General features: G+C 62.9%; 92 protein-coding genes, 2 tRNA genes, 3 rRNA genes and 3 pseudogenes (1 of these 100 cut by a window edge). 55 read left to right on the forward strand and 45 right to left on the reverse strand.

The window, feature by feature from the left end:
* Positions 1-857: the 3' portion of an AraC family transcriptional regulator gene (locus tag NRG23_RS15360; protein ID WP_257375019.1), read on the forward strand. It extends 172 nt beyond the left edge of the window; 857 of the gene's 1029 nt are visible here — the last part of the coding sequence; its start codon lies off the left edge, out of view; its stop codon occupies positions 855-857.
* Positions 858-988: 131 nt separating this feature from the next.
* On the opposite strand, the gene NRG23_RS15365 is transcribed toward NRG23_RS15360, so the two are convergent.
* The 8 genes from NRG23_RS15365 to NRG23_RS15400 form a co-directional block, all read right to left on the reverse strand.
* Positions 989-1357 carry a glyoxalase superfamily protein gene (locus NRG23_RS15365; RefSeq protein ID WP_009046877.1) on the reverse strand — a complete coding sequence of 123 codons (369 nt, stop codon included), beginning with the start codon at positions 1355-1357 and terminating at the stop codon, positions 989-991.
* A 131-nt stretch (positions 1358-1488) separates the two neighbouring features.
* A complete protein-coding gene (locus NRG23_RS15370) occupies positions 1489-2949 on the reverse strand; it encodes an amidohydrolase family protein (protein ID WP_257375020.1) in 1461 nt (486 codons plus the stop codon).
* Position 2950: 1 nt separating this feature from the next.
* Positions 2951-3811 carry a MurR/RpiR family transcriptional regulator gene (locus NRG23_RS15375; RefSeq protein WP_016704176.1) on the reverse strand — a complete coding sequence of 287 codons (861 nt, stop codon included), beginning with the start codon at positions 3809-3811 and terminating at the stop codon, positions 2951-2953.
* A 15-nt stretch (positions 3812-3826) separates the two neighbouring features.
* Positions 3827-5176 (reverse strand): gluconate:H+ symporter, encoded by a 1350-nt coding sequence (locus tag NRG23_RS15380; RefSeq protein WP_038630554.1) that lies wholly within the window; start codon positions 5174-5176, stop codon positions 3827-3829.
* A gap of 436 nt (positions 5177-5612) precedes the next feature.
* Positions 5613-7280 carry a gamma-glutamyltransferase gene (gene ggt, locus NRG23_RS15385; RefSeq protein ID WP_257375021.1) on the reverse strand — a complete coding sequence of 556 codons (1668 nt, stop codon included), beginning with the start codon at positions 7278-7280 and terminating at the stop codon, positions 5613-5615.
* 378 nt (positions 7281-7658) lie between these two features.
* Positions 7659-8552, reverse strand: a complete 894-nt coding sequence (locus tag NRG23_RS15390) for an NAD-dependent epimerase/dehydratase family protein (protein ID WP_009046871.1) — start codon at positions 8550-8552, stop codon at positions 7659-7661.
* 214 nt (positions 8553-8766) lie between these two features.
* A complete protein-coding gene (locus NRG23_RS15395) occupies positions 8767-9678 on the reverse strand; it encodes a LysR family transcriptional regulator (RefSeq protein ID WP_257375022.1) in 912 nt (303 codons plus the stop codon).
* Positions 9679-9854: 176 nt separating this feature from the next.
* Positions 9855-10445, reverse strand: coding sequence for an NAD(P)H-dependent oxidoreductase (locus tag NRG23_RS15400; RefSeq protein ID WP_009046869.1), 591 nt, complete (start codon positions 10443-10445; stop codon positions 9855-9857).
* Positions 10446-10648: 203 nt separating this feature from the next.
* Here NRG23_RS15400 and NRG23_RS15405 point away from each other — a divergent pair, with 203 nt between their 5' ends.
* Positions 10649-10963, forward strand: a complete 315-nt coding sequence (locus tag NRG23_RS15405) for a putative quinol monooxygenase (protein WP_257375023.1) — start codon at positions 10649-10651, stop codon at positions 10961-10963.
* Here NRG23_RS15405 and NRG23_RS15410 read toward each other — a convergent pair.
* The gene (locus NRG23_RS15410; RefSeq protein WP_257375024.1) at positions 10953-11717 is read right to left on the reverse strand and encodes a sulfite exporter TauE/SafE family protein; all 765 of its coding nucleotides are present in this window, start codon (positions 11715-11717) and stop codon (positions 10953-10955) included. The two genes, NRG23_RS15405 and NRG23_RS15410, sit on opposite strands and share 11 nt — an antisense overlap.
* 204 nt (positions 11718-11921) lie before the next feature.
* On the opposite strand from NRG23_RS15410, the gene NRG23_RS15415 reads away from it, so the two are divergent.
* On the forward strand, positions 11922-12806 hold the full coding sequence (locus NRG23_RS15415; protein ID WP_038630550.1) for a LysR substrate-binding domain-containing protein: 885 nt from the start codon (positions 11922-11924) through the stop codon (positions 12804-12806).
* 106 nt (positions 12807-12912) lie between these two features.
* On the opposite strand, the gene NRG23_RS15420 is transcribed toward NRG23_RS15415, so the two are convergent.
* Positions 12913-14325, reverse strand: a complete 1413-nt coding sequence (locus NRG23_RS15420) for an amino acid permease (RefSeq protein ID WP_016704184.1) — start codon at positions 14323-14325, stop codon at positions 12913-12915.
* Positions 14326-14540: 215 nt separating this feature from the next.
* On the reverse strand, positions 14541-15791 hold the full coding sequence (gene kynU, locus NRG23_RS15425; RefSeq protein WP_257375025.1) for a kynureninase: 1251 nt from the start codon (positions 15789-15791) through the stop codon (positions 14541-14543).
* 184 nt (positions 15792-15975) lie between these two features.
* Here kynU and NRG23_RS15430 point away from each other — a divergent pair, with 184 nt between their 5' ends.
* Positions 15976-16449: an Lrp/AsnC family transcriptional regulator gene (locus NRG23_RS15430; RefSeq protein ID WP_009046863.1), complete on the forward strand. Its 474-nt coding sequence runs from the start codon at positions 15976-15978 to the stop codon at positions 16447-16449.
* 26 nt (positions 16450-16475) lie between these two features.
* On the opposite strand, the gene NRG23_RS15435 is transcribed toward NRG23_RS15430, so the two are convergent.
* A complete protein-coding gene (locus NRG23_RS15435; RefSeq protein ID WP_257375026.1) occupies positions 16476-17489 on the reverse strand; it encodes a helix-turn-helix domain-containing protein in 1014 nt (337 codons plus the stop codon).
* Positions 17490-17987: 498 nt separating this feature from the next.
* On the opposite strand from NRG23_RS15435, the gene antA reads away from it, so the two are divergent.
* The 4 genes from antA (at position 17988) to NRG23_RS15455 (ending at position 22364) form a co-directional block, all read left to right on the forward strand.
* Positions 17988-19373: an anthranilate 1,2-dioxygenase large subunit gene (antA, locus tag NRG23_RS15440; protein ID WP_009046861.1), complete on the forward strand. Its 1386-nt coding sequence runs from the start codon at positions 17988-17990 to the stop codon at positions 19371-19373.
* A gap of 2 nt (positions 19374-19375) precedes the next feature.
* Entirely contained in the window at positions 19376-19867 is a 492-nt protein-coding gene (gene antB, locus NRG23_RS15445; protein ID WP_257375027.1) for an anthranilate 1,2-dioxygenase small subunit, read from the forward strand.
* Between the two features lie 12 nt (positions 19868-19879).
* Positions 19880-20893, forward strand: coding sequence for an anthranilate 1,2-dioxygenase electron transfer component AntC (gene antC, locus NRG23_RS15450; RefSeq protein ID WP_257375028.1), 1014 nt, complete (start codon positions 19880-19882; stop codon positions 20891-20893).
* Between the two features lie 73 nt (positions 20894-20966).
* Positions 20967-22364 (forward strand): amino acid permease, encoded by a 1398-nt coding sequence (locus NRG23_RS15455; protein WP_009046858.1) that lies wholly within the window; start codon positions 20967-20969, stop codon positions 22362-22364.
* Between the two features lie 197 nt (positions 22365-22561).
* Here NRG23_RS15455 and kynA read toward each other — a convergent pair whose 3' ends face one another.
* Both kynA and kynB read right to left on the reverse strand, forming a co-directional pair.
* Positions 22562-23416, reverse strand: coding sequence for a tryptophan 2,3-dioxygenase (gene kynA / locus NRG23_RS15460; protein WP_257375029.1), 855 nt, complete (start codon positions 23414-23416; stop codon positions 22562-22564).
* A gap of 107 nt (positions 23417-23523) precedes the next feature.
* Positions 23524-24165 carry an arylformamidase gene (gene kynB, locus NRG23_RS15465; protein WP_257375030.1) on the reverse strand — a complete coding sequence of 214 codons (642 nt, stop codon included), beginning with the start codon at positions 24163-24165 and terminating at the stop codon, positions 23524-23526.
* Between the two features lie 266 nt (positions 24166-24431).
* Between kynB and NRG23_RS15470 the strand changes: the two genes are divergently transcribed.
* A complete protein-coding gene (locus tag NRG23_RS15470) occupies positions 24432-24782 on the forward strand; it encodes a cupin domain-containing protein (protein ID WP_007922165.1) in 351 nt (116 codons plus the stop codon).
* A gap of 365 nt (positions 24783-25147) precedes the next feature.
* On the opposite strand, the gene NRG23_RS15475 is transcribed toward NRG23_RS15470, so the two are convergent.
* From NRG23_RS15475 to NRG23_RS15485, 3 genes are all read right to left on the reverse strand, one after another.
* Positions 25148-25714, reverse strand: a complete 567-nt coding sequence (locus NRG23_RS15475; RefSeq protein ID WP_028681603.1) for a hypothetical protein — start codon at positions 25712-25714, stop codon at positions 25148-25150.
* A 367-nt stretch (positions 25715-26081) separates the two neighbouring features.
* The gene (mmsB, locus tag NRG23_RS15480) at positions 26082-26969 is read right to left on the reverse strand and encodes a 3-hydroxyisobutyrate dehydrogenase (protein WP_257375031.1); all 888 of its coding nucleotides are present in this window, start codon (positions 26967-26969) and stop codon (positions 26082-26084) included.
* Positions 26970-26980: 11 nt separating this feature from the next.
* The gene (locus NRG23_RS15485; RefSeq protein ID WP_009046853.1) at positions 26981-28507 is read right to left on the reverse strand and encodes a CoA-acylating methylmalonate-semialdehyde dehydrogenase; all 1527 of its coding nucleotides are present in this window, start codon (positions 28505-28507) and stop codon (positions 26981-26983) included.
* Positions 28508-28660: 153 nt separating this feature from the next.
* Between NRG23_RS15485 and NRG23_RS15490 the strand changes: the two genes are divergently transcribed.
* The 4 genes and pseudogenes from NRG23_RS15490 to NRG23_RS15505 form a co-directional block, all read left to right on the forward strand.
* Complete coding sequence (locus tag NRG23_RS15490; RefSeq protein WP_009046852.1) at positions 28661-29611, forward strand: LysR family transcriptional regulator; 951 nt, start codon at positions 28661-28663, stop codon at positions 29609-29611.
* A 181-nt stretch (positions 29612-29792) separates the two neighbouring features.
* Positions 29793-30944 (forward strand): polymorphic toxin type 44 domain-containing protein, encoded by a 1152-nt coding sequence (locus NRG23_RS15495; RefSeq protein WP_257375032.1) that lies wholly within the window; start codon positions 29793-29795, stop codon positions 30942-30944.
* Complete coding sequence (locus NRG23_RS15500) at positions 30874-31335, forward strand: hypothetical protein (protein WP_052107431.1); 462 nt, start codon at positions 30874-30876, stop codon at positions 31333-31335. The genes NRG23_RS15495 and NRG23_RS15500 overlap by 71 nt, the downstream gene beginning before the upstream one ends.
* A 17-nt stretch (positions 31336-31352) precedes the next feature.
* Positions 31353-31466, forward strand: a pseudogene (locus NRG23_RS15505) (LysR family transcriptional regulator); the annotation flags it as partial.
* Here NRG23_RS15505 and NRG23_RS15510 read toward each other — a convergent pair.
* Genes NRG23_RS15510 through NRG23_RS15520 form a run of 3 tightly spaced genes read right to left on the reverse strand, consistent with a single transcriptional unit; the run spans position 31463 to position 33814 of the window.
* On the reverse strand, positions 31463-31942 hold the full coding sequence (locus NRG23_RS15510; protein WP_151263569.1) for an OmpA family protein: 480 nt from the start codon (positions 31940-31942) through the stop codon (positions 31463-31465). The pseudogene NRG23_RS15505 and the gene NRG23_RS15510 sit on opposite strands and share 4 nt — an antisense overlap.
* Before the next feature lie 28 nt (positions 31943-31970).
* Positions 31971-33239, reverse strand: coding sequence for a diguanylate cyclase domain-containing protein (locus tag NRG23_RS15515; RefSeq protein WP_009046849.1), 1269 nt, complete (start codon positions 33237-33239; stop codon positions 31971-31973).
* Positions 33236-33814: a YfiR family protein gene (locus NRG23_RS15520; protein ID WP_028681599.1), complete on the reverse strand. Its 579-nt coding sequence runs from the start codon at positions 33812-33814 to the stop codon at positions 33236-33238. Before NRG23_RS15520 ends, NRG23_RS15515 begins: the two co-directional genes overlap by 4 nt.
* Before the next feature lie 321 nt (positions 33815-34135).
* Here NRG23_RS15520 and NRG23_RS15525 point away from each other — a divergent pair, with 321 nt between their 5' ends.
* From NRG23_RS15525 to NRG23_RS15540, 4 genes are all read left to right on the forward strand, one after another.
* On the forward strand, positions 34136-34987 hold the full coding sequence (locus NRG23_RS15525; RefSeq protein WP_016704197.1) for a sugar phosphate isomerase/epimerase: 852 nt from the start codon (positions 34136-34138) through the stop codon (positions 34985-34987).
* A gap of 12 nt (positions 34988-34999) precedes the next feature.
* A complete protein-coding gene (locus NRG23_RS15530) occupies positions 35000-36058 on the forward strand; it encodes an isopenicillin N synthase family oxygenase (RefSeq protein WP_257375034.1) in 1059 nt (352 codons plus the stop codon).
* A gap of 43 nt (positions 36059-36101) precedes the next feature.
* Positions 36102-36899 (forward strand): ABC transporter substrate-binding protein, encoded by a 798-nt coding sequence (locus NRG23_RS15535; RefSeq protein WP_016704199.1) that lies wholly within the window; start codon positions 36102-36104, stop codon positions 36897-36899.
* A gap of 98 nt (positions 36900-36997) precedes the next feature.
* The gene (locus NRG23_RS15540; protein ID WP_257375035.1) at positions 36998-38539 is read left to right on the forward strand and encodes an amino acid ABC transporter permease/ATP-binding protein; all 1542 of its coding nucleotides are present in this window, start codon (positions 36998-37000) and stop codon (positions 38537-38539) included.
* 29 nt (positions 38540-38568) lie between these two features.
* On the opposite strand, the gene recD is transcribed toward NRG23_RS15540, so the two are convergent.
* The 10 genes from recD to NRG23_RS15590 form a co-directional block, all read right to left on the reverse strand.
* Positions 38569-40644 carry an exodeoxyribonuclease V subunit alpha gene (recD, locus tag NRG23_RS15545; protein WP_257375036.1) on the reverse strand — a complete coding sequence of 692 codons (2076 nt, stop codon included), beginning with the start codon at positions 40642-40644 and terminating at the stop codon, positions 38569-38571.
* On the reverse strand, positions 40641-44333 hold the full coding sequence (gene recB / locus NRG23_RS15550; RefSeq protein WP_257375037.1) for an exodeoxyribonuclease V subunit beta: 3693 nt from the start codon (positions 44331-44333) through the stop codon (positions 40641-40643). Before recB ends, recD begins: the two co-directional genes overlap by 4 nt.
* Positions 44330-47782 carry an exodeoxyribonuclease V subunit gamma gene (gene recC / locus NRG23_RS15555; RefSeq protein WP_257375038.1) on the reverse strand — a complete coding sequence of 1151 codons (3453 nt, stop codon included), beginning with the start codon at positions 47780-47782 and terminating at the stop codon, positions 44330-44332. Before recC ends, recB begins: the two co-directional genes overlap by 4 nt.
* A gap of 163 nt (positions 47783-47945) precedes the next feature.
* Positions 47946-48061 (reverse strand): 5S ribosomal RNA (gene rrf / locus NRG23_RS15560).
* Positions 48062-48209: 148 nt separating this feature from the next.
* Positions 48210-51101: ribosomal RNA gene (locus NRG23_RS15565) — 23S ribosomal RNA — on the reverse strand.
* 239 nt (positions 51102-51340) lie between these two features.
* Positions 51341-51416: transfer RNA gene (locus NRG23_RS15570), tRNA-Ala, on the reverse strand.
* A 26-nt stretch (positions 51417-51442) separates the two neighbouring features.
* Positions 51443-51519 (reverse strand) — tRNA-Ile (locus NRG23_RS15575).
* A gap of 65 nt (positions 51520-51584) precedes the next feature.
* Positions 51585-53121 (reverse strand): 16S ribosomal RNA (locus NRG23_RS15580).
* Together the 16S, 23S and 5S rRNA genes with 2 tRNA genes alongside form the textbook arrangement of a ribosomal RNA operon.
* Positions 53122-53750: 629 nt before the next feature.
* Complete coding sequence (locus NRG23_RS15585; protein ID WP_038630539.1) at positions 53751-55244, reverse strand: CoA-acylating methylmalonate-semialdehyde dehydrogenase; 1494 nt, start codon at positions 55242-55244, stop codon at positions 53751-53753.
* Between the two features lie 140 nt (positions 55245-55384).
* Positions 55385-56734, reverse strand: a complete 1350-nt coding sequence (locus NRG23_RS15590; RefSeq protein WP_009046838.1) for an aspartate aminotransferase family protein — start codon at positions 56732-56734, stop codon at positions 55385-55387.
* Positions 56735-56860: 126 nt separating this feature from the next.
* On the opposite strand from NRG23_RS15590, the gene NRG23_RS15595 reads away from it, so the two are divergent.
* The 14 genes from NRG23_RS15595 to acpA all read left to right on the forward strand — a co-directional run bounded on the left by NRG23_RS15595 (position 56861) and on the right by acpA (position 74936).
* Positions 56861-57781 (forward strand): LysR family transcriptional regulator, encoded by a 921-nt coding sequence (locus NRG23_RS15595; protein WP_009046837.1) that lies wholly within the window; start codon positions 56861-56863, stop codon positions 57779-57781.
* Between the two features lie 132 nt (positions 57782-57913).
* On the forward strand, positions 57914-59308 hold the full coding sequence (locus NRG23_RS15600; RefSeq protein WP_016703817.1) for a uracil-xanthine permease family protein: 1395 nt from the start codon (positions 57914-57916) through the stop codon (positions 59306-59308).
* A gap of 88 nt (positions 59309-59396) precedes the next feature.
* Positions 59397-60059 (forward strand): TetR/AcrR family transcriptional regulator, encoded by a 663-nt coding sequence (locus NRG23_RS15605; RefSeq protein ID WP_009046835.1) that lies wholly within the window; start codon positions 59397-59399, stop codon positions 60057-60059.
* Between the two features lie 12 nt (positions 60060-60071).
* Complete coding sequence (locus NRG23_RS15610; protein WP_009046834.1) at positions 60072-60653, forward strand: YigZ family protein; 582 nt, start codon at positions 60072-60074, stop codon at positions 60651-60653.
* A gap of 551 nt (positions 60654-61204) precedes the next feature.
* Positions 61205-62770 carry an ABC transporter ATP-binding protein gene (locus NRG23_RS15615; RefSeq protein WP_038630534.1) on the forward strand — a complete coding sequence of 522 codons (1566 nt, stop codon included), beginning with the start codon at positions 61205-61207 and terminating at the stop codon, positions 62768-62770.
* Positions 62771-62785: 15 nt separating this feature from the next.
* On the forward strand, positions 62786-63892 hold the full coding sequence (locus NRG23_RS15620) for an ABC transporter permease (protein ID WP_124339560.1): 1107 nt from the start codon (positions 62786-62788) through the stop codon (positions 63890-63892).
* Positions 63892-64818 carry an ABC transporter permease gene (locus NRG23_RS15625; protein ID WP_016703814.1) on the forward strand — a complete coding sequence of 309 codons (927 nt, stop codon included), beginning with the start codon at positions 63892-63894 and terminating at the stop codon, positions 64816-64818. Before NRG23_RS15620 ends, NRG23_RS15625 begins: the two co-directional genes overlap by 1 nt.
* 1530 nt (positions 64819-66348) lie before the next feature.
* Positions 66349-66963 (forward strand): MotA/TolQ/ExbB proton channel family protein, encoded by a 615-nt coding sequence (locus tag NRG23_RS15630; protein WP_009046830.1) that lies wholly within the window; start codon positions 66349-66351, stop codon positions 66961-66963.
* Between the two features lie 30 nt (positions 66964-66993).
* Positions 66994-67401 (forward strand): biopolymer transporter ExbD, encoded by a 408-nt coding sequence (locus tag NRG23_RS15635; protein ID WP_009046829.1) that lies wholly within the window; start codon positions 66994-66996, stop codon positions 67399-67401.
* On the forward strand, positions 67401-68123 hold the full coding sequence (locus NRG23_RS15640; RefSeq protein ID WP_041988674.1) for an energy transducer TonB: 723 nt from the start codon (positions 67401-67403) through the stop codon (positions 68121-68123). Before NRG23_RS15635 ends, NRG23_RS15640 begins: the two co-directional genes overlap by 1 nt.
* A gap of 52 nt (positions 68124-68175) precedes the next feature.
* Positions 68176-69237 (forward strand): purine nucleoside permease, encoded by a 1062-nt coding sequence (locus NRG23_RS15645; RefSeq protein WP_009046827.1) that lies wholly within the window; start codon positions 68176-68178, stop codon positions 69235-69237.
* Between the two features lie 289 nt (positions 69238-69526).
* On the forward strand, positions 69527-70420 hold the full coding sequence (locus tag NRG23_RS15650) for a 5'-methylthioadenosine phosphorylase (RefSeq protein ID WP_041988672.1): 894 nt from the start codon (positions 69527-69529) through the stop codon (positions 70418-70420).
* 126 nt (positions 70421-70546) lie between these two features.
* Complete coding sequence (locus tag NRG23_RS15655; RefSeq protein WP_016703810.1) at positions 70547-73027, forward strand: TonB-dependent siderophore receptor; 2481 nt, start codon at positions 70547-70549, stop codon at positions 73025-73027.
* A gap of 229 nt (positions 73028-73256) precedes the next feature.
* A complete protein-coding gene (gene acpA, locus NRG23_RS15660) occupies positions 73257-74936 on the forward strand; it encodes an acid phosphatase (protein ID WP_101281756.1) in 1680 nt (559 codons plus the stop codon).
* A gap of 141 nt (positions 74937-75077) precedes the next feature.
* Here acpA and NRG23_RS15665 read toward each other — a convergent pair whose 3' ends face one another.
* Positions 75078-75500 (reverse strand): hypothetical protein, encoded by a 423-nt coding sequence (locus tag NRG23_RS15665; RefSeq protein WP_028681568.1) that lies wholly within the window; start codon positions 75498-75500, stop codon positions 75078-75080.
* Positions 75501-75583: 83 nt separating this feature from the next.
* Here NRG23_RS15665 and NRG23_RS15670 point away from each other — a divergent pair.
* The 3 genes and pseudogenes from NRG23_RS15670 to NRG23_RS15680 all read left to right on the forward strand — a co-directional run.
* A pseudogene (locus NRG23_RS15670) lies at positions 75584-75784 on the forward strand (MerR family transcriptional regulator); the annotation flags it as partial.
* A 39-nt stretch (positions 75785-75823) separates the two neighbouring features.
* The gene (locus NRG23_RS15675) at positions 75824-76507 is read left to right on the forward strand and encodes an SDR family oxidoreductase (RefSeq protein WP_009046821.1); all 684 of its coding nucleotides are present in this window, start codon (positions 75824-75826) and stop codon (positions 76505-76507) included.
* 259 nt (positions 76508-76766) lie between these two features.
* Positions 76767-78125 carry an 8-oxoguanine deaminase gene (locus NRG23_RS15680; RefSeq protein ID WP_257375039.1) on the forward strand — a complete coding sequence of 453 codons (1359 nt, stop codon included), beginning with the start codon at positions 76767-76769 and terminating at the stop codon, positions 78123-78125.
* A gap of 103 nt (positions 78126-78228) precedes the next feature.
* On the opposite strand, the gene NRG23_RS15685 is transcribed toward NRG23_RS15680, so the two are convergent.
* Positions 78229-79320 carry a calcium:proton antiporter gene (locus NRG23_RS15685; RefSeq protein ID WP_257375040.1) on the reverse strand — a complete coding sequence of 364 codons (1092 nt, stop codon included), beginning with the start codon at positions 79318-79320 and terminating at the stop codon, positions 78229-78231.
* A 326-nt stretch (positions 79321-79646) separates the two neighbouring features.
* Here NRG23_RS15685 and NRG23_RS15690 point away from each other — a divergent pair, with 326 nt between their 5' ends.
* The 3 genes from NRG23_RS15690 (at position 79647) to NRG23_RS15700 (ending at position 83004) form a co-directional block, all read left to right on the forward strand.
* A complete protein-coding gene (locus NRG23_RS15690) occupies positions 79647-80729 on the forward strand; it encodes a BMP family ABC transporter substrate-binding protein (RefSeq protein WP_038630529.1) in 1083 nt (360 codons plus the stop codon).
* 142 nt (positions 80730-80871) lie between these two features.
* Positions 80872-81837 carry a 2-oxoglutarate and iron-dependent oxygenase domain-containing protein gene (locus tag NRG23_RS15695; protein ID WP_041988655.1) on the forward strand — a complete coding sequence of 322 codons (966 nt, stop codon included), beginning with the start codon at positions 80872-80874 and terminating at the stop codon, positions 81835-81837.
* 213 nt (positions 81838-82050) lie between these two features.
* Entirely contained in the window at positions 82051-83004 is a 954-nt protein-coding gene (locus NRG23_RS15700; RefSeq protein WP_007923280.1) for an adenosine deaminase, read from the forward strand.
* A 115-nt stretch (positions 83005-83119) separates the two neighbouring features.
* On the opposite strand, the gene NRG23_RS15705 is transcribed toward NRG23_RS15700, so the two are convergent.
* The gene (locus tag NRG23_RS15705; protein ID WP_016703805.1) at positions 83120-84496 is read right to left on the reverse strand and encodes an MFS transporter; all 1377 of its coding nucleotides are present in this window, start codon (positions 84494-84496) and stop codon (positions 83120-83122) included.
* Between the two features lie 109 nt (positions 84497-84605).
* Positions 84606-85535 (reverse strand): LysR family transcriptional regulator, encoded by a 930-nt coding sequence (locus NRG23_RS15710; protein ID WP_038636422.1) that lies wholly within the window; start codon positions 85533-85535, stop codon positions 84606-84608.
* Between the two features lie 132 nt (positions 85536-85667).
* Here NRG23_RS15710 and NRG23_RS15715 point away from each other — a divergent pair, with 132 nt between their 5' ends.
* The 3 genes from NRG23_RS15715 to NRG23_RS15725 all read left to right on the forward strand — a co-directional run bounded on the left by NRG23_RS15715 (position 85668) and on the right by NRG23_RS15725 (position 87334).
* Positions 85668-85961: a putative quinol monooxygenase gene (locus NRG23_RS15715; RefSeq protein ID WP_257375041.1), complete on the forward strand. Its 294-nt coding sequence runs from the start codon at positions 85668-85670 to the stop codon at positions 85959-85961.
* 32 nt (positions 85962-85993) lie between these two features.
* Positions 85994-87007 (forward strand): zinc-binding alcohol dehydrogenase family protein, encoded by a 1014-nt coding sequence (locus NRG23_RS15720; RefSeq protein ID WP_257375042.1) that lies wholly within the window; start codon positions 85994-85996, stop codon positions 87005-87007.
* Between the two features lie 147 nt (positions 87008-87154).
* A complete protein-coding gene (locus NRG23_RS15725; RefSeq protein ID WP_009046812.1) occupies positions 87155-87334 on the forward strand; it encodes a hypothetical protein in 180 nt (59 codons plus the stop codon).
* Here the strand turns inward: NRG23_RS15725 and NRG23_RS15730 are convergent, their stop codons facing one another.
* Together NRG23_RS15730 and NRG23_RS15735 are read right to left on the reverse strand one after the other, a co-directional pair.
* Complete coding sequence (locus NRG23_RS15730; RefSeq protein WP_016703800.1) at positions 87335-88531, reverse strand: multidrug effflux MFS transporter; 1197 nt, start codon at positions 88529-88531, stop codon at positions 87335-87337. It abuts the gene before it with no gap.
* Between the two features lie 107 nt (positions 88532-88638).
* Positions 88639-88836: a heavy-metal-associated domain-containing protein gene (locus NRG23_RS15735; protein WP_007923288.1), complete on the reverse strand. Its 198-nt coding sequence runs from the start codon at positions 88834-88836 to the stop codon at positions 88639-88641.
* Between the two features lie 148 nt (positions 88837-88984).
* Between NRG23_RS15735 and NRG23_RS15740 the strand changes: the two genes are divergently transcribed.
* The 3 genes from NRG23_RS15740 (at position 88985) to cueR (ending at position 92327) form a co-directional block, all read left to right on the forward strand.
* Positions 88985-89368, forward strand: coding sequence for a hypothetical protein (locus tag NRG23_RS15740; protein WP_009046810.1), 384 nt, complete (start codon positions 88985-88987; stop codon positions 89366-89368).
* Between the two features lie 164 nt (positions 89369-89532).
* The gene (locus NRG23_RS15745) at positions 89533-91929 is read left to right on the forward strand and encodes a heavy metal translocating P-type ATPase (protein ID WP_110176085.1); all 2397 of its coding nucleotides are present in this window, start codon (positions 89533-89535) and stop codon (positions 91927-91929) included.
* Positions 91926-92327: a Cu(I)-responsive transcriptional regulator gene (cueR, locus tag NRG23_RS15750; protein ID WP_016703798.1), complete on the forward strand. Its 402-nt coding sequence runs from the start codon at positions 91926-91928 to the stop codon at positions 92325-92327. The genes NRG23_RS15745 and cueR overlap by 4 nt, the downstream gene beginning before the upstream one ends.
* Before the next feature lie 172 nt (positions 92328-92499).
* On the opposite strand, the gene NRG23_RS15755 is transcribed toward cueR, so the two are convergent.
* Together NRG23_RS15755 and NRG23_RS15760 are read right to left on the reverse strand one after the other, a co-directional pair.
* Positions 92500-93396, reverse strand: coding sequence for a PA4780 family RIO1-like protein kinase (locus tag NRG23_RS15755; protein ID WP_009046807.1), 897 nt, complete (start codon positions 93394-93396; stop codon positions 92500-92502).
* Between the two features lie 236 nt (positions 93397-93632).
* Positions 93633-94910 (reverse strand): acetyl-CoA C-acetyltransferase, encoded by a 1278-nt coding sequence (locus NRG23_RS15760; RefSeq protein ID WP_016703797.1) that lies wholly within the window; start codon positions 94908-94910, stop codon positions 93633-93635.
* A gap of 273 nt (positions 94911-95183) precedes the next feature.
* Between NRG23_RS15760 and NRG23_RS15765 the strand changes: the two genes are divergently transcribed.
* Together NRG23_RS15765 and NRG23_RS15770 are read left to right on the forward strand one after the other, a co-directional pair.
* A complete protein-coding gene (locus tag NRG23_RS15765; protein WP_016703796.1) occupies positions 95184-96536 on the forward strand; it encodes a 3-oxoacyl-ACP reductase in 1353 nt (450 codons plus the stop codon).
* Positions 96537-96538: 2 nt separating this feature from the next.
* Positions 96539-97393, forward strand: a complete 855-nt coding sequence (locus tag NRG23_RS15770; protein ID WP_041988640.1) for a MaoC/PaaZ C-terminal domain-containing protein — start codon at positions 96539-96541, stop codon at positions 97391-97393.
* 7 nt (positions 97394-97400) lie between these two features.
* Here the strand turns inward: NRG23_RS15770 and NRG23_RS15775 are convergent, their stop codons facing one another.
* A complete protein-coding gene (locus tag NRG23_RS15775; RefSeq protein WP_016703794.1) occupies positions 97401-97850 on the reverse strand; it encodes a DMT family transporter in 450 nt (149 codons plus the stop codon).
* Positions 97851-98223: 373 nt separating this feature from the next.
* Between NRG23_RS15775 and NRG23_RS15780 the strand changes: the two genes are divergently transcribed.
* Both NRG23_RS15780 and NRG23_RS15785 read left to right on the forward strand, forming a co-directional pair.
* Positions 98224-99858 carry a collagen-like triple helix repeat-containing protein gene (locus tag NRG23_RS15780; protein WP_016703793.1) on the forward strand — a complete coding sequence of 545 codons (1635 nt, stop codon included), beginning with the start codon at positions 98224-98226 and terminating at the stop codon, positions 99856-99858.
* A gap of 198 nt (positions 99859-100056) precedes the next feature.
* Entirely contained in the window at positions 100057-101727 is a 1671-nt protein-coding gene (locus NRG23_RS15785; protein ID WP_257375043.1) for a ShlB/FhaC/HecB family hemolysin secretion/activation protein, read from the forward strand.
* Between the two features lie 63 nt (positions 101728-101790).
* Here NRG23_RS15785 and NRG23_RS15790 read toward each other — a convergent pair.
* The 3 genes and pseudogenes from NRG23_RS15790 to NRG23_RS15800 all read right to left on the reverse strand — a co-directional run.
* Positions 101791-102165, reverse strand: a pseudogene (locus NRG23_RS15790) (autotransporter outer membrane beta-barrel domain-containing protein); the annotation flags it as partial.
* Positions 102166-102171: 6 nt separating this feature from the next.
* Positions 102172-102585 (reverse strand): response regulator, encoded by a 414-nt coding sequence (locus tag NRG23_RS15795; protein ID WP_009046798.1) that lies wholly within the window; start codon positions 102583-102585, stop codon positions 102172-102174.
* Between the two features lie 74 nt (positions 102586-102659).
* Positions 102660-102872, reverse strand: a complete 213-nt coding sequence (locus NRG23_RS15800; RefSeq protein WP_009046797.1) for a Flp family type IVb pilin — start codon at positions 102870-102872, stop codon at positions 102660-102662.
* A 322-nt stretch (positions 102873-103194) separates the two neighbouring features.
* Between NRG23_RS15800 and cpaB the strand changes: the two genes are divergently transcribed.
* Genes cpaB through NRG23_RS15830 form a run of 6 tightly spaced genes read left to right on the forward strand, consistent with a single transcriptional unit; the run spans position 103195 to position 108571 of the window.
* Positions 103195-104133, forward strand: coding sequence for a Flp pilus assembly protein CpaB (cpaB, locus tag NRG23_RS15805; protein WP_053268132.1), 939 nt, complete (start codon positions 103195-103197; stop codon positions 104131-104133).
* 20 nt (positions 104134-104153) lie between these two features.
* Positions 104154-104321, forward strand: a complete 168-nt coding sequence (locus NRG23_RS15810) for a hypothetical protein (protein WP_164485438.1) — start codon at positions 104154-104156, stop codon at positions 104319-104321.
* Positions 104318-105508: a protein TadZ gene (locus NRG23_RS15815; RefSeq protein WP_016703788.1), complete on the forward strand. Its 1191-nt coding sequence runs from the start codon at positions 104318-104320 to the stop codon at positions 105506-105508. The genes NRG23_RS15810 and NRG23_RS15815 overlap by 4 nt, the downstream gene beginning before the upstream one ends.
* The gene (locus NRG23_RS15820; protein ID WP_257375044.1) at positions 105505-106779 is read left to right on the forward strand and encodes a CpaF family protein; all 1275 of its coding nucleotides are present in this window, start codon (positions 105505-105507) and stop codon (positions 106777-106779) included. The genes NRG23_RS15815 and NRG23_RS15820 overlap by 4 nt, the downstream gene beginning before the upstream one ends.
* 18 nt (positions 106780-106797) lie before the next feature.
* Positions 106798-107682, forward strand: a complete 885-nt coding sequence (locus NRG23_RS15825) for a type II secretion system F family protein (RefSeq protein ID WP_110176082.1) — start codon at positions 106798-106800, stop codon at positions 107680-107682.
* A gap of 1 nt (position 107683) precedes the next feature.
* Positions 107684-108571: a type II secretion system F family protein gene (locus tag NRG23_RS15830; RefSeq protein ID WP_009046791.1), complete on the forward strand. Its 888-nt coding sequence runs from the start codon at positions 107684-107686 to the stop codon at positions 108569-108571.
* A 98-nt stretch (positions 108572-108669) separates the two neighbouring features.
* Here NRG23_RS15830 and NRG23_RS15835 read toward each other — a convergent pair whose 3' ends face one another.
* Positions 108670-109461 (reverse strand): response regulator transcription factor, encoded by a 792-nt coding sequence (locus tag NRG23_RS15835; RefSeq protein ID WP_009046790.1) that lies wholly within the window; start codon positions 109459-109461, stop codon positions 108670-108672.
* Positions 109462-109585: 124 nt separating this feature from the next.
* Positions 109586-110056 carry a prepilin peptidase gene (locus tag NRG23_RS15840; RefSeq protein ID WP_038630516.1) on the reverse strand — a complete coding sequence of 157 codons (471 nt, stop codon included), beginning with the start codon at positions 110054-110056 and terminating at the stop codon, positions 109586-109588.
* 75 nt (positions 110057-110131) lie between these two features.
* Between NRG23_RS15840 and NRG23_RS15845 the strand changes: the two genes are divergently transcribed.
* Positions 110132-110578 (forward strand): TadE/TadG family type IV pilus assembly protein, encoded by a 447-nt coding sequence (locus tag NRG23_RS15845; RefSeq protein ID WP_110176081.1) that lies wholly within the window; start codon positions 110132-110134, stop codon positions 110576-110578.
* Positions 110575-113343: a PAS domain-containing sensor histidine kinase gene (locus NRG23_RS15850; protein WP_257375045.1), complete on the forward strand. Its 2769-nt coding sequence runs from the start codon at positions 110575-110577 to the stop codon at positions 113341-113343. Before NRG23_RS15845 ends, NRG23_RS15850 begins: the two co-directional genes overlap by 4 nt.
* Here NRG23_RS15850 and NRG23_RS15855 read toward each other — a convergent pair.
* On the reverse strand, positions 113328-115274 hold the full coding sequence (locus NRG23_RS15855; RefSeq protein WP_257375046.1) for a TadG family pilus assembly protein: 1947 nt from the start codon (positions 115272-115274) through the stop codon (positions 113328-113330). The genes NRG23_RS15850 and NRG23_RS15855 overlap by 16 nt on opposite strands.
* Positions 115275-115343: the final 69 nt, after the last annotated feature.

The following is a 115343-nucleotide window of genomic DNA, read 5'->3' on the forward strand; positions in this document are numbered from 1 at the left end:
ATTTCTGCCAGCACTCCGGCGACCCGCTGTTCGGCCTCAACGCCGCCCGCTATGTGCTGCCCAATTCCTGGAGCGTGCTCGGCTACATCACCATGAACTGCGCGACCCTGGGCGAAGCCATGAGCCGGATCATGCCGTTCGAAAAACTGGTGGGCGACATGGGGGTGAGTCGCATCGAGATGATCGAGGACCAGGTCCGCCTGATCTGGAACTGCCGCCTGCCGACCTCCGACACCCGCCGCCAGCTGGTGGAAAACGTGCTCGCCTCCTGGCTGCTCTACGCCCGCTGGATCGCCGACACCCAGCTCTCACCGAGCGCCGTGTGGTTCGAACACCCGCTGCCGGCCGGCACCACGCTGGAACAATACGAAGCGTTTTTTGCTTGCCCGGTGCTGTTCGAACAGAGCTGCTCGGCCTTGCTGGCGCCGCTGAGCTACCTGCAACTGCCGTTGCGCCAGGCCGATGCCCAACTGCTGCGAACCCTGGAAGAACACGCCATGAGCCTGATGGCGTCGCTGGCGGAAGCACCGTTGGCGCTGCAGGTGAAGAACGCCCTGCGCCAGTTGCTCAAGGAAGGTTTGCCGCGCAAGGAACAGGTGGCCGATCTGCTGGCGATGTCGCCGCGCACCATGCAGCGCCAACTGCAACAGGCCGGCACCTCCTACCAGCAGATCCTCGATGACCTGCGCCAGGAGCTGGCCGAGCACTACCTGCTGCACAGCGACCTGCCGATCCAGGACATTTCCTATTACCTGGGTTTTACCGAACCACGCTCGTTTCACCGCACGTTCAAGGGGCGGACCGGGATGACGCCGGGGGAGTTTCGGCAGACCCAGCGAACACGCCCATCCGTGTAGCCGCTGCCGAGCGCAGCGAGGCTGCGACAGGACCGAAGGTCCTCCAGCGATTCCAGGATCCCTGCGCCCCCTGCGGGGTCGATCGCAGCCTCGCTGCGCTCGGCAGCGGCTACAGGGTGCAGGGTGCAGGTTCAGACGCAGATGGCGTTGGTGAACACCAGCCGATTGCCGAACGGATCGAGCACCGTCATGTCCTGGCTGCCCCAGGGCATGGCCTGGATCTGCGGGTGGGCGAAGCGGTAATCCTTGGCCAGCAACTGCTGCTGGAAGGCTTCCAGTTCGTCGGTCTCGATGCGCAACGCAGAACCCGGCGTGCTGTCGCCATGGTGCTCCGACAGGTGCAGCACGCACTCCCCGCGCGACACCTGCATATACAGCGGGAAGTTATCTTCGAAACGGTGCTGCCAGTCGAGCGTGAAGCCCAGGAAGTCGATATAAAACTCCCGCGCCTTGGCCTCGTCGAAGATCCGCAGGATGGGGGTGGTTTTGCCAAAGCTCATTGCGCGACTCCCTGATGAAAGATGTCCACGGTATAGCAGGTGGATGTCAGCACTTCGGCTAGGCCAAGGCTTTCTTTAATATCATCAGGCCATCACTGTGACGGTGTTCACCTATTCGGCGCCGCGCACCTTCAGCCGTTGAACCCTTCACGCAAATCCCCTTCCCGCGCCAGGAAGCGCCCTTGCCTGCGGCCATTGGCCTGGCCTTCGGCATAGCTGCGCACGCCGTTGACCCACACGCCCTCGATTCCCTCGGCGGCCTGTTGCGGGCTTTTGAAGTCGGCGACATCGCGGATCCGCGCCGGGTCGAACAGCACCAGGTCGGCCCAATGCCCTTCGCGGATTTCGCCGCGCTGCTTGAGGCCGAAGCGCGCCGCCGACAGGCCGGTCATCTTGTGCACCGCGGTGTGCAGCGGGAACAGGCCGAGGTCGCGGCTGAAGTGCCCGAGCACCCGCGGGAAGGCGCCCCACAACCGTGGATGGGGGAACGGATCTTCAGGCAGGCCGTCGGAACCGATCATCGACAAGGGGTGGGAAAGGATGCGCCGCACATCGGCCTCATCCATGCCGTAGTACACCGCGCCGGCCGGTTGCAGGCGCCGTGCGGCGTCCAGCAGGGTCGTGCCCCACTCGGCGGCGATGTCCATCAGGTCGCGGCCGCCCAGTTCCGGGTACGGGGTGGACCAGGTGATGGTGATGCGAAAAGCATCGGTGACCTGCTTGAGGTCGAGGGTCGAGGAACTGGCCGCGTAGGGGTAGCAGTCGCAGCCCACCGGATGGTCTTTCGCCGCTTGCTCCAGGGAGGCCAGCAACTGCGGACTGCGCCCCCAGTTACCCGCCCCCGCGCATTTGAGGTGGGAAATGATCACCGGTGCCTTGGCGTGGCGGCCAATCAGGAACGCCTCGTCCATGGCCTCCAGCACCGGCTCGAATTCACTGCGCAGGTGGGTGGTGTACACCGCGCCGAAGGCGCTCAGTTCCTCGGCCAGTTGCAGCACCTCGTCGGTCTCGGCCGAGAAGGCGCTGGCGTAGGCCAGGCCGGTGGATAAGCCCAGGGCACCGTCTTCCAGGCTGGCGCGCAGTTGCTCGCGCATGGCGGCGATTTCCTCCGCCGTGGCGGTGCGATACAGGTCGTCCAGATGATTGCTGCGCAGCGCCGTGTGGCCGATCAGCGCCGCCACATTGACCGCTGGCTGCGCGGCGTCCACCGCGTCGCGGTAGTCGCGAAAACGCGGGTAGACGAAGGCCGCCTGGCTGCCCAGCAGGTTCATCGGGTCCGGTGGTTCGGCGCGCAGACTCACCGGCGAGGCGCTGATGCCGCAGTTACCGACGATCACCGTGGTCACGCCCTGGCTGAGCTTGGGCAGCATCTGCGGCTGGCGGATCACCACGGTGTCGTCGTGGGTGTGCACATCGATAAAGCCGGGGGCCAGCACCTGCCCGGCGGCGTCGATTTCTTCAGTGGCGCGGACGCCTTGCAGGTCGCCGATGCGGGCGATGCGGCCATCGAGCAGGGCGACATCGGCGGGGTAAGCCGGGCGGTCGCTGCCGTCGATCACCAAGGCGTTGCGGATCAGGGTGTCGTAAAGCATGTCAGTCTCCCAGCGGCAGGCAATCGTCACCACCGCGGTAATCGTCCAGGGCCAGTTTGATCCGGCGCAGGCGTTCCTGGTTGTCTTCGGGCAGGGCCAGCGCCAGCTCGGTGGCCAATACATCGATGGCCAGCAACATGCCGTAGCGCGCGGCCGTGGGTTTGTAGATAAAGGAGGTCTCGGCGCTTTGCAGCGGCAGCAGCACGTCCGCCAGCTGCGCCAGCGGCGAGTCGGCCAGGGTGATGGCGAGCACACTGGCGCCGTAGCTGCGGGCCAGTTCGACGGTCTCCAGCAATTCGGGGGTGATGCCGGTCAGGGAGCAGGCGATCAGCGCGTGTTGCGGGCCCAACGCCGCAGCGGTCACCCGCATCATCACCGGGTCGTGGCAGGCGGCGATGGGGTAGCCGAGGCGCACCAGGCGCACCTGCAATTCGTCGCTGCACAGGGTGGAACAGCCGCCCATGCCGAAGGCGTGGATCATCTGCGCCTTGCCCAGCAGGCGCACTGCGTCGCGAAAGCGCGACTCGTCGAACCCCGCCAGGTGCTGGTGCAGGGTCGACTCGATATCACCGACGATCTGCCGATAGAAACCCGACTGCTCCGGCGCGTCCGCCGGGTCGAGAAAACGGCTGCCGACGCCGCTGGCCTGGGCCAGTTGCAGGCGCAGGTCGCGCAGGTCGCGACAGCCCACGCTGCGGGCAAAACGCGACAGGGTGGCGGCGCTGACTTCCGCCTGCTGCGCCAGCTCTTCCAGGCTGGCCGAGGCGGCGAAACCGACGTCATCCAGCATCAAGCGGGCGATGCGGCCTTCGCCGGCGCTGAAGGAATCCTGGCGGGAACGGATCTGGTAAAGGATGTCCATGGGCGGCACCTGGGCTCAAAGCAGTTGGGCAAGACCGACGGTCAGGGCAAAGGCGACCACCGAGATCAGGGTCTCCAGCACCGTCCAGGTCTTGAAGGTCTGGGTTACGGTCATATTGAAGTATTCCTTGATCAGCCAAAAGCCGCCGTCGTTGACGTGGGAGAAGATCACCGAGCCGGCGCCGGTGGCCAGCACCAGCAGTTCCGGATGGGGGTAACCCAGGCCGATGGCCACCGGCGCCACCACGCCCGAGGCGGTGGTCATGGCCACGGTGGCCGAGCCGGTGGCGATGCGCATCAGCGCGGCGAACAGCCAGCCCATCAGCAGCGGCGACAGCTGGAATTCATGGGCCAGGCCGACGATCTGGTCGGTGACCCCGGCGTCTACCAGGATCCGGTTCAGGCCGCCACCGGCGCCCACCAGCAGGGTGATACTGGCGGTCGGCGCCAGGCATTCGTTGGTGAACCTGAGGATCGATTCGCGGTTGAAACCCTGGGCCAGGCCGAGGGTCCAGAAGCTCAGCAGGGTCGCCAGCAACAGGGCGATCACCGAGTTGCCGATAAACAGCAGGAACTGGTTGAGGCCGCTGCCCGGGGTGGAAATCAGGTTGGCCCAGCCGCCGATCAGCATCAGCACCACCGGCAACAGGATGGTGGCCATGGTGATCGCAAAACTGGGCAGGCGGGTGCGCGGCTCCCGGTCGAGGAACTGACGCGCCAGCGGGTTTTCCGCCGGCAGCTGGATGCGCGGCACGATGAATTTGGCGTACACGGGGCCGGCGATGATCGCCGTGGGAATGCCGATCAGGATCGCGTACAGCAGGGTCTGCCCCACCGACGCCTGATAGGCCTGCACCGCCAGCATCGCTGCCGGGTGCGGCGGCACCAGGGCATGCACCACCGACAGGCCGGCGACCATCGGCAGGCCGACCATCAGGATCGACACGCCGACACGCTTCGCCACGGTGAAGGCGATCGGCACCAGCAACACGAAACCGACCTCGAAGAACAGCGGCAGGCCCACCAGGAAGGCGATGCAGACCATCGCCCAGTGCGCGTTGCGCTCGCCGAAACGGTCGATCAGGGTCCGCGCCACCTGCTCCGCGCCGCCGGACTCGGCCATCATCTTGCCGAGCATGGTGCCCAGGGCCACCACCAGGGCGATGTGCCCCAGGGTCTTGCCGACACCCGCCTCGTAGGCCCCGACCACCCCGGACGGCGGCATCCCGGCCATCAGCGCCAGGCCCACCGAGACCAGGGTGATGACAATGAACGGATTGATCCGGTAACGCGCGATCAGGACGATCAGCGCGATGATGGCGATGGCGGCATAGCCCAGCAGCCAGTAGCCCAATGCAGGTGTCATGCGGTACTCCTCGAAAAAGGGTCACGTCGAATGTTTGTGAAACTCATAAATCATTTCGTGACCGGATTTTCAAACCGCATGAAAGTAACTTTCGTATAGAGACATGCTTTGTCGCGGACAGACAAGTCGTGTCGCGAATAATGAAAATCGACGAGGGGTATTTTCATCCGCTGTAGCGGAAGAGATAGAGCTTCTGGGGGGACAGGTGAAGGTTGAGTGCGGTTCTGTAGGAGCGAGGCTTGCCCGCGATGGCGTCGTTTCTGACACAGCGCGGGGCCCCGATAATCGCGAGCAAGCTTCGCTCCTACAGAAGCTTGCTCGTCCCGGGGGTGATACGGCTGACCCATTGTAGGAGCGAGGCTTGCCCGCGATAGCGTCGTCCCTGACTCACCGCGGTGGCCCAATCGCGAGCAAGCTTCGCTCCTACAAAGGCAGGTTATTTGACGACTTTGCCCACACCGCGCCCACGTGGGTCGGAGGCCGTTTCCAGCTGGCTGCCGGTGACCCGGATCGCCTGGATATCGCCCATCTCCCAGCCCTGGTCTTCCAGGGTGTAGCCCATGGCCTTCAGCTCATCGGCAACCTTGCCGCTGAGCGGCGCATAGGCGTCGAAGTAAATGGTGTCCTTGGGCAGCAACTGGTGATGCACGCGCTGCGCGGCCACGGCTTTTTCCAGCGGCAGGTTGAAGTCGTAGAGGTTGTTCAGCACCTGGAAGATCGAGGTGAAGATCCGCGACCCGCCCGGCGTGCCCAGCACCAGGGTGACCTTGCCATCGCGAGTCACCAGGCTCGGGCTCATGGACGACAGCATGCGCTTGCCCGGCGCGATGGCGTTGGCATCGCCGCCGACCACGCCAAAGGCGTTGGCCACCCCGGGCTTGGCACTGAAGTCGTCCATTTCGTCGTTGAGCAGGAACCCCGCACCCTTCACCACCACGCCGCTGCCATAGTCCCAGTTGAGGGTGTAGGTATTGCTCACCGCGTTGCCGTCGGCATCGACGATGGAGAAGTGGGTGGTCTGGTGCCGCTCCAGGCCCGGGCGGACTTTTTCGGTGGGCGAGATGGCTGTCGGGTTGATCTCGGCGGCGCGTTTTTTCAGGTAGGCCAGGTCGATCAGTTGCTTGACCGGCACCTCGGAGAACGCCGGGTCGCCGAGGTAATCGGCGCGGTCGGCGAACACGCGCTTTTCGATTTCCGCCAGCAGGTGGATGTACTTGGCCGAGTTCAGCTCGACGCCCTTGAAGTCCGCCGTGCGCTCTTCCTTGATGGTCATCAGCTGCGCCAGTGCCACACCGCCGGAGCTGGGCGGCGGCGCGGTGTACAGGGTGTTGCCGCGCCAGTTGACCTGCAGCGGCTCACGCCAGGCGACCTTGTAGTCCTGCAGGTCCTGCTTGGTGATCAGGCCTTTGTCGGCCTGCATCTGCGCCACCAGCAGGTCGGCGGTCTTGCCTTCGTAGAATTCCTTGACGCCCTGGTCGGCGATGCGCTCCAGGGTCGCGGCCAGCTCTGGCTGGCGGAAGGTTTCGCCGGATTTCATGCTGCCGAAATAGTCGCCGAAGTTGGTGCTGTCCTTGAACAGCTTCAGCGCATCCTCGCGATACTGATACTGCTTGTCGGCGACCTTGAAGCCGTTTTTCGCATAGCCCACCGCCGGGGTGATCAGCTCGCTCCAGGGCAGCTTGCCGAACTTCTTGTGCGCCTCCCACAGGCCCATCACCGTGCCCGGCACCCCCGCGGCGCGCGCGCCGACCAGGCTGAGGTTCTCGATGACCTCGCCTTTTTCGTTCAGGTACATGTCGCGGGTCGCGGCCTTGGGCGCGGTTTCGCGGTAGTCGAGGAAGTAGGGTTTGCCGTCGATGAACAGGGTCATGAAACCGCCGCCACCAATGTTGCCGGCCTCGGGGTAAGTCACCGCCAGGGTGAAGGCGGTGGCGACCGCGGCGTCCACCGCGTTGCCGCCCTTCTTGAGAATCTGCGCCGCGACGTCGGCGCCATACTGGTTCGGCGCGGCGACCGCGCCACCTTCCAGCAACGCGGCGAAGGCCGGCGAGCTGGCGGCGATGGCCGCTGTCAGAGCCAGGGTCTTAAACAGAACAATGCGCATAAGGTCCGTCCTTTTATTGTTTTTTGGCAGGTCGAACGATAGGGGCAAGATCGGGGGCGGAGCAATCGGCAAATAAAAACGGCCGCTTGAAGCGGCCGTCTGGCGAGGGGAGGAGTGACGGTGGCGACGGTGCCGCGCTTGAGGTCGTCACGACCGTACCGGTCGATCGTCCGAACGCGGCCCGAGCCCGCTGCAGCGGCTACAGGATCACGCTGCCCGTGTAGCCGCTGCCGAGCCTGCGAGGCTGCGATCGGCAACGCAGTTGCCGTAAAACCTGAATCCGCGAACTGCCTGGAAAAACGCGCCAGCCGGTTTACGACGGCTACGCCGCCGAGCGCAGCCTCGCTGGCGCTCGACAGCGGCTACAGGGATAGCGAGTCAGACCATCTCGTGGCGAATCCACTCCAGCACCGAGGTGCGCCGCGGTACCCAACCCAGCCGTTCGCGGGCGTTCTTGCCGCGCACGCGGCTGTTGGAGCCCAGGCCGTAGTTGGCCATTTCATAGCCCCACTCGGCTTCGGCGTCGGCCAGCGGCCAGTCCTGCGGCGCGCCGAGGTGCAGGGCCTGGGCCATGGCGGTGGTCATGTCGATGAACGAGGCTTCACCGCTTTCGACGAAGTAGAAGGTGCCCGGGATGTTGCGGGTCAGCGCCAGCAGGTACAGCGCCACCACGTCTTCGATATGCACGTTGGACCAGATGTTCTGCCCCGGACCGACATGCCGCACCACGCCACTGTTGCGCGCCTGCTTGAGCAGCCGCGGCAGCTGCACGCTGTCGCGTTTCACCCCGAGGCTGTGGCCGTAGATCAGGGTATTGCAGAGCACCGCCGAGTTGACCCCGTCCCTGGCCGCGGCCAGCACCAGGTTGTCGATGGCCACGCGCGCGGCCTTGTCGACGGTGGGCTCTGGCAGGTTGTTTTCCTGATAGACGACTTCGCTGACCTTGCCGCCCGAAGCGTCGCCGACAATGCTCGAACCGCTGGTGTGCAGGAAGACTTTATTGGAGCCCTTGAGGGCCGCGATCAGGACTTCCACCGCGCCACGATGGTCGCTGCTGGCGGCGTTGATCACCGCGTCGGCGGCACGCGCCTGTTCGGTCAGCACGGCGCTGTCGTCCAGGCTGCCGAGCACCGGCTTGATGCCCAGGGCAGTGAGTTCGGCGGCCTGTTCGGCGCTGCGCACCAGGCCGGTGACTTGATGGCCAGCCTGGACCAGACCGGTGGCAATGGAACCGCCGATAAAACCCGCGGCGCCGGTAACGAATACATTCATGGAGAAACTCCCTGGGTGGATAAGTGATGGCGCCAGTATCGGCGGGCGACTCCTGCCGAAACAGGCAGGCTGGCCCAAATCACTCTTGCGCAGGGATCACGAATCAGGGATCAGCCTTCCCACGGGAATTGATCGCTGCAGGAGCTGGCTTGCCAGCGATGGCATCTGCCCGGGCGGTGCAAGGCAAACCGGCTCCTCCTACAGCAGAAAGGCCTCAGCCTTCGAACAGTGGGTTGGCGTAATCGGCCAGCTTGCCCTGGATAAAGTCGAGGAAGCACTGGATGCGCAGGGCCAGCTGCGAGTTGCGGTAGTACACGGCGTTGATCGGCTGGCGATAGCCGCTGTTGAACTCCGAGAGGATCGGCGTGAGGCGCCCGGCGCGGATGTCGTCGATGGTCATGAAGTGCGACAGGCAGGCAATGCCCTGCCCTTCCAGCGCCAGGTGGCGCACCGTCTCACCGCTGGAGGCGCTGATGCCCGGCTGGATCGGCCAGCGGTCGCCGTGCACATGGCGCAACGGCCAGTGGTTGAGGGTTTCGGTCTGGGTGAAACCCAGCAGGGTATGTTCGCTCAGCTCGGCCACGGTGCCGGGTGTGCCGTGCTGCTTCAGGTAGGCGGGGCTGGCGAGGATGTGCAGCGGGCTGCAACCCAGCGAGCGCGCATGCAGGGTCGAGTCCGCCAGGATGCCGATGCGGATCGCGATATCGGTGCTCTGTTCCAGCAGATCGATGATCAGGTCGTTGCTGTTGAGCTCCAGCTGGATATCCGGGTACAGGCTACGGAACTCGGCGATGTAGGGCACGATGGCGTGCAGCATGAACGGCGAGGCGGCGTTGATCCGCAGGCGCCCGGATGGGGTCTGCTGGCGCGACGACAGGCGTTCTTCGAGTTCGTCCATCTGGTCGAGGATCAGCTTGGCCTGCTCGAAGAAGTACTTGCCCTCTTCGGTCAGGTCCATGCGCCGCGTGGTGCGGTTGATCAGCGTGGTATCGAGCTTGGCTTCCAGGCGCGACAGGGTGCGGCTGACCGCCGACGGCGTCTGCCCGACCTGCTCGGCCGCCGCGGAAATCGAACCGCATTCGATGACGCAGACGAAGATCTGGAGTTCGTCGGATCTGGCTTTCACGTAAGTCCTCTATCTCGGTTGGGCGCCCTGTAGCCGCTGCCGCAGGCTGCGATAAGGCCGAAGGCCTTCAGCGATCTCACGACCTTGCGCCCCCTTCGGTGGCGATCGCAGCCTGCGGCAGCGGCTACAACAGGTCCCACATCGGGCTCGCGGCACGCCACCGATAGTAGCCGGATTTACGCGGGGAGGTTGAACACCGCCTTGAGGTGTTCTTCGTAGCGCTGCACATCGGCTTCGATGTTCGGCCGCTTCATCACGTCGACGCAAAGGAAGGTCGGCAGGCCGCGCATGCCGAGGAACTGGTTGGCCTTGTGGAACGGGAAGTACACCGCGTCCACGCCCTTGGCTTCGAAGAAGTCGGTCGGGTCGTCGAAGGCTTGCTGCGGCGCGTTCCAGGTCAGCGACAGCATGTATTGCTTGTCGTGGATCAGGCCGCCGCTGCCGTATTTCTGCGAGGCGTCGGAGCGGGTGCGGCCGTCGCTGGCGTAGAGGCTGCCGTGGCCCTCGGTGAAGACTTCGTCGATGTACTTTTTCACGATCCACGGCGCGCCCATCCACCAGCCTGGCATCTGGTAGACGATCACGTCGGCCCAGAGGAACTTGGCCACTTCTTCCTTGATGTCGTAGCCCTCGTCGATGTGGGTGACTTTGACGTCCACGCCGCCACGGTCCAGCACCGACACCGCGGCTTCATGCAGGGTCGCGTTGTAGCGGCCGTCGGAGTGGGCGAACTTCTTGCCACCGTTGAGCAACAGTACTTTTTTCATGATCCAGCCTCATCAGGGACAACCCTTTGGCGCTGCGCTGCAGGGCCGGGTCGAGAAGATTAAAAACGATGGGGCGGAGAATATCGTTGAAAGACGATATGAATAAGCGCGATCCAGGCAAAAAACATTTGACCAATACGCACGAATAGGCGGCGGATTCGTGTCGTAGAATTTTTAAAACTCCCTTACCCAGGAACCGCCCCATGTCCGAACAGCACGGCTTTATCCTCCACGCCAAGACCCGCCCGGAAATGTCCGAGGCCTTCGAAGCGCTGTTTCGCGCCTATGTCGAGCCAAGCCGCGCCGAGCCCGGCTGCATCGAGTACCACATGCTGCGCGACCAGCAGGACCCGAGCCTGTTCATCTTCTACGAGATCTGGGAATCCCAGGTGCACCTGGACGTGCACTCCAACCTGCCGCACATGAAGGCGTTCTTCGACAAGCGCATGGATTACCTGGAACGCGACTTCGATATCCGCCGTATCGACATGCTCAGCCCGTCGTCCGCTAGCCGCTGATCAGCAGGTGAGCACCAAGCAGGCCCAGGCCGCTGAAAAACATCCGTTTGAACAGCACGGCGCTGATGCGCTGGCGCAGCGCCTGACCCAGCCACATGCCGAGCAGGGCCGGGATCAGCGCCAGCAGTGAGGCGCTGAGCTCGCCGCCGCCCAGGGCACCGCGCCAGTACAGGCCGGCCGCCAGGGCCAGGGTCGAAACGGTGAACGACAGCCCCAGGGCCTGCACCAGTTCATCCTTGTGCAGCCCCAAGGCTTGCAGATAAGGCACCGCCGGAATCACGAACACCCCGGTGGCCGAGGTGATGACGCCCGTCACCAGGCCACAGGCCGGGCCCAGCCAGGCTTCCATTCGCGGCCGCAGCCTCAGGGTCGGCAGCAGCAAGCCGCTCAGGGCATAGAGCAATAACGCCGCCCCCAGCGCCCGCACCACCCAGCGCCCGCCGTCGATGCCCAACCACAGGCTACCCAGGCCGGTGCCGATAAAGATCGCCAGCAGCATCGGCCACAAGCGCTTGAGCAAGCCTCGCAAATGCCCGCCAAACGCCAGTTGCCAGACATTGGTCAGGGTCGCCGGAATGATCAACAGCGCTGCAGCCTGCGTCGGCGCCATAGCCAGACCGAGCAGGCCCATGGCAATGGTCGGCAGGCCGAGGCCGATCACGCCCTTGATCATGCCGGCCAGGACAAAGGTGCCGATCACCAGCAGGGACAGGAGCAAACCGAGGTTCTGGTAAAACGCGAGGGAAGTGTTCATGGCGCTATCCTGCGCCGACGGTGGTGGGCTGAAAATCTGCCATATACTGAGGCAGCCTCTTGATTGGCGAGAGGCTGGAGATTTTCAGTGGCTGTGATGGCCCTATCGCAGGCAAGCCTCGCTCCTACAGGTATTGCACTGTCCTTGTAGGAGCGAGGCTTGCCCGCGATAGCCGCGCAGCGGCGCTTTCAAGGGACCCGCCCCATGCACTTCGACCTGACCGACCTGCGCCTGTACCTGAACATCCTCGACGCCGGCAATATCACCGCCGGCGCCAGCCGCAGCCATTTGTCCCTGGCCGCCGCCAGTGCGCGGATCCGCGCCATGGAGGCCTCCCTGGGCACCGAATTCCTCCAGCGCGGCCGCCGTGGCGTCAGCCCGACGCCCGCCGGCAAGGCCCTGGCCCAGCATGCGCGCGGCCTGCTGCAACAGGCCGAACACCTGCGCCAGGACCTGGCCGAATACGCCCGGGGCGTCAAAGGCCAGGTGCGCCTGTTGTGCAACACCACGGCGATCACCGAATACCTGCCGGAGCCGCTGGCGGACTTTCTCTGCGCCCACCCCAACCTGGATATCGACCTGCAGGAACTGCCCAGCCTGCGCATCACCCACGCCCTGCGCCAAGGCGCGGCGGACCTGGGGATAGTGTCCGACGCGGTGGACACCCAGGGCCTGCAGACCCTGGCCTTTCGCGACGACCCGCTGGTGCTGGTCCTGCCCGCCCACCACCCGCTGGCAGACGGTCGGGCGGTGAGTTTCAGCGACAGCCTGCACCACGACTATGTCGGCCTCGCCGTCCACAGCGCCCTGGCCGTGTACCTGGAAGAACAGGCCCTGCACCTGGGGCTGCGGATGCCGATCCGCATCCGCGCCGACGGCTTCGATGGGGTGATGCGCATGGTCGCCCGGGGCGCCGGGCTGGCGGTGGTGCCCCGGGCCGCCGTCGAACGCCGGGGGCCGGATGCCTCGCTCACAGTGCTGCCACTGATGGAGGCCTGGGCGCAACGCAAGTTGCTGCTGTGCGCCCGCGACTTCAACGCCCTGCCCGCCTACGCCAAGGCTCTCCTGGAAACCCTGGGCCAACTGTAGGAGCAGCCGGTCGATGCTCGATTGCTCGCGATAGCGTTCGTCGCGACACTGCGGTGAATGGCCGCTGCGCGGATCGCGAGCAAGCTTCGCTCCTACAGGTTTTGGGTCAGACCTTGGACAGCGCCCCTGCCGGCGCCCGGGATTTCCTGAAGAACAGCCAGTAGGCCAGGGTCAGGATCGCCAGGAAGGGCACGCCGAACACCAGGGTCATCTTGAAGGCCTCGGTGAAGTAGGTGGTGATCATCACCGCGCCCATCAGCACCAGGCCCAGCAGTGTGCTCCAGGGGAACAGGCGCATGCGGAACGACAGCGGCTGCTCGCCATGGCGCTGGTGGTAACGGCGGAAGCAGTAGTGGGTGAGAAAGATCATGAACCAGGTGAAGATCGCGCCGAACATCGAGATCGCCATCATCAGGGTGAACGAACTTTCCGGGTACAGCACGTTGATCAGGGTCGCCAGGCCGATGCCGGAACTGGACAGCAGCAAAGCGTTCAGCGGGATCCCGCTCTTGCTCAGGGCGCCCATGGACTTGGGTGCATAACCGCCACGGGACAGGCTAAACATCATGCGCGTGGTGATATACAGCTGGCTGTTCATCGCCGACAACGCGGCGATCAGGATCACGAAGTTCATCACCCCGGTGGCGCCGGGAATGCCGATGGTCTGCATCACCGTGACGAACGGGCTCTGCGCCTTGCCGGCCTGGACCCAGGGCACGATGGCCAGCATCAGCGCCAGGGTCAGCAGGTAGAACACCACCAGCCGCACCATGGTCGCGCGGAAGGCCTTTTTCACCGCGCGCTGCGGGTCCTCGGCCTCGCCGGCGGCCACCGCGATCATCTCCACGCTCAGGTAGCTGAAGATCGAGACGATCACTGCGATCCACATGCCCTGCACGCCGTTGGGGAAAAAGCCGCCGTGGGCGCTGTAGTTGTGCAGGCCGTAGTCGGCATTGCCGGAGCCGAACACCACGTACACCGCAAGAATGATGAAGCCGACGATGGCGGCGATCTTGATGGTGGAGAACCAGTACTCGAAGTTGCCGAAGGTTTTCACGCTGATGGCGTTGAGCAGGATCAGCACGCTGGAGAACGAGACGATCCACACCCATTCCGGCACGTGGGCGAACCAGTACTTCATGTACATGGCGATGGCCGTGACCTCGGCGCCGACCGCCAGCACGATGGCCGCCCAGTAGGCGTAGCGCACCAGGAACCCGGCCAGCGGGCTGATGTAGAACTCGGCGTAGGCACCGAAGGAGCCGGAGGTGGAATGGGCCACGGTCATTTCCGCCAGGCAGCCCATCAGCAGCAGGGTGATCAGCGCGCCGATGGCGTAGCTGAGCAGCACGCTGGGGCCGGCGTAACCGATGGCGTAGGCGCTGCCCATGAACAGCCCGGTGCCGATCGCCCCGCCGATGGCGATCATGCTCATCTGGCCGGCCGTGAGCTGGCGGCGCAAGCCCTGTTCACGGTTGGAAATCGCTGCAAAACCCTTGTTGGTCGTGGTCACGTTCATCAGCCTCTTATTATTGTGTGCACGCGTTGATCGGTGTCGCGAGCCGTCCCTGGCCGGTTCTGGTATCACCCTGTAGCCGCTGGCGCAGCCTGCGATCGAGGCCGCAGGACTCGCATTCCCAGGCGCCGGGGTCTATCCGGCAGACCATGGACTCAGGATTTGCGACGGCTGCGCCGCCGATCGCAGGCTGCGCCAGCGGCTACAGGTAGCGGGCTTCAGGTCACGCTGTGGCGGATCTGGAACTGCGGCTGGGCCCAGGTTTTTTCGTCGAGGATTTCACCGAGGATCTGCACCGCGTCCCAGACTTCGCTGAAGCGGGTGTACAGCGGCGTGAAGCCGAAGCGCATGATCCGCGGTTCGCGGTAGTCGCCGATCACGCCCCGGGCAATCAGGGCCTGGATCACCGCATAACCTTCGGGGTGCTCGAAGCTGACATGGCTGCCGCGCTTGTCGTGTTCGCGCGGGGTCACCAGCTTCAGGCCATGGGCCGCGCAGCGCTGCTCCACCAGTTCGATGAATAGATCGGTCAGGGCCAGCGACTTGCGCCGCAGGCTGGCCATGTCGGTCTGTTCGAAGATCTCCAGGCCGCACTCGACCATGGCCAGCGAAGTGATCGGCTGGGTGCCGCACAGGTAGCGGGCGATGCCGCTGCTCGGCCGGTATTGCGCCTCCATGTCGAACTGCCGCGCATGGCCGAACCAGCCGGACAGCGGCTGCTTGACCAGGTCGCAGAGCGCCGGCGAGACCCAGGCGAAAGCCTGGGAGCCCGGGCCGCCGTTGAGGTACTTGTAGGTGCAGCCGATGGCGTAGTCGGCGCCGGCCTGCTTCAGGTCCACCGGCACCGCGCCGGCGGAGTGGGCCAGGTCCCACAGGCTCAGCGCGCCGCATTCGTGGGTCAGCGCGGTCACCGCCGGCATGTCGTGCATGTAGCCGGTCTTGTAGTTGACGTGGGTGAGCATGACCACCGCGGTGTCTTCGCCAATGGCCTGGGGCAGTTCCTCGGGGCTGTCCACCAGGCGCAGGGAATAGCCCTGCTGCAGCATCTCGGTCAGGCCTTCGGCGATGTACAGGTCAGTGGGAAAGTTGCTGCTCTCGCTGACGATCACCCGCCGCTGCGGCGCCTTGAGCGCCTGCACGCGCAAGGCCGCGCTGAGCACCTTGAACAGGTTGATCGAGGTGGTATCGGTGATCACCACTTCGTTGGCATCGGCGCCGATCAGTTTGGCCAGGCGGTCGCCGAGGCGCTGCGACAGGTCGCGCCAGCCGGCGGTGTTCCAGCTGCGGATCAGGCCATTGCCCCATTCCTCGGCAATCACCTGTTGCGCCCGTTGCAGGGCCGCCACCGGGCGCGCACCGAGGGAGTTGCCGTCGAGATAAATCACCCCGTCGGGCAGCGCGAACTGATTGCGCAGCGGTGCCAGCGGGTCCTGTGCGTCGAGGGCCAGGCAGTGGTTTCTTGTTGTCATGGGAGGTCCTGTTTTCACTATGGCGTACGGCAGCACGCAATGCCGGAGGCGGCATCGGCGGCTGCACGGTGAAGAAATAATGAACGAAGCCCTGGAGAATTTTCGTGCAAAATGCGCTATGAGAGCGGCACAGCCTCGAAGATTATTCGACTACAACTTAAAAAAACGCGGATAAATGCCAACCATGATTCTCGACTCGACAGACCTGCGAATCCTGCACTTCCTGCAACAGGACGGCCGTATCAGCAACCAGGAGCTGGCGGAGAAAGTCGCCCTCTCGCCCTCGGCCTGCCTGAGGCGCCTGCGCCTGCTGGAGGGCGAAGGCATCATCAGCGGCTATCGCGCGGTACTCAACGCCGAGCGCCTGGGGATCGAGCTGGAGGCCATCGTCCATGTGTCGCTGCGCCAGGACGTGGCGGACTGGCACGAGACCTTTATCAAGAAGGTCCAGCAGTGGCCGGAAGTGGTCACCGCTTATGTGATCACCGGCGCCAGCAACTATGTGCTGCGGGTCCAGGCGCGCAACCTCAAGCACTTCTCGGATTTCATCGTCAATCACCTGAACCGCACGTCCGGGGTCACTGACATCCGCTCGGAAATCGTCCTGCAGAAAATCAAGGAACAGGACGGCCTGCTCGACCTGGTGCTGCGCAAGTAAAACGGCTGGCCTGTGGGGTACAGGCCCTAGAAACCGCCCAGGCGCCGCGCATCGTGGCGCTGCAAGGTGACGCTGGGCGACTCGCCGAACAGCTTGCGGTACTCGGCGGAGAACCGCCCCAGATGGCTGAAGCCCCAGCCCAGGGCGATTTCGGAAATGGTCCGCGCCGAGCCGTGTTCGAGGATCTCCTGGCGCACCGCGTTGAGCCGGTACTTCTTCAGGTAGACCATCGGCGACAGGGCGAAATACTTCTTGAAGGCTTCGAACAGCTTGAAGCGCGTGACCCCGGCGGCGGCTTCCAGGTCCTCCAGGCACAGTGGCTCTCGGGCGTTGGCGTGAATGTACTGGCGGGCGCGGACCAGGTAGTGGGGCAACTTGACCTCCAGCACCTCGCGCAGCTCCGCCGAGTAGTTGTTCGGCTGGGCCAGGATCAGGCCCTTGATCAAGGAGCTTTCCAGATCGCGAGTGAAGGCCAGCTGTTCGTACAGCTCGCTGCTGCGCTCCAGTTCGGCGATGAAATAGCGCGCCATGCGCCACCAGGACGCCGACGCCCCTTCCACCGCATCCATCACCGCCTCGAAGCGCAGCGGCGCTTCCGGTGGCCGTTGCAGCAAGGCCTCCAGCGCTTCGCTCATGGCCGCCCGGGTAATCACCACCTGGACTTTGCGGCAGTCGCCGGAGATCGCCAGCATCTGGCTTTCGTTGGGCGCGATGATCACCCCTTGGTCGCGGTTGGAACGCAGCAGCCGGCCATCCTTGCTCAACTCCTGATCGCCGCTCAGCGGTAGGCTCAGGCTGTAGCTGCTGAAGCGCTCGGCGTCTTCGATATCGATGGTGACGTCGGTGCCGTATTCGATGGTGCCCAGGGTCGTGGCCCGCGACTTGAACACGTTGGCGCTGTGGTGAAAGCGGATACGCTCGGGGGTGCTGGTCTCGAGCCGGTGCGGCCCGCAAATGCCGGACATCCAGCTTCTCGCCCCCTCGAGGTCGTAGCGATCGATACGAATATCGCGAAACTGCGAATCAGCCTTGCTATTCATCACGGCGCACCCACGGCAATATTTTTTTGCGCGCTCTGACGGCGCGTCTGATTTGAAGTACTGACCTGCAAGAGCAAGTTTTGCGCCACCGCCCGGCACTGCCAACCGGCTGGATAGCAATCGCCAACTAAGTGGATAGAGCCCATCCACCTGGTGCGCAAAACCCACGCAAGACTGCGCCAAACAGTAGCTCATCGCGACATCGCGGTGCAGCCGTTGATCACCTGGGGCGCCGGCCGTGGGTATTCAGCCCCCAGGTGTTACCCCCGCGCCCTGTAGGAGCGAGGCTTGCCCGCGATGGGTACGGCGCGTTTTGGCAGATGCACCGCGTGATCGTTTATCGCGAGCAAGCTTCGCTCCTACAGAAGCCCTCAGCGCCATTCAATTTTATGGATGGCCTTGGCCGACTAAGCGGATAGCCACCCCTGCCCCGCACTCCCTCTAATGCACCCACTGATTGGCCTGAATAAAACCGCCTCTATAAAAAGGTACTCACTCATGAGTGGTGCAAGAAACACAGAACAATGGAAAAGCTTCATCGATGGCTGCCTGGACTTTCGTCCGGACGACGGCGTATTCCGCATTGCCCGGGACATGTTCACCGAACCCGAGCTGTTCGACCTGGAGATGGAACTGATCTTCGAGAAGAACTGGATCTACGCCTGCCACGAAAGCGAGCTGGCCAATAACCACGACTTCGTCACCCTGCGCGCCGGGCGCCAGCCGATGATCATCACCCGCGACGGCGAAGGCCGGCTCAACGCGCTGATCAACGCCTGCCAGCACCGCGGCACCACCCTGACCCGGGTCGGCAAGGGCAACCAGTCCACCTTCACCTGCCCGTTCCACGCCTGGTGCTACAAGAGCGACGGGCGCCTGGTGAAGGTCAAGGCGCCGGGGGAATATCCCGAGGGCTTCGACAAGGCCACCCGCGGCCTGAAGAAGGCCCGCATCGACAGCTACAAGGGCTTTGTCTTCATCAGCCTCGACGTCCACGCCGACAACTCCCTGGAGGACTTCCTCGGCGATGCCAAGGTGTTCTTCGACATGATGGTCGCCCAGTCGCCCACCGGTGAGCTGGAAGTCCTGCCCGGCAAGTCCGCCTACACCTACGACGGCAACTGGAAACTGCAGAACGAGAACGGCCTCGACGGTTATCACGTGAGCACCGTGCACTACAACTACGTGGCCACGGTGCAGCACCGCCAGCAGGTCAACAGCGAAAACGGCGGCGCCAGCGCCACCCTCGACTACAGCAAGCTCGGCGCCGGCGACGCCAACACCGACGACGGCTGGTTCGCCTTCAACAACGGCCACAGCGTGCTGTTCAGCGACATGCCCAACCCGTCGGTGCGCTCCGGCTACGCCACCATCATGCCGCGGCTGGTGGAAGAGTACGGCCAGGAAAAGGCCGAATGGATGATGCACCGCCTGCGCAACCTCAACATCTACCCGAGCCTGTTCTTCCTCGACCAGATCAGCTCGCAGCTGCGGATCATCCGCCCGCTGGCCTGGAACAAGACCGAGATCATCAGCCAGTGCATCGGGGTCAAGGGCGAGTCCGACGCCGACCGGGAAAACCGCATCCGCCAGTTCGAGGACTTCTTCAACGTCTCGGGCATGGGCACCCCCGACGACCTGGTGGAATTCCGCGAAGCCCAGCGCGGCTTCCAGGGCCGTCTGGAACGCTGGAGCGATATCTCCCGGGGCAGCCACCGCTGGGCAACCGGGCCGACCCGCAACAGCGAGGCCATCGGCATCCAGCCGGCCATGACTGGCACCGAATTCACCCACGAAGGGCTGTACGTCAATCAGCATCGCAACTGGCAGAAATTCCTCCTCGACGGGCTGGCCAGACAATCCCTGAAACTGCGTGAGGTGTGAACATGAGCGCGCAACTGCAATACCATATCGAGCAGTTTTTCTACCGCAAGTCCGAGCTGTGCGACGCCCAGGACTGGGACGCCTACCTCGAACTCTTCGACCCGCAGAGCGAGTTCCACCTGCCGCAGTGGGACTCCGAGCATGTCTACACCACCGACCCGAAGCGCGGCATGTCGCTGATCTACTACGCCAGCCGCTCGGGCCTGGAAGACCGGGTGTTCCGTATCCGCACCGGCAAGGCAGCCTCGACCATTCCGATGCCGCGCACCCTGCACAACATCAGCAACGTGCGGATCGCCGAGCAGGCCGATGGCAACCTGCAAGTGCGGCTGAACTGGCACACGCTGTTCTATCGCCTGGCCACCGCCGAGCAGTTCTTCGGCCATGCCACCTACAACCTCAAGCCCCACGGCGACAGCTGGCTGATCACCCGCAAGCATGTGCTGCTGCTCAACGACACCATCAACTCGGTGCTCGATTTCTACCACCTCTGACGGAGACCGGGCATGAACCACAAGGTCGCGTTCAGCTTTGCCGATGGCAAGACGCTGTTCTTCCCTGTACACGCCAACGAAATACTGCTCGACGCCGCCCTGCGCAACGGCATCAAGATCCCCCTCGACTGCCGCGAAGGCGTCTGCGGCACCTGCCAGGGCCGCTGCGAATCCGGCACCTACAGCCAGGACTACGTGGACGAGGAAGCCCTCTCCAGCACGGACCTGGAGCAGCGCAAGATGCTCAGTTGCCAGACCCGGGTGCAGTCCGATGCCACCTTCTACTTCGATTTCGACTCCAGCCTGTGCAGTGCCGCGGGGCCCGCACAGCTGGGCGGCACGGTCAGCGAAGTGCGCCAGGTCTCCGACAGCACGGCGATCCTGCAACTGCAGCTCGACCAGACAGCGCTGGACTTCCTGCCGGGGCAATACGCCCGGCTGTCGGTCCCCGGCACGTCGAGCAAGCGCTCCTACTCGTTCGCCAACCGCTCGGGCAGCCAGCAGCTGCAATTCCTCATGCGCCTGCTACCCGACGGGGCCATGAGCAACTACATCCGCGAACGTTGCCAGGTCGGCGACCGTATCGAACTGGAGGCGCCGCTGGGCGCCTTCTACCTGCGCCATATCGTCCGGCCGCTGGTGCTGGTGGCCGGAGGCACCGGGTTGTCGGCGCTGCTGGCGATGCTCGAACAGCTGGTCGCCGACGGCTGCACCCAGCCGGTGCACCTGTACTACGGGGTGCGCAACGTCGCCGACCTGTGCGAAACCGCGCGTATCGAGGCTTATGCCGACCAGCTGCCGGGCTTTCGCTACACTGCGGTGATCAGCGAGCCGACGGCGGACTGGCCGGGCAAGCGCGGTTATATCGCCGAGCATTTCGACTGCGCCGAACTGCGTGATAGCCCGGTGGACATGTACGTCTGCGGACCGCCACCGATGGTCGAGTCGATCAGGAACTGGTTGCAAGATCAGCGACTTGAGAGCGTTCAGCTGTATTACGAGAAGTTCACCGAGAGTAATATCTGATCCGTCCGCCGTCAGCCGCGATCTGGCCGCGAACACGGATAGATCCGATAACAATGAGAAGAGAGCGTGATTAGTGGATGAAATCCTGAAACCCGGCGAACTCAAGCGTGGCTTGAAGAACCGCCATATCCAGCTGATTGCCCTGGGCGGGGCGATCGGCACCGGACTGTTCCTTGGCTCCGCCGGCGTGCTCAAGTCCGCCGGACCTTCGATGATCCTCGGTTATGCGATTGCCGGGTTCATCGCCTTCCTGATCATGCGCCAGCTCGGCGAAATGATTGTCGAGGAGCCGGTGGCCGGGTCCTTCAGCCACTTCGCGCACAAATACTGGGGTGGTTACTTCGGCTTTCTCGCCGGCTGGAACTACTGGGTGCTCTACGTGCTGGTGGGCATGGCCGAACTCACGGCCGTGGGCAAGTACGTGCAGTTCTGGTGGCCGGAAATCCCGTCCTGGGTCAGTGCGGCGGTGTTCTTCGTGCTGGTCAACCTGATCAACATGATGAACGTGAAGTTCTTCGGCGAAGCCGAGTTCTGGTTCGCCATCATCAAGGTGGTGGCCATCATCGGCATGATCGCCCTGGGCTGCTACATGCTGGCCAGCGGCAGCGGCGGCCCGCAGGCTGCGGTAAGCAACCTGTGGAGCCACGGCGGGTTCTTCCCCAATGGCGGCACCGGCCTGCTGATGGCCATGGCCTTCATCATGTTCTCCTTCGGCGGCCTGGAGCTGGTGGGCATCACCGCCGCCGAGGCCAGCGAGCCACGCAAGGTGATCCCCAAGGCGATCAACCAGGTGGTGTACCGGGTGCTGATCTTCTACGTCGGCGCTCTCACCGTGCTGCTGTCGCTGTACCCCTGGGACCAGTTGCTGCAGACCCTCAACGCTTCCGGCGACTCCTACAGCGGCAGCCCGTTCGTGCAGATCTTTGCCCTGATCGGCAGCGACACCGCGGCGCACATCCTCAACTTCGTGGTCCTGACCGCGGCGCTGTCGGTCTACAACAGCGGCGTGTACTGCAACAGCCGCATGCTCTACGGCCTGGCCGAACAGGGCGACGCGCCCAAGGCGATGATGAAGCTGAACAAACAGGGGGTGCCGCTGCTGGCCCTGGGCGTCTCGGCGCTGATCACCCTGCTCTGCGTGGTGGTCAACTACCTGGCGCCGCAGGAAGCGCTGGAACTGCTGATGGCCTTGGTCGTTGCCTCCCTGATGATCAACTGGGCGCTGATCAGCCTGACCCACCTGAAGTTCCGCAAGTCCATGGGCCAGCAAGGCATAGTGCCGTCGTTCAAGACCTTCTGGTTCCCGTTCAGCAACTACCTGTGCCTGGCCTTCATGCTGATGATCGTCAGCGTGATGCTGATGATTCCCGGGATCCGGGTTTCGGTCTACGCGATCCCGGTGTGGGTTGCGCTGATCTGGGTGTTCTACCGCCTGCGGGTGGCCAGGGCTGGTACTCGGGCGGTGGCCTGACAACGGCGGCGCGCCCATCGCGGGCAAGCCTCGCTCCTACAGAAACGGAGCTTGCTCGCGATGAACATCGTTACCGTAGGAGCGAGGCTTGCCCGCGATGAACGATGACGCGGTGGCCCTGATTACAACGCCACTGGTTCAGCCAGCAAAAAGGCCCGGCATTCGATGAATGCCGGGCCTTTTTGCTGGCCTGCCGCTTACAGCGTCGAGCGCACGCGCCACAGCTCGGGGAACAAGACGGTGTCGAGCATCTTGCGCAGGTAACCGACGCCTTCGGTGCCGCCGGTGCCGGGCTGGAAGCCGATGATGCGTTCCACCGTGGTCACATGGCGGAAGCGCCACTGGCGGAAGGAATCCTCCAGGTCGATGAATTTCTCCGCCAGCTGGTACAGGTCCCAGTAGCGCGACGGGTCGGTGTAGACCTCGCACCAGGCGGCTTCCACCGACGCATCATGCTGGGTCGGCGCCTGGCTGTTCAGGGCCAGGCGCTCGGGGTCGATGGCCAGCCCGGCCTTGGCCATCAGGCCGATGGCTTCGTCGTACAGCGATGGCGTGGCGATCGCCTGCTCCAGTTCCTCGAGCAGTTCCGGACGATGGGCATGGGGACGCAGCAAGGTCTCGCTCTTGTTGCCGAGGATGAACTCGATCTCGCGGTACTGGAACGACTGGAAGCCTGACGAGTGCCCCAGGTAGGGCCGGATCGACTTGTACTCGGACGGGGTCATGGTCGCCAGCACCGCCCAGGCATGCACCAGTTGGTCGAAGATCCGCGACACCCGCGCCAGCATCTTGAACGCCGGCGGCAACTGGCCCTGATGCACGTGCTCGCGAGCCGCCTTGAGCTCGTGCAGCATCAGTTTCATCCACAACTCCGAGGTCTGGTGCTGGATGATGAAGAGCATTTCGTTGTGATCCGGCGACAAGGGGTGCTGGGCATTGAGGATGCGCCCCAGGTCCAGGTAGTCGCCGTAGCTCATGGAATTGGAAAAATTCAGTTCGGCGTTATGCCAGCCATCGGGCGGCGGGTTGCTCGAATAGGGACATTGACTCATCGCGTGGGCTCCTCATGTCAGGTCGCGGCTGATCGATCACCCGGCGCCAGTCTTGATCGAGGGCGCGTGGGGTCGAAGCTTTGTTGTTGTAAATACTATTGTAGGAATTATCGCGGCAAAGGCCGCAGGATGGCGCGCACCGGGCTCGCATCCAGATGGGCGAAACGCAGGGGCAGCGCGATCAGTTCGTAGTCGCCTTCGGCCACCTCGTCGAGCACTATGCCCTCGAGAATCGCCAGCCCATGGCGGGCCACGGCGTTATGGGCGTCCATGGTTTTCGATTGCTGCGGATCGAGGGACGGGGTGTCGATGCCGATCAGGCGCACGCCGTGGCTGGCCAGCAGCTCGACGGTTTCCTTGGCCACGGCGCTGAAGTCCGGATCCCAGGTGCTCAACGGCGCCTGGCGATAGGTGCGCAGCAGCACCCGCTCGGGCAGGTTGTCGAGGTGACCTTCCAGGTGTCGGGGCAATACCAGCGGGCCGCAGCCCAGGCAATGCACGACCCGGCACGGGCCGAGGTAGACATCCAGCGGCACCTCGCCGATCGGCGCGCCATCGGCGCTGTAATGCAGCGGCGCGTCGACATGGGCCCCGGTGTGCGGCGACAGGGTGATGCGCCCGACATTCACCGGGCACTCGGGTCCATACTGCCAGACCCGCTCTTCCTGGAACGGCGTGTCGCCAGGCCAGGTCGGGGTCACGGTACTCAGGGGCGGGCTGATGTCCCACCAGCTTGGGGTTGTATTCATAGCGCTGCTCTCGGCCACTTCGACCTGAATCATACGAGCGATGCCCGTGAAGATTCTTGCGAAATGCTCCGGCGACCGCGGAATCTTTCGCAAGAACTGCAAGGAAATCACTGATTCACGCTCGGAAATTTCAATGCAAACCGCGGCAACACTTCGCGGGCGGCTACTGCGTTTCTGGGCACCCCGATGTCGAGTACAGACAACTGATGGGGCGCCGGGCGCTATAGGGTGCGACTTCAGTTCTCAGCCAAGACCCCGGAGTCCTCATGACCGCGACTGCCCCCATCACCGTTCTGCGCGACACTCACCCGCTGCCGGTGCTCGATGCCTGCAAATGGGAAAAACTCGAAGGCGACCCGCACACCGTCAACCTCAACGCCTACACCAGCGAAGACGGCAGCAAGATCATGGGCACCTGGATCTGCACGCCCGGCAAATGGCGCGTGGACTACGTGAAATGGGAGTACTGCCATTTCCAGGAAGGCTACTGCGTGATCACCCCGGACGGCATGGACCCTATCCACTTGCGCGCCGGCGATATCTTCGTGGTCGAACCCGGGATGAAAGGCACTTGGGAAGTGGTCGAGACCGTGCGCAAGTATTTCGTTTTCGCCTGACGCCCGAAAATGCGGGCCGCAGTTTTGCAAACTGACTGATCGGCCCGGCGAAGGACTTTCCACAAAACTTCAAGAGGCGCTCATATCATTGAAGAGCGCCTCTTTTTTATAAAAACACAGTAATAAGGCGCACGCCCGCCATGCACTTCCCGGCTTAATGATATTGGCCAACCAGAAGTTCACTCATCTCATGCCCAGCGAATACAGACAGCCCACTTAAACTTCCAACAAGCTTGCTTAAACAAAAAAACCAAGCAGACGACCCACACTTAAAACTTTAGAAACTCTATTAATCCAACGACTAAAAAGGGGACGTCTCAACGTCCCCTTTTGCACATCCCGGTGCCTGGTGGTGTATCGGGCACTTAGTCTTTGGCTTTCGAGATTTTCCATGAGCCGGTATTGCCGTCCCGATTCAGATAGGGGGTCGTCGATACCGCATATTTGACGCCCTCGCCACTGGCATGCCCACAGGTATCCAGGAACCCGCCGCGCACGTCGTTGTAGCCATTCAGGAAGTGCACGACATCCCCCTCCCTCACCTTGAAATCCTTGGGATCTGAGGTATCGGCGAAGATTCGCCAGTGCAGGGTATCCGCCGGCCGCGACTCCTTGAGGGCTGTGACCACGTTATAGATCGACGGTTTTGTCGCGTGGCCATTGGTGTCCAGATAGCCACCCTCGTTCTTGTAGAGGTTCCACAGCAGAATCACATCGCAACTTTCAACCTCGGTTCCTACTGCCTTGCCTGTCGCGGACTCGATGACCCAGGTGCCAGTACCCGGGCCGCGATGAGGAGTGGTTGCGGTGACTACGCCGTAAAGGCTGTTCGGGGCGGTCGCATGATTACAAGTATCGAGATAACCGCCATCCCAATTACTGTAACCATTCTTGATATGAACTTTGTCTCCGTATCTCAGAACATCTGCCATGGTCTATCTCCCTGATATAACCTTATATACATGCCATATCCATGACATGTCGTCATTCGACAGAGATGCTGTCGACACAAATCACCTTAGCTATCAATCCCGATACTGCCAGGGCATGTCTTATACATTGTCGCGATAAAGCCACTTGCGAATACTTCATCGCCTACTGTGCAGATATTACGGGCGATATTCGGCTGTAAGACTGTCATGAACCGATGAATTGATTTTTCTGAACAAGCGCAATTGCCGAGGACGGCGCACTCGATCCCGGCCTGTGCCAGCGGGCTACAGGGGAGCGAGGTCCATTGAAGTAAGAGAGATGGTAAAAAACCGGGAGCCCGCCCGACGCGGGCTCCCGGAAAAACCCCTATTGGGGCTTGCGATAGCTGTTGACGATAGCCGAGAAGTCCATGCCCCCTTCCCCGCGCTGGCTCATGGCCTGGTACAGCTGCTGCGCCACGGCGCCCAGCACCACCGGCTGATGCGCCTGGCGGGCGGCCTCGGTGGCCAGCCCCAGGTCCTTGAGCATCAGCTCGGCGCCGAAGCCGCCGGTGTAGCCGCGGGCGGCCGGTGCGGTTTCGATCACACCGGGCCAGGGGTTGTAGGTGTCGGAACTCCAGCAGCGCCCGGTGGAGCTGTTGATGATGCCCGCCAGCACCTTGGTGTCGATGCCCAGGGCATCGCCCAGGGCCATGGCTTCGCTGACGCCGATCATCGAAATGCCCAGAAGCAGGTTGTTGCAGATCTTGGCGATCTGCCCGGTCCCCACTTCACCGCAGTGCACGATATTGCGGCCCATCTGCGCCAGCACCGGCTGCAGGGTGGCGAACAGTTCGGCGCTGGCGCCGACCATGAAGGTCAGGGTGCCCGCCGCCGCGCCGCCGGTGCCGCCGGATACCGGCGCATCGGCCACGGCCACGCCCTGCTTGGCGGCGGCCGCGGCCACGTCACGGGCGGTCTGCGGGTCGATGGTGCTGCAATCCACCGCCGGTGTGCCATGGGCGATACCCGCCAGCACCCCGTCGTCGCCCAGCCAGACGCTGCGCACATGGGCCGCGGCCGGCAACATGGTGATCACCAGCTCGCTGTCTTCGGCGGCAGCGCGCGGCGAGGTGCTGATACTGCCACCCAGTTCGGCCAGTTCCTTGAGCACGGCCTGGTTCAGGTCGAACAGGTTCAACTGATGCCCGGCCTTGAGCAGGTTGCGCGCCATGGGTGCGCCCATGTTGCCCAGACCGATGAATGCGATTTTCATGAGCCGACTCCTCAACGCAAATGGATGGTGGTGTTCACGCCATCGTTGACGCTGTCATCGTCGAACCAGCGACTGGTGACGGTCTTGGTCTGGGTATAGAACTGCACCACTTGTTTGCCATAGGGCCCCAGATCGCCCAGTTTGGAACCACGGGAACCGGTGAAGCTGAAGAACGGTACCGGCACCGGGATCGGGATGTTGATCCCGACCTGGCCGACATCGATTTCGCTCTGGAACTTGCGGGCCGCTGCGCCACTCTGGGTGAACAGGCCGGTGCCGTTGCCGAAGGGGTTGCTGTTGACCAGGGCGATGGCCTGGTCGAGGGTGTCCACTTCCAGCACCACCAGCACCGGGCCGAAGATTTCCTGAGTGTAGATCTGCATGTCGGTGGTCACCCCGGAGAACAGGGTCGGGCCGACGAAGTTGCCCTGCTCGAAACCCGGCACCTTGACGTCGCGACCGTCCAGCTCCAGCTTGGCGCCTTCCTTGATGCCGCTTTCGATCAGGCTCAGCACACGCTCCTTGGCGCGCTTGGAAATCAGCGGCCCGACATCGGTGCCCGGCTCGCTGCCGGCATTCACCTTGAGTTTCTGCGCCAGCGCCTTGAGGTCCGGCAGCCATTGTTTCGCCGCGCCCACCAGGACCACCACCGAGGTGGCCATGCAACGCTGGCCGGCCGCGCCGAACCCGGCACCGACCAGGGCATTGAGCGCCTGTTCGCGGTTGGCGTCGGGCAGCACCACGGCATGGTTCTTCGCGCCCATCATCGACTGCACGCGCTTGCCGTGCTTGCCCGCCAGGTCGTAGACGTGAGTGCCCACCGCAGTGGAGCCGACGAACGACACCGCCTTGATGTGCGGGTGGGTGCACAGCTTGTCCACCACGTCCTTGCCGCCATGCACCACGTTGAGCACGCCCGGCGGAATCCCGGCTTCCAGCGCCAGCTCCACCAGCAGCATGGTCGACAGCGGGTCCTGCTCCGAAGGCTTGAGGACGAAGGTGTTGCCGCAGGCGATGGCCATCGGGAACATCCACAGCGGAATCATCGCCGGGAAGTTGAACGGGGTGATCCCGGCGCAAACGCCGATCGGCTGGCGCAGGGTGTAGGTATCGACGCCGCCGGCGACGTTCTCGGCGAACTCGCCCATCTGCAGGCTGCCGATCGAGCAGGCATGCTCAACCACTTCCAGGCCACGGAAGATATCGCCTTCGGCATCGGCGATGGTCTTGCCCTGCTCGGCGCTGAGCACCTGGGCAATGCGCTTGGAGTGTTCGCGGATCAGCGCCTGCAGCTTGAGCATGATGCGCATCCGCGCGCCGATCGGGGTCAGCTTCCAGGTCTGGAAGGCGCGCTGCGCGGCTTCGATGGCGGCGTCGACTTCATCCGCCGTGGCAAAAGGCACCTTGGCCAGCACCTGTTGGGTGGCCGGGTTGGTGATGTCGTGCCATTCGCTGGTCCGGGATTCGACCCACTGGCCGTCGATCAGCAGCTTGACCTGCTGCAAGGTGGTGCCGTCGGACTTGAGGGATGCGTTCATACGGGTCTCCTGACTTCTTGAGGTTCTTATGCAGGGAGCCAAGGCGTGGGACCGCCTTGAAATGAGGCGTGCGTCGCGAGTTGGTTGTCGGACTGTTTTTGGAGTATAGATGTGCAAACTTCTAATAAGAACGCACATAAAAGCCGGTCCATCATGCAAAAAAACATCACATCCCTCGGCTCGCTGAACTGGGACGACCTGAAGTTTTTCCTCGAAGTGGCCCGCACCCGCAAGGCCAGCAGCGCGGCCAAGCGCCTGGCGGTGGACTACACCACGGTGTCGCGGCGCATCGGCTCGCTGGAAGTCGCGCTGGGCACCCTGCTGTTCGAAAAGTCCCGGACCAACGGCTTTGTCCTGACCGCCGAGGGCCAGCGCCTGCTGGGTTATGCCGAGTCGATCGAAAGCACCCTGCACATGGCCTGCGAACAGGTCTCGGGCTCGGGCGTGGCCCTGTCCGGCCATGTGCGCATGGGCTGCACCGAGGGTTTCGGCAGCTTTTTCATCACCCCGCAGCTGAGCCATTTCGTCGATGCCTACCCGGCGATCTCGGTGGACATCCTGCCGCTGCCGCACTTCATCAGCCTGTCCAAGCGCGAAGCCGACATCGTCATCGCCTTGGAGCGCCCGGAGCACGGCCCCTATGTCTGCTGCAAGCTCTGCGACTACCGCCTGCAGCTCTATGCGACCCAGGAATACCTCGACCAGCACCCACCGATCCGCCGCCCGGCGGACTTGAGCGAGCATCAATTCATCAGCTACGTGGACGACCTGGCGTTCAGCTCGGAGCTCTTGTACCTGGCCAATGTGCTGCCCGGCGCCAGCGCCAACCTGCGCAGCACCAGCGTGATCGCCCAGTACGTGGCGGCGCAGCAAGGGCGCTCGCTGGCGATCCTGCCGTGCTTCCTGGCCGCCCAGGACCCACGCCTGCTGCCAGTGCTGCCGGAGGAAATAGACATCACCCGGCAGTTCTGGATGTACTGCCGCGAAGACCTGCGCAAGCTCAAGCGGATCACCCTGCTGTGGGACTACATCCGCAACGTGACCGAGCAGAATCAGGACCTGCTGATGGGGCAGAGCCGGGCGATGGTGTTTGCCGACTCATAGTCCTCCAAAAAGATCAGCAGGCCCTGCCAATGTTTTGTGACAAGGCTTGATCGTAATTGCCGGAGCCCGACAGACTCTCCAACCAAGTTCAGAATCGTCCTAAAGCCTTAGCCATCGCCACTTGCTAGGTTCGCGAAGCTCGACAAAGAGCCTCGCGGATCAGCTAATGCAAGGACGATAAATGCTCTCTTCTGCTCGCCTGGGCGACAAACACGTCTGTCCTCTTCCCGGTCACGGCACTACTCCTATTGCTTGCGCTTCTGCTGACATCAACATCAACTTCATGGGAGCAGCCCGAGTCGGTGACACTTGCGGTTGTGGCGCGGTCATCACCACGGGGTTTCCCTCGATCATCCTGAATGGTCGTCCCATGGCCCACTTAGGGAGCCCCACCAGTCACGGTGGGACAATCATTACGGGGTCGGGTGATACTTTCGGTGGTTTTGTCATGGGGCCCGCTCCTGGGGCTGCCATCATCAACTTCGCAGCACTCGGCGTGCTTCGCCCGGATGGCTCGGTGGACGATGAAAAGATGACAACCTTGCTGGCCGACCCGAGGCTGATGGAGAAGGCTACCGCTGCAAATGCTTTGGTCGATCCCAATGCGGCCTCTAAGGCGCCTGAGGAGAAGCCAGAGGAGAAGGTTTGTACTGACCCCGACCGCATGGAAGAACTGGCAAGCTACATTGCCGACGAGATGAACCGCAACATCAACAGCCCGTCTGTGCGACAGATGCAGGACTTGAATTGCTTTGATCCGGCAGCGGAAACACGTAAGTACGCTGAGCTTCCGTTCTACATGAGGCTTGGCCCTGGCCCAGACTTCTACAACTTGGCTCTGGGAAAGAAAGCCAAGGCTTTTGCTATCTGGACTGAGCGAGTGGGCCAGGATCGACCTTGGGACCACAAGCCGAAAATTCGTGCGGCATTTGGTGGGCTTTGGCATAAACAAGGAAAGTACGACTATTTTTATGATATCTGGTCGAACGTCCACTATGGCTATGTGGGCCGCGTTGCGGGATTTTCCGAGAGCGTACTTGCGGATGGGGCAGGAGCCGAGCAGATAGTTTCAGACTCCTGGGGGAAGGTCACGGATATAACGAAACCACCAGAAAGACGGAAACACCGAGGACCTCACCGGGCTGAAAATGTTGACGGACTCCGTGCCTGGGACGACGACCCAGACCGTATATCTATTAGTATCGGCATTAAACTCTTTAACCAACATCCCAATGGTGGGATAACAGCAAAAATGGTTATGGATGAGGTTCTTGCAGTTACGCCACAGGAATGGGGAGCAGGTGTCATTGAGCACAAATGCAAGAAAATTTAAGGCTCGTTACTTGTTCCTTTTCCTATTAATAGCTCCGCTGGTGGCTTGGTACTTCGCTATTCCCGGCGTAATTGTCCATTACCCTAAAGAGGCCACGGACGAACTGCGCTTAATTTGGGACACGCACGACCAGATTACGCGGCAGCGGATGCTACCAGGGGAAGCTACATCTGAGCTTGGTCATGTGTTCCCTGATGAGAACTTCTTCATGGTGTTCTTTTGGTGGACCGACAGAGGTTTACGGAAATGCATCGACATCACACCTAAGCGCTGGGCAACGATAGACATCTACCTCGATAGGACCGGTAGGGTCGATATTGAAAGAACAGCTCCTGACGTTATTGCTCGGTTGAAGAAGTGTCCGGGCGAGTCTGACCCTTTCCGGCCCTAAGCTGCCAACAACGCTGCGAAGAGCTGCGCAAACTCAAGCGTCCCCTACTGTGGGACTACATCAGCAACGTGACTGAACAGAATCAGGGCCTGCTGATGGGGCAGACCCAGGCAATGGTGTTCGCCTATTAGTCGGCGATGACCACGATCGAGACGCGACGGTTTTCGGTACGCCCGGCCACCGTGCTGTTGGAGGCTACCGGTTCGCTGCTGCCGAGGCCGCGCAGCTGGATGTTTTCTTCACGCATGCCCGTGGCCACCAGCACCTTGCTCACGCTTTTCGCCCGACGCAGGGACAGTTGCTGGTTATAGGTTTCCCTGCCGGAGGCATCGGTGTGGCCATCGACCCGGACCTTGTCGATGTGCACGCTGACCAGGGCCTTGCCGATGCGCTCGACGATCTCGGTACTGGCGGCATTCAGAGTCTCGATATCACTGCCGAACAGCACCTTGCCGGACAGGCCGAAGGCCCAACCTTCATCCGTCAGCTCAAAGCCCTCCTGCTTGAGCACCGCCACTTGTTGCGGGGTCAGCCCCTTGGGCGGCACGCTCTGGCAGCCGGTCAATGAAAGCAGCGCCAGCAACAGGCCGGCGGTGAAAAGTCGCATGAAAGGTCGAGTCAATGAAAACAAAGAATTAGCTCCTGGATTGAACGTGAACGACGGGGGGCTCCGACCCCGCGGTGTGTTGCCCGCCTCGAGAGACACGCTTGGCCTGATACATCGCCGCATCGGCGGCGTTGAGCAGAGCACCCGGGGTGGTGCCATGATCAGGGTAGACGGCAATCCCGATACTGAGCGACGTCAGCACCGAAGTACTGCCTGGCAAGGCAATCGGCAGCTCCATGCTGGCGATGATTTTTTCGGCGATACGCTCGGCGTCCTCGATGCGGTGCAGCGGGGTCAGCAGAATGGCGAACTCGTCGCCCCCCAGGCGCGCCACCAGGTCTTCCTCGCGCAACTGCGCCCGCACCCGCGATGCCACCGCCATCAGCACCGCGTCGCCGGCGGCGTGACCGAAGTTGTCGTTGATGCCCTTGAAGCGGTCGCTGTCGAGAAACAGCACCGCGACCCGTTCATTGAGCTTGCTGGCGCTGCGCAGCGCGCGGATCAGCCGGCCCTCGAAAAACGCCCGGTTCGGCAACCCGGTCAGGCTGTCGTGGCTGGCCTGGTGGGCCAGGGTTTCGTTTTCACTCTGCAAATGGGTTTGCCAGGCCTCCAGCTCATCGAGCAAGGCATTGAAGTCGTTGCCCAGGTTATCCAGCTCGGCAATCTTTGCCGGCGGTACCCGCACGTCGAATGCCCGCTCGCGGCGCGCGGCATGGGCCACATCGGCCAGGCTGCGCAGCGGCCCGGTAATGCCGCGCAACTGGCGGCGCGCCAGGTACAGCGCCACCCAGGCGCTCACCGCGATGCACAGGACAATCCCCACCAACCCACTGAGCAGGAAGCGCAACAGGCTGCCACCGTGCCCGGTCAAGGCAACACTGCCGATCTCCTGGCCCTGATACATGATCGGCACCGTGATGGGCTTCTCGAGAAAGGCGCGGGCGATCTGCATTTGCAGGTCGCTCAGCAAACCGGTTTCCGGACGCTCCCAGTGGGCCAGCACCCGGCCCCGGGCATCGAGCACCTGGGCCTCGGCCACTTCTTCGGTGGAGGCGATCAGGGCCAGGGCTTCGGTCGCCGCGGCGCTGTCGTTGAACACCACCGCCGCTTCGACCGTGTAGTTGATCGAACGCGCGATCAGGTGCAGGTTGTGATCGGCATACACCCGCAATGCCAACACCCCGAGCAGGGTCAGGGACAGGCTGGCCATGGAAATGGCCAGCAGGGCGACAATCAGATGCCCGCGGCCAATGACCGAACGCAAGGTAGGGCGAACAGGCGATTTGAAGAGACTCATGGCGCCGCCGGTCGACGACGGGAGAGTTGCAGCACGCTCGGATGAATCCGCACACCACTGCGGGCCACTGAATCCAGGTTGACCTCGAATGACACCTGGTTGTCTCTGACACGCAGGCAGAACAGACTGCCCACCGTGCACTGGTCGCCGCCTTCGCTGATGCTCAGCACCGGATGACCGGCCAGGGAAGTGAACAGGCGGGCACGCTGGTCATCGGTCAGCTTACCGATGTACACCGAGTCGCACTCGCTGACGATGGCTGGGTTGTCGGCCAGCAAGCGCCGCACCAGGACCGGGCGGCCGGTGGCCTGGGTCGTGCCCTTGACCAGATCGTCGGTGTATTCGGTCGGCCCCACCACGCACAGGCGCAGCTGTGCCGGCTCCACCGGCCAGCGCGCATAGCTGAGAATGCCCAGCACCACCTGAGTTACTGCCTTGGCGCGCTGGTCTGCCAGGCTGACAGCCGCAGGCTCGGGTTGCGCGACGGCAAAAGTGCTCAGCAGACAGACCAGGGTGGACAGCAATACCTGCCTCCAGCCCAAAAAGCGCTCTGTCGCCGAGACAGCCACGTTCATGCAGGGATTCTCTTTGATCGTCATACAATGATGCCGCAACGATAGCACAGCAGGGGACCCCCCCGCGAGGCTCCCAGGCATGGGTAGCAGGCTATTGGTTTAGAAAAAAATGAAGTAACGATTTGAGCCTTCCTATTCTTCATGCCTGCATCGCCTGCTTAAGATCGGCGCCAGAGAGTGAGCCATCCAGGCCCCCTCGGTGAGATCGGATCCGCAGAGATCCGGCTCAAGGAATGTCTTTTGCTACTGCCCAGTATCGCCGCCTCGGCCACACGCCGCTGCGGTGCCATGAGTAGCCCAAGACATCTTTGAGGTTAGCCGATGCAACTGGAAATATTCCGCACACTCTGGGGCTATACCGCCAGCAAGGCCCAGGCACTCGACGAACTGCTGGCCGCCGGCTTCGACGGTATGGAAGCCCGCCTGCCTTTGCAAGCTCGTGAACGCGGCGAATTCGGCACTTTCCTGCGGGACAATCGCCTCGGCTATATCTGCACCGTTTTCACCGCCTACGACGTCCTGCCCAAACAGTCGGCCACGTTCCAGGAACACCTGCTGGACCTGGACCGCAAACTCGCCTGGGCCGCCGAGCTGGCACCGCGCTTCGTCAATGTCCTGGCCGGCAACGATCGCTGGCCCCTGGCGCAACAAGTCGAGTTCTTCGGCCAGGCCATGGAACTGGCGCGCAAGCATGGCCAGTTCTGCAGCTTCGAGACTCACCGTGCCCGCTCGCTGTTCAACCCCTGGGTCACCCTGGAGCTGATCCGGCAATTGCCCGATCTGCGCTTCACCAGCGATATCAGCCATTGGGTCGTCACCTGCGAACGCCTGCTGGACGATCCTTTCGATGACCTGGCCCCCTTCGTCGAGCGCGTTCACCACATCCAGGCCCGGGTCGGTTATGACCAGGGGCCGCAAGTCCCGCACCCCGCCGCCCCGGAATATGCCCGTGAACTGGCGTTCCACCAGCAACACTGGGAGGCCGTCTGGCATTCGCAAAAGGCCCGTGGCTACCAGGTCAGCACCCTGACCCCGGAGTTCGGCGCCGACGGCTACCTGCATCACCTGCCCTTCACCAACGTGCCGGTGGCCGACCTCTGGTCGCTGAACCAGTGGATGGCCAGGACCGAGCGCGAACACTTCGACCGCTTCACCCACTCAACCCGTCCGTGAGGTTCTTGCGTCATGCCCGAGAAGATCGACAACACCCCGGCCAAGGCCAACTTCAAGCACATCCCGGTGGTGGACATCGCCGGCCTGTTCAGCATCGAGCTGGAACACCGGCTGGCCGTCGCCGAGCAGTTGGGAGCAGCCGCCAGCGAAGTGGGCTTTCTCTATATCACCAGCCATGGCATCGACCCACAGTTGATCGCCGATTTGCGTCAGGCCGCCAGGGACTATTTCGCCCAGCCCCTGGACACCAAGATGCAGCACTACATCGGCACCTCGAAAAGCCACAAGGGTTTCGTCCCCGAAGGCGAGGAGGTGTATTCCAAGGGCAAGCCGGATCACAAGGAGGCCTTCGACATCGGCTTCGAAGTACCGGCCGACGATCCCCTGGTCCTGGCCAACACGCCGCTGCTGGGGCCGAACGAATGGCCGGCGCTGCCCGGTTTCAAGGAGGCGGTACAGGCCTATTACGCGGCCATCTTCGCCCTCGGCAGGCGCCTGTTCAGCGGGTTTGCCCTGGCCCTGGGCCTGGAAGAAAACTACTTCGACGCCCTGGTCACCCGCCCGCCTTCCAAGCTGCGCCTGATCCATTACCCCTTCGACGACGCGGCCCAGGATGCCCCCGGCATCGGCGCCCACACCGACTACGAATGCTTCACCATCCTGCTGGCCGACAAGCCGGGCCTGGAGGTGATGAACAACCTGGGCCAGTGGATCGACGCCCCGCCCCTTGCCGATGCCTTCGTGGTGAACATCGGCGACATGCTGGAAGTGATGACCGCCGGCGCCTTTGTCGCCACCGCCCACCGGGTGCGCACGGTCAGCGAGGAGCGCTACTCGTTCCCGCTGTTCTACGCCTGCGACTTCCACACCCTGATCAAGCCTTTGCCGCAGTTCGCCAAGGCCTCGGACGACTATGAGCAGATCGCCATCGGCGAACACATGTATGGTCAGGCCCTGCAGACCTATCAGTACCTGCGCAAACGCGTGGAGAACGGCGAGATCCGCTTGCCGGAAAAAGCCCGCAAGCCTTCGAGCTTCGGCCACCTGAAACATCAGTCGCAAGCGTCCTGACACCCCTTTCGCCCTTTGCTTCCATCCCCTGGAGAGACCCACGATGCTTAACAAAAACAACGTTGCTCGCCTGACCCTGCTCACCGCCGGCCTGTTGTGCGCCACTGCCGGCCTGGCCTCGACCGCGACACCCGGCCAGTTGAAGATCGGCATGGAAATCACCTACCCGCCGTTCGAGTCCTATGACAGCGAGAAGAACGTGGTCGGCTCCGACCCGGAACTGGCCCACGCCCTGGCCAGGCATCTGAACGCCAAGGCCGAGTTCGTCGACACCAAGTTCCCCAGCCTGATCCTCGGCCTCAACGCCGGTCGCTACGACGCGATCATTTCCGGCATGTACATCACCCCGGAGCGGCAGACCCAGGCCATGACCATCGCCTATGCGAAAACCGGCGCGGCGATCATGGCGTCCAAGGACAGCGGCCTGAATCCGCAAACCCCTGAAGACCTGTGCGGCCTGAAAGTCGGCCTGGAACAGGGCACCACCTGGGTCGGCCAGTTGCAGAAGCTCTCCAGCGACTACTGCGTGCCGAACAACAAGGGCGCGATCAGCGTCAGCGAATACCCCTCGGCACCTGAAGTGACCCAGGCCCTGCTGTCGAAGAACATCCAGGCCCAGGTGGAAATCGCCGGCGCGGCGAAGATGATCGCCGAACGCACCAAGGGCCGGGTGGTCGTCACCAGCCAGCACCTGATCTATCAGCAGACCCTCGGCATCTTCGTCAAGAAAGGCAACGACGCCACCTACAAGGCGCTGCAGGAAGCCTTCGCCGAGAGCCGCAGGAACGGCGAATATGCCGCGATCCTCGGCAAATACAACCTCGAACCCGTGACTGACTGACAAGCCACTGCGGCGCATGGATGCGCCCGTGACCGGCCCCTGATCGAGCGCACGACGCCCGTCCTGATGCCTGCGATCCGAAGCCGCCTGAGGTATTTATGCAATTCGACTGGTCCTACTTCTTCTCCCTGTTTTCCCTGCCCAGCTTCTGGCACGCCAGCGTCACCGTGGTCCAGCTCAGCGCCCTGGCCTGGTTCATCGGCATGCTGCTGGGCTTTCTCCTGGCGTCGGCCAAACTCTCCAGCGCCGCCTGGCTCAGAACCCCGGCAGCGCTGTACATCTGGTTCTTTCGTAGCATCCCGCTGCTGGTGCTGGTGGTCTTCGTCTATAACCTGCCCCAGCTGTTTCCGGCCACCGGCTCGGTGCTGTCCAACCCCTTCTACTCGGGGCTGCTCGCCCTGGTGGTGACCGAAGCGGCGTACATGGCGGAAATCCACCGCGGCGGGCTGATCTCGGTGGCCAAGGGGCAGAAGGAAGCCGGTCGTGCGTTGGGGATCGGCCTGGTCGGCCTGCAACGGCTGATCGTCATCCCCCAGGCCTTCCGCATTTCCTTGCCGACCCTGATCAACGAGTACATCACCGTGGTCAAGCTGACCTCGCTGATCTCAGTGATCTCCCTGACCGAATTGCTCACCGTCGGCCAGCGCCTGTACGCACAGAACTTCCTGGTGATGGAAACCCTGGCCGCGGTGGCGGTGTACTACGTGCTGATCGTCACCCTGTTCGCCTGGCTGCTGCAGCGCCTGGAACACCATCTGGACCTGAACCTGCGCACGCCACAAACCCTGGACGACGCCGGCACCGAGTGGCTCCGGCAGCAGGCGCAACCGCTGCACGCCCGCCCGCGTCCAACAGCGGTGGCCGGCAGCGCCCCGGCCCTGCAGCTGCAAAACATCCACAAGCGCTACGGCGATCATCAGGTGCTCAAGGGCGTCGACCTGAACGTCGCCAGCGGCCAGGTGATTTCCATCATCGGTCCGTCCGGCTCGGGCAAGACCTCGCTGATCCGTACCATCAACGGCCTGGAGCGCATCGACCAGGGCGAGATCGTGCTGTTCGGCAACAGCTTCATCAGCGCCGGCGACAACCTCAACAGCCCGCAGGTGCGCGAGGGCGTGCGGCACATCGGCATGGTCTTCCAGAATTTCAACCTGTTCCCCCATCGCTGCATCCTCGACAACATCTGCCTGGCGCCGCGTTACCACGGCAGCAGCAAGGCCTTGAGCGAACAGCAGGCCTACGCCTTGCTGGACAAGGTCGGCCTGCTGGCCCACGCCCACAAGTACCCGCACCAGCTGTCCGGCGGCCAGCAGCAGCGCGTGGCGATTGCCCGGGCCCTGGCGATGGAGCCGCAGATCATGCTCTTCGACGAGCCGACCTCGGCCCTCGACCCGGAGCTGGTGGGCGATGTGTTGAATGTGATTCGCGACCTGGCCAGAGAAGGCATGACCATGTTGATCGTCACCCACGAGATGGACTTCGCCCTGTCGATTTCCGATCGAGTGATCTTTATGGAGGGCGGCAATATCCAGCTGGACGCCAGCCCGCGGGCGATCCGCGAAGAAGAAGCCGGAGAGCGGGTCAGGCGCTTCATGGGGCTCGAGCAGCCCAGCGCAACGGCGCTGGCCGCGGCGCTCTGATCGCGTGCTGAGCGCCAGCCGCCCGGCGCTCAACCCAGATCGAGCATCAACCCGCTCAGGCGCTTGACCTTGCGCCGCACCGCCTCCTCGAACACCCCGGCCCGCGGCTCGATCAGGCTGAACCAGTCCTTGGCCCGGGTGATGCCGGTGTAGATCAGCTCCTTGGTCAGCACCGGGTTCAGCGCCTCGGGCAGGATCAGCGCGGTGTGGGCGAATTCCGAACCCTGGGATTTGTGCACGGTCATGGCGTACACGGTTTCCACATCATTGAGCCGGCTCGGCAGCACGAAACGCACGCCACCCTGGCCGTCATTGCGCGGGAAGGCCACCCGCAGCACCCGCCGCCCGTCCTGCGCGCCTTCGTGCTCGGGCAGCTTCAGGGCAATGCCGATATCGCCATTCATCAGGCCCAGGCCGTAATCGTTGCGGGTCATCAGCACCGGACGACCTTCATACCATTGCTGATCGCTTTCGATCAGCCGCGCCTTGAACAGGGCAGCGGTGATCCGCTGGTTCAAGCCCTCGACCCCCCAAGGCCCCTTGCGCACCGCGCAGAGCAACTGGAACTGGTCGAAGGCCTGCAGCACATCGCGGGCCCAGGCGGTCCAGCGCGGATCTTCCAGCGCGGTATCGGCAGGCGGGCGCTGGCCGCGCAGCAGGCTCAGGTAATGCCGGTAACCCTGCGGCCCGTCACCGTGGCCCTCCAGCAGCAAGCGCTCCAGGGCGCGATCCTGCTCGCCCTTGAGGCTCAAGCCATACAGGTCGGCGTGGCTGCGGGCGGCCAACAGGCGGCGCGCTTCCTCGGCCTGCTGCTGGTTGACCCAGCGTGCCAGCTGGCCGATACCGCTGCCTTCGCCGAACCGCCGGGAGTGGCGCAGCATCACCACCTGCTGGGCCAGCGGGTGAGTACCGACGTTGTCTTCCTGCAGACCGCTGTCCGCCAATTGTTCGCCGCTGACGGCCTCTAGCCAGTTGCGGGTCTGCGGGCTGTACCAGCCGGCCTCGGCATCGCGGCACAGATCGCCAAGCACCGCACCGGCTTCCACCGAGGCCAATTGATCCTTGTCGCCGAGCAACACCAGGCGCGCGTGCACCGGCAACGCATCGAGCAGATTGGCCATCATCTCCAGGTCGATCATCGAGGCTTCGTCGACCACCAGCACATCCAGCGGCAAGCGGTTGCCGGCGTGATGGCGGAAGTGCCGGGTGCCCGGACGATTGCCCAGCAGCCGGTGCACCGTGGTCACGTCGCTGGGGATCTTCTCGCGCACGCTGTCATCGACCGACAGGGAACGCACTTGCAGGCTGATGGATTCGGTCAGACGCGCCGCCGCCTTGCCGGTAGGCGCCGCGAGGCGGATACGCAAAGGCTTGCCGGCTTCGACAGCCGGCGCCTGAAGCAAGGCCAGCAGGCGCACCACGGTCGTGGTTTTACCGGTACCGGGCCCGCCGGTAATGATGCTGAAGGCGCCACGGGTGGCCAGCGCACAGGCGAGTTTCTGCCAGTCGACCGGCCCCGTCGCCTTAGCCGCCCCGAACAGGCCGCCCAGGCGCTCGGCCAGATCCGCGGGGGTTTCCTCCTGCACCGCCAGGCGCTGGCGCAAGGCATTGTCAATGCGCCGCTCATAGGCCCAGTAGCGGCGCAGATACAGGCGTTTGCCCGACAACACCAAAGGCCGCTGGCGGGCCTGCTCGCTCTGGTCGGCCGCCAGCGCCACCAGGCGACTGGCCGCCAGGGCCTTGCACCAATGCGCCCCGTCCAGCGTCGCCAGCACCTGCGACGGCAGTACCGCCGCGGTGCTTTGCAGATCGCCTTCCGGCGGCAGGGACAGGGCGAAATCCGGCTCCTTGAGGGTTTCGAACAGGTCCAGGCAGACATGACCATGGCCCAGTTGATGGCTGGTCAACGCCGCGGCCATCAGCACCAGCGGATCGCCTTGCGGCTCCAGTTCATGCAGGAAGCCTACAAAAGCCTTGTCCAGGGCGCGCAGCCAGCCGCGCTCGACCCAACGGTCGAGCAACAGCAGCAGATCGGCAGCCCGTACCAGGGGCGCCAGGTCGGGCTGGGGCTGGGGTTGCAGCGGCGTCAGCAGATCCTCGATCACAGCAATACTCCCTGTTCCCACGCCGGCTCGGCCTTGGGCTGCTCAGGTTTGCCCTGGAACAAGCGGTCCAGGCGCTCGATCAGCTCACGGGGCGGCCGGGTGAAAAACACGCCGCGGCTGGCCGAGCCCGTGCCGCGCAAGAACAGATACAGGGCGCCGCCCATGTGCCGGTCGTAATCGTAGTCCGCCAGGCGCGCGCGCAACTGGCGATGCAGGGCCAGCAGGTACAGCACGTATTGCAGGTCGTAACGGTTGTCGAGAATCGATTGTTCCATGGCCTGCTCGGTATAGGCGGCGTCATCCACGCCCAGCCAGTTGGATTTGTAGTCGGCCACGTAATAGCGCCCTTCATGCTCGAAGGTCAGGTCGATAAAGCCCTTGAACATGCCGTTGAGCAGGACCGGTTCGGCGGTCACCCGCGGCACGCCTTGATGGGTGTACTGGCGCACCAGTTCGTCGAGCTTGAGCACGTCGACCTTGTGGCTGGCGAACCAGAATTCCATCTCGACCCGGTATTGGCTCAACTGCGCGAGCACCACCGGTGGCCGCCCCGCCCCGGCAGGCAAAGGCAGTTGCAACAGGTGCCGCAACCAATCGCTCAGGGTCCGAATCCAGCCTTCCCAACCGCGGCGATTACAGCGCCGGCCGATGGCATCCTCGATAGCAACGGGGTCGGCGACAAACCCCTCGTCACCGGCCCACTCCAGCAGGCCATGGAGGAAGGTCCCCGGGTTCGGTCCACGGGGGAAGCGATGGATATCCGCGCCGCTGGCCACGACTTCACGTGGGGCATCGGGGTCGAGGCGCTCGTCGTCGAAGAGTTTCTGCGCCTGCGGGCTTTCCGGCGCCTCGGTATTGCCGGCGCCCAGGCTGTCACTGATACGCAGGGCACTATAGGAAGCGATCCACCAGTTTTCCGCGGCGCGCCGCTTGGGAGCCAGGGGCGCCAACAGGGTGGCGTCGTTGCGTGGCGGATGGAAACGGCTGTCGGTGGCGCTGGGCATTTCCCCGACACTCATGGCCTCGCAGCCTTGCTGCAGGTCTTGCAGCCAGCGCGCCAGGCCACTGGACTCGTTCAACAGCGCACCGCCGCCCAACAGGTAACCCAAGGCAGAAAGGTGCAATACCGAGCTGTTGTGGTTGCCGCGCTTGAGGTCGGCGACCCCCAGCCAGCAGGCATGCTGGGCACGGGTCAGAGCCACGTAGAGCAGACGTAGGTCCTCGGCCAGACGCTCGTCGTCGGCCTGGGCAATCAGCTCCGGGGTCGGTCGCAGCGTCACCTGGGCCTTGCCCGATTCGTCGTGGTAATGCAGCGGCAGGCGACTGCCATCCACCGGCTTGGCCGAACAGATGAACGGCAGGAACACCAGCGGGTACTCCAGGCCCTTGGACTTGTGGATGGTCACCACCTTGACCAGCTGTTCGTCGCTTTCCAGGCGCAGGATCTGTTCTTCGCCAGCCTGCCCGGACAAGGCCAGGTGCTCGGCCAGATGGCGGATCAGCGCTTGCTCGCCATCCAGTTCGGCAGCCGCCTGCTGCAACAGCTCGGACAAGTGCAGCAGGTTGGTCAGCACCCGTTCGCCATCGCTGCGGGCGATCAACGCCTGGGGCAACTGGAAGTCATGCAACAGGCGCCGCAGCATCGGCAGCACACCCTGGGTGCGCCAGATCAGGCGATAACCGCGGAACTGCATGACCCGGCTCTCCCAGGCCAATTCGTCCTGGTTCAGGCGCTCCAGCTCCACCAGCGGCAGGTTCAGGGTGATGGAGGCCAGCGCGGCGCGCAACGGGCGCTCGATATCCGGCTCGGCACAGGCCTTGAGCCAGGCCAGCAGGTCGTGGGCTTCCTGGGCGGCGAATACCGAGTCCTTGTCCGACAGGTACACGCTGCGCACCCCGCGCGCAGCCAGCTCACCACGCACAGCCTGAGCCTCCTTGCCATCGCGGACCAGAATGGCGATGTCCGCCGGCAGCAGTCCCGTGAAGGGCTGGCCGTCGCGGACGAAGCCGGCGCTGGCCTGCTGTCCGCCGTTGAGCAAGGCGACAATTTCGCTGGCACAGGCCGCCGCCAGTTGCTGCCGGTACAGCGCACCGGAAATGGCTTGCTCCGTGGGCAGGTGCCAGATATTCAGCGCCGGCACCACCTGCCCTTCTCTCTGTAACTGCTCTTTGCGCCCCTGGGATGCCACCGACAGAAACGGCACCGGGTTCTCTCCGTTTTTCTCCCGGAACAGGAACGCGCCGCGCCCTTGCTCACGGGATTCGGCACGCTCGAATACGTGGTTCACCGCCTTGACCATGGCATGGCTGGAACGGAAGTTGGTGCCCAGGGTATGCAAGCGGCCGCTGGTGGCCTGGCGAGCGCGCAGGTAGGTGTAAATGTCCGCGCCGCGGAAGGCGTAGATCGCCTGCTTGGGGTCGCCGATCAGGAACAGACCGGTCTCGGGATTGTTGTCCTCGATGCGGTAGATGCTTTCGAAGATCCGGTACTGCACCGGGTCGGTGTCCTGGAATTCGTCGATCAGGGCTACCGGGAACTGCTCGCGAATCAGCGTCGCCAGCCGCTCGCCACCCTCGGCCTGCAACGCGGCGTCGAGGCGCAGCAGCATGTCGTCGAAGCCCATCTCGGCCCGCCGGCGTTTTTCCTCTTCGAAACGCGCACCGACCCAGCGCGCGGCGTGTTGCAACACCGCTGCGTCGGGGCTCGGCAAGGCATCGAGCGCGGCCTTGAGCCCGACCATGGCCTCCAGTGCGGGATGATCCGGCGCATCGCCCTTCCAGGCCTCGGCCATGCCTTCGGGGGTCAGGCGGCTGAAGCCGGTGCCGATATCCAGTTGCTCTATAGACTCGTCTTCGGCCCAGGCGGTGATCTTTTCGAACCAGGGCTCGAAGTAACGCGCCTGCATCTTGCGGCCATCGACCGCCTTGCTGGCGACGCCCTGCAAGCAGATCTCCCGCAGCTGCGCGGCCCATTGCAGCCAGGGTGCCTTGAGCTGCACCAGGGCGGCGCGTCGTTCCAAAAGACAAGCTTCGATCAGTTGAGCCGGCGTCTGCTCCTGATCCACTTCACGCTCGCTGCCAAACAGCGCACGCACCCTCGGCAGCAAGGCCGCGGGTCCACCCCAGTTGGCCCGTACCCAGTTCAGTGCATCGCCCTGCATCGGGTAGCAAAACAGGCGCCAGTAATCGCGCAGCACTTCACCCAGCAGATCGCTGTGGTCGGTTTCCAGGGTCTGGGTAAACAGGCTGCCGCTGTCGAACGCGTGCTCGCGCAACATGCGCTGGCACCAACTGTGGATGGTCGAGACCGCGGCCTCGTCCATCCATTGCGCGGCGATATCCAGGCGGCTGGCGCAACCCGGCCATTGCTCGGCGGCGAACTGATCGCGCAACTCGGCAATCAGCGCGTCGGGCGCGGTGGTTTCCTCGCGGAAGAAGCGCGCAGCTTCAGCCAGGCGGGTGCGAATCCGTTCACGCAGCTCCTTGGTCGCCGCGTCGGTGAAGGTCACCACCAGAATCTGCGGTGGCAACAACTCGCGGCCGAACCCGGCCAGCTCGCCGCCGTGTCCCAGCACCAGGCGCAGGTAGAGCGCCGAGATGGTAAAAGTCTTGCCAGTACCGGCGCTGGCTTCGATCAGTTGGCTGCCCCGTAGCGGGAACGCCAGGGCCAAAGGTGCTTGCCGGGTCATGCGTCTGCCTCCCCATTGGCCGCGGAGCGCCAGGGCGCCTGCAACAGTGGGCGGTACAGCGCCTCAACCCAGCCGCTGAAGGTTTCATCGGCGATCAACGCGTTGTAGTCCGGGTACTGGCGCGCCAGGGCCGGGCTTTCCCGACGCTCGCCATCGCTGGTCTGGCCGTCGCCTTCATAAGCTTTGCGCGCCGCGGCTTCGGCCTTGCCCGGGTCGCTCTGGCCCAGCCAGGCAAAAGCGGTTTTCACGGCTACCGGCAGCGGCTGGCACATGCCCGCCTGCCAGGCCAGCAACAAATCGCCCAGGCTTTGCAGCGCCGATTCGCGGTCCAGAGGTGACAGCAATAAGGTGTCGTCGCTGGCCACCAGCGCGGTGGTCAAGACATAACCACTGGCACAGGCCACCAGGTGATTGACCCAGGGACGAGTCAAGCGGTGCCACTTGCGGGTCTTGAGTGAGCCAATGCTGTTGGGGATGGTGGTGACCGACAGCAACCCACCATCGCTGCGTTGGTGCAGGCCGCTCAACCAGCCTTCGAGTTTCACCTCATTGAGTTCAAGGGTAATCGGCAGGGCGCTGGTGACGGGGATTGGCCATAACTCCAGCAATTGCCGATAGCGCATCAGCAGATCCGGCAAGGGCTCGATCAGTTCTCTTTGCAGGCTCTCGCCAAAACCGGCCATGGGCAGCAAGCCACTGGCCTGTAGCCGCTGCGCCTGGGCCTGCAAGGCCTGGTCCGGATCATCGGCACTGTTCAACGCCGCCTCCAGCAGGCTGTCGCTCAGGCTGTAGCGTTGCAACGCGTCGAGCACAAAAGGCTCTTCGTCGGCCAAGGGCGCGTCGGCCGCCTCGAAGAACACCTTGAGGCGCTGGCTGAAGAAGTGCCGCACCGGGTTGCGCAGGAAGTCCTGCAATTGCCCCAGACTTAAAGGCTCTTCCTGGACATAGGGCGCCAGAGGCTCGAGCGCTTGAGGAGACGCTTGGGTCTGGTGCAACAGCTGCCACTCACGGGCATAACTGAACAGTCCATCGCCCTCATGGAAATAGCGGGCACTGAAAGGTTGCAACGGATGCTCCTGGGTCATGGCGTGGAGCAGGTCGTCCTGGTCATTCGCCAGCTTCCAGCCACTGGCCAGGTGATCGCGCAACTGGCCGATCAGCACCGAAGCCGGGCGTTCGCTGTTGTCGCGAATGCTGCGACCGACCCAACTGACATACAACTGATCCCGCGCCGAAAGCAGCGCCTCCAGCAACAGGTAACGGTCGTCTTCACGCCGCGAACGGTCGCCGGGGCGGTAGTCGCTGCCCATCAGGTCGAAGTCCAGCGGCGGTTGTGCCCGCGGGTAGTCGCCGTCGTTCATCCCCAGCAGGCATACCAGCTTGAATGGAATCGCGCGCATCGGCATCAGCGTGCAGAAGTTCACCGCACCGGCCAGGAAGCGCTGGGACAAACGCCCCTGGTCCAGGCCTGCCAGCCAGGCCTCGCGGACCACAGTCAGCGGCAGCTCATCGCACAGGCCGACCGACTCGCAGGTTTCCAGCCAGGTTTCGCGCAAGTCTTCGAGTTGGCTCAGCAGGTAGTCGTCATGCTCGGTACTGGCCAGGAAGAACTGCTGTGTGAGGGCTTGCAGGCGCTCGCCCCACTGTGGCGGCGAAGCCGGCAAGGTGAGGTTCTGATACGCCGTCTCCAGTGCATCGAGCAAGGCCACCAGCGGCCCGATAAGTGCCGCGTCCAGGCCACCGATTTCATCGTAAGGCTCGATTCCCTCACAGGCATCGGAGCGTCCCACGGCGTAGCCCAGCAACATGCGGCGCAGGCCGAAACGCCAGCTGTTCTGCTCCAGTTCTTCCGGTAGTCCCAGGTCGGCCCGTTGTTCGGCGTTCATGCCCCAGCGGATGCCGGCACCTTCGATCCAGCGATGCAAGGTCGGCAGATCGGCCTCATCCACAGCAAAGCGTGCGCGTAATGCCGGGACATCCAGCAGGTCGAGGATTTCGCTGACGGGGAAACGGCTGTCCGGCAGCTTGAGCAGATGCTCCACGGCAATCAGCAATGGGTCGCGGCCACGCTGGCCCTGGTCTGTCAGGGTGAATGGAATGAAACGCCGATCGTCACGCTCCAGCTGACCGAAGACCGCGCGAATATGCGGCGCGTAACTGTCGATGTCCGGGACCATCACGATCACATCTCGCGGACGTAATTCGGGGTCCTCACTGAAGCGCGCGAGCAGTTGGTCGTGGAGAATTTCCACTTCGCGCTGGGCACTGTGGGCAATGTGAAAACGGATCGACTTGTCCTGTTGCAGATCGATCGCCGGCCATAATTGGCGAGTCTCCTCCAACGGGCGTAATTCGAGAATATCGTCCTGCAGCTGGTTCAGCAGGGTCTGCGGCTGGCTCTCGCTGAACAGGTCGATACGACCGTCGCGAAAGGCTGAGCGATAGCTGTTGGGATCGTCGTAGCTGTCGAGCAGGTTGATGTAGTCACGACCCTGTTTACCCCAGGCGGCGAGCAGCGGATGGGCATGCTGATGCAGGGTCTGTGGGTCTAGCACCGCGGGCATTCCCGCCTTGCGCGCCTGACGTTTGTATTGATGGCGCAACAGGTCCTTGTCGGCGACGATATCTGCCCAATGGTGACGACAGGGGTTGTGCACACACAGCAAAACCTGACTGAAGCGGGCCAATCCAGCCAGGGCTTCAAGGGCTTGTGCCGGCAGGGAGGAAATCCCGAAAACGATCACTCGCGAGGGCAACCCTTGTGGCGCCTTTTCCAGGTTGAGAATACGTTCGATGAAACGTTGGTGAACGCCGGCGCGACTCTGCGCCATACCCTCTTCCCCCACATCCAGCAACAACGCACGCCACAGTTCGGCCTGCCAGCAGTTGGCGGGGGTCAGGGCCTTGGGCTCGCCTCGAGCACTGCGCAGTTGGTGACGTCCTGCTGCCCAGTCTTCCAGCCAGTCGGCGCGATAAACCTGATATTGGTCGAACAGGTCAGCCAGGCGCTCGGCCAATTGATAGCGCTTGCGCAGATCCGTGTCGTGAGTAAGGAAACGTCGTAGCGGTTCGAAGTGCGGCTGATCGATCAGCTCGGGCAAGAGTCGCATCAGGCGCCATGTCAGCGGTGCTTTATCCAGCAGGGATTTGGGCGGGATTTCATCGCGTCCCAGCACCATGCGATAGAGCTGCCACATGAAACTGCCGGGAAGTTGCACGTCGATGGCGGCGGCGATGCCGCAGCCGCCCATGTCGTCTTCCTCGGGATCCTCAGCCAGTGCCAGCTTCAGCCATTGGGCAATGCCGTTGCTCTGGACCAGGGCGATCTCATTCTCCAGAGGCGCCAAGGGGTAACGCCGCATCCAGCTGACCACCAGGCTGCGCAACTCGTCCAGGCGGTTACCGTGAACCACCATAAAACCAGCGCTGAGGGACGTGGCGTCCGGCATAAGGGCTTCCTTGGAAAATGCAAAAGCTAGGGCCGAACCTTAGCACTGTCACGCAGCGGTGACAGCTGAGAGGACCAACATGAGTGTTGCGGGGGATGAGGCATTTTTTGTCGCACAAAAACAAAACCCCAACTGCTTTCGCAATTGGGGTTTCGGAATTTAATCTTGACGATGACCTACTCTCACATGGGGAAACCCCACACTACCATCGGCGATGCATCGTTTCACTTCTGAGTTCGGGATGGGATCAGGTGGTTCCAATGCTCTATGGTCGTCAAGAAATTCGGTGTGCCGAGTCGTCTTTCGACGCTTCAGCAAATTGGGTATGTAATAGCTTTGTGGTGCTTTTGTGAGTAGTGCAAACTTTCGGTTCGTTTCGTCTTCACACACCGCAACTCGCTTCTTAAGCAAATTGCTTGGGTGTTATATGGTCAAGCCTCACGGGCAATTAGTATTGGTTAGCTCAACGCCTCACAGCGCTTACACACCCAACCTATCAACGTCGTAGTCTTCGACGGCCCTTTAGGGAACTCAAGGTTCCAGTGAGATCTCATCTTGAGGCAAGTTTCCCGCTTAGATGCTTTCAGCGGTTATCTTTTCCGAACATAGCTACCCGGCAATGCCACTGGCGTGACAACCGGAACACCAGAGGTTCGTCCACTCCGGTCCTCTCGTACTAGGAGCAGCCCCTCTCAAATCTCAAACGTCCACGGCAGATAGGGACCGAACTGTCTCACGACGTTCTAAACCCAGCTCGCGTACCACTTTAAATGGCGAACAGCCATACCCTTGGGACCGGCTTCAGCCCCAGGATGTGATGAGCCGACATCGAGGTGCCAAACACCGCCGTCGATATGAACTCTTGGGCGGTATCAGCCTGTTATCCCCGGAGTACCTTTTATCCGTTGAGCGATGGCCCTTCCATACAGAACCACCGGATCACTAAGACCTACTTTCGTACCTGCTCGACGTGTCTGTCTCGCAGTCAAGCGCGCTTTTGCCTTTATACTCTACGACCGATTTCCGACCGGTCTGAGCGCACCTTCGTACTCCTCCGTTACTCTTTAGGAGGAGACCGCCCCAGTCAAACTACCCACCATACACTGTCCTCGATCCGGATAACGGACCTGAGTTAGAACCTCAAAGTTGCCAGGGTGGTATTTCAAGGATGGCTCCACGCGAACTGGCGTCCACGCTTCAAAGCCTCCCACCTATCCTACACAAGCAAATTCAAAGTCCAGTGCAAAGCTATAGTAAAGGTTCACGGGGTCTTTCCGTCTAGCCGCGGATACACTGCATCTTCACAGCGATTTCAATTTCACTGAGTCTCGGGTGGAGACAGCGCCGCCATCGTTACGCCATTCGTGCAGGTCGGAACTTACCCGACAAGGAATTTCGCTACCTTAGGACCGTTATAGTTACGGCCGCCGTTTACCGGGGCTTCGATCAAGAGCTTCGCGTTAGCTAACCCCATCAATTAACCTTCCGGCACCGGGCAGGCGTCACACCCTATACGTCCACTTTCGTGTTTGCAGAGTGCTGTGTTTTTAATAAACAGTCGCAGCGGCCTGGTATCTTCGACCGGCATGGGCTTACGGAGCAAGTCCTTCACCCTCACCGGCGCACCTTCTCCCGAAGTTACGGTGCCATTTTGCCTAGTTCCTTCACCCGAGTTCTCTCAAGCGCCTTGGTATTCTCTACCCAACCACCTGTGTCGGTTTGGGGTACGGTTCCTAGTTATCTGAAGCTTAGAAGCTTTTCTTGGAAGCATGGCATCAACCACTTCGTCACCTAAAAGGTAACTCGTCATCAGCTCTCGGCCTTAGAACCCCGGATTTACCTAAGATTCCAGCCTACCACCTTAAACTTGGACAACCAACGCCAAGCTGGCCTAGCCTTCTCCGTCCCTCCATCGCAATAACTAGAAGTACAGGAATATTAACCTGTTTTCCATCGACTACGCTTTTCAGCCTCGCCTTAGGGACCGACTAACCCTGCGTCGATTAACGTTGCGCAGGAAACCTTGGTCTTTCGGCGTGGGTGTTTTTCACACCCATTGTCGTTACTCATGTCAGCATTCGCACTTCTGATACCTCCAGCAAGCTTCTCAACTCACCTTCACAGGCTTACAGAACGCTCCTCTACCGCATCACTTACGTGATACCCGTAGCTTCGGTGTATGGTTTGAGCCCCGTTACATCTTCCGCGCAGGCCGACTCGACTAGTGAGCTATTACGCTTTCTTTAAAGGGTGGCTGCTTCTAAGCCAACCTCCTAGCTGTCTAAGCCTTCCCACATCGTTTCCCACTTAACCATAACTTTGGGACCTTAGCTGACGGTCTGGGTTGTTTCCCTTTTCACGACGGACGTTAGCACCCGCCGTGTGTCTCCCATGCTCGGCACTTGTAGGTATTCGGAGTTTGCATCGGTTTGGTAAGTCGGGATGACCCCCTAGCCGAAACAGTGCTCTACCCCCTACAGTGATACATGAGGCGCTACCTAAATAGCTTTCGAGGAGAACCAGCTATCTCCGAGCTTGATTAGCCTTTCACTCCGATCCACAGGTCATCCGCTAACTTTTCAACGGTAGTCGGTTCGGTCCTCCAGTCAGTGTTACCTAACCTTCAACCTGCCCATGGATAGATCGCCCGGTTTCGGGTCTATACCCAGCGACTAAACGCCCTATTAAGACTCGCTTTCGCTACGCCTCCCCTATTCGGTTAAGCTCGCCACTGAATATAAGTCGCTGACCCATTATACAAAAGGTACGCAGTCACAGAACAAAGTCTGCTCCCACTGCTTGTACGCATACGGTTTCAGGATCTATTTCACTCCCCTCTCCGGGGTTCTTTTCGCCTTTCCCTCACGGTACTAGTTCACTATCGGTCAGTCAGTAGTATTTAGCCTTGGAGGATGGTCCCCCCATATTCAGACAAAGTTTCTCGTGCTCCGTCCTACTCGATTTCATGACTAAGAGACTTTCGCGTACAGGGCTATCACCCACTATGGCCGCACTTTCCAGAGCGTTCCGCTAATCTCAAAGCCACTTAAGGGCTAGTCCCCGTTCGCTCGCCACTACTAAGGGAATCTCGGTTGATTTCTTTTCCTCAGGGTACTTAGATGTTTCAGTTCCCCTGGTTCGCCTCTTGCACCTATGTATTCAGTACAAGATAACCATCTTATGATGGCTGGGTTCCCCCATTCAGACATCTCCGGATCAAAGTCTGTTTGCCGACTCCCCGAAGCTTTTCGCAGGCTACCACGTCTTTCATCGCCTCTGACTGCCAAGGCATCCACCGTATGCGCTTCTTCACTTGACCATATAACCCCAAGCAATCTGGTTATACTGTGAAGACGACATTCGCCGAAAATTCGCGATTAAACTCACAAATTTTACCTTAGCCTGAATAAACACCAGTGAAAGTGCTATCCAGTCTATCTTTCTATCACATACCCAAATTTTTAAAGAACGATTCTGATAAAGATCAGAAATCAACATTCATCGCCAATCAGCGGAATGCTCATTTCTAAGCTTTAAACGATGGACACCAATCTGTAATGGTGGAGCCAAGCGGGATCGAACCGCTGACCTCCTGCGTGCAAGGCAGGCGCTCTCCCAGCTGAGCTATGGCCCCGTATCGCTACAGGGTGCACCAGTAATTGGTGGGTCTGGGCAGATTCGAACTGCCGACCTCACCCTTATCAGGGGTGCGCTCTAACCAACTGAGCTACAGACCCAATCGTCTTCTTCAATGAATCAAGCAATTCGTGTGGGAGCTTATGAAGCAGCTGATGTCGTCGATTAAGGAGGTGATCCAGCCGCAGGTTCCCCTACGGCTACCTTGTTACGACTTCACCCCAGTCATGAATCACACCGTGGTAACCGTCCTCCCGAAGGTTAGACTAGCTACTTCTGGTGCAACCCACTCCCATGGTGTGACGGGCGGTGTGTACAAGGCCCGGGAACGTATTCACCGCGACATTCTGATTCGCGATTACTAGCGATTCCGACTTCACGCAGTCGAGTTGCAGACTGCGATCCGGACTACGATCGGTTTTATGGGATTAGCTCCACCTCGCGGCTTGGCAACCCTCTGTACCGACCATTGTAGCACGTGTGTAGCCCAGGCCGTAAGGGCCATGATGACTTGACGTCATCCCCACCTTCCTCCGGTTTGTCACCGGCAGTCTCCTTAGAGTGCCCACCATTACGTGCTGGTAACTAAGGACAAGGGTTGCGCTCGTTACGGGACTTAACCCAACATCTCACGACACGAGCTGACGACAGCCATGCAGCACCTGTCTCAATGTTCCCGAAGGCACCAATCCATCTCTGGAAAGTTCATTGGATGTCAAGGCCTGGTAAGGTTCTTCGCGTTGCTTCGAATTAAACCACATGCTCCACCGCTTGTGCGGGCCCCCGTCAATTCATTTGAGTTTTAACCTTGCGGCCGTACTCCCCAGGCGGTCAACTTAATGCGTTAGCTGCGCCACTAAGAGCTCAAGGCTCCCAACGGCTAGTTGACATCGTTTACGGCGTGGACTACCAGGGTATCTAATCCTGTTTGCTCCCCACGCTTTCGCACCTCAGTGTCAGTATCAGTCCAGGTGGTCGCCTTCGCCACTGGTGTTCCTTCCTATATCTACGCATTTCACCGCTACACAGGAAATTCCACCACCCTCTACCATACTCTAGCTCGCCAGTTTTGGATGCAGTTCCCAGGTTGAGCCCGGGGATTTCACATCCAACTTAACGAACCACCTACGCGCGCTTTACGCCCAGTAATTCCGATTAACGCTTGCACCCTCTGTATTACCGCGGCTGCTGGCACAGAGTTAGCCGGTGCTTATTCTGTCGGTAACGTCAAAATACTCACGTGTTAGGTAAGTACCCTTCCTCCCAACTTAAAGTGCTTTACAATCCGAAGACCTTCTTCACACACGCGGCATGGCTGGATCAGGCTTTCGCCCATTGTCCAATATTCCCCACTGCTGCCTCCCGTAGGAGTCTGGACCGTGTCTCAGTTCCAGTGTGACTGATCATCCTCTCAGACCAGTTACGGATCGTCGCCTTGGTGAGCCATTACCTCACCAACTAGCTAATCCGACCTAGGCTCATCTGATAGCGCAAGGCCCGAAGGTCCCCTGCTTTCTCCCGTAGGACGTATGCGGTATTAGCGTCCGTTTCCGAACGTTATCCCCCACTACCAGGCAGATTCCTAGGCATTACTCACCCGTCCGCCGCTCTCAAGAGAAGCAAGCTTCTCTCTACCGCTCGACTTGCATGTGTTAGGCCTGCCGCCAGCGTTCAATCTGAGCCATGATCAAACTCTTCAGTTCAAACATCTTTGGGTTTTGAGAAAACCCTAAACTTGGCTCAGCAATCGTTGGTTACATCTTTGATTTCTCGCGGAGTAACTTGTGATGCTGATAATCTTTCTGACTATCAGTCTGACTCCACAAGCACCCACACGAATTGCTTGATTCAGTTGTTAAAGAGCGGTTGGTTAAGTCTTTCGTCTCAACCGAGGCGCGCATTCTACAGCAGCCTCTGTATCTGTCAAGCGGTTATTTTAAGAAGTTTTCAAAGTTTCCTTTGCAACTTCAACCACTTGCGCTTCCGATCTCTCGTCAGCGGGAGGCGAATTCTACAGCGTTACACGCTGCTGTCAACACCTCTTTTTCTCCGCTTTCGACCGAGAAGATCGAACCGTCAATCCGGCGAAAACACACTGCCGAACCGACTCCTTCGGGCCTCGATGAACTGAAGCGTAACCGCTGTCGAAAACCGTATAACTAGTTGAATCTCAAGGAGTTTTCCGTTTCGACTGCGCCGGAAGTGGGGCGAATTATAGACTTCCAGAATCTGCCGTCAACACTTATTTTCACAAATCTGTCATATCGATCAAAAACGCCCTTAAAAGCAAAGGCCGCCCCCAAGGGGGCGGCCTTTAATACCCTTCTACTTATTACAAGCTAGGGAAGGCAAACTGCGATGCTTCATGGCTGGCACGCTGTGGCCAACGCTGAGTGATCGCCTTGCGACGGGTATAGAAACGCACACCGTCCGGACCGTAGGCATGCAGGTCGCCAAACAGCGAACGCTTCCAGCCGCCGAAGCTGTGGTAAGCCACCGGCACCGGCAGCGGTACGTTGACGCCCACCATCCCGACTTCGATCTCGTCACAGAACAGGCGCGCCGCTTCACCGTCACGGGTAAAGATGCAGGTACCGTTGCCGTACTCGTGATCGTTGATCAGTTGCATGGCCTCCTCCAGGCTGTTCACTCGCACGACGCACAGCACCGGCCCGAAGATCTCTTCTTTATAGATGCGCATTTCCGGGGTGACGTTGTCGAACAGGCAGCCACCAAGGAAGAAGCCTTCTTCATGCCCCGGCACGCTCAGGCCACGACCGTCGACCACCAGTTTCGCGCCCGCCTTCACGCCATCCTCGACATAACCGCTGACCTTGTCCCGCGCCTGACCTGTGACCAGCGGCCCCATGTCCAGGCCACAGGAAGTGCCGGCACCGATTTTCAGCGCCTTGATCTGCGGCACCAGCTTGGCCACCAACGCATCGGCCACCTGGTCGCCGACACACACGGCAACCGAGATCGCCATGCAGCGCTCGCCGCAGGAACCGTAGGCCGCGCCCATCAGGGCACTGACCGCGTTATCCAGGTCGGCATCCGGCATCAGCACGGCGTGGTTCTTCGCCCCGCCCAGTGCCTGCACGCGCTTGCCGCGCTTGGTGCCTTCGGCGTAGATGTATTCGGCAATCGGCGTCGAACCGACGAAGCTCAGTGCCTTGATCTCCGGCGCTTCGATCAGCGCGTCCACCGCAGCCTTGTCGCCGTGCACCACACTCAGCACCCCTTTCGGCAGGCCGGCTTCCAGCAGCAGCTGGGCGATCAGCAGGGTCGAACTCGGGTCACGCTCGGATGGCTTGAGGATGAAGCAGTTGCCGCAGACGATCGCCAGCGGATACATCCACAGCGGCACCATCGCCGGGAAGTTGAACGGGGTGATGCCGGCAACCACGCCCAGCGGCTGGAAGTCGGACCAGGCATCGATGTTCGGGCCGACGTTGCGACTGTACTCGCCCTTGAGGATTTCCGGAGCGGCACAGGCGAACTCGACGTTCTCGATACCACGCTTGAGCTCACCGGCGGCGTCTTCCAGGGTCTTGCCGTGTTCTTCGCTGATCAACTGGGCGATGCGCGATTCGTTCTGCTCCAGCAGTTGCTTGAAGCGGAACATCACCTGGGCACGCTTGGCCGGCGGCGTGTTGCGCCAGGCCGGGAAGGCAGCCTTGGCTGCATCGATGGCGTTCTGGATGGTTTCGCGGCTGGCCAGCGGTAGCTTGTGGATCGCCTGACCGGTGGACGGGTTGAACACATCGACCGCGCGACCGCTCTCGGTCACCAGTTCACCATTGATCAAATGCGGGATAACGCTCATCGGGGAACTCCTGAAGTTGTCCACAGGCACCCGCCAAGGGGCGCCTGCTCTATATAGATGACTTTGAACATGAGCCAAACCACGATGGCGCCTATGAGTACGCCATCGCGAGCAAGCTCGGCTCCTACAGTTTTCGGGAATCAGTCGAGCTTGTTCAGCACTTCGCCAACGGCATCGAACAGACGGTCCAGATCCTGCGGCTTGCTGTTGAAGGTCGGGCCAAACTGCAGGGTGTCGCCGCCGAAGCGTACATAGAAACCGGCTTTCCACAGCGCCATGCCCGCTTCGAACGGACGCACGATGGCATCGCCATCCCGTGGAGCAATCTGGATGGCACCGGCCAGGCCGAAGTTACGGATGTCGATGACATTCTTCGCACCCTTGATACCGTGCAGCGCCTTCTCGAAATGCGGCGCCACCTCAGCGACGCTCTGCACCAGGTTTTCCTTCTGCAGCAGATCCAGTGCCGCCAGGCCGGCCGCGCAGGCCACCGGGTGCGCCGAGTAGGTGTAGCCGTGGGGGAATTCCACCGCATACTCAGGGGTCGGCTGGTTCATGAAGGTCTGGTAGATCTCGGAGCTGGCAATCACCGCGCCCATCGGAATCGCACCGTTGGTAACTTGCTTGGCGATGCACATCAGGTCCGGGGTCACGCCAAAGCTGTCGGCACCGAACATCTTGCCGGTACGGCCAAAACCGGTGATCACTTCGTCGAACACCAGCAGGATGTTGTGCTGGTCGCAGATTTCCCGCAGGCGCTTGAGGTAACCCTGTGGCGGCACCAGCACGCCAGCGGAACCGGCCAGAGGCTCGACGAACACCGCAGCGATGTTGGAAGCGTCATGCAGTTCGATCAGCTTGAGCAGCTCATCGGCCAGGGCGATACCGCCCTGCTCCGGAATACCACGGGAGAACGCGTTGCTTGCTAGCAGGGTGTGCGGCAGGTGGTCGACATCCATCATCGCCTGGCCGAACAGTTTACGGTTGCCGTTGACCCCGCCGAGGCTGGTGCCGGCAATGTTCACGCCGTGGTAGCCACGGGCACGGCCGATCATCTTGGTCTTGGTCGACTGGCCTTTCAGGCGCCAGTAGGCGCGCACCATTTTCACCGCGGTATCGGCGCATTCGGAACCGGAGTCGGTGAAGAACACATGGTTCAGGTTGCCCGGGGTCAGCGCGGTGATTTTCTCGGCCAGCTGGAACGACAGCGGGTGACCGTACTGGAAGCCTGGCGAGTAATCGAGGGTGCCCAGTTGCTTGGCCACCGCTTCCTGGATTTCCTTGCGGGTGTGGCCGGCACCACAGGTCCACAGGCCGGACAGCGAGTCATAAACCTTGCGGCCCTTGTCGTCGACCAGCCAGCTGCCTTCGGCGGCGACGATCAGACGTGGATCGCGCTGGAAGTTGCGGTTGGCGGTGTAGGGCATCCAGTGAGCATCGAGCTTGAGCTGGCTGGCCAGGGAAGCTGGAGCGTTTTCATGCATGTTCATGGGGCAAAACCTCGCAGGGCAATAAGCGGCGCAGGGATCGGAAAGCGTTGTTGCAGCTAAGTTGCCACGGCTATAAAGTCGGTGAAATCCAACTTTTATAACCTTCAGTCAGTGGTTCACTAAACTATGAGCAGCCGTCGCGCCGACCCGCTGGCGCAAGTCAGCGACTTTGATATCCGCCTGCTGCGGATCTTTCGCAGCGTGGTCGAGTGCGGTGGCTTTTCCGCCGCGGAAACCGTGCTCGGCATCGGTCGCTCGGCCATCAGCCAGCAGATGAGCGACCTTGAGCAACGCCTCGGCCTGCGCCTGTGCCAACGCGGGCGCGCCGGCTTCTCGCTGACCGAAGAGGGTCGCGAGGTGTATCAATCGGCCCTGCAACTGTTGAGTGCCCTGGAAAGTTTTCGCACCGAGGTCAACGGCCTGCACCGTCACCTGCGGGGCGAACTGATCATCGGCCTGACCGACAACCTGGTCACCCTGCCCCACATGCGCATCACCCATGCCCTGGCTCAACTGAAGGAACGCGGGCCGGACGTGCAGATCCAGATCCGCATGATCGCCCCCAACGAAGTCGAACAAGGGGTGCTCGACGGTCGCCTGCATGTCGGCGTGGTGCCCCAGGCCAGCGCCTTGTCCGGGCTGGAATACCAGCCGCTGTACAGCGAACGCTCGCTGCTTTACTGCGCCGTCGGCCATCCGCTGTTTTATGTCGACGACAAGCAACTGGACGATCGGCGCCTCAATGAGCAGGACGCCATCGCCCCGACTTTCCGCCTGCCCGCCGAGATCCAGGCCCATTACCAGGCGCTCAATTGCACCGCCAGCGCTTCGGATCGCGAAGGCATGGCGTTCCTGATCCTGACCGGACGCTACATCGGTTACCTGCCGGACCACTACGCCAGCCTCTGGGTCCAGCAGGGACGACTGCGCGCCCTCAAACCCGCTTCACGTTTTTATGACCTGAGCCTGGCATCGGTCACACGCAAGGGCCGTCGCCCCCATTTGGTGCTGGAAAGCTTCCTGGACAGCCTGGCGGCCACCCGCTGAAAAAACAGAAGACGCCATCAAAGCCTCACATTCATTGACTTACAGCGGAGATAACACACAATAACCTGAGCACCTGGACAGCTTTTTGCAGGGCACGATGACCTTGAACCGTCAGCCCTGAGTTCCCAGTCCATGCAGCCAGACACCTCCCGCCAAAGCGATCTGATCTACGGCCTCGACGATCGCCCGAAACCGCTCGCCGCGATACTCGCCGCCCTGCAGCATGTGCTGGCGAGCTTCGTCGGCATCATCACCCCGCCGCTGGTGATCGGTTCCGCCCTGGGCCTGGGCACCTACCTGCCCTACCTGATCAGTATGGCGCTGATGGTTTCCGGCGTCGGCACCTTCATCCAGGCGCGTCGGCCATTCGGGATCGGCGCGGGGATGATCTGCCTGCAAGGCACCAGCTTCGCCTTCCTCGGCGCAGTGCTGTCCGCGGGCTTTCTGGTCAAGCAACGGGGCGGCAGCCCGGAAGACATCCTGGCGATGATTTTCGGCGTATGTTTTTTCGGCGCGGCGGTGCAGATCGTCCTGAGCCGCTTCATCGGCCAATTGCGTCGGGTCATCACGCCGCTGGTCACCGGCATCGTGATCACCCTGATCGGCGTCAGCCTGATCAAGGTCGGCATCACCGACCTGGGCGGCGGCTTCAATGCCGCGGACTTCGGCGCCCCAGGCAATCTGGCGCTGGGGCTGTTCGTGCTGTTGACGATCATCCTGCTGAACCGCTCGAACACGCCCTGGGTACGGCTGTCGGCGATCATCATCGGCCTGGCCCTGGGTAGCCTCGCCGCCTGGTTCAGCGGCAAGCTGGTGCCCCAGGCATTGCCCGACCTGCCGCTGGTCAGCCTGCCGACGCCCTTCCGCTTCGGCTTCAGCTTCGACTGGACGGCGTTCCTGCCCGTGGCATTGATCTACCTGATCAGCACCATCGAAACCGTCGGCGACCTGACCGCCAACTGCATGCTTGCTCGCCAGCCCATCAGCGGCCCTTCTTATATAAGCCGGCTCAAGGGCGGCATCCTCGGCGACGGCGTCAGTTGCATGATCGCCGCGACCTTCAGCGCCTTCCCCAACACCACCTTCGCCCAGAACAACGGGGTGATTCAGCTGACCGGCGTGGCCAGCCGGCATGTCGGGCTGTATATCGGCCTGCTGCTGTTCTGCCTGGGCCTGTTTCCACTGATCGGCGCGGTGCTGCAGCAAATCCCCAAGCCAGTGCTGGGCGGCGCGACCCTGGTGATGTTCGGCAGCGTCGCCGCGGCCGGCGTGCGCATCCTCGCCCAGGCACCGCTGGACCGACGCAGCATGCTGATCATCGCCACCTCCTTCGGCGTCGGCCTGGGGATCGCGGCGCAACCGAACCTGCTGCACCTGTTGCCCAAGGTGGTGCAGAACCTGTTCGACTCGGCGATCACCAGCGGCGGCCTGACCGCGATCCTCATGTGCCTGTTGCTACCGGAAGATCGAGCCGCGCTGCGTAGCGCAAATCCGGCTCGCGAAAGCGACACCCTGGAACCGCTTTGAGGGTTTTCTGCCCATTAAGACTTGTCTGAGGCTTGTGGGTGCGCTATCAACGCACTGGTTGCACCCACAGAACAGCTCGGAAACGCCTATGACCCTTGAAGTCCCAGCCCACGCCGGTCCTCAAACCGCCAAGCCCGCCAGCCGTATTCGCCAGAAAAACGAAGAAGCGATCATCAAGGCCGCCGAAGACGAGTTCGCCCGTCACGGTTTCAAAGGCACCAGCATGAACACCATCGCGCAGAATGCCGGCCTGCCCAAGGCCAACCTGCACTACTACTTCACCAACAAGCTTGGGCTGTATGTCGCGGTGCTGAGCAACATCCTCGAGCTGTGGGACAGCACCTTCAACACCCTGACCGCCGAGGACGATCCGGCCGAAGCGCTGAGCCGCTACATCCGCGCCAAGATGGAGTTCTCCCGGCGCCAGCCGCAGGCCTCGCGGATCTTCGCCATGGAGATCATCAGCGGCGGCGAATGCCTCAGCGAATACTTCAGCCAGGACTACCGCGCCTGGTTCCAGGGGCGCGCCGCGGTGTTCCAGGCCTGGATCGACGCCGGCAAGATGGACCCGGTGGACCCGGTGCACCTGATCTTCCTGCTGTGGGGCAGCACCCAGCATTACGCCGACTTCGCCACCCAGATCTGCCGCGTCACCGGTCGCAGCAAGTTGACCAAGCAGGACATGGAAGACGCCGGCAACAACCTGATCCGCATCATCCTCAAGGGTTGCGGCCTCAAGCCTGCCTTATAAAGAACACAGCGCATGCCCTTTACCCTCGCCGGCCTTTGCGAATACCGCGAAGAGATTCGCAAAAGCCGCTTTATCGCCCTCGCCGCACCGATCAACAGCGCGGCCGAGGCCCAGGCCTTCATCGAACAGCACAGCGATCTCAACGCCTCCCACAACTGCTGGGCCTGGAAACTCGCCGACCAATACCGCAGCAGTGATGACGGCGAGCCTGGCGGCACCGCCGGCCGGCCGATCCTTGCGGCCATCGAGGCCCAGGACTGCGATCAGGTCGCGGTACTGGTGATTCGCTGGTACGGCGGCATTCAACTGGGCACCGGCGGCCTGGCCCGCGCCTATGGCGGCAGCGCCAACAAGTGCCTGCAAGGCGCCGAACGCATCGAACTGATCAGCCGCGTAGCCCTGCGCTGCGCCTGCAGCTTCAGCGAGCTGGCCCTGGTCAAGCTGCGGCTCGCCGAACTCGGCGGGCTGCTGGTCGAGGAGCAGTTCACGGCCAACGGCGTGGAACTGCAACTGGCCCTGGGTGAAAGCCAGATCGCCACCCTGCAAAGCCAGCTGGCCGACCTGAGCCGCGGGCGCATCTTCTTGCAGCGCTGAGTGCACCAATACGCACCCACGCCTGGAAATCATCCTGTGCACAACGGCCCGGTGGATAGCCGACTTGCCCACACCTGCTGTGCACCCGGCTGTGGATAACCTGAGCACACTCGCCTGTAACCCTTTTGCAACGTGGCTTTGCGGCGGTTGCTCACTTTTCGTCCAATTGCTCGTCAAAAACATATTTTTCAAGTTAAAACAGCAAGTTAGCTCGGTTTATCGCTTTTAGAAGAAAGCCACACAGTGCTTATGCCCGACCTTTGGGCTTGCACACAAATACTGTGGAGCAAGCTGTGGATAACCCGTGCAAGGCTGCGCCAGCCGCCGATACGGCAAGGCTTGCAGGCACCTGATCATTTTTCGACCAGCCTCGTTCGGGTAAACCGCAGCCTTTTCAAGCACCTTGCCCTGAACTGGTGCCAAGTGCAGGTGCAGGGAACGAGCAAAGGGGGCACGAGGCCGCAGTTCATCGGGGCCCCGGCAATTTCCTGACTCCCTGGCCAGGAAATTGCTTTGTCCACCGGCATAACGTTCAGCAACCCGAGTCCGTCATGCCAAACCCTGTACCCATCCCCGATGCAACACCCCGCCTGCAACTGCGCAGGATCACCAAGCGTTATCCCGGTTGCCTGGCCAACGACGGGATCGACCTGAGTATCCAGCCCGGGGAGATCCATGCCCTGCTCGGTGAAAACGGCGCCGGCAAAAGCACCCTGATGAAGATCATCTACGGGGTGACCCAGGCCGACTCGGGCGAGCTGATCTGGCAGGGGCAGCATCAGCTCATGCGCAATCCGGCCCAGGCGCGCAGCCTGGGGATCGGCATGGTGTTCCAGCATTTCTCGCTGTTCGAAACCCTGAGCGTGGCGCAGAACATCGCCCTGGCCATGGGCGCCGCGGCCGGCACGCCGAAGCAGCTGGAGCCGAAGATCCGCCAGGTTTCGCAGCGCTACGGCATGGCCCTGGAGCCGGAACGCCTGGTGCACAGCCTGTCCATCGGCGAGCGCCAGCGGGTGGAGATCATTCGCTGCCTGATGCAGGACATCCGCCTGCTGATCCTCGACGAACCAACCTCGGTGCTGACGCCCCAGGAGGCCGACGAACTGTTCGTCACCCTGCGCCGCCTGGCCAGCGAAGGCTGCAGCATTCTGTTCATCAGCCACAAGCTCGGCGAAGTCCGCGCCCTGTGCCACAGCGCCACGGTGCTGCGCGGCGGCCGGGTGGCCGGGCACTGCATACCCGCGCAATGCTCGGACCAGGAACTGGCGCGGCTGATGGTCGGCGAAGCCGCGGGCCTGATCACCGATTACCCGAAGGCCAAGGGCGGCGACGCCTTCCTGCAAGTCCAGAAGCTGTCCTGGCCCAACCCGGACCCGTTCGGCTGCTCGCTCAAGGACATCGACCTGGACGTGCGCAGCGGGGAAATCGTCGGCATCGCCGGGGTCGCCGGCAACGGCCAGGACGAACTGCTGGCCCTGCTCAGCGGCGAACAGCGCCTTGGCCGCGCCCAAGGCGCCACCCTGCGCTTCGCCGGGCAAGCCGTCGCCCACCTGCGCCCCGACGCCCGCCGCGGGCTGGGCCTGGCGTTCGTCCCGGCCGAGCGCCTGGGCCACGGCGCCGTGCCGGAACTGAGCCTGGCGGACAACGCCCTGCTGACCGCCTTCCAGCAAGGGCTGGTGAGCAAAGGCCTGATCCAGCGCGGCAAAGTGCTGGCCCTGGCCGAAGACATCATCCGCCGCTTTGCGGTGAAAACCCCGGACAGCCAGACCGCCGCCCGCAGCCTGTCCGGCGGCAACCTGCAGAAATTCATCCTCGGCCGGGAAATCCTCCAGCGCCCCAGGCTGCTGATCGCCGCGCACCCGACCTGGGGCGTCGACGTCGGCGCCGCCGCGACTATCCACCGGGCCCTGGTGGCCCTGCGCGATGCGGGGGCGGCGATCCTGGTGATCTCCGAAGACCTCGATGAACTGTTCCAGATCAGCGATCGCCTGGCGGCCCTGTGCGGCGGTCGCCTGTCGGCGCTCAAGGCCACCGCGGACACCAGCCTGATCGAGGTCGGCGGCTGGATGGCCGGCCAGTTCGATACCCCCGTCCACTTATCTGCTCAGCCCGCGTAACGGAGCGTTTTATTTATGCTGCTTTCTCTCGAACCCCGCGGCCAGCAATCGCGCCTGATGCTCTGGTGCTCGCCGCTGCTGGCCGCGGTCCTGACCCTGGGCTGCGGCTCGCTGCTGTTCATCGCCCTGGGCCACAACCCGCTGGAAACCTTGCACACCTTGCTGATCGCCCCGATCAGCGACCTGTATGGCGTCTCCGAACTGCTGGTCAAGGCACTGCCGATCCTGCTCTGTGCCCTCGGCCTGGCCGTGGCGTATCAGGCACGGATCTGGAACATCGGCGCCGAAGGCCAACTGCTGCTCGGCGCCCTGGCCGGCAGCGCGCTGGCGGTGAACATCATCGACCTGCAAAGCCGCTGGGCGCTGGTGCTGATCCTGCTCACCGGCACCCTGGCCGGCGCCGCCTGGGCCGGCCTCACCGCCTGGTTGCGCACGCACTTCAATGCCAATGAAATCCTCACCAGCATCATGCTCAACTACATCGCCCTGAACCTGCTGCTGTATTGCGTGCACGGGCCGCTGAAAGACCCGGCCGGGTTCAACTTCCCCGAGTCGGCGATGTTCGGCGACGCCAGCCGCCTGCCGCTGCTCCTGGAAGATGGCCGGGTGCACGCCGGGGTGTATTTCGCCCTGCTGGCCCTGGTGGCGGTGTGGGTGCTGCTGCAAAAGAGCTTCGTCGGTTTCCAGATCAAGGTGCTGGGCCTGGACAAACGCGCCGCCGGCTTCGTCGGTTTTCGCGAGAAACGCCTGATCTGGCTGGCGCTGCTGATCAGCGGTGGGCTGGCCGGCCTGGCCGGGGTGTGCGAAGTCACCGGCCCCATCGGCCAACTGGTGCCCCAGGTGTCGCCCGGCTATGGCTATGCGGCGATCACCGTGGCCTTTCTCGGCCGCCTGCACCCCATCGGCATTCTGTTTTCCAGCCTGCTGATGGCGCTGCTGTACATCGGTGGCGAGAACGCGCAGATGAGCCTCAACCTGCCGCAAGCCATCACCCAGTTGTTCCAGGGCATGATGCTGTTCTTCCTGCTGGCCAGTGACGTGCTGATTCTCTATCGGCCGCGCCTGAACCTGCGTTGGGCACGTCGCGCCGCCAACCCTTCCGTACAGGCAGGAGCGCTGTGATGGATATCGATCTGTTGAGCAATATTTTCTACGCCATGATCCGCTGCGGTACGCCGCTGCTGCTGGTGGCCCTGGGCGAACTGATCTGCGAAAAGAGCGGCGTCCTCAACCTCGGCCAGGAAGGCATGATGCTGTTTGGCGCGGTGATCGGTTTTATCGTCGCCCTGAACAGCGGCAACCTGTGGCTCGGCGTACTGCTGGCGATGCTCGCCGGGATGCTGCTGTCATCGCTGTTCGCCCTGGTGGCGCTGGTATTCAACGCCAATCAGGTGGCCACCGGCCTGGCCCTGACCATCTTTGGTGTCGGGCTGTCGAGTTTCGTCGGCGCCAGCTGGGTCGGTAAACCCCTGGCCGGATTCGAGCCCATGGCGATTCCGCTGCTGAGCGAGATCCCGCTGATCGGACGCATGCTGTTTGCCCAGGACCTGCTGGTCTACCTGTCCTTTGCCCTGTTCGCCGGGGTGGCCTGGGTGATCCTGAAAAGCCGGGTCGGCCTGATCATCCAGGCGGTCGGCGAAAACCCCGACGCGGCCAGCGCCATGGGCCTGCCGGTGCTGCGGGTACGCACCCTGGCGGTGCTGTTCGGCGGTGCCATGGCCGGCCTGGCCGGGGCTTACCTGTCCCTGGCCTACACACCGATGTGGGCGGAAAACATGAGCGCCGGTCGCGGCTGGATCGCCCTGGCGCTGGTGGTGTTCGCCAGCTGGCGAGTATGGCGCCTGCTGCTCGGCGCCTACCTGTTCGGCCTCGCCAGCATCCTGCATCTGGTGGCGCAGGGCCTGGGCCTGGCGATTCCCTCGAACCTGCTGGCGATGCTGCCGTATGCCGCGACCATCCTGGTGCTGGTGCTGCTGTCCCGGGATGCGCTGCGCACCCGCCTGTATGCGCCGGTGTCGCTGGGGCAGCCGTGGCAGGCAGGTCACTGATCGAAGACTTTTCACTATCGGCATGGGCTGCCTGACAGCCCATGCCCCCACCTCGCAACACCTCCCCTCAGCCCCCGGCCTGGCCCAGGCAACAGCCATCAGAAAGGGCTGGCAGTCCCTATCACCCAACGTGCATGACTCCTGCCTGACAAGGATGGATGAATGGCGCCCCAAACCCGCGCACCAGGCGCCGCTTGAGTGCGCAGCCACAAGTGGAAACAGCCACTCGACTGCCGAATAGCAACCGCTTATCCCTGAATCCGCGGCCAAGGTCATTTGCTTTTCGCCCGGAAACCCTCTATTCCGGCCCCTCCCGGGAAATTGGCCCGCTTTCTGCTTAAACGATTAAGCTGACCCAAGGGTTAGCTTTTTTTGGACGTGAGTTCCATTTTAATTTCGACGGCTGACGAACACTTTGAACAGACAGGTTTTTCACTCAACTGAAGTAACCACACACGATATTCACAGGCAGAACCATTTGTTTTCTTACACTTGAAGAAGTGCATTAATCGCCCGGGCTATCACTCGTCGCATGAGCACTCAGGCTAAAGAAAGACTGGATTATCTATTACAAGATTATCTGTCCCCAACGCAGAAATCGGTCATATAGAAAGATCTGAGTCCTGCCTATGTATTCCAGTATCGGCTCCACCGATTTCCGGCTTATCTCCCAAGTGGCCGGACTCCTAGCACTGCAGGCTATTGATGAAGTAGCAGGCTGTGCTTTATGTCGACACGGGTAACTGTTGTCGACTTTTTTATTCGATTTCACTTCTTGCCCAAGAAGTGAAGAGTTCTCCTCCACAGACAAGGATGTCTTTTCCGGCGAAGTCATTCATCGCCGGTTTTTTATTTATCAGAACGAAAGCCAGGGGCATGCATGCAATCAACAAGATTGACCTTTGCCCAGAACAGCCGGACCAGCGAAAGGCCCCGGCCACGGCTTATGGAATCCCCAGCCACGGCCCGATCAAGTTTCGCCCGGTTTCCCCCCTGCGCACTGTATCGGAGAGACCGCAGATCCCTGCTTCAAGCAGGCGAGCCCTTCATACCGGTACGACCTTGCAGTCAGCCGAACACCCTACCATCCAGGCTGATGAGGACAGCTTCATTTCGAGATATTGAGCCTGTTTTCAAGCACTTCCAGCGACAGGTCAGCCCTTGTATCCGAATCCTGACGCCGAGTAACGGACACAAAACGGTGCGAGGCGTTTCATGTTGGGGCGGATACAAAGGTCCCTGCCGCCACGTATTGAAAATCGATCTCAAGCCGTTTGTCCCGACCCAAACCGCTCGTCAGGAAAAAACCATTCTTTCTCAGCCAAAATTGCCGATTTAGAGCTGTTTTCGAAGATTTTATACATGCTGAAAGGTTTAAGCTGAACTGTTGGTCAGGTTTTTGCAAAGACCCCTTCGCTCGTTCCACCTGGCCCTCCACAGAGGCGTGTCGAGCACCTGCACCAAGGCCTCGCAACGCCGGTCCAGTACCCGCTACCGAGCATGTATCTCAACGTTAATGAAGGATTTCACATGTTAGAAGATGTCATTCAGTACTCCAAAGACTCTTGGGGGCTCATTCCCCTGATGGTGGTGGTATTCATCATCGGGATCGCCGTGATCATCGAACGCTACTTCTTCTTCAGTACGAGTATCAAACTGGGACAAAGTCTTGATCTGGATTTGAAGCGGGTAGACCAGGACAACCTGGCCGACGTCAAGAAAGTTGCAGATCACTACAGTAAAAGTGCCCAAGGCAAGTTGGTATTGGCCGCGGTGGAGTCTCACGGCAAGTCCGAAGAGGCGCTGGAGCGGGATATCGATGAAACCATCATGATTCAGATTCCGCGACTGGATCGCAATCTGTGGGTACTGGATACCTGTGTAACTTTAGGTCCGCTGCTTGGACTGCTCGGCACCATCATTCACATGATCCAGGTATTCAGTGTATTGGCGGCCAATACATCGCAGAAAGTCAGTTCGGTAACCGGGCCTATTGCCCATGCACTGGTCGCCACCGCTGTCGGTTTATGCATCGCCATCGTCTGCGTGATTTTTCTCAATCACTTCAACAAGCGTATCCGCCTGGTCGTCAATCAGATGGAACTGATCAAGTCCATGCTGGTTGGGCGCTTGGCCAAGGGTTGATTAATACCTACGCCACTCGGAGAAATAATCATGGCTAGCAAGAGATCAAACTATCTCGGACATGAAGAGAAAGCCCGCATCGAAATCATTCCGATGATCGACGTGATGATGTTTCTGTTGGTGTTCTTCGTACTCATCATGATCGAGATGATCCAGGGCACGGGCATTACCCTGGAGTTGCCGCAGTCTTCCTCGCAAGAAGCAATCGAGTCGGTAACGCTCAATATCGGCGTCGCCAACGACGGTGGCTTGTTTGTCGATGGCCAGCCCATCAGCGACGAGCAACTGACGAGCCGGCTCACCGAGATGCAGAACAGCGGAAAACTGGATGTAGTGATCGCCGGCGATCGTGGCACCCAATATGAAAGCATCGTGCACACAATGGATCTGGTACGCGCTGCCGGTATCAGTGCTATTGGCCTGGCGACGCAAAACTGATGAACGACCTGACCCCCAACGTACGGCGAGGGGCCTTGTGGGCCTCTGACGACCATCATGTCGACCATCACCTGTCGATGCCGGCGGCTATCGGCCTGGCTGTGCTGGCGGTTGCATTGGGTATCACGTTGCTGAGCCTGATCGAGGCCAAGCAGCCGGTAGTTGAGGAGCCTCCGAAGGTGACTAAGGTGACCATGGTGCAAGTCCCTCCTCCGCCACCGCCTGCACCGCCACCGCCCCCACCACCTGCGCCGCCTCCGCCGCCTCCGCCGCCTCCCCCTCCACCGCCGCCTGCGCCGGTGAAAAAGCCTGCGCCGGCGAAAAAGGTCACGCCGGAGAAGCCGAAACCCAAACCGGAGCCCAAACCGCAACAGCCAGTGCCGCCGCCACCCGCGCCGACACCGCCACCACCGGTTACTCCACCGCCGCCGCCACCGCCCGCACCGTCGAGCAGCACCGACGCGGTCGCCCTGGATCAGCAGGCACCGGTTTATCCGCGTGATGCCCGACAGGCCAAGATCGAGGGCTATGTGGTGCTGGAACTTGCGATCCGCCCGGACGGCACGGTTGCCAGTGCCAAGGTCCTCGAGTCGAAACCACGCAAGCTGTTCGACGAGGCCGCGATCAGCGCGGTGAAACGCTGGAAGTTCCAGCCGCGAATGGTCAATGGCGCAGCAGTTGAGCAGCGCGCTAAACAGACGGTCAGGTTCGACCTGAAATAAGCCCGTGGAGGGTGCGCGCGGAGCGCACGCCCTCTGCCAAGGAATCAAGACGATGACGACACGTACAACCAGTGGCGCACTCGCTGCCGCGCTGTGCTGCCTGGGCGCAGCCGGAGCAACCCAGGCCGCCGAGCAGCCGATTCAGATCAAGGCTGTAGTTCTGAGCATGTTCGAGGTCGGCCAGGATCAGGGAGACAACCCTGGCGAGTTTCAGTTCTGGCGTGAACGCGCCGGCCTGAATCAGTGCATGCCGCTCGCCCAGGGTTTTCATGACGTATGCCTGAACCCTGAAACCGGCGTCCTGGCAACGGTGACCGGCATGGGCACTGCCCGTGCGGCGGCGTCGGTAATGGCCCTGGGCATGGATCCACGCTTTGACTTGAGCAAGGCGTACTGGCTGGTCGCGGGCATTGCCGGCATCAATCCGCACAAGGGCTCCATCGGTTCGGCGGCATGGGCCAACTATGTGGTGGACGGTGACCTGGCGCACGAGATCGATGCGCGGGAAATCCCCAAAGACTGGAAAACCGGCTACACCCCGTTCTTTCGCGCAACGCCTTATGCCCAGCCACGTTCGGACAGCATCGGCGAAGTCTACAAGCTCAATGGTCGACTGGTGGATTGGGCCTACAACCTGACAAAGGACGTCCCACTGGTAGAAAACAAGGAACTGGCAGCGTTTCGCCAACAGTTCAAGGGCTTCCCCCAAGCCGTTCTGCCGGCCAGGGTCATGAAAGGCGACAACCTCGCCTCCTCGACGTTCTGGCACGGCAAGCGGCTCAACGACTGGGCCGGTGACTGGGTCAAGTACTGGACCGACGGCAAAGGGCAATTCGTGACTTCCGCCATGGAGGACACCGGAACCCTGCAGTCCCTCAGTTTCCTGAACAAAGCGGCGAAGGTGGACCTGGACCGCGTGCTGGTATTGCGTACCGCCAGTAACTACACCATGCAGCCACCCGGCATGAGCGCCGCGCAAAGCATGGCTCATGACCAGGCGGGTTTCGTCGGTATGCAGCCCTCGCTCGAGGCGGCCTATCGAGTGGGCAGCACAGTGATCAACGCGCTGACGGGAAACTGGGAGCTGTATTCGCAGACCCTGCCGGGACACTGAACTCATGACCCGGCCTGGTGAACGCCATACAACAAACTGAGCCATGACCCAAGAAGCGCGATCGAGCACTGACAAGCGGATGTCGTTGATAACCGCACTCGTTGCTTGAAAACACTTCCTGGCGACTGAAGCCGCTGTTTACCGGTTCGGACAATAACCATACAGCCAGCGCGTTGCCGGCGCTGATGCTTAACACCAATGCCCGTTGGCTGACATTCAACCAACCCGCATGACGGCCACGCCTTGCCTGAGAAACGGCAGGACTTACAACTAAGTGAAGAGGTGTTTCATGAAAATCCTCCTGGGTTTATTACTTGGATGCTTATCGGTAACGGCCTGGGCCGCGACCCCCGCGGTTCCGTGCAAAGCCGATATTGCGGTGATTGGCGGTACATTCATCAACGATGCCATGTTGAAGTCCGGAAAACTCAAGGAGTCCTTCACCCTTGAAACTCCAGCCGGAACTTCCCCAACTATCTATTGCGGCAACTATAAAAACGTTCCGTTCTATTACATCAATATGCATGGCGACGGAAAGATCGTCGAAACCTGGGCTGCCCTTTACCAGCTACGGGTTAAAGATGCGATTGGTGGGGCAACAGCCGGTGGTATCAACCCGGCAATGAAGCTCCACGATCTGGTGGTGGCCGATGATGTCATCGACTTCAACATCGACCGGCCACTGGCGCTGCCGGATGCCATCTACCGCAAGGGCGACCATCCGGTTCCGCGCTACACGCCAGCCATGGATCCCACTCTTCGCGACATCCTGATCGATGAGACGCAGAAACGCCTGAATCGTGGAGATGCTCCCGTCGCCGGGATCAACCTGCACAAGAGCGGGGTGATCATGCAAACCCGCGGCGGGCGTTTCGAAACGGCTGCGGAAGTGCGCATGCTGGCCAAGATGGGGGGCGACCTGGTGACCATGAGCGTGGGGTCGGAAGTGATCTATGCGCGCATGGCCGGGATCAACTATGCCTCGCTGATCGCCATCTCCAATCCAGCCGAAGGCCTGGGTAACTGGACATGGGACACCATTCGCGAAGTTTACCCACGGCTTAATCCGGTGTGCCTGGAAATCGTTCTGGAGTCGTTGCCGAAGATTGCCGCCATCGGCAATAAGCCGCGGGTCGGCGACAGTTTGCGTATTCATCCGGAAATGACCTCAGAGAAGAAGTAAGCGAACTTCAACTTGCTCTAGAAGGCTGTGCAAGTACGGCAGGAACAGTTTGTGTTTCTGCCCGTACGCACTCGCCTGTTGTTCAACAACTTTTACATAAAAGCAAATGTAGTAGGGGAGTGTTCCATGGGTACATATAACTGGCGTCACCCGCAAAAACTGGCCCTGGCAGTTGCGGCTGCTGTGCAGATTCTCGGCGGACAGGCCATGGCCGAAGATCAGAAAGAGACGGTCGAACTTGAGGACTACATTCTCAAGGAGAGTGTCGAAGACACCATGGGCATCATGCCCAGCCAGCCGGTGAAGAGCGTTTTCGGCCTGGGCAAGTCCATCGCCGAAACCCCACGCTCGGTGTCGGATGTGTCGTCCGACCTGATCGAAAACTACGGCTTGCGCGACATCAACGACCTGGTTCGCCTCGCCCCGGGAGCCTACACCAGCTCCTTCTTCGGGGTGCCGGGGGCACTGAGCCTGCGTGGCGATGCCGCGGATAACTACTTCCGGGGGTTCAAGCGGGTAGAGAACCCTGGCAACTATGCAACGCCGATCCGCGCCGCCAGTTCGGTCGATATCGTGCGTGGCCCGGTTTCCCCCATCTACGGTGCCGGCAAGGTCGGCGGCTACATGAACTTCAACCCGAAATCCTCGAAGTCGGCGACCTCCAAGTTCATCGAAAAACCTACCGGGCAATTCGGTGTGACCGTGGGTTCCTATGACCAGTACATCACCACCGCCGAAGGCGGCTCGCCCTTCGAGTTGGGGGGGCGCCAGGGCGGTGTCTATGGTTTCTTCGAGCAGGAGGACTCGAAAAGCTACTTCGACAACGTCGAACCCAAGTCGACCATCGGCCAGATCGCCTTCGACATGGACCTCACCGACAACCTGCGGACCGAGTTCGGCGGCCAGTACCTGAAGGCCAAGCGCATCCAGAACCCTGGATGGAACCGGGTCACCCAGGACCTGATCGACCACGACACCTACATCACCGGCGCGCCGTCCAAGATGAGCTCAAGGGGCGATGTGCTGTTCCCTGACGATGTACGCAACAACATCAGCCCGGGCGTCGGTTTTCCACCGGGCAGCGGCAACTCCAAGCTGGACGTTTTCTGCCTGAACTACAGCAACTGCTTCTTCGACCCGAAAGACCCGAACGCGGCACTGAGCAACCCCGGGACCACCAAGCTCGACCGCAACAAGGTGTTCACCGACAAGAAGGACAAGGGCGAAAGCAAGGCCGCCACGGCGTACTTCGACCTTATCTGGTCGCTGGACAATGACATGGAGCTCAAGAACCAGTTCTTCTACGACTCCCTGGACCACAACAAATACACCAGCTATGGCTTCACCGCCGACTACGATGCCTACACCTGGGAAGACAAAGTCAGCCTGAGCTTCCCGCTGCAGATCGGGGAGGTCAGCACGTCCAACGTCGTCGGCGTCAACTATCGCTACTACAGCGCCATCGACCGTGAGTCCTACCTCGATGAAATCCTCGACCGCCGCGACCTGAACGTCGGGCCGACACCGGACGACAGCTTCGACATCGGTCATACCGGCAACGTCGAGATCGCTCCCGGCATGTACCGACGCAACTTCAACACCCAGAGCGCATCCATCACCAAAAACACCGGCGCGTTCATGCTGTCAGACATGAACTGGCAGAACTGGAACCTGCTGCTGGGCTATCGCTTCGACTACTACGACGCCAAGGCCAAGGAGAAGGCCCAGGCCACCAATGGCGATCTGGTCCGCGATGCCAATGGCGACGGGCGTCCGGACAAAGCCACCAACCACAACACCACTGACTCGTTCAGTGCCAGCCTCTCGTACAAGACGCCGTGGGGGTTCATCCCTTACTTCACCTACGCCGAGTCGACCGCGCTGTCGTCCAACCAGGCAGGCGGCGTAACAGCGTCGGACGTCTCCAGCGGCAACTACCTGCAGGACTCGAAACTGCGCGAGTACGGCATCAAGTACAACAGCGAGAACGGCAACGTCTACGCCGCGCTGGCCTACTACGACCAGGAGAAGACCTACCGCGACTCGCAAAACGGCAGCACTGTGCTGGTCAACGGCAAGGGTTACGAAGGTGAGTTGCGCTGGATGCTCAACCAGAACTTCTCCATGACGGCCTCGGCGACCAAACAGAAGGTGCGTGAGAAAGGGCAGCCTTTCACCGTGCTCAATACCGCCGCTGTCGCCCAAGCCTATGGCCTGGATCCGTCGCAACTCTATGGCTTCCGCTTCTTCGACCCGACCGGCCAGGTACTGGGTGGCGAGTACGATCGTGGCGGCGTACCGGAGTGGGTAACCAGCCTGTATGGCAACTACACCCAGCCGACCCCTTGGGGTGGCCGTGTGAACGCCAGCCTGGGCTTCACCTGGGTAGACGAGCAATGGGCGGACAACCAGAAGCAGATCAAGCTGCCTGACTACACCGTATGGAACGGCTCGGTGGGCTACTCCGAGAAGTCCTGGGAAGCGCTGTTTACCGTCAACAACCTGTTCAACGAGAAGTACTTCACTTCCGCCAACCTGTTCGACTCGACCCTGGTGTTCCCTTCCGCTCCGCGTACCTACACCGCCAGCTTCGTTTACAAATTCTGACCTCGCTGGCTAACCAGGGAGGCCCTGCCCGGGGCCTCCCTCCTAGCTGATGGATTTCAAGCATTCGGCAACTCGCTCATGGCGGACCTCAGCGTCGCACTCCCCGCGCGTCCGCTCGATAGCCGGCGCTGCATTCATGACAAGCGCGCCAGCCGCAACCCCAGCGCTAGCGACATGAGTTTCAACGAGCCATGAACGGATGCCCTGCAACTTCGGTGGAATACTTGTAATGAGCCACAACGACCCTGAAAACCCTGACACCCCGATCGATCCCAGTCGTCGCCACTTTCTCGCCGGTACCGCGGTACTGGGTGCCGGCGCCGCGCTCAGCGGCTGCACACCCAACAGCGATGCGCGCCCTACACCGGGCAAGCGTCCACTGTCCGCTGCCGAACTGGACAGGTCACTGCGCAAGCACGTCAAGACGGTGGTGGTGATCTATGCCGAGAACCGCAGCTTCAACAACCTGTTCGCCGATTTCCCCGGCCTCGAGCAGCCTCTTTCCAGCCTCAAGCCCGCCGCTTACCAGCAGCGCGACCGCGACGGCAGCCTGCTGCAAATCCTGCCCCCGGTCTGGGGCGGCACCCTGCATCTGGGACCGCAGACCGCGGATGGCGTGACCTACCCCGCTGGCGTGCCATTTCAGCAGGACCTGCCGAACGCGCCGTTCGCCCTCAAAGGCCCGAATGCCGAGGACCTGCCGCTGAGCCTGGTGACCCGCGATTTGTCCCACGAGTTCTACCAGAACCAGATGCAGATCAACGGTGGCATGAATGACCGGTTCGCCGCCTGGTCCGACTCCGGCGGCCTGACGATGGGGCACTACAGGCAAAGCCGCTATGCCCTTCGCCTGTGGGATATCGCGCGGCAGTTCGTGCTCTGCGACAACTTCTTCCAGGGCGCCTTTGGCGGTTCGTACCTGAACCACCAATACCTGATCTCGGCGGCGGTGCCGCACTATCCGAACGCCCGCAACTCGGTGGCCAAGGTGAAGATCGCCAACCTGCACAGCGACGACCCCAGCGACCCGCGGCTCAGGCCCCTGGCCGACTCGCCCGCCAGTGCCATGGACGGCCCTGCCCAGTTCGGCCCCTGCGCGCTCACCCCGGACGGTTATGCGGTCAACACCTTCGCGCCGCCCTACTGGCCGACCTGGCAACGCGATCCACAACGACCGGACTACTCCAGACCGGACCTGCCCTTCGTGCTGGTTCCGCAAAGCCACGAGCACATCGGCGACAAGCTGTCGAAAAGGAACATCGACTGGGCCTGGTACGCCGGTGGCTGGCAGGCCACCCTGGATGAGTTCAGCGGCTCGGGCGCGATCCCGAAAATCCCCAACTTCCAGTACCACCACCAGCCCTTCAACTACTTCCGGCAGCAAGGCCCGGAGCACCCCGGTGAACGCGCCAGGCGCCTGCGCGATGGCGGCCTGGGCGACGACCCGTCGACGAACCGGTTCTTCGCCGACGCCCTGGCCGGCAAGCTGCCGAGCGTGAGCTTCTACAAGCCCCAGGGCAACCTCAACATGCATGCCGGGTACACAGACGTCGCCGCGGGCGACCGGCATCTGGTCCGCGCGATCAAGACCCTGCAGGACAGTCCGCAGTGGAACAACATGGTGCTGATTGTCACGGTCGACGAGAACGGCGGCTGGTGGGATCACGTGGCTCCGCCCAAGGGCGATCGCTGGGGCCCGGGCAGCCGTATTCCGGCCCTGGTGGTATCGCCCTTCGCCCGCAAGGGGACGGTGGATCACACGGTGTATGACACGGCATCGATCCTGCGCCTGGTGACCCGGGTCTTCGACCTGGAAAAGCTCGATGGCCTGAAACTGCGTGACGAGGCCATGGCCGCCCGGGAACAGTCACCCATGGGCGACCTGACCAATGCGTTGCAGTTCGATTAGCCAACGCCGGAAAAGACTGATCGCGGCAGACGTCCAGTGGATCGGGTTATGGACGGCCTTGCTCATCCCCTGCATTCGCTGCGACGCCCTCGCCGAGCTGCCGGCTCCTGCCCCCGCGGGATCCGGCCGTCCGACCATGCTTCAGGCCGGGCCAGGAATCGCCCGCTGCTCCCCGCGAACCGGCCACAACTGCGCCACCGCCCAGGCCAGTTCGAAAAACAGGATCACGCCGATCAAGGCCGTGCCACCGTGGGCCAGGGCGTAGATCTGCCAAGTGGAGAACAGCAGCCGGCCGGCGGCGTCGTAGCGTCCGAAGGCCAGCTGCGGATCGCGGATGCGCAGCACCGACCACACGCAGACGATCGAGCCCATCAGGTTGACCATCAGCAGATGCATGGGCGCGAACGGCGGCAGGTCGCCGGGCAGGTTGAAGGCCTGGCTCCACTGCTGCATCAGCCCGTGCAGGGCGAGAAAGCTCCAGGGGGTGACAAAGGCGGCGGTGACGATCAGGTCGTACCAACCGCTGGCCCGCACCAATTGACGGTATTGCGCTGTGCTCCACATAAAGGATCGCTCCGGATATTCAAGGAGCACGCAGGCTAAAGCCTGGAGTATGCTCCAGGGTCAAGCCCTTCCGAGACTCCAGCATGCGCATCGGTGAACGTGCCCAGGCCTGCGCCGTCAGCCGCGATACCCTGCGCTTCTACGAGCAGCGCGGATTGATTGCGGCGCAACGCACCGCCAACGGCTATCGTGATTACCCCAGCGACAGGGTGCAGCTGGCGCTCTACATCAAGACCGCGCAACGCCTGGGCTTCAGCCTCGGCGCGATCGGCAGCAGCGTTGCCCCTTAAATCCATGATCTTCACTCATCAAGGAATCCCTGCATGTCTACGCCAAAAACCGCACTGATCATCGGCGCCTCCAGAGGCCTGGGCCTGGGCCTGGTGCAACGCCTGCTGGACGCTGGCTGGCAGGTCACCGCCACCGTGCGCAATCCGCAAAAAGCCGAGGCGCTCAAGGCCCTGGGTCCGGTCCGCATCGAACAGCTGGACATGGACGACCAGCAGGCGGTGATCGCCCTGAACCAGAAGCTCAAAGGCGAAGTGTTCGACCTGCTGTTCGTCAACGCCGGGGTCAAGGGGCCGGACGACCAGACGCCGGGCAAGGCGACCCTGGCGGAAGTCGGCCAGCTGTTCTTCACCAACGCCGTGGCGCCGATCAACCTGGCCCAGCGTTTCGCCCCGCAGATCCGCCCGGACAGCGGCGTGCTGGCGTTCATGAGTTCGGTGCTGGGCAGCGTGACCATGCCCGACGCGCCGGAGCTGGCGCTGTACAAGGCCAGCAAGGCGGCGCTGAATTCCATGACCAACAGCTTCGTGACCCAGCTCGAGCAGAAGCTCACCGTGCTGTCGCTGCACCCGGGTTGGGTGAAGACCGACATGGGCGGCGAAGGCGCGGACATCGACGTCGAGACCAGCACCCGCGGCCTGATCGAGCAGATCAATGCCTATACCGGCAAGGGCGGGCACCATTTCGTCAACTACAAGGGCGAAACCATTCCCTGGTAAGCCTGCACCTGTAGCCGCTGCCGACATCGCAGCGCCCACTTCGTGGTCGAGCGCAGCCTTCGGTAGCGGCTACAGGACGTTATCGCGGGCCAGCCTCGCGCCTACAGTGACCGCCTGTAGGAGCGAGGCTTGCCCGCGATAGACCGCGCAGCGGTCTCCCCGTAAACTGCGCACCTCGCCCCCGTGGCGACCCTGGATCAGCAGACAGGGCAACACTGAGCTGGCTAACCTGAACCCACTTTCAGAGGAGCCGGCCACCATGCCTGCGACCCGTACCTGGTTAAAAAATCCCCTCGCCATTTTCACTGGCAATGCCCTCGACGCCCGTGGCGGCCTGGTGCTGCAAGACGGCCTGATCGTCGAAGTGCTCGGCGCCGGGCAGCAACCCGCCCAGCCCTGTGGACAGGTTTTCGATGCCCGCGAGCACGTGCTGCTGCCGGGGCTGATCAACACCCATCACCACTTCTATCAGACCCTGACCCGCGCCTGGGCGCCGGTGGTCAACCAGCCGCTGTTTCCCTGGCTGAAAACCCTGTACCCGGTCTGGGCCCGGCTGACCCCGGAGAAACTCGCCCTGGCCAGTAAAGTGGCGTTGGCCGAACTGCTGCTGTCAGGCTGCACCACCGCCGCCGACCACCACTACCTGTTCCCCGAGGGCCTGGAAAACGCCATCGACGTGCAGGTGGCCAGCGTGCACGAACTGGGCATGCGCGCCATGCTCACCCGTGGTTCCATGAGCCTCGGCGAAGCGGATGGCGGCCTGCCGCCGCAACAGACCGTGCAACAGGGCGAGGTGATTCTCGCCGACAGCCAGCGGCTGATCGCCGAGTACCACCAACGCGGCGCCGGCGCGCAGATCCAGATCGCCCTGGCGCCCTGCTCGCCGTTCTCGGTGACCCCAGAGATCATGGCGGCCAGTGCCGAGCTGGCGGAAAAACTCGACGTGCGCCTGCACACCCACCTGGCGGAAACCCTCGACGAGGAAGACTTCTGCCTGCAACGTTTCGGCCTGCGCACCGTGGACTACCTGGACAGCGTCGGCTGGCTCGGCCCGCGGACCTGGCTGGCCCACGGCATCCATTTCAACCCGGATGAAATCGCCCGCCTTGGCGCGGCCGGGACCGGCATCTGTCACTGCCCGAGTTCCAACATGCGCCTGGCCTCGGGCATCTGCCCGACCCTGGAACTGACCGACGCTGGCGCGCCCGTCGGCCTGGGTGTGGATGGCTCGGCCTCGAACGACGCCTCGAACATGATTCTCGAAACCCGCCAGGCCCTGTACCTGCAGCGCCTGCGCTACGGCGCCGAGAAGATCACCCCGGAGTTGGTGCTGGGCTGGGCCACCCGGGGTTCGGCACGGTTGCTGGGGCGCGACGATATCGGCGAGCTGGCCGTGGGCAAACAGGCCGACCTGGCGCTGTTCAAGCTCGATGAGCTGCGCTTCTCCGGCAGCCATGATCCGTTGTCGGCGTTGCTGCTGTGCGGCGCGGACCGGGCGGACCGGGTGATGGTCGGCGGCCAGTGGCGGGTGATCGATGGGCAGGTCGAGGGGTTGGATGTGCGGGGCCTGATTGCCGATCACCGGCAGGCGGCGCGGGAGTTGATCGGCGGCGCCTGATCCGGTGTTATCGCGAGCAAGCTCGCTCCTACAGGGAACCGGTTCCGATCATTTCCAGAATGAATCACGCCGGATGTAGGAGCGAGCTTGCTCGCGATGCTCTTCAAAGACCCAGTAACGACAACATGATAAAGGTCGCGAACAGCACGAAGTGGGTCATGCCTTCGATGGCATTGGTCTCACCGTCGTTGAGGTTGATCGCGCTGACGATCAGGGTGATGAAGATCATCACCGTCTGCACCGGGGTCATCGCCATCTGGAACGGTTGGCCGGTGTAGAGCGCCATGGCCTCCATCACCGGCACCGTCAGGATCACCGTCGACAACGACGCGCCCAACGCAATATTGACCACCGACTGCATGCGATTGGCTAACGCCGCGCGCAAGGCCGTGAGAATTTCCGGCGCCGCGGAAATCGCCGCCACCAGGATCGCCGTGATCACCGGCGGCGCGCCCGTGCCTTCCAGCCCCAGGTCGAGAGTATTGGACATCACCTCCGCCAAGGCGCCGATCAGCACCACGCCGAACACCAGGGTGGCGATGGAGAACGCCAGGCTGACAGGCGCTGGCTGGTCTTCCGTCGGTTCTTTCTTACGGCGTTTTTCCGGGTAGCTGTAGCTGAAGAAGTAGCTGTGGGCACCGACCTGCATGCGCAGGAACAGGGTGTACAACAGCACCATGGCGCCAATGGTGAAGGCCGAGTAGAGCTTCCATTTCGACTCGGGAATGAACTCCGGCACCACCATCGACACGCCCATGGCGGTGAGGATCATCACGCTGTAGGAGCGCGCTGAGTCGTCGTTGTAGGCCTGCTCGCCATGCTTGATCCCACCCATCAGCGCGGCCAGGCCGAGGATGCCATTGATGTCGAGCATCACCGCCGAATAGATGGTGTCGCGCACCAGGGTCGGCGAGGCCTCGTTGCTCATCATGATCGCCAGGATCACCACCTCCACCAGGACCGCGGCGAGGGTCAGGATCATGGTGCCGTAGGGGTCGCCGACCTTCTCCGCCAGCAGCTCGGCGTGATGGGCGACGCGCATCGAGGCGGCGACGATGAAACCGATCAGCACCAGCCCGGAGATCAGCGCCACGCCCTGGCCGCTGTTGAGCAGCGCATGCTCCAACGGATAGGCAACCAGCGCCGCGAGCAGCGCCAGCAACAGAAAACTTTCTTGCTTGAGTGAAGTGAGCATTGCAGTCCTTTGACCGGATAAATCGAGCAGTAGAGATGAGCTAAAGACTGCATGGAGTCACTAACGTTTCGTTACACCTTAGTGCACCAGTGAATGGCGCTGATGGGTGTGGGTGCACCGGGATGAGCCTGTGCGGATCCGTCTGGCCTCTTCGCGGGCAAGCCTCGCTCCTACAGAAGCTGGATGATCCCGCAGGAGCGAGGCTTGCCCGCGAAGGCTTCTCCCTGGTTCCGAAGATTTTGTTGTCCTGTTGGTCAGCTATTTGCATTGAGCCATTCAAGCCTTAGAGCCCAGCCTCGCCCCACAACAAAATGGAGTCCGGATTCATGCATAAACGTCCGTTGCAAAAATTGCTGTGCGCCCTCACCGCGGCCATCGGCCTGAGCGTCTCGCTGGGCGCCAGCGCCGCCGATCCATTGAAGGTCGGCTTCGTCTATATCGGCCCGATCGGCGACCACGGCTGGACCTATCAGCATGAACAGGGACGCAAGGCGCTGGTGGAGAAGTTCGGCGACCGGATCAAGACCAACTACGTGGAGAACGTCGCCGAAGGCGCCGACGCCGAGCGGGTGATCCGCAACATGGCCAAGGACCAGTACGACCTGATCTTCACCACCTCCTTCGGCTACATGAACCCGACCCTGAAAGTCGCCAAGCAATTCCCCAAGACCACCTTCGAACACGCCACCGGCTACAAGCAGGACAAGAACCTCGGCACCTACCTGGCCCGCACCTATGAAGGTCGCTACGTCGGCGGTTTCCTCGCGGCGAAGATGACCAAGAGCAAGAAAGTCGGCTACATCGCCTCCTTCCCGATCCCGGAAGTGATCCGCGACATCAACGCCATCCAGCTGGCCCTGAACAAATACAACCCGGGCACCGAGATCAAGGTGGTGTGGGTCAACTCCTGGTTCGACCCGGGCAAGGAAGCCGACGCCGCCAACGCCCTGATCGACCAGGGCGCCGACGTGATCTTCCAGCACACTGACAGCCCGGCGCCGATCCAGGCCGCCGAACGCCGTGGCGTGTATGCCGTGGGCTACGCCTCGGACATGGCCCACTTCGGGCCCAAAGCGGTGCTGACCTCCATCGTCAACAACTGGGGCCCGCACTACATCCAGGCCACCCAGGGCGTGCTCGACCACAGCTGGAAATCCCAGGACTACTGGGGCGGCCTGAAGGAAGGCACGGTCGAACTGCCGATCAGCGACCTGGTGCCCGCCGACGTCAAGCGTGAGGCCGAGCAGATCATCGCCGACATCAAGAGCGGCGCCTTCCACCCGTTCACCGGGCCGATCAAGGATCAGGCCGGCGTGGAAAAACTCGCCGCCGGGGTCAGCGCCAGCAATGCCGAGCTCGCGTCGATGAACTATTACGTGGAAGGCATGAAGGCCGACATTCCGAAATGACTCATCGAATCCTGTAGCCGTTGCCGCAGGTTGCGCCAAGGTCCGAAGGACCTTTGCTCGATATCCAGAGCACGCCCCCTTCGGGGTCGATCGCAGCCTGCGGCAGCGGCTACAGGACCGTGGGTAACTTGAGAGCATTCATATGAACCAGCTTCCAATCATCGACATCAGCCCGCTCTACGGCGACGACGCCCACGGCTGGAACAGCGTCGCCCAGCAGATCGACCGCGCCTGCCGCGAGTGGGGTTTCTTCTATATCAAGGGCCACCCGATCAGCGCCGCGCGCATCGGCCAGTTGCTCGACGCCGCCCGGCAGTTCTTCGCCCTGCCGGCCGCCGAGAAACTCAAGATCGATATCACCCAGACCCGCCACCATCGCGGCTACGGCGCGATCGCCACCGAGCAGCTGGACCCGGACAAGCCCAGCGACCTCAAGGAAACCTTCGACATGGGCCTGCACCTGCCGGCCGACCATCCCGAGGTACTCGCGGAAAAACCGCTGCGCGGCAGCAACCGGCACCCGGATATCGCCGGCTGGGAAACCCTGATGGAGCAGCACTACCTGGACATGCAGGCCCTGGCCCAGACCCTGCTGCGGGCCATGACCCTGGCCCTGGGCATCGAGCGCGACTTTTTCGACCGCCGCTTCAAGGAGCCGGTCAGCGTCCTGCGCCTGATCCATTACCCGCCGCGGCACACCGCCAGCAGCGACGAGCAGCAAGGCGCCGGCGCCCACACCGACTACGGCTGCATCACCCTGCTCTACCAGGACAGCGCCGGCGGCCTGCAGGTGCGCAACGTCCAGGGCCAGTGGATCGACGCCCCGCCCATCGAGGGCACCTTCGTGGTCAACCTCGGCGACATGATGGCGCGCTGGAGCAACGACCGTTACCTGTCGACGCCGCACCGGGTGATCAGCCCGCTGGGGGTGGACCGCTACTCGATGCCGTTCTTCGCCGAGCCCCATCCGGATACGCGCATCGAATGCCTGCCCGGCTGCCAGGATGCCGGGCATCCGCCGAAGTACCCGGTCACCACCTGCGCCGAGTTCCTCTTGTCGCGGTTCGCCGATACCTATGCCTATCGCCGGGAACTGCAAGCGTCCTGATCGCTCGGTTGGTCAGGTTTTGCCGAATCGTCCGCGTGCGCCTGTAGAATGCCTGCCCTTATGGGCGCGATGGGAACCTGACGCGCCCGCGCAGCCCTGGGGAAATCCGGGGCCAGCGCCTGTCATCGCACCTTGCGGTCGGCTTTTCGCCGCAGGATGATGGAGCGCAACACGTTCACGCAGCGCTCGACTGCACCTGATGAGATCACACCCATGTACGACTGGCTGAACGCCTTGCCCAAGGCCGAACTGCACCTGCACCTTGAAGGATCCCTCGAGCCCGAGCTGCTGTTCGCCCTGGCCGAACGCAACAAGATCGCCCTGCCCTGGAGCGATGTGGAAACCCTGCGCAAGGCTTATGCCTTCAACAACCTGCAAGAGTTCCTCGACCTGTACTACCAGGGCGCGGACGTACTGCGCACCTCCCAGGATTTCTACGACCTGACCTGGGCCTACCTGCTGCGCTGCAAAGAGCAGAACGTCATCCACACCGAACCCTTCTTCGATCCGCAGACCCACACCGATCGCGGCATCCCCTTCGAAGTGGTGCTCAACGGCATCGCCAGCGCGCTCAAGGACGGTGAGCAGCAACTGGGCATCACCAGCGGCCTGATCCTCAGTTTCCTGCGCCACCTGAGCGAAGACGAAGCGCAGAAAACCCTCGACCAGGCGCTGCCATTCCGCGAAGCCTTTGTCGCGGTCGGCCTGGACAGTTCGGAAATGGGTCACCCGCCGAGCAAGTTCCAGCGGGTGTTCGATCGTGCCCGCAGCGAAGGTTTCCTCACCGTCGCCCACGCCGGTGAAGAAGGCCCGCCCGAGTACATCTGGGAAGCCCTCGACCTGCTGAAGATCCAGCGCATCGACCACGGCGTGCGCGCCTTCGAGGACGAGCGACTGATGCAGCGCATCATCGACGAGCAGATCCCGCTGACCGTCTGCCCACTGTCGAACACCAAGCTCTGCGTGTTCGATCACATGTCGCAACACAACATCCTCGAGATGCTCGAGCGTGGGGTGAAGGTCACCGTGAACTCCGATGACCCGGCCTACTTCGGCGGCTACGTCACCGAGAACTTCCACGCCCTGTACACCCACCTGGGCATGACCCAGGATCAGGCCAAGCGCCTGGCGCAGAACAGCCTGGATGCGCGCTTGGTCAAGCCGTAACCGCGATACACCTGTAGCCGCTGCCGAAGGCTGCGATCGACCGGAACGGTCGCGGCGATCTCAATGACGCCGGAGGTCCTGCGGACCTATCGCAGCCTGCGGCAGCGGCTACAGCTCAGGCGCCGACTTCGCTCAACTCTTCCAGCGTCTTGCCCCGGGTCTCCATCCCGAACAGCCAGACCACCGCCGCGGCGACCGCGAAACACAGCGCGCCCAGGGCGAACACCCCACCCTGCCCGGTCATCGGGAACACCACGCCGGTCACCAAAGGCCCGAGCAGCGAACCGATGCGCCCCACCGCCGAGGCGAAGCCGGAACCGGTAGCCCGCGCCGAAGTGGGATACAACTCGGGCGTGTAGGTGTAGAGCACCGCCCACATACCGAACAGGAAGAACTGCATCAACAGGCCGGAGCTGATCAACAGCGCCACGTTGCCGCCGAACACCGCGCTCTGCCCGTAGAAAAACGCCATGACCCCACCGCCCAGCAGGGTGATCACGCACACCGGCTTGCGCCCCCAGCGCTCCACCAGCCAGGCGGCCATGAGGAAGCCGGGAATGCCGCCGAGGGAAATCAGCACCGTGTAGTACACCGACTGAGTCACGGCGAACCCCGACTGCTGCAACAAGGCGCTGAGCCACGAGGTCAGGCCATAAAAACCCAGCAGGGCAAAGAACCACACGCTCCAGATCATCATCGTGCGTTGGCGATAGAGCGGCGACCAGATCTCGCGCAAGGCCGAGAAGAAATGCCCCGGCACGCTTTCCACCCGCGGCAGGCGCACCGGCTCGGGCAGATCCGCGCGCTGCAACGAGGCCCGGACCTTATCCTCGATCCGTCGCAGCACCTGGTCGGCATCGGCGTGCCGCCCGGCCTGCTCCAGCCAGCGCGGCGACTCGGGAATGAAGAAACGGATCGCCAGCACGAACACCGCCGGGATCGCCAGGACCAGGAAGATGTCGCGCCAGCCAATCAACGGCAGCAGGAAATACGAGAGCACGCCCGCCGCGACGAAACCCAGCGGCCAGAAGCCGTCCATCAAGGCGATATAGCGTCCGCGCCGCTTGGCCGGGATCATCTCCGACAGCATCGACTGGGCGATGGGAAACTCCATGCCCATGCCGATCCCCAGCAGCACCCGGAACAGGGTCAGGCTGTCCACCGTCTGCGCCGTGGAGCACAGGTAACTGGCGATGCCCCAGAGCACGATGCTCCACTGGAACACCGGCTTGCGCCCGAAGCGGTCGGCGAGCATGCCCGACAGCGATGCGCCGACCACCATGCCGAAGAAACTCGAACTGGCCAACAAGCCGGCCTGGGCCGTACTTAGGCCGAACTCGGCTTTGATCGAGCCGAGCAGGAAGGTCATCATCGCCAGGTCCATGGAGTCGAAGAAAAACGCCAGGGCGATGATGATGAAAATGACTCGGTGATAACCGCTGATGGGCAAGCGTTCCAGACGCTCCGCCGCACTGTATCCCTGACTTGCCATGCCCCGTCCCCCCGATTGAATGGTCTGCAATCGAGTGTGCAAGATCGACGCCGCCGCTCAGTGCTGGATGCGACCTGCCCGCACCCCGCAACGACGCCGCCGGCCAGGGTCATTGATCGGCGTGGGTTGGCCTGGGGTAATGCGCGGAGATTTCAGCGCAGCGCGCCTGCAACATGTCCCGCAGCAGGTTCACCGGTTTGCTCAACTGCGCCCGATGGGCGCACAACAGGTTCAGCGGTGCCCGTTCGCAGCGCAGCTCCGGCATCAGCACCTTGAGCCGCCCGGCCAGCACATCGGCCGCCACGTCGAGCCAGGACTTGTAGGCGATGCCCCGCCCCGCCACCGCCCACAGGCGCACCACATCGGCATCGTCGCTGAAACGATCGCCGCTGACCGTCAGGCCGACCTCGCGCTTGCCGTCATGGAAACTCCAGTGGTCGTGCACCCGGCTGCCGAGCATGTAGAGCAGGCAATTGTGCTGGGGCAGCTGCTCCAGCTGGCGCGGCTCGCCGTGGCGGGCGAGGTACTCGGGGGCGGCCACCAGCACCCGCCGGTTCTGCGGCGCGACCGGCAGGGCCACCAGGCTGGAGTCTTCCGGCTCGCCGTAACGCAGGGCAATGTCCACCGGCTGGCGAAACAGATCGGCAATGCGATCGCCCAGCAGCAGGCGCACCGTGAGCTTGGGGTGCTCCTGCTGGAACTGGTCGAGCCAGGGCAGCAACAGGTTGCGGCCGAAGTCCGAGGGCGCGGACAGCTGGAGAACGCCGCTGACCTGATCCTGCCCGCTGGCCAACAAGCGCCGCCCCTCCTCCAGGTTGCTCAGGGCCGCGCGGGCGTATTCGAGAAACCCTTCGCCCTCGGCGGTCAGGCGCAGACTGCGGGTCGAACGCGCCAGCAACCGGACGCCGAGTTGCTGCTCGATGCGCTTGAGGGCGGCGCTGGCCACTGCCGCCGACAGGTCCATGACCCGCGCCGCGGCGGACAGGCTGCCGAGGTCGGCGGCGCGCACGAACAATTGCAGGTCATCGAATCGCAGCATCTGGCTCACCGGGCATTATCAAAAAAACATTGAAAGAGACTGCTGTTTTAGCCGGTTTTATCTTCAGGGGAAATGACCAATGATCTGCGCACTCTCACACCAGCCCGTCATACCGCCCTGAAGGACGCCACCATGTCGCAAGCCTTTACCGCCATTGCCACTCTTGTCGCGAAGAGCGGCCAGCAAGCCCTGCTCCAACGCGAACTCACCGCCCTGGTGCAACCGAGCCGTGAAGAAGCCGGCTGCCAGTACTACAACCTGCACCAGGACGCCGAAGACCCAGGCACCTTTTATGTACTGGAGCGCTGGGACGATGAGGCGGCCCTGGAGTTTCACAACGCCACGGCGCACTTCCAGCATTTTCTCAGCCAGACCCGCGAAGCAATCGAGCATTTCGAAATCAAGCGCCTGCTGCTGATCCCCTGACCCAACCTTTATCTTCATCAGGAAAACTCACCATGAAAGCCATCGCCTACTACGCCTCCCTGCCGATCAACGATCCCCTGTCCCTGCAAGACATCGAACTGCCGGAACCGGTCGCCGGCCCGCGCGACCTGCTGGTGGAAGTCAAAGCCATCTCGGTCAACCCGGTGGACACCAAGGTCCGCCAGAACGTCCAGCCTGAAGGCGGCGCCGCCAAGGTGCTGGGCTGGGACGTGGCCGGGGTGGTCAAGGCGGTGGGCAGCGAAGTCAGCCTGTTCAAGGCCGGCGACAAGGTGTTCTACGCCGGCTCGATCGCCCGCGCCGGTGGCAACAGTGAACTGCATGTGGTGGACGAACGCATCGTCGGCCATATGCCCAAGAGCCTGGGTTTCGCCGAAGCCGCCGCCCTGCCGCTGACCGCGATCACCGCCTGGGAACTGCTGTTCGAGCGCCTGCAGATCGCCGAAGGCCAGGCCGATCGGCAGCAGAGCCTGTTGATCGTCGGCGCGGCCGGCGGTGTGGGTTCGATCCTCACCCAACTGGCCAGCCAGCTCACCGGCCTCAAGGTCATAGGCACCGCCTCACGCGTTGAAACCCAGGGCTGGGTGCGCGAGCTCGGCGCCGACCTGGTGATCGACCACAGCCAGCCATTGAGCCAGGAGCTGAAGAAGGCCGGCCAGGCCAGCGTCACCCATGTCGCCAGCCTGACCCAGACCGACGCGCACCTGGACGAACTGGTCGAGGCGCTCGCGCCCCAGGGCCGGCTGGCGCTGATCGACGATCCGAAAACCCTCGACGTGACCAAGCTCAAGCGCAAGAGCCTGTCGCTGCACTGGGAGTTCATGTACACCCGCTCGCTGTTCGAGACCGCGGACATGCAGGAGCAGCACAAGCTGCTCAATCGCGTCGCCGAGCTGATCGACGCCGGCACCCTGAAGACCACCCTCGGCGAACACTTCGGCGCGATCAACGCGGCCAACCTGCGGCGCGCTCACGCCTTGCTGGAAAGCGGCAAGGCCAAGGGCAAGATCGTGCTGGAAGGGTTCTGAAGCAGGGAGCGGACGGCAGTCCTGCCGGCTCCGGAAAGGGGCAGGATGCCGTCAGTCCGAGAGTTGATCCTTGTCATACTTGTGACCGTATTCGGGTCTACACTGGGGGCCCTTGCAGTGCAAATCTTTTACCCGAGGAGGTCAGCAATGAAGATCCTGATAAAAGAATTGGCAAAATCCAAAGGCTCCCAATGGCAGGTTCAACTCGACCAGCATGCGGTGACCTTCCGCAGCGAGGCCGAAGCCCGAGCCTTCGCCAATACCCTGGAAACGCGTCTGCACGCTCCCCATCGATTCCCCGAAAGCCAACAGCGCGCCGCCGGCTGATTACAGCTGGGCGGCTTGCAGCGCCCTGGCGTTCTGCAATTTCCGGGTGACCATCGCCAGCGTCACCACCAGAATCCCACACAGGCTGATGACCGTTGCCATCGGCACGGCGCTGCCGTCGTGCAGCACACCCACCAGCGCCGCGGCGCCGGCCGCCACGCTGAACTGCAGGCAGCCGAGCATCGCCGAGGCACTGCCGGCCCGTGCGCCCTGACCGTTCATGGCGCAGGCCGAGGCATTGGGAAGGATGCAACCCAGGCTGGCGATGCAAATGAACAGCGGCAGCAGCAGCGGCCAGAGTTGTGCCGGGTGCAACGAACTGACGGCAAGCAGCGCCAGGCCACCCAGCAGGTAGATCCACACCGTGCGTGCCAGCAGGAACGCCGGGCCGCGCTTGGCCAGCAACCGTGCATTGATCTGCGCCACCAGGATGAAACCGCCGGCGTTGATCCCGAAGAACCAGCCGAAATGCTCGGCCGGCACACCGTAGAGCTTGATGAAGACGAAAGGCGAACCGGCGATGTAGGCGAACATCCCGGCGATGGCGATGCCCCCGGTCAGGGCATGGCCGAGAAACACCCGGTCAGCCAGCAACCGGCCGTACTGGCGCAAGGCGCCGGACAACGGCTGGCGCGGCACATGGGCCGGCAGGCTTTCCGGCAAGCCCAGGGCTACCGCCAGGCCGGCCAGGGCGCTGAACAGGGTCAGCATGATGAAGATCGACTGCCAGCCGTAGAGATTCACCAGCAGGCCGCCGAGCATCGGCGCGAGGATCGGCGCCAGGCCCATGACCAGCATCAGCTGGGAAAACACCTTGGCCGAACCCACTGCGTCGCACTTGTCGCTGACCACCGCCCGGGAAATCACCATGCCAGCGCAGCCGCCCAGTGCCTGGACGAAGCGCGCACCGATCAGCCATTCCAGGTTCGGCGCGTAGGCGCAGGCCAGGGACGCCAGGGTGAACAGCCCCACCCCGGCCAGCAACGGGATGCGCCGGCCAAAGCGGTCGGCCACAGGGCCGTAGGCCAGCTGGCCGATGGACAGGCCGAGGAAGTAGGCCGCCAGGGTCAGCTGGACGTGTTTTTCATCGGTGCCAAAGGCCAGCGCCATCGCCGGGAACGCCGGCAGATAGAAGTCGATGGCCAGAGGACCGAAGGCGCTCAGGGCGCCGAGAATCAGGATTGTGCGAAGGTTCATCAGGCATCCAGGTGCGGGTCGGTCGGCAGCCCGACAGTTTATCCGCGCTTGGAGGCCTTGAACATTCCGATAGGTCGCTAACTATTAAAAAGACCGGTTAAATCCGCTCAAGCCAGCTTGACCGCATAGCCTTCTTCGCTGATCAGGCTGATCACCTCGTCGGCGGACAAGCGGCTTTCCACACCCACTTCCCTGGCCCCGAGATCGACCTTGACGCTGGCCGCCGGATCCTTGCTCTGCACCGCCTGAGTGATGGCCCGGACGCAGTGACCGCAGGACATACCTTCGACATTGAACACTTGCATGACGCTTCTCCTGTTGTGAGGGTTATCGCCAGTCTTGGCCTTGCCACCATGGCAAGGTCAAGTTCCGGATACATCTGCCGGGCTGGCAATAGTCCACGCGCTCGGCCAAGCTTCACCCCTCAACGACACGACACTAGGAGATTCAGCCATGCGCTGGTCGGTTATCAGCCTGTTCAGCCTCCTCGGCCTGATCGCGGCCACCCCTTCGGTCAATGCCGCCGGCGAGGACTACGGCGTCCTGATCATTTCCCGGGAACGGCTGGAAGTCGCCACGTCCTGCGAAATCGGCCTGTACATCGAGGACCAGTTGGCGGGCCGGCTGTTCCAGGAACAAGCCACGTCCTTCAACCTGCCGCCGGGCAAAGTCTCGCTGCGCCTGAAACTGCTGCCGGGGCAGATGCCGGGCTGCAACCCGGGCATGCTCGCGCCAAGCTCCCAGGACATCAGCCTCAAGGCCGGCGACGTACTGAAGTTCCGCATCGCCATGAGCCCATCGGGCCTGCAGCTCCAGCGCACCGGCCTGGGATATTGAGGCACCGGATCGTCGCCTGCGCCCTTTGCCTCCCCGGAACCGGCACGGGCGACGATCCAGGTTTACCCCCCGAGACAGATTGAAGCACCCCGCACCATGGCGCTTGACCTTGCCAGCATGGCAAGGTTGATCCTGTAGATCACCGTTTACAGGGAGTGTCAGTGATGTCCGAATCAACCACTTTTGACCTGCCGATTGCCGGCATGACCTGCGCCAGCTGCGCCGGGCGTGTGGAACGCGCCTTGAGCAAGGTCGCCGGCGCCATGGCTGTCAGCGTCAACCTCGCCACCGAACAGGCCCGCGTCCAGGCGCCCAGCGACAGCCTGCCGGCGCTGATGGCCGCGGTGCAGGATGCCGGCTACAGCGTGCCGGCCCACAGCCTGGAACTGAATATCGGCGGCATGACCTGCGCCTCCTGCGTCGGCCGCGTGGAACGCGCGCTGAGCAAGGTGGCCGGGGTCACCCGGGTCAGCGTCAACCTGGCCAACGAACGCGCGCACGTCGATCTGCTGGGCCAGGTCGATAGCGCCGACTTGATCGCCGCCGTCGACAAGGCCGGCTACTCCGCCACCCTGTGGCAGGCCGAACACCCCGAGCGCGACGATCAGCAACAACGCCTGCAGCGCGAACGCTGGTCCCTGGTGCTGGCGATCCTGCTGGCCCTGCCGCTGGTACTGCCCATGGTGGTGCAACCCTTTGGCCTGCACTGGATGCTGCCGGCCTGGGCGCAGTTCGTCCTGGCCACGCCGGTGCAATTCATCTTCGGTGCGCGTTTTTATGTCGCCGCCTGGAAAGCCGTGCGCGCCGGTGCCGGCAACATGGACTTGCTGGTGGCCCTGGGCACCAGCGCCGGTTACGGCTTGAGCCTGTACCAATGGGCCATCACCCCCGCCGGCGGCATGCCGCACCTGTACTTCGAGGCCTCGGCCGTGGTGATCGCCCTGGTGCTGCTGGGCAAGTACCTGGAAAGCCGCGCCAAGCGCCAGACCGCCAGCGCCATCCGTGCCCTTGAAGCCTTGCGCCCGGAGCGGGCGATCCTGGTCGTCGATGGCCGTGAGCGGGACGTGGCGATCAGCGCCCTGCGCCTGAACGACCTGGTGCTGGTCAAGCCCGGCGAGCGCTTCCCGGTGGACGGCGAAGTGGTCGAAGGCCAGAGCCATGCCGACGAGGCCCTGATCAGCGGCGAAAGCCTGCCGGTGCCGAAACAGCCCGGCGACCCGGTCACCGGTGGCGCCATCAACGGCGAAGGCCGGCTGCTGGTGCGGACCCTGGCCCTCGGCGCGGAAACCGTTCTGGCGCGCATCATCCGCCTGGTGGAAGACGCCCAGGCCGGCAAGGCGCCGATCCAGAAGCTGGTGGACCGGGTCAGCCAGGTGTTCGTGCCGACGGTACTGGTGCTGGCCCTGGCAACGCTGATCGGCTGGTGGCTGTATGGCGCGCCGCTGGAAACCGCGCTGATCAATGCGGTCGCGGTGCTGGTCATCGCCTGTCCCTGCGCGCTGGGGCTGGCCACGCCGACCGCGATCATGGCCGGTACCGGCGTCGCCGCCCGCCACGGGATCCTGATCAAGGACGCCGAAGCCCTGGAGCGCGCCCATGAAGTCAGCACCGTGGTCTTCGACAAGACCGGCACCCTGACTTCCGGCACGCCACGCATCGCCCATCTGGATGCGGTCGATGGCAACGAAGACCACCTGCTGCAATTGGCTGGCGCCCTGCAACGCGGCAGCGAGCACCCGCTGGCCAAGGCCGTTCTCGACCTGTGCGCCGAACGCCAGTTGGCGGTGGCCGACGTCAGCGCCAGCCAGTCCCTGACCGGCCGCGGCATCGCCGGCACCCTGGACGGCCGCCAACTGGCCCTGGGCAACCGGCGCCTGTTGGAAGAAAGCGGCCTGCAGGCCGGCGACCTGGCGGCCTCGGCCCAGGCCTGGGAAACCGAAGGCCGCACCCTGTCCTGGCTGATCGAACAACAGCCGCAACCCCGCGTACTGGGCCTGTTCGCCTTTGGCGACACCCTCAAGCCCGGCGCCCTGCAAGCGGTACGACAACTGGGTGCGCGCCATATCGGCAGCCACCTGCTGACCGGCGACAACCGCGGCAGCGCCAAGGTGGTCGCCGAGGCCCTGGGCATCACCAACGTGCACGCCGAAGTGCTGCCCGCCGACAAGGCCGCCACGGTCGCCGAACTGAAAAAGACCGGCGTGGTGGCGATGGTCGGCGACGGCATCAACGACGCCCCGGCCCTGGCCGCCGCCGATATCGGCATTGCCATGGGCGGCGGGACCGATGTGGCGATGCACGCGGCGGGGATCACCCTGATGCGCGGCGACCCGCGCCTGGTGCCGGCGGCCCTGGAGATCAGCCGCAAGACCTACGCGAAGATCCGCCAGAACCTGTTCTGGGCCTTCGTCTACAACCTGATCGGCATTCCGCTGGCGGCGTTCGGCCTGCTCAACCCGGTGCTGGCCGGGGCGGCCATGGCGTTGTCCAGCGTCAGCGTGGTGAGCAATGCGCTACTGTTGAAAACCTGGAAACCCAAAGACCTGGAGGACGCCCGATGAACATCGGCCAAGCAGCCCGCAAGAGCGGCCTGAGCGCCAAGATGATCCGCTACTACGAGTCCATCGGCCTGCTCAGGCCGGCCCATCGCAGCGACAGCGGCTACCGCCTGTACGGTGACGACGACCTGCACAGCCTGGCCTTTATCAAGCGCTCGCGGGACCTGGGCTTTTCCCTGGAGGAAGTGGGCAAGCTGCTGACCCTGTGGCAGGACCGCCAGCGCGCCAGCGCCGATGTCAAAGCCCTGGCCCGCCAGCACATCGACGAGCTCAACCGGAAAATCGCCGAGCTGGCCGGGCTGCGCGACACCCTGCAGGATCTGGTAAAGCACTGCCACGGCGACCATCGCCCGGATTGTCCGATTCTCAAGGACCTTGCTTCGGGCGGGTGCTGCGCGTGATGTAGCCGCTGCTGCAGGCTGTGATCGGTCTGGGCGGCATTCCGTGCGAAGAGGACGTGTTCTTCAAGATCGCTGGAAGGCTCTTCGAGCCTTATCGCAGCCTGCGGCAGCGGCTACGTGATTCACGGGCACAAAAAAATCCGGCTTTGGCCGGATTTTTTGTACCCGTGAATCACTGCATCCAGGGCGGAGGCGGTGGTTCCTCGGACTTGGTCGGTGGTGCGTCGTCAGCCATGCGCATGGCCTGGCGCCGCTCCTCGTCCAGGCGCGCCGCCTCGATCTCCCGCAGCACACCGCCGACATCCGCCAGTTCTTCCGGATCGTCGAACTCGCCGGTCAGCACGCTGCCCGGGTGCAGGGTGCCGGCTTCGTACAGCGCCCACATCTCCTTGGCGTAACGGGTGCGCTTGAGCTCCGGGGCAAACCGCCCGAAGTAGGAGGCCATGTTGCCGACATCCCGCTCCAGCATGCTGAAGGCGTGGTTGTTGCCCGCCGCGTCCACCGCCTGGGGCAGGTCGATGATCACCGGGCCATCGGGAGTCAGCAGCACGTTGAACTCGGACAGGTCACCGTGCACCAGGCCGGTACACAGCATCAGCACGATCTGGGAGATCAGGAAGGCGTGATATTCGCGGGCCTGATCCGGCTCCAGCACCACGTCGTTCAGGCGTGGCGCGGCATCGCCGTATTCATCCGCCACCAACTCCATCAGCAGCACGCCTTCGAGGAAGTCGAACGGCTTGGGCACCCGCACGCCGGCATTGGCCAGGCGGAACAGCGCCGCCACTTCGGCGTTCTGCCAGGCGTCTTCGGCCTCCTTGCGCCCGAACTTGGACCCCTTGGCCATCGCGCGAGCCTGACGGCTGTTGCGCACCTTGCGGCCTTCCTGATACTCGGCCGCCTGACGAAAACTTCGTTTGTTCGCCTCCTTGTAAACCTTGGCGCAACGTAATTCGTTGCCGCAGCGCACCACATAAACAGCTGCTTCTTTACCACTCATGAGTGGGCGCAGCACCTCGTCGACCAGACCGTCCTCGATCAGGGGTTCAATGCGTTTTGGAGTCTTCATCAGCTTTTATCAGGGGTCCTTTATTACCAAACACGCGAATGTCACTCGTTATACGGCAATCCTCGCACCACGGGGAGAGGTTACCGACCTGCGACAGTGCCAATGCACTCAATGTGCCAGGTCAACCCGTCATGCCGACACCCTCGACCGACCAGGATCATAGCCCACTGCTCGCCCTCTGCTCGTCGCGAGTGCTTCGCGCTCGATCGCGAGCAAGGGCTGCCCAACCCGGGCCCTCAGCGCTCGACAATCGCCGTCACGCCCTGGCCACCGGCGGCGCAGATCGAAATCAGGCCACGCCCCTTCCCCGCCACCTCCAGCAGCTTCGCCAGGTTGGCGACAATCCGCCCGCCGGTGGCGGCGAACGGATGCCCGGCCGCCAGCGAACTGCCTTTGACATTCAGCCGGCTGCGGTCGATGGAGCCCAAGGGCGCGTCCAGCCCCAGGCGGGTCTTGCAGTAACCCCCATCCTCCCAGGCCTTGAGCGTGCACAGCACCTGCGCGGCGAACGCTTCATGGATTTCGTAGTAGTCGAAGTCCTGCAGCGTCAGGCCGTTGCGCGCCAGCAAGCGCGGCACCGCGTAGACCGGAGCCATCAGCAGCCCTTCCGCGCCGTGGACGAAATCCACCGCCGCCGCTTCGCCGTCGCGCAAATAGGCGAGGATCGGCAAACCACGCTCCTTCGCCCATTCCTCGCTGCCCAACAGCACCAGGGACGCGCCATCGGTCAACGGCGTGGAGTTGCCCGCGGTCAGGGTGGCTTTGTCGCCGCGCTCGAACACCGGCTTCAACGACGCCAGCTTTTCCAGGGTCAGGTCCGGGCGCAGATTGTTGTCGCGGGTCAGGCCGAGGAAGGGGGTCATCAGATCGTCGTGCCAGCCCTCGGCATAGGCGGCGGCCATTTTCTGATGGCTCTCCAGCGCCAGTTGATCCTGCTCGTCGCGGGGGATGTTCCAGGTTTGCGCCATCAGCTCGCAGTGCTGGCCCATGGACAAGCCGGTACGCGGCTCGCCGTTGCGCGGCAGCTCCGGCTTGAGATGCCGGGGGCGCAGTTGCAGGAAGGTCATGAGCTTGTCGCCCAGGGTCTTGCCGCGGTTGGCCTGCAGCAGGATCTTGCGCAGCCCTTCATTGACCCCGATCGGCGCGTCCGAAGTGGTATCGACGCCGCCGGCGATACCGCAGTCGATCTGCCCCAGGGCGATCTTGTTGGCCACCAGCAACGCCGCTTCCAGGCCGGTGCCGCAGGCTTGCTGGATATCGTAGGCCGGGGTGGTCGGCGACAGCCGCGAGCCGAGTACGCATTCGCGGGTCAGGTTGAAATCCCGGGAATGCTTGAGCACCGCGCCGGCGGCCACCTCGCCCAGGCGCAGGCCGTGCAGGTTGTAGCGTTCGATCAGGCCTTCCAGGGCCGCGGTCAGCATGGCCTGGTTGCTCGCAGTGGCGTAAGGACCATTGGAACGGGCAAAGGGGATGCGGTTGCCGCCGATAATCGCAACACGACGCAGCTGAGTCATGGAAAGCTCCCTATTCTGTGAGTGGCACAACCGACAAGCGTAGGTTGTATATCGAACGACCGAAGGCCCTTCGTGGTCCACACCTTTGAACCCCAGCAATCAGGCTGTTTGAAACGTAGCGAGCGAAGGCAAGACAAGGCAAAAACAGGCGAGGAACGGCCGGGGTCGCGGACGACTTTAGGGGCCTAAATGAGCATTCCGAGCCTGTTTTTAACGCAGGATTGCGCGCGAAGCCCGCAGTAGTTTTCAGACAGCCTGAACGGAGAGTGTTCCATGTCAGATCGCTACATCGACTTCGCCAACTCGTCCATCGGCCACCGCCTGGTCGGGGCCCTTGGCCTGCCGTCGCCGGTGCGTCTGGAGCGCTGGCAGGCCGGCCGCATGCGTCCGGTCGAGGGGGCGCTGCTGATCGGCGGCGGCCCGCTCACCCAGCAGGTCGGCGTCATCGCCCCGCGGCTGACCGAGAGCATCTACAGCTACGGCACCGATCCGACCCTCGCCACGGCCTGGATTCCCGGCCACGGCCCCAGGCTCAAGGCCGTGGTATTCGACGCCAGCGATATCCTGCAGACCGACCAGCTCAAGCAGTTGCGCGAATTTTTCCAGCCGCTGATGAAGAACCTCGAGCCCAGCGCGCACCTGGTGATTCTCGGCCGCGCCCCGGAAACCCTCGGCGATCCGTTCGCCGCCAGCGCCCAGCGCGCCCTGGAGGGCTTCAGCCGTTCGCTGGCCAAGGAGCTGCGCAGCGGCGCCACCCTGCAATTGCTGTACGTCGGTGAGGGCGCCGAAAGCCAGCTGGAAGGCGCGCTGCGGTTCTTTCTCTCGCCGAAAAGCGCTTACATCTCCGGCCAGGCGATCCGCCTGAACCCCTGCGCGCCCCAGGTCCAGGACTGGACCCGGCCCCTGGCCGGCGCGCGGGCCCTGGTCACCGGCGCGGCGCGCGGCATTGGTGCGGCGATCGCCGAGACCCTGGCCCGGGATGGTGCCCAGGTGGTGCTGCTGGACGTGCCCGCCGCCAAGACCGATCTCGAAGCCCTGGCCGCGCGCCTGGGCGGCCACGCGATCACCCTGGATATCTGCGCCGAAGACGCCGCGACCCGGTTGGTGGAACAGTTGCCGGACGGCATCGATATCGTGGTGCATAACGCCGGCATCACCCGCGACAAGACCCTGGCCAACATGACCCCGGAGTTCTGGGACGCGGTGCTGGCGGTCAACCTCAACGCCCCGCAGGTGCTGACCCAGGCACTGCTGGACAGCGGCACCCTGCGCGACAACGGCCGGGTGATCCTGCTGGCGTCCATCAGCGGCATCGCCGGCAATCGCGGGCAGACCAACTATGCGGCGAGCAAGGCCGGGCTGATCGGCCTGGCCCAGGCCTGGGCACCGCTGTTGCAGGAGCGCGGCATCAGCATCAACGCCGTGGCCCCGGGTTTTATCGAGACCCAGATGACCGCGCACATTCCGTTCGCCCTGCGCGAAGCCGGGCGGCGCATGAGTTCGCTGGGGCAAGGTGGGTTGCCGCAGGACGTTGCCGAAGCCGTGGCCTGGCTCGGCCAGCCGGGCACCGGCGCGGTCACCGGGCAAGCGCTGCGCGTCTGTGGGCAAAGCGTATTGGGAGCCTGAACATGAGCCTGCAATGGAATGAGCTGGATACCCCGCCGAACCTGCCCAAGCTGTACTGGAAGGCCGCGACCCGCCGCAGGATCACCGGCACCGAGCTGCCTGAATATGGCCTGCGCCACCCGGTGAGCGTGCAGCCGGCGAAGCTTGCGGCCTATCGCCAGGTCTGCGGTTTTACCGAGAACGGCCTGCTGCCGCCGACCTATCCCCATGTGCTGGCGTTCGCCCTGCAGATGCAACTACTGACCGCCAAGGACTTTCCCTTTCCGCTGCTGGGGTTGATCCACCTGGCCAACCGCATTCGTGTGCTGCGGCCCATGGGTGGGGTCGGCAACTTGAGCATCGGCGTGCGTGTGGACAACTTGCAGCCCCATGCCAAAGGCGCGGTTTTCGATCTGCTGACCAGCGTCGACGACGCGCTCGGGCCCCTGTGGGAAGCGCAAAGCCGGATGCTCTGCCGGGGTGTGCAACTGCCGGGGGAAGCCGCGGCCGAAGAGCCGCCGAGCGAGGCCAGCCTCAGCGAGCTGACGCGCTGGCAAGCCCCCGCCGATATCGGCCGGCGTTACGCCCGGGTGTCCGGCGACTACAACCCGATTCACCTGAGCGCGGTGAGCGCCCGAATGTTCGGCTTCCCCCAGGCCATCGCCCACGGCCTGTGGAACAAGGCGCGGACTCTGGCGGCGTTGAGCGAGCATTTGCCGGCGGCCAATATCGAGATCGCCGTGGACTTCCGAAAGCCGGTGCGCCTGCCCAGCGAGGTGTGCCTGCTGGCAAGCGCCGCGGGGTCGAGCGGTGACCTGCGCCTGACCGGCGCGGGCGACCTGGAGCATATGAGCGGGCATTGGCAACCGTTGGACTGAGCCCGCCTCAACCGCGACGAATCAGGAACACCCCTGCCAGGATCAGCACCAGCCCGGCAATCTTGCCGAGGCTGATGGGCGCCTCGCGAAAACCCGCCCAACCGAAATGGTCCAGCGCCAGGGCCATGCCCAACTGCCCGGCGAGCACCAGGGCCATGAACAGCATGGCGCCGATCCGCGGGCCGGCGAAGGCCGCGGTGGCAATGAAAAACGCCCCCAGCAGACCGCCGCACCAGTGCCACCAGGTCAGGCTTTTCAAGGCACTCAGACCGGGCACTTCGCGCTGGGCCATGGCCAGGACCAGCAAGGCCACAGTACCGACAAAAAACGAGATCAGCGCCGCCGCCAGCACGCTGGAAACCTGCTTGGCCAATTGACCGTTGATTCCCGCTTGCAGGGGTAGGAAAGCACCGGCAATCACCGGCAGGCAAAGCAGCCACCAGACAGGGGCAGGCATAAAGTTTCTCCAAATAAAATCCAGGCTGCGGATTATAAGGCAAGTTGACGCCAAATCCGTGACGGCGCCGACAGACAATTAATTGTATATATATAACTTTCGTTCTAGCCCCCTGAAATTTCGCAAATAAAAAACACAAGATACTGATTAATAATGTTTTATTAAAAATATTTCCGCTCGCCACACCTTTGGTATTAGTCCCTCCGCAGGAGCAAAAACAGCTGATATATAAGTTGTTAATACCAAGTTGAGAATGGTGAAAAAAAGCCCTTGGACCTTTTATAGCGACAACGGACGAAAACATCTCCAGCAACAGAACTGGAGAGTTATCGAAAACAACAAAACGTTGTAACAGGTGCAAGGAATCTCACTCATGAAAACTCAAGTCTGGTTGAAAACAAGCACAGCACTGGCCCTGATCCTGGCCCTCGGCCTGACCGGCTGCAGCAGCGGCGGTGGCGGCCACAAGAGCAGCTCCGGCAGCTCCTCGCCTGACAGCGCGGCAGGTACCGACAGTGGTTCCGGCGGCTCCGGCGACGGTTCGGGTGGCGCAGGCGGAACCGGTGGAGGCACCGCAGGCACAGGCGGGACCGGCGGAATCGACGGTGGCACTGATGGTACAGGTGGGACCGGCGGCGGCACCGCAGGGACAGGCGGCACTGGCGGCACCGGAGGCACAGGTGGCGGCACCGGTGGAGGCGGCGGCACCGATCCGACCAACCCGACGAATCCGACCGACCCGACGACACCCACCACCACCCCGTTGGTCACCTCGACCCTGGTGTCCGACCTTGGCACCACCATCAGCGGCGTCGGCGACGGTGTCAGCACCCTCAGTAGCGCGCTGGCTCCGCTTCCGGTAGTCGGCGGGGTCCTGCAAAGCGCGGTGAACACCTCCGGCAATGTGGTCGACACCGTAGGCGATGGCCTGACCAATGGCCTCGGCCAACTGGGCAGCGATCCACAGGCCTTGAGCAAGACCACGGCCATAGTCGGCAACGTGGTGTCGGACGTCGGCGATGGCGTCTCGGACATCAGCGGCAAACTGGCCACCAGCACCAGCAGCATTCCCCTGGTGGGTGGCGTGGTCACCCGGGTGGCGCCGGTACTCGACGGCGTCGGCAGCAAGGTCAGCATGCTCGGCGACACCCTCACCACCGTGACCAGTGGCGGCCCCCTGGGGACAGTGACAGACAAGGTGGGCAACAACCTGCTGGTACCGGTCGTCACCCTGACAGAAGGCCTGACCGGTAAGGTGGGCAGCGCGACCGGCCTGGGTACCCCGGTCGACGGGCTGGTCAGCCGGGTCGGCAGCGTGGTCGACAGCCTGGGTAACAAAATCACCACCACCGGCGGCGGCAACCCGCTGACCAATACCCTCGGTGGCGCCCTGAACAACATCGGTACCACCGCCACCACGGCCGGCGGCCTGGCTACCACCAGCGGCTCGGGCACAGGTGGCGGCATCGGCGGCGCAGGCCTTCTGGAAACCGTCGGCGGTGCGGTGGTCAACCTGGGTAACGGCTTGAATGCGGGCAACACCAACACCCTGGTCAGTGCCGCGGGTGTCAGCGGTGCCTCGGTCGGCAACGTGGTGGCCTCGGTGGGTGGCGCCCTGGGCGGCACCGGTGTCGCCAATGTCGGCGCCACTGCGCCACTGGCCGGTGTCGGCGCCACGGTCGGTGCAGCGTTGAACCCGGTCACCACTACCGTCACCAGCCTGACCCAACAAGTCGGCGCCACAACCGGAGTGGGCACCCCCGTCGCCGGTCTGCTCACCCAGGTAGGCGGCGCCGTCAGCACGGTAGGCACCAGCATCACCGCCAGCGCCCCCAACCCTGTGGTGAGCACCGTCGGCCAGACCGTCAACACCGTCGGCGCTACCGTCGCCACGGTCGGCACCCTGGTCAACGGCGGCACCACCAGCGGCAGCGGGACCACAGGCACCACCGGCGTGCTGGGCGGTGTGCTCGGTGGCTTGACCGGAACCCTGGGCGGCAGCCGATAAGCGTTTTGCACCTGGCCGATTCGACGGCCCTACCTACAGCGCCTACGCTTGGTTGGAGACGAGGGATTCGATTGAGTCTCTCGTCTTTTTCTTGTCTGGAGCATGACGGTTGCAGTACTTGATCAAGGCCAAGACCCTGACAAGCGCCGCCGACTGAAGTACCTCTCGCGTTGCTGCGACTTGACCATGGAGTGTCCTATGCGCGCTTTGGCTCCCTTGCTGTTAGTCTCGCTTTGCTCATACGTCCACGCCGAAAACCTTCCCAGCTTTCTCAATAGCAACGAAACCATCCGCAACCTGCCGGTGCCCAACCTGCCGGCCGACGCCTATCGCCCCACGACCCCGGCGCCCAAGCTGGCGCCACCCACGGAACCCCAGGCCCAGCCCCTGATGATGGGCACCACCGTCAACGTCAGCACCGTGCAGATCGAAGGAGGCACCCTCTATCCGCTGAACGAGCTGGCGGAGATCTACAAGCCGCTGATCGGCCATGAAAGCACCCTGGCGCAACTGATCGAAGCCACCCGGGAAATCACTCGCCGCTACCAGCAGGACGGCTACCTGTTGTCCTACGCGTTCCTGCCGCAACAGAACTTCGACCAGGGTACCGTGCGCGTGGTCCTGGTGGAGGGCTACATCAAGGACTATCAACTGCAGGGCGATATCGGCCCGGTCTCGGCCTACCTCGACAAACTGGTGGCAAAACTCAAGGCTGAACGGCCGCTGACCCGCAAGACCTTCGAGCACTACACCACCCTGATGAGCCGCATTCCCGGGGTCACCCTGCAAGCCCAGGTGCCGCCACCGGGCACCACCGACGGCGCGGCCTACCTGATTGCCCAGGCCAGCCGCAAACCCTTCACCAGCAGCCTCAGCACCACCGACGACAACCGCAATGGCCTGCAAGCCCTGCTGGCGGTCAGCAGCAACTCGCAGACCGCCATGGGCGAGCAGGTAACCCTCAGCGGCCTGTTCCCGCCGGGGGACGATCACGAGCATTACTACCGCCTGGACTACAACCAGTTTCTCAATGACGAAGGCACCCAGCTGAGCCTGTACGGCACGCGCTACCGCGCCGACCCGGGGACCAATGTGCAGCTCGACAATGGCCTCGAACTCAAGCCCCATCGGGAAAACGATCGCTACTCCATAGGCTTGAGCCACCCGGTCATCGCATCGCCCAACGAACTGCTGATCCTGGGTTCGCGCCTGTACGCGGTCAACGACAAGACCCGCTATCAAGTGGTGGGTTATCCGCAGAGCGTCGAACTGAAAACCAACGTTCGCGCCCTGGCCTTCGAGGGTGACTGGCGCAAGGCCAACGCACGCCAACTGCGGATTCTCAGTGCCGGGGTGTACCAGGGGCTGGACGCCCTGGGCGCGAAGACCAACGACGACCTGTATGACCTGGACTTCTTCCGCGTGCGCCTGTCCGGCGTGCAGAGCGACAAGTTCTTCGACAACTGGCAAGGGGTGCTGTCGGCGGCCCTGTACTGGAGCCGCGACAACCTGCCCGACAGCGAGCGCGCGGTGTTCGGCGGGCAGAACTTCGGCCGCGGTTACCCCGACGACCAGGCGTCCGGCGACAAGGGCTGGGGCGCGGCCTACGAGGTGAACTACAGCTTCAATCGCGAAGACCGCTGGCTGCGAATCCTCCAGCCGTACGTGGTGCTGGATCGCTCGCGCACCTGGTTCAACGAACTGCCGGTCAAGGGCAACAACCTGTCATCGGCCGCCGTCGGCCTGCGCTTTGGCGACGCCAAGTACTACAACATCTCCCTCGAAGCGGCCAAGCCGATGTCCGATGAAGCGCTGGACACCCACAACCGCCGCCCGCGCTACACCCTGAGTTTCAGCTACCAGTTGTAAAAAGCCCCTCAAGCCAAACGAACACGACCCGCTCGAAGGCGGGTCGTCTTGTCCAGGCGAGCATCAGAAGTCGTAGCGCACCTTGGCGGTGAAGGTGTCGGCAGAGAAGTCGGTCTTGGTCAGGTAGTTGTAGGAACCACCCAGGCACCGACGCGATAGGTCGCGCCCAGGCTCGTTTCATAACTGTCGCGTACCGGCGAGGCACCGCTGGTGGTGAATGGCGTGCCCCCCCAGGACAAAGGTCGAGGTGGTGCTGGCCTTGTCAGCGATGAAGTCGTGCCAGGCCATGACCCTGGCTTCCGTCTCCAGGCTGTCCTGGCCCAGATCGAACGCGGCGGCCAGGCGCGCGCCGATGCCCAGCTCGCCCACTTCGTAACGCTGGCTGGCGACATTCAATTCCACCGAGCTGCCTTTTTCCCGGTACGAATCGATCATCACGCAGGTTCAGGGATTGACCAGATGAATGTGCGGTTGCGGGAACAGCGTATTCAGGGTCTCCAGCAGGCGCACGTGGTAGATGGGTTTGCGGAACAGGTCCAGCACTTGCAGGCGCAGCAGGTCGCTGACGTCGTCCATGTCGGCATGACCCGAGGTGACGATCACCGGCAGGTGCTGGCGGGAGGTGTGATCGCGCAGTCGCCGGATCAGCGACAGGCCACTCTCCTCCGGCATGCGCAGGTCGGTGATGACCAGCGCGATGTCGGGGTGTTGAGTGAGATGGGCCAGGGCGAGCTTGACCGAGGTCGCGGTGAAGCAGCAAAAGCCTTCACCTTCCAGCAGCTCGGCCAGCTCGAGCAGCGCGTCCTCTTCATCGTCCACGAGAAGAAGCTGCTGGCGTGGAAACGAAGAGGCGCTCATGGGCAATACCTGAAAGTGACTGCGTATTGAGGGTATCGATGCCTCGATAAAGCCTTGAGGGTCCGTATTACGACTTATTCAGGTTCACCTTCTAATGCCAATTTCAGCGTCTCGAAAGTGCCGGTGATAGCGAGCGAAATATCAGGTACAAATGCCGCGATGGCCACGGCCACCATACCGGCGATAAGTGCGTATTCGATCCCTGACGCCCCCTCGTTGTCCTTGAGGAAACGCAGGAGCCGGGAGGTCTGAAGGGCGATCCATTGGGTGGCGAGAATGAAGAACATCTGATTTCTCCTCAATGCACCGAGTGTTGCAGCGTTGCAACATGATTCCCCTGTGCCACCACAGCATTGTCAACAAACTTCCAGCCAACAACTGTAAGAACTGATTAATCATTAAGTATTAGTTCGTTCCCTTGGCGTCAAAAAAACGCGGCATCGGACAGGGCGCGGAGGAGCCAAGTTATTTTCTCAACAGTAATGGCGTTTTGTTGCAGCTGTTCTACCTTCAAATAGCGAAATAGTTGCATGTTCATAGCTGCCTGATTGCGAAATTGGCTCGTTGGAATTTGCGAGTCGGTGATGCAGCGGGAAAGGGAGAGCCGTCATGAACAGTCGTATCACTATGGGGTTGGCTGGGGTGTTTCTGGTGGGGGCCCTCATTGCCGGTTACTGGGGTGTGGCATTGAGTCGTCGGCCCGCAGCGGAAACTGTAGCGCAGCCTTCCCCCACCACCGTGCAAACCGTCACCGCTTCCGCCGAAGATGCGACCCGCCAGCCCGTCGCGGTGCTGGTCCGCGACATCCCTCCATTCGTTCCCATCAAGGCTGGCGATGTCACGCTGGAGCGGCTGCGCACCGCCCCCGCCGGTAGCCTCAAAAGCCTCGATCAGGTCATCGGACGCACCCCATGGCGGGCGCTGTCGGCGGGGACCTGGCTGAGCGAGGAAAGCTTCGAAGCCGGTGGCAGCGTGGCCCGCATGATCCGTCCCGATGAGCGCGCCCTGGCGGTTGCAGTAGACGAAGTCATCGGCGCCAGCGGGCAACTGAGCCCTGGCGACTACGTCGATGTGCTGCTGTTCCTGCGCCAGGACAGCAACAACCTGCTGCCCTCGGCCCAGGTCGTGGTGCCGGCCCTGCGGGTACTTGGCATCGGCGAGCAATTGGGCCTGACCAACGATGGCAAGCCGGGCTCGCCGCCCGCCAGTGCCGAGGAAAAACTCAAACAGGACCAGCGTCGCCTGAACGCGCGCAGCGTGTTGCTGGCGGTCCCGGAACCCTTGCTGAGCCGCTTGATGCTTGCGGCCCAGGCCGGCGTGCTGCGCCTGGCGGTACGCAGCGCCGACGAGAAACGCCTGGCGCATTACTGGGCGGGCGAAAAAAGCGCATCGAAGCATCTGCAAAACGCCGACAGGTCCTTGATCCAGTTCAACCAGCTGGCCCTGTCCACCTCCCCTCCCTCCACCGGCAGAACCTTCGACGCCGCAGCGCGTCGCGCCCAGATAGAAGTCATACGCGGCATCGAAGCGAGCCAACAAACACCCTGATCATGCAAGGACACTTCTTCATGTCCAATGATTCCCAGCCCCTGTGCAAAGGCCTGATCCGGGCCCTGATGTCGAGCGGTGTGCCTGTCGAGGGCGACGTACCGCTGCGCAACCACGACCCGGACGGGTGCCACCCGTACTCCCTGGAAAACCGCAACTTCAATCAACGCAGTGGGCTATCGCAATGAGTCAGAACCTGAGCCAGACCTTCCTCGCGATCACCCGCAACGGCACCGACCTGGAATGGCTGCAAGGCGCCCTGGCGCCACTCGGGCAGGTGGTCAGCGCGGGCAGCGGCAGCCTCGACGAGTTGCTGGCGCTGGTGGATGTGACGTGCGCCAGCCTGGTCTTCGTCGGCCTCGATCGCGAGCATGTGGTCACCCAGGCGGCGCTGATCGAGGGCGCGCTGGAGGCCAAGCCGATGCTGGCCATCGTCGCCCTGGGCGACGGCATGGACAACCAGCTGGTACTCAACGCCATGCGCGCCGGGGCCCGCGACTTCGTGGCCTACGGCTCGCGCTCCAGCGAGGTAGCCGGCCTGGTACGGCGCCTGAGCAAACGCCTGCCCCAGGTCACGCCAAGCACCCAGCTCGGCGGCCTGACCGTGCTCTACGGCACCCAGAGCGATGCCGATGGCGCCCTGCTCGCCAGCCATCTGGCGCTGGTGGTGCAGAAGAGCGGCCAGCAGACCCTGTTGCTCGACCTCGGCCTGCCGCGCGGCGACAGCCTGGCGCTGCTGGGGCTGGAAAGCTCGTTCCACTTCGGCGATGCCTTGCGCCATCTGCGGCGCCTGGATGCGACCCTGATCGACAGTGCCTTCACCAGCACCGAAGCCGGGCTGCGGATCCTGGCCTACGCCGGCCATGACGAGCCGCTGGAGCGCACCAGCGCCGCCGAGCTGTACATGCTGCTCAGCGCCCTGCGCCAGCATTTCCAGCACATCGTGGTGAACCTCACCGGGCAACCGGACAGCGAAGCCCTGCGCACCTTCGTCGGCCATTGCGACAAGTTGCTCTGGTACACCGACCAGAGCGTGCTCGACTGCCGCCGCAACCTCGCGGTGCTCAACCTCTGGCGCGAAAAAGGCATGAAGCTGGAACACGCCCGCCTATTGGTCGACCGCTACCTGCGCGGGGTCGCGCCGGATGCGGAAACCCTGGGCAAGAGCTTTGCCCTGGAAGTGATCGCGGTCCTGGCCTACAGCCCCGAGGTGCGTCTCAACGCGAAAAACCAGGGCGTCACCCTGTTCGAACTGGCCCCCCGCGAAGGCCTCACCCAAGCCCTGAAGACCCTCGGCGAGCGCCTGGCCAGGCGCTCCCAAGGACTGCCCACGGCAAGGCCCGGCTGGTTCGAGCGCCTCAGGGGAAGTCGATGAGCACAGAAAAACTTTTTGGCGCCCAGCCCCACAGCCCCATCGGCAACACCGATCACGAAGGCCTGAAACTGGTGCTGCATCGCTACGTCATCGACGCCATCGAGGAGTCGGGAAAAAACCTGCTGGAAGGTTCGCGCCAGGCACTGGCACGCTTCATTACCGACAAGGTGGCCGAGTACATCTCCCGCCTGCACCTGGCGATTTCCCGCTATGAAATGGAGCGCCTGGCCGAAGAACTGGTGGACGAACTCACCGGTTTCGGCCCGCTGGAAGTGTTGCTGCGCGACCCGGCAGTGACCGAGATCCTGGTCAACGGCCCGCACCGGGTGTTCGTCGAGCGCGATGGCGTGCTGCACCAGAGCGACCTGCGCTTCATCGACGCGCACCATGTGGAGCGGGTCATGCAACGCATCCTCGCGCCCCTGGGCCGACGCCTCGACGAGTCCTCGCCCATGGTCGATGCCCGGCTGCCCGACGGCAGCCGGGTCAACGCCATCATCCCGCCGATCGCCCTCGACGGCCCTTGCCTGTCGATCCGCAAATTCCGCAAGGACATGCTCAAGAGCAGCGACCTGATGGCCATGCAGACCATCGATCAGGCCATCTTCGAATTCGTCCAGGAGGCCGTGGGCAAGCGTTGCAACATCCTGATCAGCGGCGGCACCGGCACCGGCAAGACCACCCTGCTGAATATTCTCAGCCAGTTGATCAACCCTCACGAACGCCTGGTGACCATCGAGGACGTGGCCGAACTGCAACTGGGCCATCCCCATGTGGTGCGCCTGGAAACCCGTCCGCCGAACGCCGAAGGGCACGGCGAGGTCAAGGCCAGCGACCTGATCCGCAACGCCCTGCGCATGCGCCCGGACCGGATCATCCTCGGCGAGATCCGTGGCGTCGAAGTGCTCGATGTGCTGACGGCGATGAACACCGGCCACGACGGCTCCATGAGCACCGTGCACGCCAACAATGCCCAGGATGCCCTGCTGCGCCTGGAAACCCTGGTGGGCCTGACCGGGCGCCAGGTGGCCGAACGCACCCTGCGGCAGATGATCTGCGCGGCCCTGGACGTGGTGATTCAACTGACGCGCCTGCCCGATGGCCGGCGCTGCGTCAGCGAGGTGGTGGAAGTGGTCGGCGTGCGCGAGAACATCTACGTCACCAACACCCTGTTCCGTCTGAACCGACGTAGCGGTTTCGGCTTTCTGCGCGAAGCGGCCAACCCCGCTGGCGACAAGCTGCGATGCGACGCCGACTTGCCCATCAACTGAGCCAGGGAGCGCCACCGCATGCTGGGTCCCGTGCTGCTTGCCCTCCTGTGCCTGACCCTGCTGGGGCTGTCGGGCTGGATGTTCTACAGCGGCCTGCGCCAAGCCCGCACCGCCCGGGTGCTCGACCGCCTGGCCCAGGGGCAACCGCAACCGAGCGTGGAAAAGACCTCCTGGAACCGGCTTGAAAGGGCCTTTCTGCGCGCCGGCCTCGGTCGTCCCACCGAGCGCCTGGGGCTATGGCTGGTGGTCTGGGCCGCGGGCTGCATGCTCGGGTATGGGCTGGGCAAGTGGCCGGGGTTGCTCGCCCTGCTCGTCGCGCCTCCCCTGTTGCTGCGCCTGTACATCAGTTGGCTGTACCGGCGGCGCCTCAAGCGCATGATCGAACAACTGCCGCCATTGCTCGACCATGCCGTGCGCAGCCTCAAGTCGGGACGCACCCTGGCCGACGCGGTGCTGGGCGGCATCGCGGCCGCCGACAATCCGTTGCAGCACGCCATGGGCCGGGTCCAGCGCAACGTGTTGCTGGGGGTCAACCTGCCGGATGCGGTGGCCGACTTCGCCGAACTGTACGAGCGCGATGAACTGCGCCTGTTCGCCCTCGGGCTCAAGGTCAACCACCGCTATGGCGGCAATGCCAGCGAGCTGCTGGAAAACCTGATCAAGCTGATCCGCGAGCGCGACCAGGCCGCCCGGCAACTGCGCGCCATGACCGGCGAAACCCGTATCACGGCGATGGTCCTCGCGGCCCTGCCGGTGTCACTGGCCGGCTATTTCCTGATAGCCAACCCGACCTACCTGATGAGCATGTGGAACCAGAGTGGCGGCCAGATGATGCTGCTGGCCGCCTTCGGGTTGCAGGTCGTCGGTTGCGCGCTGCTCTGGCGCATGCTGCGGAGTGTTTGACATGACGGCCTTGCTGATCAGTGCGCTGCTGTTTCTCGCCGCCATGCTGCTGATGCTGAGCAGCTGGCTGGAGCAGCGCCGGCGCACGCGCCAGGTGACCGAACGCCTGCTGGGACACCTGGCGCGCGACAACCCACTCGGCAACTGGCTGCATGTGCTGGGCGACAGCAAGATCGGCCAGCATGCGGTCAGGCTCGACAACGAAACCCAGTTGCTGCTCAACCGCCTGGGCTGGCGCAGCGCGCGGCAACGCTCGCTGTTCGCCGCCTGCCAGATCGGCGTACCGATTCTCGCCCTGGGCCTGACCCTGGTGATCCAGGGGGTGTTTTTCCCGGCGGCGAAAAACCACTGGGTCGCCCCGGTGTTCGCCCTGAGCCTCGGCTACCTGTTGCCCAAGCGTCTGCTGGCCATGGCCGCCAGCAGGCGGCAGAAACAATTGGCGGTCGATATCTCCACCTTCATTCCCCTGCTGCGCATCCTGTTCGAATCGGGCATGGCGGTAGAACAGGCCCTGCGGGTGTTGAGCAAGGACGCGCAGAAACTGCTGCCGGCCCTGACCCAGGAATTGCGCCTGGTGCTGGCCCGGGTGGATTCCGGCCTGGAACTGGGGGAAGAACTGAACAAGTCCGCGCGACTGCTGGCCGTCGATGAGTTCACCGACACCTGCGTGATCCTTCAACAACTGATCCACCAGGGCGGTGGGGCGATGAAGTCGTTGCAGTCGCTCAAGCTGCTGCTCGATGACCGGCGCCTGACGCGCCTGCAGGAATACATCTCAACGATGTCGGCGAAAATGTCCGTGGTGATGATGCTGTTTCTCTTCCCGGCGCTACTGATCGTCCTGGCCGGACCTGGCGTCAGCGCCATTGCCCGGGCTTTCGCCCAATAGATAGAAGGACGCCGCGGCTCACAGCGAATGACAAAAGCCGGCCTGCAGGACGCAGCAAACCCTCGGGACTGCCGGGGTTTGCTGCGCGTCGGGAGGGATCAGTGCGCGGTCACGCGCTGGCGCAACCCCGAGTTGCTGGGTGCCAGCGCCAATGCCAGTTGGGTGCGGTTGTGCATATGGGTCAGGCGCAGTACCTGGGACACATAGAGCTTCACAGTGTTTTCCGTGATCCCCAGTTCACAGGCGATCTGGTAGTTGGTCTGCCCCTTGCCCACCAGGCGAGCCACATCCAGCTGCCGGGGCGACAGCTGGCTGAAGATCGCCGGGATTTCGACCTGCTCCACCTCGCCGCCGCCCTGGTCCGACGCCTGCGTCGTCGGTGGCGCGAGTGGTGCGCGACGCACTTTGTCCAGATCCTGGTACAGGTCGTCGATGGATTCGGAAAGGAACTGCAGCTTCTGGTTCAGATGCCCCAGCTGCAGGTTTTTCTGCCGCTCCTGCAAGGTCGCTTCCTGGCGCTGCAGGCCGGCCAGCAGTTCATCGAGGTCGATGGGTTTCTGGTAGTAATCGGCGATACCGGCGCGCAAGGCCTTGATCACATCCTGCTTGTCGGCCTGGCCGGTGAGCATGATGGCTTCGAAGACCCGATGCTTGCCGGCGATACGCTGCAGTTCCTGCACCAGCTGGATGCCATCGAGATCGGGCATGTGCAGGTCGCACAGCACCAGGCCGATTTCAGCATCTTCATTGAACTGCTGGATCGCCTGACGGCTGGACTCACAAGGGACACAGCGATAACCGCTGCCTTCAAGAAACTCGCAAAGCTCTTCGACTATCAGCGACTGGTCGTCGACCACGAGTACTTTGATGCCGGATATAAGCTTGTTCACGCGCAACTCCATGCCTGGCAAGCCCAAGACGAATGTTCCTGCCCTGCCGCGTCCACTTCGGGCAGGTACAGGATAAACGTAGACTACTTTCCGACTATGTACATAGAGATAGGCCGCACGACGACTAGCGGATCCACAGCAGGGTCAGGGCCATGCCGACAAGGACAAAAGGGGCAAAGGCGTACTTTTGCCCCTGCCGCGGATCGAGGTGGCGCAACGACCTTGCCAGCGGTTGGTCGGCAGCGGGCAACAGCCTGGGCGCGAGCAGCCACCACAGGCCGCTGGCCAGCGCGGCACCGATGAAGGTACCCAGCAGGTGCAAGGGGTCGGACGCCAGCCCCAGGGCCGCCAGGAGCTTCACGTCACCGCCGCCCATCCGACCCAGCACATAGCCCGGCACGGTCAGCAGCAACGCCAGCAACAGCGCCTTGCCCCCGTCCACCGCATCGGCGCCCAGCCAGGTGTTGCCGGCCCACAGCAAGTAACCCAGCGCCAGCAGCGCGACCCCCAGGGTCAAGCCGTTGGCGAGATGACGCTGGCGGATATCCTGCACCGCACACAGCCCCAGCCAAGCCAAGAGAATCCAGTTCTGCATCGGTTAAAAAACATCCCTTCTGGCTGAATGATCCTATGCTGACATGACCCACTAGCAGTCAGGGTAGACGCCGCCGTGAAAGTGAACCTGCCGGGAAAACAAAAAGGTACCGTGGCCATCGAGTTCGCCATGGTCTTCATCATCTTTTTCGCCGTGTTTTATGGCCTGGTCAGCTACAGCGTGCCGCTGTTGATGGTGCAGTCCTTCAACAAGGCGACTGCCGAAGCGGTGCGGCGCAGCGTCGCCCTGGACCCGACCATGCCCGGTTATGACGCCGCCCTGATAGCACGCGCGAAGACCACCTTGCGCGAGCAACTGACCTGGATTCCAGAGGCCTTCGACTTCGACGCCAACAGCGCCAGCGATGCCACCGTGACTTACGCGGGCGGCCTGCTCACAGTGCGGGTCCACTACTCCACCGACAAGCTCAGGCAGGTCATCCCCTTCCTGGTGCTGCCGGGCATGGGCAGCGTGCCCGCCCTGCCGGCGAACCTCAGCGCTCAGTCGAGTCTGCAATTTTGAGCTCGGGCGACAAACTCCTCGGGCGCTTTCTCGGCCGGACCACGCCCCAGGCGCTTCCTCCCGCGCCGCCCCTGGCCACGCCCGGGGTCGGCCTGCTGGTGCATCTGGACCACAACGCCCAGGTGCTGCAAATGACCGGCCCGCTGCGCCACGCCCTGGCCCAGCCACCGGCCGCCGAGGGACCGGCGCCGCTGCTGGATTACCTGCTGGCGCACAGCGCGCTGAGTGTCGAAGGCAGCCCTGGCGACTGGCAGGGGCACGTACTCGACCTGGACTTTCAGGGGGCTGGCGGGCAAACCCTGCACCTGCGCGGCTGGGTGCAACCGTCCACCCAAGGCTGGCTCCTGCACCTGCTGGATATCGGCGACCTGCTGCTGGAACGCCAGCAGGCGCAGCAGCGCCAGGACTGCCAGCAGTTCGCCGCGCAGATCAGCGAGCAACTGCGCCTGTGCAGCCTCTTCCGCCTGCCCGAGGTGCTGCATGAGCAACTCCATGCCCTGGCCCAGCACTGGCATATCCCCTGCCTCGCCCTGGCGCTGCTCGACGACCAGGAACAGGGCTGGTACATCCATGGCCTGTATCAGGCCGCCGATGCACCGCAGCTGTGGCACAAGGGCCAGGTCCTGGGTACCGGGCTGGACAGCCTGAACGGCAATGCCCCGCAGTCGCTGACCTTCACTCAAGGCCTCGGCGACCATCCGCGCCTGCAACGTGCGTTCGGCAACAGCGAAGGCTTTGTCGTGCCCTTTCGCGACGATCATGGCGTCGCGGCCTGGCTGCTCTGCGGCTTCTACCCGGTGCGCCAGCTGGCACCGCAATTGAGCGAACGGGACTGGCTGCAATTGAGCGCCGCCCTGGCCGGGCCCCTGCTCGGACGCTTGCGCGAACAACAGCACCATCACCAGCTGGAGCGCCTGGAGGCCCTGCAAGGTTTGCTCGGCACCGGTTGGTGGGAGCTGTTCCCGCAAAACAACGAGATCCAGCTGGCACCGCAGCTGGCCCTCAACCTGCTGCTGGAACCCCAGACCCGGCGCCTGTCGCTGCAGGCCTGGCTGGCGCTGATCCACCCCGCCGATCGCCAGGAGCTGAGCAGCCGCCTGCAGGAGTTGCGACAGGGTAAACCCCTGCTGCTCTGCGTACGCTTGCAACGGGCCGACCCGCAGTTGCCGGCCATCTGGTACCGCCTGCAGGGGCAAGCCCTGGGCATTGGCCAGAACCAGCGTTTTGTCGGCTTCATGCTGGACATCAGCGACATCAAGAACCAGGAACAGCAGGCAGCCGCGGCACACGCCCGGCTGGACAACCTGATCGCCCATTCGCCGGCGGTGATCTATGTCCAGCGCTATGTCGAGGGCGCGCTGCAGCCGACGTTTTTCAGCGACAGCCTGCAGCCGCTGCTCGGCTGGAGCCTGAACGACTGCAACGACGGCGCCCTGGCGGAACGGGTACATGCCGACGACCGCGACCGCTACTTCGAACGCAACCGGCAACTGCTGCGCGAAGGCGCGGTGCGCAGCCGCTACCGCCTGCTCGACAGCCGTGGCGAGTACCACTGGGTGCTAGACGAGGCCAGGCTGCTGCGCGACGACCTGGGCATGCCGGTCGAGGCCGTCGGCCTGTGGCTGGACGTCACCGACGCCACCCTGGCCGCCGAGCAGATCCGACTCAGCGAGGAGCGTTACCGGATCCTGGTGGAAGACTCCCCGGCGATGATCTGCCGCTACCTGCCCGACCTGACCCTGACCTTCGGCAACCGGCCCCTGGCGACCTACCTGGAATGCCCGCCCGAACAACTGGCCGGGGCCAACCTGGGTGACTGGCTGTCCGCCGAACAACACGCCGCCTTCGTGCAACGCATCCGCCAGCTGACCCCGGAATTTCCGGTCAGCACCGCGGAAATCAACCTGCAACTGCCGGGGCGTGAACACGCCTGGTGGGTCTGGTCCGACCGCGGGGTATTCGACGCGCAAGGGCGCCTGCGGGAGATCCAGGCCGTCGGCCGCGACAATACCGAAGTCCGTCGCTCCCAGCTGCAACTGATGCAAAGCGCGAAGATGGCCACCCTGGGTGAAATGGCCACCGGGCTGGCCCATGAAATCAACCAGCCGCTGAATGTCATGCGCATGGCCATCGTCAACGTGCTCAAGCGCCTGAACAACGGCGACGTGCAACTCGACTACCTGCAGGACAAGCTCAAGCGCATTGATGCTCAAGTCCAGCGGGCTGGCCGGGTGGTGGACCATATGCGGGTGTTTGGCCGCAGCTCGGAGATCGAGCAACAACCTTTCGACCCGGCCCAGGCCGTGGAAGGCTGCCTGTCGCTGCTGGCCGACGGCATGCGCGGCAAGGGTGTGGAATTGCGTATCGCGCCAATCGACTTCAAGGTGCAGGTCCGCGGCCACGTCGATCAGCTTGAGCAAGTCTTGATCAACCTGTTGGTCAATGCCCGGGACGCGCTGCTCGGCCGGCGCGAGCAGGATCCGGAGTTGCGGCCGTGGATCGCGATACGCGCCGAGCATGACGCGCAGCGGGTGCGGCTGCTGGTCGAAGACAATGCCGGCGGCATCGATCCGCGCCTGCTGGGGCGCATCTTCGAGCCCTTCTTTACCACCAAGCCGGTCGGCGTGGGCACCGGGCTCGGGCTCTCGGTGAGCTACGGCATAGTCGAGAACATGAGCGGCCGCCTGAGCGTCAGCAACGCCGACGCAGGCGCCTGTTTCTGCATCGAGCTGCCGCTGGTACAGAGCGATCAGAGCACCAGGTAAGCCCGGCCGGCCTGGCCGCAACTGAGGTTGGCGCCCACGTCGACCCGGCCCAGATCGATGCCCAATACCGCCAGGACATTGTTCAGCAGCGGGTCCAGCAACGGGCCGAGCAAGGCGCCGATCGCCGTGGCCAGCAGGCCGACCACACCGTTCAACGCCGACAACAGGGTATTGAGCACCACCCCGAGCAGGCTGCCGATGGTGGGTGGATGCTGAATCAGCGAGATTCCGGTCAGCGACTCGCGCAGGCTGCTGACCACATTCGCCGCAGTCACGCTGTGCCAATCGTCGTCCGCCAGCTCCTGCTTCATTTTCGGTGGATTGACGAAGGTGAAATTCGGCTCGTGGGTGCCGGCGATCGAGGTGTCGATCATCACCTCGCTGCCGCCGCCGGCAAACGAGACGCGCGCCCCGCAAGGGCCAAACAGCCCCTGGCAGGTCCTCGCACCGATATCCACCAGCGGCAACGGGCTCACACTGACCTGAGCGGTCGAAGACAGCCAGTTGCTGGCGTCCACCCGACCGACCTTGAGCTTGACCGCGGAGGTGGTGGTGTCGACGGAAAGGCTATTGTCGCTGTCGCTGACGCAGGTATAGCCGGTGACATGGCTGTCGCCGGCCGCCACCTCAAGGCTGATATCCAGGTTCGCGCCGTCCGGCAGGATCAGCAGGTCGGTCTTTACGCAGGAGCCGCCGAGGATGCAACTGAGGTTGGCGCTGAGCACCGTATTGAGCGTGACCACCACCGGCGACAGCAGGGTATTCACTGCCTGCAACACGCTGTTGATCAGCGAGAGATCCACCGTCAGCAATGCACGCACCTGAGCGGTACGCACATAGATGCGATTGGGCCCCAGCGGGTCGGCGGCGGCCAGTTCCGGGTTGCCGATCGCGAACTCGGGGGGTGACACGATCTTGACCCGGGTGGTGACGCCCGCCAGCCCCAACACACTCACCGGCAGCTCGACGGCCGCGGCGCTCTGGCTGCTGGCCAGTTGCAGGAATGCCTCGACCAGGCTCAGCAGCTGGACGTTGGCATCCAGCCCGGAGTCCGCGGTGCCGGTCTGCAACTTCAACAGGTCACCCAGCTTCACCGGGACCGTATTGATCGCAGCGGCCTTGATGCTGCCCAGGGCTGTCAGCACCTCGAGGGTGGCGCCATTTCTCTCGGCCACGCTGATGGCGGTCTGGAGCAGTTGGGTAATGTCGGTATCGACGTCGAGCAGCTCACTGTAGTTTCCGGCGCTCACATTCAGGTCGATGGCCAGCTGATTCAGGTAGCTCAACAGGTTGATGTCGGTATCGACCAGGCCTTGCCAACCGAGCAGGCTGACATTGATCGCGCTACCCGCCAGGCCACCGAGGGCCCCGTTCAACAGGTTGAGATCGACCAGCGTGCTGCGAATCGTCAATTGCGCCAGCGGCGGCTTGGGCTGAGCCGCCACCGCCGTGGCACTCAATGAAGTCGTGGCGCTAACGGGATTGTCGGAAAACAGATTGGTTACACCGAGGGCAATGCTGGTGGGCACCCTCTCACTGACCACCACCCGGATGGCGCTGGCCTGGCTGGTATTGGGGCTGAAGGTGCGCAGGTTGTCGGCACCGGTCTGCAGCGAGCCGCAGGTGGCTGTCAGTTCACGTTTGTAAATATCCGGATTATCTGGATCCGATACCACAAAGCCGTTGCGCGCCGCGCTTTCTTTCGCATACCTATCAGCGCTGCCCCCCGCCTGGCAATTGCCACCCCGCGCCACCGCCTCCAAGGCAGCGTTATCGGCCACTCGCTGCAACTCGCGCTGATCCAGGTACAGGCGCCCGCTGTCGACCACCACCAGCGTGCACAACACCGCCGTGCCCAACGCCAACGCCCCTATCAGACCAATAGCGCCACGCTGCCGAGCCGGTCCGGAAAACTGCGTGCGGGAAAACATGGAGCACTCCTTTGCCGGCGCACCGCCGGGCGCAACCTCCGCTGGGTGAAAGGAGTGTAGTCAAGGCTG

This window comes from Pseudomonas sp. T8 (assembly GCF_024610635.1).
Taxonomy (GTDB): Bacteria; Pseudomonadota; Gammaproteobacteria; order Pseudomonadales; family Pseudomonadaceae; genus Aquipseudomonas; species Aquipseudomonas chlororaphis_I.

Bases quoted from the DNA above. Each gene is read 5' to 3' on its own strand.
- NRG23_RS15365 (WP_009046877.1), bottom strand. From the start codon at position 1,357: ATGAGCTTTGGCAAAACCACCCCCATCCTGCGGATCTTCGACGAGGCC.
- NRG23_RS15370 (WP_257375020.1), bottom strand. From the start codon at position 2,949: ATGCTTTACGACACCCTGATCCGCAACGCCTTGGTGATCGACGGCAGC.
- NRG23_RS15375 (WP_016704176.1), bottom strand. From the start codon at position 3,811: ATGGACATCCTTTACCAGATCCGTTCCCGCCAGGATTCCTTCAGCGCC.
- NRG23_RS15380 (WP_038630554.1), bottom strand. From the start codon at position 5,176: ATGACACCTGCATTGGGCTACTGGCTGCTGGGCTATGCCGCCATCGCC.
- ggt (WP_257375021.1), bottom strand. From the start codon at position 7,280: ATGCGCATTGTTCTGTTTAAGACCCTGGCTCTGACAGCGGCCATCGCC.
- NRG23_RS15390 (WP_009046871.1), bottom strand. From the start codon at position 8,552: ATGAATGTATTCGTTACCGGCGCCGCGGGTTTTATCGGCGGTTCCATT.
- NRG23_RS15400 (WP_009046869.1), bottom strand. From the start codon at position 10,445: ATGAAAAAAGTACTGTTGCTCAACGGTGGCAAGAAGTTCGCCCACTCC.
- NRG23_RS15405 (WP_257375023.1), top strand. From the start codon at position 10,649: ATGTCCGAACAGCACGGCTTTATCCTCCACGCCAAGACCCGCCCGGAA.
- NRG23_RS15410 (WP_257375024.1), bottom strand. From the start codon at position 11,717: ATGAACACTTCCCTCGCGTTTTACCAGAACCTCGGTTTGCTCCTGTCC.
- NRG23_RS15415 (WP_038630550.1), top strand. From the start codon at position 11,922: ATGCACTTCGACCTGACCGACCTGCGCCTGTACCTGAACATCCTCGAC.
- NRG23_RS15420 (WP_016704184.1), bottom strand. From the start codon at position 14,325: ATGAACGTGACCACGACCAACAAGGGTTTTGCAGCGATTTCCAACCGT.
- kynU (WP_257375025.1), bottom strand. From the start codon at position 15,791: ATGACAACAAGAAACCACTGCCTGGCCCTCGACGCACAGGACCCGCTG.
- NRG23_RS15430 (WP_009046863.1), top strand. From the start codon at position 15,976: ATGATTCTCGACTCGACAGACCTGCGAATCCTGCACTTCCTGCAACAG.
- NRG23_RS15435 (WP_257375026.1), bottom strand. From the start codon at position 17,489: ATGAATAGCAAGGCTGATTCGCAGTTTCGCGATATTCGTATCGATCGC.
- antA (WP_009046861.1), top strand. From the start codon at position 17,988: ATGAGTGGTGCAAGAAACACAGAACAATGGAAAAGCTTCATCGATGGC.
- antB (WP_257375027.1), top strand. From the start codon at position 19,376: ATGAGCGCGCAACTGCAATACCATATCGAGCAGTTTTTCTACCGCAAG.
- antC (WP_257375028.1), top strand. From the start codon at position 19,880: ATGAACCACAAGGTCGCGTTCAGCTTTGCCGATGGCAAGACGCTGTTC.
- kynA (WP_257375029.1), bottom strand. From the start codon at position 23,416: ATGAGTCAATGTCCCTATTCGAGCAACCCGCCGCCCGATGGCTGGCAT.
- kynB (WP_257375030.1), bottom strand. From the start codon at position 24,165: ATGAATACAACCCCAAGCTGGTGGGACATCAGCCCGCCCCTGAGTACC.
- NRG23_RS15470 (WP_007922165.1), top strand. From the start codon at position 24,432: ATGACCGCGACTGCCCCCATCACCGTTCTGCGCGACACTCACCCGCTG.
- NRG23_RS15475 (WP_028681603.1), bottom strand. From the start codon at position 25,714: ATGGCAGATGTTCTGAGATACGGAGACAAAGTTCATATCAAGAATGGT.
- mmsB (WP_257375031.1), bottom strand. From the start codon at position 26,969: ATGAAAATCGCATTCATCGGTCTGGGCAACATGGGCGCACCCATGGCG.
- NRG23_RS15485 (WP_009046853.1), bottom strand. From the start codon at position 28,507: ATGAACGCATCCCTCAAGTCCGACGGCACCACCTTGCAGCAGGTCAAG.
- NRG23_RS15490 (WP_009046852.1), top strand. From the start codon at position 28,661: ATGCAAAAAAACATCACATCCCTCGGCTCGCTGAACTGGGACGACCTG.
- NRG23_RS15495 (WP_257375032.1), top strand. From the start codon at position 29,793: ATGCTCTCTTCTGCTCGCCTGGGCGACAAACACGTCTGTCCTCTTCCC.
- NRG23_RS15500 (WP_052107431.1), top strand. From the start codon at position 30,874: ATGAGGTTCTTGCAGTTACGCCACAGGAATGGGGAGCAGGTGTCATTG.
- NRG23_RS15510 (WP_151263569.1), bottom strand. From the start codon at position 31,942: ATGCGACTTTTCACCGCCGGCCTGTTGCTGGCGCTGCTTTCATTGACC.
- NRG23_RS15515 (WP_009046849.1), bottom strand. From the start codon at position 33,239: ATGAGTCTCTTCAAATCGCCTGTTCGCCCTACCTTGCGTTCGGTCATT.
- NRG23_RS15520 (WP_028681599.1), bottom strand. From the start codon at position 33,814: ATGAACGTGGCTGTCTCGGCGACAGAGCGCTTTTTGGGCTGGAGGCAG.
- NRG23_RS15525 (WP_016704197.1), top strand. From the start codon at position 34,136: ATGCAACTGGAAATATTCCGCACACTCTGGGGCTATACCGCCAGCAAG.
- NRG23_RS15530 (WP_257375034.1), top strand. From the start codon at position 35,000: ATGCCCGAGAAGATCGACAACACCCCGGCCAAGGCCAACTTCAAGCAC.
- NRG23_RS15535 (WP_016704199.1), top strand. From the start codon at position 36,102: ATGCTTAACAAAAACAACGTTGCTCGCCTGACCCTGCTCACCGCCGGC.
- NRG23_RS15540 (WP_257375035.1), top strand. From the start codon at position 36,998: ATGCAATTCGACTGGTCCTACTTCTTCTCCCTGTTTTCCCTGCCCAGC.
- recB (WP_257375037.1), bottom strand. From the start codon at position 44,333: ATGACCCGGCAAGCACCTTTGGCCCTGGCGTTCCCGCTACGGGGCAGC.
- recC (WP_257375038.1), bottom strand. From the start codon at position 47,782: ATGCCGGACGCCACGTCCCTCAGCGCTGGTTTTATGGTGGTTCACGGT.
- NRG23_RS15585 (WP_038630539.1), bottom strand. From the start codon at position 55,244: ATGAGCGTTATCCCGCATTTGATCAATGGTGAACTGGTGACCGAGAGC.
- NRG23_RS15590 (WP_009046838.1), bottom strand. From the start codon at position 56,734: ATGAACATGCATGAAAACGCTCCAGCTTCCCTGGCCAGCCAGCTCAAG.
- NRG23_RS15595 (WP_009046837.1), top strand. From the start codon at position 56,861: ATGAGCAGCCGTCGCGCCGACCCGCTGGCGCAAGTCAGCGACTTTGAT.
- NRG23_RS15600 (WP_016703817.1), top strand. From the start codon at position 57,914: ATGCAGCCAGACACCTCCCGCCAAAGCGATCTGATCTACGGCCTCGAC.
- NRG23_RS15605 (WP_009046835.1), top strand. From the start codon at position 59,397: ATGACCCTTGAAGTCCCAGCCCACGCCGGTCCTCAAACCGCCAAGCCC.
- NRG23_RS15610 (WP_009046834.1), top strand. From the start codon at position 60,072: ATGCCCTTTACCCTCGCCGGCCTTTGCGAATACCGCGAAGAGATTCGC.
- NRG23_RS15615 (WP_038630534.1), top strand. From the start codon at position 61,205: ATGCCAAACCCTGTACCCATCCCCGATGCAACACCCCGCCTGCAACTG.
- NRG23_RS15620 (WP_124339560.1), top strand. From the start codon at position 62,786: ATGCTGCTTTCTCTCGAACCCCGCGGCCAGCAATCGCGCCTGATGCTC.
- NRG23_RS15625 (WP_016703814.1), top strand. From the start codon at position 63,892: ATGGATATCGATCTGTTGAGCAATATTTTCTACGCCATGATCCGCTGC.
- NRG23_RS15630 (WP_009046830.1), top strand. From the start codon at position 66,349: ATGTTAGAAGATGTCATTCAGTACTCCAAAGACTCTTGGGGGCTCATT.
- NRG23_RS15635 (WP_009046829.1), top strand. From the start codon at position 66,994: ATGGCTAGCAAGAGATCAAACTATCTCGGACATGAAGAGAAAGCCCGC.
- NRG23_RS15640 (WP_041988674.1), top strand. From the start codon at position 67,401: ATGAACGACCTGACCCCCAACGTACGGCGAGGGGCCTTGTGGGCCTCT.
- NRG23_RS15645 (WP_009046827.1), top strand. From the start codon at position 68,176: ATGACGACACGTACAACCAGTGGCGCACTCGCTGCCGCGCTGTGCTGC.
- NRG23_RS15650 (WP_041988672.1), top strand. From the start codon at position 69,527: ATGAAAATCCTCCTGGGTTTATTACTTGGATGCTTATCGGTAACGGCC.
- NRG23_RS15655 (WP_016703810.1), top strand. From the start codon at position 70,547: ATGGGTACATATAACTGGCGTCACCCGCAAAAACTGGCCCTGGCAGTT.
- acpA (WP_101281756.1), top strand. From the start codon at position 73,257: ATGAGCCACAACGACCCTGAAAACCCTGACACCCCGATCGATCCCAGT.
- NRG23_RS15665 (WP_028681568.1), bottom strand. From the start codon at position 75,500: ATGTGGAGCACAGCGCAATACCGTCAATTGGTGCGGGCCAGCGGTTGG.
- NRG23_RS15675 (WP_009046821.1), top strand. From the start codon at position 75,824: ATGTCTACGCCAAAAACCGCACTGATCATCGGCGCCTCCAGAGGCCTG.
- NRG23_RS15680 (WP_257375039.1), top strand. From the start codon at position 76,767: ATGCCTGCGACCCGTACCTGGTTAAAAAATCCCCTCGCCATTTTCACT.
- NRG23_RS15685 (WP_257375040.1), bottom strand. From the start codon at position 79,320: ATGCTCACTTCACTCAAGCAAGAAAGTTTTCTGTTGCTGGCGCTGCTC.
- NRG23_RS15690 (WP_038630529.1), top strand. From the start codon at position 79,647: ATGCATAAACGTCCGTTGCAAAAATTGCTGTGCGCCCTCACCGCGGCC.
- NRG23_RS15695 (WP_041988655.1), top strand. From the start codon at position 80,872: ATGAACCAGCTTCCAATCATCGACATCAGCCCGCTCTACGGCGACGAC.
- NRG23_RS15700 (WP_007923280.1), top strand. From the start codon at position 82,051: ATGTACGACTGGCTGAACGCCTTGCCCAAGGCCGAACTGCACCTGCAC.
- NRG23_RS15705 (WP_016703805.1), bottom strand. From the start codon at position 84,496: ATGGCAAGTCAGGGATACAGTGCGGCGGAGCGTCTGGAACGCTTGCCC.
- NRG23_RS15710 (WP_038636422.1), bottom strand. From the start codon at position 85,535: ATGCTGCGATTCGATGACCTGCAATTGTTCGTGCGCGCCGCCGACCTC.
- NRG23_RS15715 (WP_257375041.1), top strand. From the start codon at position 85,668: ATGTCGCAAGCCTTTACCGCCATTGCCACTCTTGTCGCGAAGAGCGGC.
- NRG23_RS15720 (WP_257375042.1), top strand. From the start codon at position 85,994: ATGAAAGCCATCGCCTACTACGCCTCCCTGCCGATCAACGATCCCCTG.
- NRG23_RS15725 (WP_009046812.1), top strand. From the start codon at position 87,155: ATGAAGATCCTGATAAAAGAATTGGCAAAATCCAAAGGCTCCCAATGG.
- NRG23_RS15730 (WP_016703800.1), bottom strand. From the start codon at position 88,531: ATGAACCTTCGCACAATCCTGATTCTCGGCGCCCTGAGCGCCTTCGGT.
- NRG23_RS15735 (WP_007923288.1), bottom strand. From the start codon at position 88,836: ATGCAAGTGTTCAATGTCGAAGGTATGTCCTGCGGTCACTGCGTCCGG.
- NRG23_RS15740 (WP_009046810.1), top strand. From the start codon at position 88,985: ATGCGCTGGTCGGTTATCAGCCTGTTCAGCCTCCTCGGCCTGATCGCG.
- NRG23_RS15745 (WP_110176085.1), top strand. From the start codon at position 89,533: ATGTCCGAATCAACCACTTTTGACCTGCCGATTGCCGGCATGACCTGC.
- cueR (WP_016703798.1), top strand. From the start codon at position 91,926: ATGAACATCGGCCAAGCAGCCCGCAAGAGCGGCCTGAGCGCCAAGATG.
- NRG23_RS15755 (WP_009046807.1), bottom strand. From the start codon at position 93,396: ATGAAGACTCCAAAACGCATTGAACCCCTGATCGAGGACGGTCTGGTC.
- NRG23_RS15760 (WP_016703797.1), bottom strand. From the start codon at position 94,910: ATGACTCAGCTGCGTCGTGTTGCGATTATCGGCGGCAACCGCATCCCC.
- NRG23_RS15765 (WP_016703796.1), top strand. From the start codon at position 95,184: ATGTCAGATCGCTACATCGACTTCGCCAACTCGTCCATCGGCCACCGC.
- NRG23_RS15770 (WP_041988640.1), top strand. From the start codon at position 96,539: ATGAGCCTGCAATGGAATGAGCTGGATACCCCGCCGAACCTGCCCAAG.
- NRG23_RS15775 (WP_016703794.1), bottom strand. From the start codon at position 97,850: ATGCCTGCCCCTGTCTGGTGGCTGCTTTGCCTGCCGGTGATTGCCGGT.
- NRG23_RS15780 (WP_016703793.1), top strand. From the start codon at position 98,224: ATGAAAACTCAAGTCTGGTTGAAAACAAGCACAGCACTGGCCCTGATC.
- NRG23_RS15785 (WP_257375043.1), top strand. From the start codon at position 100,057: ATGCGCGCTTTGGCTCCCTTGCTGTTAGTCTCGCTTTGCTCATACGTC.
- NRG23_RS15795 (WP_009046798.1), bottom strand. From the start codon at position 102,585: ATGAGCGCCTCTTCGTTTCCACGCCAGCAGCTTCTTCTCGTGGACGAT.
- NRG23_RS15800 (WP_009046797.1), bottom strand. From the start codon at position 102,872: ATGTTCTTCATTCTCGCCACCCAATGGATCGCCCTTCAGACCTCCCGG.
- cpaB (WP_053268132.1), top strand. From the start codon at position 103,195: ATGAACAGTCGTATCACTATGGGGTTGGCTGGGGTGTTTCTGGTGGGG.
- NRG23_RS15810 (WP_164485438.1), top strand. From the start codon at position 104,154: ATGTCCAATGATTCCCAGCCCCTGTGCAAAGGCCTGATCCGGGCCCTG.
- NRG23_RS15815 (WP_016703788.1), top strand. From the start codon at position 104,318: ATGAGTCAGAACCTGAGCCAGACCTTCCTCGCGATCACCCGCAACGGC.
- NRG23_RS15820 (WP_257375044.1), top strand. From the start codon at position 105,505: ATGAGCACAGAAAAACTTTTTGGCGCCCAGCCCCACAGCCCCATCGGC.
- NRG23_RS15825 (WP_110176082.1), top strand. From the start codon at position 106,798: ATGCTGGGTCCCGTGCTGCTTGCCCTCCTGTGCCTGACCCTGCTGGGG.
- NRG23_RS15830 (WP_009046791.1), top strand. From the start codon at position 107,684: ATGACGGCCTTGCTGATCAGTGCGCTGCTGTTTCTCGCCGCCATGCTG.
- NRG23_RS15840 (WP_038630516.1), bottom strand. From the start codon at position 110,056: ATGCAGAACTGGATTCTCTTGGCTTGGCTGGGGCTGTGTGCGGTGCAG.
- NRG23_RS15855 (WP_257375046.1), bottom strand. From the start codon at position 115,274: ATGTTTTCCCGCACGCAGTTTTCCGGACCGGCTCGGCAGCGTGGCGCT.